This window comes from Stenotrophomonas sp. YJH_SMC_19 (assembly GCF_059367915.1).
In genome coordinates this window covers 111521-224163 of the sequence record NZ_JCAFRI010000005.1, presented here as the reverse complement: position 1 = coordinate 224163, position 112643 = coordinate 111521, and the positions used below count along the sequence as shown (strand labels likewise).

The following is a 112643-nucleotide window of genomic DNA, read 5'->3' as shown; positions in this document are numbered from 1 at the left end:
GGTCGATCTCAGCTATGCCGCCGCCGTGCGCCTGGGCATCACCCAACGCGGTACCGGCAACGTCGAGGTGCGCGCGCTGCAACCGGGCGAGAGCAACCTGATGGCGCAGAAGCCGTCGCGTCGCGAGCGTCGCGCGGCTGAAGCGGCTGCCGCCACCGCGGTGGCCAGTGCGCGCCCGGCGCCGGCGCCACGTGCTTCCACCGACAGTGATATCGATCGCCTGGTCAACCGCTTGCCGACCGATGGCGCCCCGGCGCGCGGCCAGCCGGCCACCACCCGGGGCGTGGCCAGCACCGCGCCGGATGTGGCGGTCAGCAGCCTGCCGCCAAGCGCGCCGGTGGTGCGCAACTCCGCGCCGGCTCCGGCAGTTGTCGCCAGCACGGCCCCGCGCGCGGTGGCACCGGCACCGGTGCGTGCCGCCGCGGCGGCGCCGAGCCTGTCGCAGCAGATGGTCGGCGCGGTGATGGTGCAGGTCGCCAGCTTCTCCAACCGCGACAACGCCAACCGCGCGATGGGCCAGCTCAGTGCCGCCGGCATCGTCGGCGCGACCATCAGCGACATCGCCGCCGGTGGCCGTACCCTGTTCCGCCTGCGTGTTCCGGCAAGCGACCATGCCAGTGCGGCGGAACTTGTCGGGCGCATCGCCGGTCTGGGCCTGGGTTCGCCGCAGATCGTCAAGGACTGATCCGCCCGGGCCGGTGCTGCCGGCCCTTGCTCCCCCGGCCTTACAATGGCCGTTAGTTTCCACCCTCCATTCCCGGCCGTCCCCTGGAGCCTGCTGTCCAATGAATTTCCGTTCCGCCGCCACCGCCCTGGCCGCCACCCTGGTGGTGGGCCTGGCTTCCGCCCAGACGCCGCTGCCGACTCCGGCCACGCCGGCGCCCGCCGCCGCCGCCCCGGCCACCGTCGCCACTCCGCCGGCCCCGGCGCCAAGCGTGTCCAAGGCCTGGGTGCTGATGGATTACGCCACCGGCCAGGTGCTGGCTGGTGAAAACATCCACGAGCAGCTGGCCCCGGCCAGCATCACCAAGGTGATGACGTCGTACGTGATCGCCGCCGAGGTCAAGAACGGCAAGGTCCGTGCGGATGACCAGGTGATGATGAGCGAGCGCGCTTGGCGCGAGGGCGGCGCTGGCACCGATGGGAGCTACAGCGGCTTCCCGGTCAACCAGACCGCGCGCCTGGAAGACATGGAAAAGGGCATGGCGATCCAGTCCGGCAATGATGCCGCGATCGCCCTGGCCGAACATGTGGCTGGCAGCGAAGAGGCCTTTGCCTCGCTGATGAACAGCTACGCCGCCAAGATCGGCATGAAGGACTCGCACTTCGTCAACGCCCATGGTCTGACCGCGCAGGGCCACCACAGCACCGCCTACGACCTGGCGCTGCTGGGCCGCGCGATGGTCCGCGATTACCCGGAAACCTACGCGTACAACAAGATCAAGGAATTCCAGGTCGGCAACATCAAGCAGCCGAACCGCAACCTGCTGCTGTGGCGCGATGGCAGCGTGGACGGCATCAAGACCGGCCACACCTCCGAGGCGGGCTACTGCTTGATGAGCTCGGCCCAGCGTGGCGACCAGCGCCTGATCGCGGTGGTGCTGGGCGGTGCGTCGGAGAAGCAGCGTGCCGATGACAGCCTGGCCCTGCTGAACTGGGGCTTCCGCTTCTTCGAGACCCACCGCCTCTACGAGCCGGGCAAGGCCGTGGCCGAGCACAAGGTCTGGAAGGGCACCACCGACAAGGTGCAGCTGGGCGTGGCCCAGCCGATGCTGGTCAGCGTGCCGCGCGGCCGCTACAACGACCTGAAGCCGAGCATCGACGTGCCCAAGACCCTGGAAGCACCGTTCACCGCCGGCCAGCAGATCGGTACCGTGAAGGTCACCCTGGATGGCAAGGTCATCGCCGAGGCACCGCTGGTGGCCGTGGCCGCCGTCGAGCAGGCCGGCTTCTTCAAGCGCCTGTGGGACAGCTTCTGGATGTGGTGGGAATCGGAATGATCCACGCCCTGGCGTGGTGAACGAAAAGGCCGGCGAATGCCGGCCTTTTCCGTTTCGGGATGCCGGCTCCGCATGATTCCTGCCGGATATGGGTAGTGCCGGCCGCTGGCCGGCTCCCCATGGACCCATCCGGATGTGGGTAGTGCCGGCCGCTGGCCGGCTCCTCATGAACCCATCCGGATGTGGGTAGTGCCGGCCGCTGGCCGGCTCCCCATGAACCCATCCGGATGTGCCAACAGCCGGCCAGCGGCCGGCACTACCCGCAGCCCCTCGCTTACAGCGAGCCATGCAATAACCGGTGTGCCGACCAACGGTCGGCACCTACCCGCTTCACCCTCAGCCCCTCGCTTACAGCGAGCGGCTGATGGTGAAGCTGCCGAACACCGGTGCTTCGCGCTGGCCGTTGAACTCGCGTGTGCTGTGGTAGCGCGCCGCGGCGAACTTCCAGCGTCCGTACATCACGGCCACGCCATAGCCGCCGTAGGCCACCACATGGCGCTTGTCCACGCTGTGACTGTTGCGGAACGTGTTGCCATCCAGCGTGATGTCGCGGATCACCCAGGCCGCGTCCGAGGTCGCGAACAGGTGCCAGGACCAGCCATTGGGACGGCCGCCGAGGGTCGGCGCAGTGTTCTCGCCGGCCGGGCGCAACGGCGTGCTGCCGAAGTCGTCCGGCAGCTTCCAGCCGAAGCGCACCTCACCGCCGAGGTTGGCCTTGGTTTCCAGGTTGCCGATCGACCCGCCGTAGTGGCTGATCGCGTCCCAACCCCAGCCGTCGGCATTGACGCTGGCATCGCCGGGCCAGCGGCGCATGCGCTCATGGGTGAGCATGAACAGCGGCTCGTTGTGCAGCTGGTTGTCCCAGCCCTTGAATTTCTCGTCGCCCAGCACTTCGTGCACGGCATTCTGCACCTGCTTGCCCTGTGCCCACGGGCCGACCACGCCCAGCGTCAGCTGGGTGGTCTGCAGGCGGTCGCCGCTGCGCGCATTGAAACCGAAGTTTGCGATCAGTACGCCAGCGTAAGGACGGTCGTCCTCGATCAGGTCCCTGCGGCTGAAATCGGTCGGGGTGAAGATGCCCTGGCCGATGCTGAAGATCATGTTCTGCTGTTCGAACCTGCCCGGATGCAGCCCTTCCAGGTACTGGTTCACCCAGCGCGCCATGCGCGGCAGGCAGGGGTCGTCGGTGTAGTCGACCAGATTGGGCGAGACCAGGGTCAACAGCGCACCGTTGGTGTAGCCCTGGTCCTGGTGGCGGCCACCAAACAGGTCGTTGTCGACGCGGAAGTTGATCTGCGGCGGGTGGTCGCGCATCGCGTCCGGGCCACATTGTTCGGCCGCCTGGGCGGCAAGGGGGAGGGCAGAGGCCAGCAGGCCGGCCAGCCCGAGGGCTGCGACACTACGCATGGATGGAATGCTCATGGGGAAGGGGACGGTTTTCAGTCGTTATATGCAACGCTACGGTACTCGCGCCCGCGCGGCGGAACGAGCACGTTCGAATCACTTGTCTGTTCCGAAAACAACATTGTCCAGCGGACACAATTTGTTACCCGCGCAAGCGCCGCGGGTCTGGTGTGAAGGTGACCACTGGCCGCCATACGATGCCTGGGCCAGTGCGTGACAGCAGATTGCAGTCAGCTGCCGTTGGGCTTTCGGCCCGCGCCTCTGGGTGGCCTGCAACGCAGCAGGCCGCCGGTGCCGTCTTTGACGTTGATGAATACTCTTGGGTTTGTTGCCCTGCGGCCCGATAATGGGTCCATGGAAATCAAGTCCGACAACCCCGACCACGGCTTCCAGTTCCCCGGCCAGTTCGAGCTCAGCGCCATGGGCCCGGCCAACCGCGGCCTGGAACATGAGCTCCCCCGCCTGCTGCTGGCTGCCGGCATCGATGTCGTCAATGAACGCATCAGCTGGAAGCATTCCTCCAACGGCAAGTACGTGTCCGTCCGCATCGTGTTCAAGGCTGAGAGCCGCGAACAGTACGACCTGGCGCACCAGGCGCTGCGCGACCACCCGGAAGTGAAGTGGACGCTGTAGCCGACAGCTGCCCGGCTGAAGCCGCCCCCGAGGACCGCGCGCCGCGTCCGGCGCTGGTGCGTGACCTTGGCCGCCAGGCGTACGAGCCGGTGTGGCGCGCCATGCAGCGCTTCACCGACCAGCGCAGCGACACCGATGCCGACGAATTGTGGGTGGTCGAACACGACCCGGTGTTCACCCTGGGCCAAGCCGGCAAGGATGAGCATGTGCTGGCGCCGGGCGATATCCCGGTGCTGCATGTGGACCGTGGCGGCCAGGTGACCTATCACGGCCCCGGCCAGATCGTGGTCTACCCGCTGCTGCGCCTGCCGCGCCTGGGCATCGGTGTGCGCGATTACGTGTGCCGCATCGAGCAGGCCATCATCGATACGCTGGGCGAGTGGAACATCGGTGCCGAACGCCGCGAGGGCGCCCCGGGCGTCTATGTCGGCGGCGCCAAGATCGCTGCCCTCGGCATCCGCGTGCGTCGCGGCTGCACCTTCCACGGCCTGGCCTTCAATGTGGCCATGGACCTGGAACCCTTCCACCGCATCAATCCCTGTGGCTATCAGGGGTTGCAGGTGACCTCGGTGGTAGACTTGGGCGGTCCCTCCGGGATGGAGGCCGTCAAGCCGGTGCTGCTGGACCACCTGGCCCGCCAGTTCGGCCTGCTGCTGCAGCACACCCCCGAACTGCCCGATCTTTCTGCGGCCGCCTGACCGCCCCCGGAACTGCCATGACTGAAACCACCGCCCGTTCCATTCCCCTGCAGATCGTGCAGGGCGACTCCCCGTCCGCCGCGCCGTTGCAGGCCGGGGTCAAGCAGCTGGGCGGTGACAAGATCAACCGCTCGCCGGTGCAGTTCGCCGACGCGCCGGTGCTGCGCAAACCGTCCTGGATCCGCGTGCGCATTCCTTCGGGCAATGCCGTGCAGAACCTGAAGGCCAAGCTGCGCGAAAACCGCCTGGTGACCGTGTGCGAGGAAGCCAGCTGCCCGAACATCCACGAGTGCTTCGGCCACGGCACCGCCACCTTCATGATCCTGGGCGAGGTCTGCACCCGCCGCTGCTCGTTCTGCGACGTGGCCCACGGCCGCCCGAAGCCGCCGGATGCCAACGAACCGGCCAGCCTCGGCCAGACCGTGGCCGACATGGGCCTGAAGTACGTGGTGGTGACCAGCGTCGACCGCGATGACCTGCGCGACGGTGGTGCCCAGCACTTCGTCGACTGCATCACCGCCATTCGCGAGAAGTCGCCGGGCACCCGCATCGAAGTGCTGACCCCGGACTTCCGTGGCAAGGGCCGCATGGAGCGCGCGCTGGAGATCCTGGCGCAGAACCCGCCGGATGTGTTCAACCACAACATCGAGACCGTGCCGGACCTGTACCGCAACGTGCGCCCGGGTGCGGACTACCAGTGGTCGCTGAACCTGCTGAAGAACTTCAAGGCGCAGCATCCGGACGTGCCGACCAAGAGCGGCATCATGCTGGGCCTGGGCGAGGACTTCGAACAGATCAAGGCCACCCTGCGCGACCTGCGCGCGCACGACGTGGACATGATCACCATCGGCCAGTACCTGCAGCCGACCGCACACCACCACCCGGTGCTGAAGTACTGGACCCCGGAAGACTACAAGGCGCTGGAGGACTACGGCTACGAGCTGGGCTTCAGCCATGTTGCTTCCGGCCCGATGGTGCGCTCGTCGTATCACGCCGACGTGCAGGCCAAGGGCGCCGGCGTCTCCTGAGGTGGGAGCGGACCTCCTCACTGGTGGGTGCGGACCGTTGGTCCGCACGCTTCCGCCGGGCATGGCCCGGCGCTACCGGTAGCTGCTGACCTCTTCCCGGGTGGGTGCGGACCGTTGGTCCGCACGCCTTCGCCTGCATTCACAATTTGCTACACCGGCCCGGCTAGGCTGGTTTTCCACCGAGCGCGGCCGGGTGACAAACCCGGCAACTTTCGGCACTGTCGTGGTGTCTTAACACCCCGCAGTCTTCCCCTTGGCAAGGCGCCTTCGAGCACGTCAATGAAATTCAAAGCCCCCGCATTCCTGATGGCCCTGGCGCTGGTCGCGCCACTGGCGTTGGCGGCCAAGGCCGACTCGCCCGCATTGCCCGCGGCGGCCACCGCCGACCAGGTGACCACCTCCAAACTGGTGTACGGCCTGCTGTCCGACAGCCGCTACGCCTACCGCCCGCGCGCGCTGGACGAGGCCACCTCCAAGGACGTGTTCAAGCGCTATCTCGAAACGCTTGACGGTGGCAAGCAGTACTTCACCCAGGCCGACGTGGCGCGCTTCGCACCGTTCGAGGCCAACATCGCCTCGGCCATCCGGGGCGGCGAGCTGGAGCCGGCGTTCCAGGTGTTCGCTGTCTACAAGCAGCGCGTCGGCGAGCGCGTGGCGTACGCGCGCAAGCTGCTCAAGCAGGAGCCGGACTTCACCACCGACGAGCGCTTCGAGTACGACCGCAAGAAGGTGCCGTGGGCGGCCAGCAGTGCCGAGCTCGATGAGCTGTGGCGCAAGTCGGTGAAGAACGATTGGCTGCGCCTGAAGCTGGCCGGCAAGAAGCCGGATGACATCCGCAAGACGCTGGACAAGCGCTACGCGACGCTGGAGAAGTCGGTCAATGAACTGAAGGGCGAAGACGTCTTCCAGTTCTTCATGAATTCGTACACCAGTGCCGTTGACCCGCACACGGATTACTTCACCCCACGCACCGCCGAGAACTTCAACCAGGCGATGTCGCTGTCGCTGGAAGGCATCGGTGCGCAGCTGCAGCGCCAGGACGATGTGGTGGTCATCCGCGAGATCATTGCCGGTGGCCCGGCCGCGGTGGATGGCACGCTGAAGCCGGGTGACCGCATCGTCGGCGTTGGCCAGGGCAAGTCCGGCCTGGTCGAGGACGTGATCGGCTGGCGCATCGACGATGTCGTGGCCAAGATCCGCGGCGCCAAGGACACCCAGGTCAAGCTGGAATTCATCCCGGCTGCCGAAGGCGCCGATGGCAAGCACCACACCCTGGTGCTGACCCGCCAGAAGGTGCGCCTGGCCGAACAGGCTGCCAAGGGGGAGACCATGACCATTCCGGCTGCCAACGGCGAGCCGGCACGCAGGATCGGTGTGATCAAGCTGCCGACCTTCTACCAGGACTTCGAAGGCCGTCGCCGCAATGCCGCCGACTACGCCTCGGCCACCCGCGACGTGGCCAAGCTGCTGGCCGGCTTCAAGAACGACAAGCTGGACGGCGTGGTGCTGGACCTGCGCAACAACGGCGGTGGTTCGCTGGATGAAGCGATCGAACTGACCGGCCTGTTCATCGAGCAGGGGCCGGTGGTGCAGGTGCGCGAATCCGGTGGCCGCGTCACCGTCAACAGCGACCGCAACCAGGGCGTGGCGTGGGATGGCCCGCTGGCGGTGCTGATCAACCGTGGTTCGGCCTCGGCCTCGGAGATCTTCGCTGGCGCCATCCAGGACTACGGTCGCGGCCTGGTGATCGGTGAAACCAGCTTCGGCAAGGGCACCGTACAGAACATCGTCGACCTTGACCGCTGGCCGAGCGGCGAGACCCAGCGCTTCGGCCAGGTCAAGCTGACCATTGCCCAGTTCTTCCGCATCAGCGGCAGCAGCACCCAGCACAAGGGCGTGGTGCCGGACCTGGCGTTCCCGGCCAGCGTCGATGCCACCGAGTTCGGCGAGAGCACCTACGACAACGCACTGCCGTGGACCCGCATCGCCGCCGTGCCGCACACCCAGTACGGCAACTTCGCGCCGTTGCTGCCGAAGCTGGAAACCCGTCACGACGCGCGCATCGCCACCGACAAGGAGTTCCAGTGGTGGAACGAGGACGTGCAGCAGTTCCGCACCGAAGCGGCGAAGAAGTACATCTCGCTCAACGAGGCGACCCGTCGCGCTGAGCGCGAGCGCCAGGATACCCAGCGCAAGGAGCGCCAGGTGCAGCGCAAGGAGCTGGGCCTGGCCCTGGACCCGCTGGCCGATGACAGCAGCGATGACGGCCTGACCGGCAACGAGCGCGACATCGTCAAGGATGCCGCGCGCGAGAAGGCTGCCGAAAAGCGCCCGGACCCGCTGCTGCGCGAGTCAGCCTCGATCCTGGCCGACGCGGTGAACCTGCTGGCCAACGACCGCCCGCTGTCGGCGCAGGTGCTGCCGCAGTCCACCGGTGCCGGCCGCTGGGCGGACTGAGCCGGCGACGGCATGTGATACCCGAGGGGCCGGCATTGCCGGCCCTTTTTTCGTTTGGGGGACCTCGTTCACGGTAGCGCCGTGCCATGCGTGGCGGGGCGAAGTGCCACAAACGACTTAATCCCCTCCGTCCCCTTTTCCGTGCATGAACCGGCAGCAACGGCGGGGGCTGGCGGGCGTACTTTCGACCTGCCGCACACGGCCGCAGGACTACCCTTGGCGGTACCGTCCTCGCAGGAGTACCCATGCGGGCCTCCCGTCTTTCCAGTGTTGCCGTGGCGCTCGCCAGCGCCCTGATCCTGTCGGCCTGTGGTGGCCGCGCCGCTGACAGCACGTTGCTTCGCGAATCCTTTGATTCCGGCGACACCTTCTCGCGCACCGTTGATGGCCGTCCCGGTGACGCCTGCGAGGCCGCACGGCGCACCCTGCTCAGCCAGGGCTATGCCATCGCCCGTTCCGACGCGGCACAGGTGGAAGGCAACAAGAACTTCCAGCCGCGCGAGGACGATCACGAGCAGCTGGTGCTGCGTATTTCCTGCGCACCGCGCGGGAGCCAGACACTGGTATTCGTCAGTGCCGTGCAGGATCGCTATGCGTTGAAGAAGAGTCCGACCTCGGCCAGTGTTGGCGTCGGTGCGCTCGGATCTGTATCGCTGCCGTTCGGCAGCAATGACGATTCGCTGGTGAAAGTGGCCAGCAGCACGGTCACCGATGCCGAGTTCTATCGACGCTTCTTCCAGCGCCTGCAGCAGTACCTGCCTGCGGACGCTGCCGCGCCCCCGGCGGCGACAACGCCCGAACCCGCAGCGGCCCCCACGGACCTGGGGTGAGTGTGCGTGGCAGGCTGATGGGCGTGGCGCTGCTGCTGGTGCCCGCGCTGGGCGCCGCGTCCACGTCTGTCGACTGCGTGCAGGGCCTGTTGCAGCGATTGGGCTGGCGCTTCGAAGACGCGGCGGTTGCCTTGCCCGAGGTGCAGGGCGGCCCCGTGTGCACGCGTGCCTCGCTGGCGGCGGCGCAGGCAGCTGGTGACCTGCACGTGCGCTGGCCCGTGGATCTGCCGGCTGCCTCGCGCCAGGCACTGCTGCAACAACTGCTGGACGATCCGGCCACGATCTGCGCCTACGCCTTTGAGCTGGGGGCAGCCACGCAACGTGCCGCGACTGCACTGCAGGGCAATCCAGGATTCCGTTTCTCTGGCCTGCAGCTGGGCTGGATCGGCTTCGGCCTGCACGGCGCACAGGCGCAAGGCTGGCAGCGCACGCGAAGCTTCGGCCGTGGTTTCGTGCCCACTGCGGGCAACAGCCAGGCGCTGCAGGCGTTCTACAGCGGCAATGTGCGCGCTGAATGTGGAGTCGGTCGCCAGGTCGCACAACTGGCCACACAGCGCGAGCTGTATGGCGATGCGGCCTTCGACGCTGGATTCTCCGCAGAAGAACTGTCGATCGGTACGTTCCTCGCGCTGCACGATACCGACAGCATCCTGCTTGGCGCACACGCCGGTGACTACTTCGCCGATGGCAAGGCGGTGCGCACCTCGGCGATGGGCCGCCAGGCCTTCGTCGGTGTGCCTGGTTTCATCGAACATGTGTACGACAAGGGCATGCTGGACGACCTGAGCAACCAGGCCGAAAACTTCGTGGTGGTGTCGGTGGGCGAGGAGGCCGCGCAGGCGTTGGCCGCGCACGGCGGCCTTGCCTGGTACGACCAGCGCAATGCCGAGCTGTGGGCGCTGGCGCAGGACATCCCGCGTATCGGCCGGCGCTACTTCGAACGCCTGTTGTTCGAGCGCGACCCGGACCTTCGTGCACGGCTGGAACCGCGCTACCACGCCACGCTGGCACGCATGGACCGCCTGCTGGACGATCCGTTCTACCAGCAGTTCGTGATCTATGTGCATCCGCGCGGTATACGTCCCATCGGCTACCCCATCGCCCGCCTGCTTGACCGCAACCCGCGAACCCCCTTTTCGATCGACCTGGCGGTGCACAATCTGCATACCACGCTCTACCGGCGTTGGCGCGAGGCGCAGCTGCGCCACTGCGCGGCTACCGGCAGGCCAGGCAGCCTGACCCTAGACCCCAACTGAAGGTGAAACAATGGATATTGCAATGATCGGCCTCGGCCGCATGGGCGCCAACATGGCCCAGCGCCTGCATCGCGGCGGCCACCGCGTGGTCGGCTACGACCCGGGCGAAGGTGCCCGCCAGCGCGCCGCCGAGGCCGGCCTGGAGGTGGTCGATTCGCTGGCCGCCGCGGTGGCCGCGCTGCCGGTGCCGCGCGTGGTGTGGCTGATGGTGCCGGCCGGCGAAACCGTCGACCAGACCCTGGGTCAGCTGACTCCGCACCTGGCCGAGGGTGACATCGTCATCGACGGCGGCAACTCCAACTACCAGGACTCGATCCGTCGCGCCAAGGCGCTGGCCGAAGACGACCTGGGCTACGTCGACTGCGGCACCAGCGGTGGCGTGTGGGGCCTGCAGGAAGGCTACAGCCTGATGGTCGGTGGTGAAGCGGCGGTGGTGGAGCAGATCGCACCGCTGCTGCGCACGCTGGCACCGGCCGAAGACCGTGGCTGGGGTCGTGTCGGCCCGTCCGGCGCTGGCCACTTCACCAAGATGGTCCACAACGGCATCGAGTACGGAATGATGCAGGCCTACGCCGAAGGTTTCGCGCTGATGGAGCGCAAGCAGGAGATGGAGCTGGACCTGGCCCAGGTGGCCGAGGTGTGGCGCCACGGCAGCGTGGTGCGCTCCTGGCTGCTGGACCTGAGCACCGAAGCACTCAAGCGGAATCCTTCGCTGGATGGCATCGCACCGTATGTCGAGGATTCCGGCGAAGGCCGCTGGACCGTGGCCGAAGCGATCGCACTGGATGTACCGGCGCCGGTGATCACCCTGTCGCTGCTGGAACGCCTGCGCTCGCGTGAATCCAATTCGTTCACCGACCGCCTGTTGTCGGCGATGCGCAATGAATTCGGCGGCCACGCGATCAAGAAGTCGTAAGCCTTGCTGGGGTCGGACCCCTTTCCGCAGGAGAGGGCTCTGACCCCATGAGGCCACACGAGCGCATTCCGATCATTTCCACGCCATCCACGCATGGCGTGGATCTACTGTGCCGACCAACGGTCGGCACCCACCAACAGCCGCGGGAAACTGTCGAAGGCGGGGTGGGTCCGGTTGCGGGGGTGTCCGCGGCATGGATGCCGCGGCCAAGCCCCCAGGGAAGGGTTTACGGCGTCCCCCGCAACCGGACCCACCCCGCCATCCCACGGATAGCCGGCTTTTGCTGTTGCTGTTGAGGTTGCCGGCCAGCGGCCGGCACTACCACGGGTGCAGGGCGCAGCCCTGCCGATCACCCCAACGCGATCCGCCGCCCTTCGCGCGCACTGTCCATGCCTGCCTGCAGCAGCCGCATCAGCTGCAGCGCCTGCACCGGATCGACCGTGGCTTCGCCGTCGCCATGCATGGCCGCGGCGAACTGCGCATACAACCGACGGTAGTCACCGGGCAGATTGTCGACGGTGCTGCGCTGCACGTTGTCCTCGGCATCACAGCGCACCAGCTCGCCATGCCGCGGGTCGATGCCCCAGCCGGGCGCACCGGGCGCCACACCGCGGCGCAGCTGCGCTTCCTGTACATCCAGGCCGTGCTTGATCCAACTGGCCTTGCTGCCATGCACGCTGAAATGCGGCGTGGGAGCTGCCACCAGGGAACCGGAATGCACGATCGCGCGATGCCGCGGGTAGTGCAGCACGGCGTGGAAGTAATCGATGGCGCTGCCGCCATCGCGCTGCACGGCCAGATCAGCATCGATCGCTTCGGGCCAGCCGAACAGCACCAGCATCTGGTCCAGCAAGTGCGGGCCCAGGTCGTACCACAGGCCACTGCCGGGACCGTCCTGCTCGCGCCAGCGGTCACGCACCTGCGGGCGATAGCGATCGAAATGCACATGGCACTCGGCGATGTCGCCCAGTGTCCCGTCCGCAAGCAGCGCCTGCAGCGTGAGGAAGTCGGCATCGAAGCGCCGGTTCTGGAAGACGGTGGCGATGCGTCCGGCATCGCGTGCCGCAGCCAGAACGGCTTCGGCTTCAGCGACATCCAGCGCGAACGGCTTGTCGACCAGCACGTGCTTGCCGGCGGCCAGCGCTGCGATCGCCAGCGGCGCGTGCTGTTCATTGGGCGTGGCGATCACTACGGCATCCACCGCCGGGTCGTCGAACACCTCCTGCGGCGTGGCACGCACGTGCACGTCACTGAACGCGCGCAGCAACGTGTCTCGCTGCGAACTGACGATGCTGTGCAGCACCAGGCCGGGTGTGTGCTGGATCAGCGGTGCGTGGAAGACACGGCCGGCGAGGCCGTAGCCGATCAGGGCCAGTTGCAGGTCGGGGCGCATGACAGAGCTCCGGCAGTGGGGAAGGGCAGGGTAAACGACGCGGGCTCACGGGCCAAAGCTGAACGGTTGTCGTTGCAGATAGCCCGATTCACAGCGGCATGACCGCAACCCCACGCCTGCTCTACGCCGGGTTGTCCAGACTGGCAGCACATTCCGAAGGAGTACGACACGATGAGCAATACGACCCGCACGCTGATTGCCTCCGCCCTGACGCTGGGCCTGGCGCTGTCCTCCTCGGCCGCATTCGCCAAGGATCCGGCCGCGAAGAGCCCGCCGACCAGCGCGCACCCGGCGACCCATGCTGATCGCCACGATTCCAACGAGCCGGTGACCGATACCTGGATCACCACCAAGGTGAAGGCCGACCTGCTCGCCAGCAGCAACGTTCCGGGTACCGAAATCAAGGTGGAAACCGTGAACGGCGTGGTCAGCCTGAGCGGTGCCGTAGCGAGCCAGGCCGAGAAGGACAAGGCCGTCACCACCGCCAAGGGCATCAAGGGTGTGACCCGCGTTGATGCAGCCGCATTGAAGGTCAGCGCTGCCGCCAAGCGCTGAACCCGTTGGGCGCCCCCTCGCGGGGCGCCCGTTGAGCTGTAGGGTCGCGGCCATGTTCGGCTGGAACTCCAAGGCAGCCGAGCATGGCCCGCCTCTACAGGTCTGAGGACTGCGAACCTGTTCAGCCAACCAGGGGGGAAACCCCTGCGTTGTGACCGCCTGCGCTATATTGCCGGTTCCGCCGCAGCCGGACAGGGTCCGGCCGACGCCCTGCGGCCGTGCTGAAGAGGAACTATGGCGCTGGTTTTCAGTGACGACATCTGGGACCGCTGGCGGCTGCCGGCCCTGGCGCTGGCGGCCGCAGCGATCATCGTGGTGCCGTGGTTGACCCTGCGCAAACTGCAGCAGGACAACGAGCAGGCAATGGCCTGGGTCAACCATACCCAGGCGGTGGGCGTAGCCCTGCAGCAGCTGCAGGCTGATGTGCGCGACGTCGAATCGGCCGCATTGACGCTGTCCAAGGGCGTGGACGCACCCGGGCTGCGCGAGCGCATGGCCGCAGCCAACGACATTCCCGGTCGCTTGGCCGAACTGGGGCGGATGACCCGCGACAACCCTGACCAGCTGATCCGCATCGGCCGTATCGAATCGATGCTGGAAGGGCGGATGGCGCTTGCCCGCGAGCTGGCCAGATCTGAACCCAACAGCGATCAACGCGAGCTGGTGAAGGACCTGAGCACGCGCTATCCGATCCGTGGCCTGGTGGAAGAACTCCAGGCCAGCGAACAGCAACTGTTGACACTGCGGGCCGAGCAGGCGGCGCGCCAGCGCAAGCAGACCGAGCTGGTGTCTTGGAGTTCGCTGGTGATCCAGCTGGGACTGCTCGGCCTGGTGCTTTGGCTCCTGCAGCGGCAGATCGGGCGGCGCCTGCACGCCGAACGCCAATCGCTGCGCTCGGCGGCACGCGCGGCATCGGTGTTGCAGACCGTGCGCGAACCCATCGTGCTGCTCGACCGCGACCTGCGCGTGCAGTTGCATAACCCCGCCTTCGCCGAGCTGTACGGGCTGCAGGACGAACGCGCCGATGGCCTGCTGCTGGAAAACGTCGGCGACGGTGCCTGGAAGGACGCCGTCGTGCGCCAACGCCTGTCCGACGTGCTGCTGCGCGGCCGCGAGCTGTGGGATTTCGAGCACGAACAGCGCACCGCCGACGGCATGGCGCGCTACATGCTGCTGAACGCACGGCGCATGCCGCTGCCCGATACCGATGATGAAGTGGTGCTGCTGACGGTCAGCGATGTCACCATGCAACGCGCAGTCCAGCTGCGCGTTGAAGAGCTCAACCGCCAGCTGGAAGGCAAGGTCGCGCAGGTGTCCGAGGTCAACCGCGAGCTGGAGGCCTTCAGCTACTCGGTCTCGCATGACCTGCGCGCACCGCTGCGCCACGTCGCCGGATTCTCCGACAAGCTGTCGCGCCACCTGGGCGACGCTGCCGATGACAAGAGCCGTCATTACCTGGACGTGATCTCCAGTTCGGCCCGGCGCATGGCGGCGCTGATCGATGACCTGCTGGTCTACTCGCGCCTGGGCCGCGCGGCGATGCGCCAGCAGGCGGTGGACATGCAGTCGCTGGTGGCCGATACCCGTGCCATGCTCGATTCCAACCTGCAGGCCGAGGCGGAGAACAGTGGCCATGTGCACCAGGTGGAGTGGAGCATCGCGCCGCTGCCGATCGTGGTCGGCGATGAGAACATGATCCGCCAGGTCTGGCTCAACCTGCTCGGCAACGCGGTGAAGTACTCGGGCAACCGCGAACCGGCGAAGATTCGCGTGGACTACCAGCCGCAGCCTGACGGCGGTCATCAGTTCACGGTCAGCGACAATGGTGCAGGCTTTGACATGGCCTACGCCGGCAAGCTGTTTGGTGTCTTCCAGCGCCTGCACAAGGCCAGCGACTACCCGGGTACCGGCATCGGCCTGGCCAGCGTGCGCCGCGTGCTCACCCGTCATGGCGGCCGTATCTGGGCCGAGGCTGAACCGGACGTCGGCGCCACCTTCCACTTCTACCTGCCTCCCGCGATCGATGCGGACAAACAAGGGCCTTCTGCATGACCACTTTGCGCACCATTCTTCTCGCCGAAGACAGCCCGGCCGACGCCGAAATGGCGATCGACGCCCTGGAAGAGGCGCGTCTGGCCAACCCCATCGTGCACGTCGAGGATGGCGTGGAAGTGATGGACTACCTGCTGCGGCGCGGCGCCTTCGCCAACCGCGAGGAAGGCCTGCCGGCAGTGCTGCTGCTGGACATCAAGATGCCGCGCATGGATGGCCTGGAAGTGTTGCGGCAGATCCGCGAACACGAAGAGCTCAAGCGCCTGCCGGTGGTGATCCTGTCGTCCTCGCGCGAGGAAAGCGATCTGGCCCGGAGCTGGGACATGGGCGTGAATGCTTATGTGGTCAAGCCAGTGGACGTGGACCAGTTCTTCGGCGCCGTACAGACGCTGGGCAAGTTCTGGGCGTTGATCAACCAGGCACCGGAACTCGAGTGAGCCCATGCCCATGACCGGTCCCGCCCTGGGGGCGCTGCGCATCCTGCTGGTGGAGGACTCACCGGAAGATGCCGAGCTGATGTCCGAACAGATGCTCGATGCGGGCCTGGAGGCCCGCTTCGAGCGTGTCGAGAGCGAGGCCGAACTGCGCCAGGCACTGGCCGCGTTCCAGCCGGACATCGTGCTGTCCGACCTGAGCATGCCGGGGTTTTCCGGTGATGATGCGCTGCGCATCGTGCGCGAGACCTCGCCGGAAGTACCCTTCATCTTCGTCTCCGGCACCATGGGTGAGGAGAATGCGGTGGCGGCGCTGCAGAAGGGCGCCAATGACTACATCATCAAGCACCAGCCGGCGCGCCTGCCGTCGGCGGTGGCACGTGCGATCCGCGATGCACGCAGCGCGATCGAGCGCGCACGGGTGGAAACCGAGCTGATGCGCGCACAGCGCCTGGAAAGCCTGTCGCTGCTCGCAGCCGGGCTCAGCCACGACCTGCGCAACATCCTGCAGCCGTTGCTGATCATGCCGGACCTGCTGAAGGCGCGTACCGACGATCCGCAACTGCACCACCTGGCCGATGTCATCGCCGAGTGCGGCCGCCGTGGCCATGAGATGGCCGAATCGATGCTGTCGTTCGTGCGCGGTTCGCGCAAGCCGAGCGAGCGCATCGAGATCGATGGCCTGTTCGATGCGGTGGCACTGCTGTTGCGCAGCAACGTGCCTGATGCGGTGCGCCTGGAGTTGCAGGTGCAGGACGAAGGCCTGGTGGTCGACGCCAACTACACCGAACTGCAGCAGGTGATGCTGAATCTGGCGCTCAACGCGATACAGGCGATGCCCAACGGTGGCCGCCTGAGCCTGACTGCCAGCCATGCCGGCCATCGCGATGGCGTGGACTGGATGCACATACGGGTCGCCGACGAAGGCATCGGCATGGATGCGGACACGCTGTCGCACCTGTTCAATCCGTTCTTCACCACCAAGGCCGACGGCACTGGCCTGGGGCTGATTTCCTGCAAGCGCATCGTCGAAGGTGCCGGCGGCAGCATTCACGTCAGTAGCCAGCCGGGGCAGGGCACCTGCTTCGAACTGCGCCTGCCGATGCACGACGCCATCGATGGCAGCGAGCCGATCGAACAGCTGGTGGCCTTGGGCAGCGGCCAATCGATCCTGGTGGTCGATGGCGAAGCCACGCGCCTATCGCTGCTGGGCAATGCGCTGTCCAGCCAGGGCTACCAGCTGCAGTTGGCTTCCGATGGCCCGGCAGCGCTGCGCTGGATGCAGCAGGAGGCGATGCCCGCGCTGGTGATTGCCGATGCCGGCTCCAAGCTGCTGCCGGCCAGCCAGCTGCTGGGCGAGATGGCGACGTTGGGCTATCGCGGCCCGGCACTGGTACTGGAAGACCCGGCAGTGCCGGTCGCGGCCGATGCCTTCCCGGACGGCGTAGAGGTGCATGTGCTGCACAAGCCGCTGCAGATGCAGCAGGTCTTCCGCGCGGTGGCAGAAGCGCTGGGCTGATGCCCCGGTAGTGCCGGCCGCTGGCCGGCATCCCTGTGTGGCGGGATCAATGCGGTTGCCGGCCAGCGGCCGGCACTACCGTTCGGCAGTTTCCCAGGGGAAGCGTGGCAGGGCGTCCACCGCCTGTTCCAGCCGCTGCAGATGCAGCAGGTCTTCCGCGCCGTGGCCGAAGCGCTGGGCTGATGTCCCGGTAGTGCTGGCCGCTGGCCGGCATCCCTGTGTGGTGGGATCAATGCGGTTGCCGGCCAGCGGCCGGCACTACCGCTCGGCAGTTTCCCAGGGGAAGCGTGGCAGGGCGTCCACCGCCTGTTCCAGCCGCTGCAGATGCAGCTAGTCTTCCGCGCAGCGGCCGAAGCGCTGGGTTGATGCCCCGGTAGTGCCGGCCGCTGGCCGGCATCCCAGTGTGGTGGAATCAACGCGGTTGCCGGCCAGCGGCCGGCACTACCGCTCGGCAGTTTCCCAGGGGAAGCGTGGCAGGGCGTCCGCCGCCTGTTCCAGCCGCTGCAGATGCAGCAGGTCTTCCGCGCCGTGGCCGAAGCGTTGGGTTGATGCCCCGGTAGTGCCGGCCGCTGGCCGGCATCCCTGTGTGGTGGGATCAACGCGGTTGCCGGCCAGCGGCCGGCACTACCGTTCGGCAGTTTCCCAGGGGAAACGCGGCAGGGCGTCCATCGCCTGTTCCAGCCGCAGCAGATGCAGCTGGTCTTCCGCGCAGCGGCCGAAGCGCAGGGCTGATGCCAGGTAGTGCCGGCCGCTGGCCGGCATCCCAGTGTGGTGGAATCAATGCGGTTGCCGGCCAGCGGCCGGCACTACAGCTTGGCAGTTTCCCAGGGGAAGCGTGGCAGGGCGTCCACCGCCTGTTCCAGCCGCTGCAGATGCAGCTGGTCTTCCGCGCGGTGGCCGAAGCGCTGGGCTGATGCCCGGTAGTGCCGGCCGCTGGCCGGCATCCCTGTGGGGCGGGATCAACGCGGTTGCCGGCCAGCGGCCGACACTACCGTTCGGCAGTTTCCCAGGGGAAGCGTGGCAGGGCGTCCACCGCCTGCTCCAGCCGCTGCAGATGCAGCAGGTCTTCCGCGCCGTGGCCGAAGCGCTGGGCTGATGCCCCGGTAGTGCCGGCCGCTGGCCGGCATCCCTGTGTGGCGGGATCAACGCGGTTGCCGGCCAGCGGCCGGCACTACCGTTCGGCAGTTTCCCAGGGGAACCGCGGCAGGGCGTCCACCGCCTGTTCCAGGCGCCGTGACCAGTTCTGGTGGATGTCCGCATACAACGTTGAATCCGCGCCGAGCCGCAGCTGCTGCCCGATGCGCAGTTCACCATCACGCAGCAGCGCCAGGTCGATCGGCAGGCCTACCGACAGATTGGAGCGAATGGTCGAATCCAGCGACACGATTGCCGTGCGCGCCGCGTCCTCCAGGCGTGTGGCCGGGCTGAGGATGCGGTCCAGGATGGGCTTGCCGTACTTGGACTCACCGATCTGAAGATAGGGCGTCTCCGGCGAAGCGGCGATGGCGTTGCCGAGCGGATAGATCATGTACAGCCCGGGCCGCTCGCCAGCGATCTGGCCACCGAAAATCAGCGTCGCCTGGGTGTTGACCCCGTCATGGCCGTGCTCGCTGTGGCTGCTGTGCACCTGGCTGTCCACCAGCAGCTGGCCGACGTACTCGGCAGCTTCGAACAGATGGGTCATGTCGCGCAGGTTGGGCGTGCGCCGTTCACTGGCGTCGCGCCCCAGGCGTGACACCAGCAGCTGGGTGGTGGCCAGGTTGCCAGCCGCCATCAGCACGTAGGCTGCCTGGCCGGGGTACTCGAACACGTGCAGCTTGCGGTGCACGCGCACATCGTCCAGCGAGGCATTGGTCCGGGTGTCGGCAGCGAAGACCAGGCCTTCGTCCACCTCGATTCCAACGCAATAGGTCATGTCGGTGCCCTATCATGTGCGTCCCGGATTGTAGGCAGGCCGCCGTGACGACGGCATGTCCACGCCCCCCAAGTGCCGTCACCTGAACCGCATGACCACCGTGCTCCTGAGCCTGGGCAGCAACGTCCAGCCCCGCCGCTACCTCCACGCCGCGGTGACGGCCCTGCGCGAGCGCTTTGGCGCACTGCAGGTGTCACCCGCCTACCGTACTGCCGCGGTCGGCTTCGATGGCCCGGCCTTCCTCAACAATGCGGTGGCGATCGAGACCGATCTGCCGCTGCAGGAACTGGACGACTGGCTGCATGCGCTGGAAGACGCGCATGGCCGCGATCGCAGTGGGCCGCGCTTCTCCGACCGGACCCTGGACATCGACGTGGTGTTCTACGGCGACCTGGTGGTGGAAGGCCCCGGCCACCTGCGCATTCCGCGCCCGGAACTGAAGCATGCCTTCGTGCTGAAGCCGCTGGCGGACATCGCGCCGGGCTTCATCGACCCGGTCAGCGGGCAGGACCTGGCCACGCTGTGGCGGGCGCACGCGCAGTTTGGCGAAGCGTTCGAGGTGGTGGACCTGGAATGATGGCGGTTGCCGGCCAGCGGCCGGCACTACCTCAACTGACCGTGCGCCCACCATCCACGCGCAGGGTGTGGCCGGTGACGAAGCTGGCTTCGGCCACCAGCCAGTAGACCGCTTCGGCGATCTCCTCGACCGTGCCGATCCGTGCCAGCGGCGTGCGCGCCAGCAACGCCTCGCGGGCGAAATCGTCCTTGCCCTGCTCCGGCCACAGGATCGCACCCGGGGCCACCGCATTCACACGCACCTTCGGTGCCAGCTCCAGCGCCAGCGCGCGGGTGGCCATCTCCAGCGCGGCCTTGGCCATGGTGTAGGCGATGTGGTCGCGCATCGGGTCGGTGCCGTGCAGGTCGGTCAAATTGACGATGCAGCCCTGCTGGCGGCGCAGGTAGGGCGCCGCCGCCTGTGACAGCAGCAGCGGCGCGCGCGCGTTGACCGCGTACAGCTCGTCCATTGCCTCGGCGGTGACCTGGCCGAGCGGGGTGGGGAAGAAGTTGGAGGCGTTGTTGACCAGCGCGTCCAGTCGGCCGAAGTGGGTGACCGCCTGTTCCACCAGGTCGGCCAGGGCGTCGGCGTCACGCAGGTCGGCCTGCAGGGCCAGCACGCTGCCCGGGCGCACGTTGTCGAAATCGAACGCGGCCTGCTGCAGCTCGGCGCTGGAGGTATTGGCGTGCAGCACCACCGACCAGCCACAGGCGTGGAACTGGCGGGCGATGGCCGCACCGATCCGGCGCGCGCTGCCGGTGATCAGGACCACGGGGTGGGTATCGCTCATCGAGGGTCCTCCAAGGCTCGGCTATCCTGTGCACCATTGTCACCGCATTCGAAGACGCCATGCAGCCCACCTTTCCCCTGCCCGAAGCCGATGCCCTGGCCCATAGCGACCAGCTGGCGGCCGCCCTGCGCGCCGAGATCCTTGCCCAGGGCGGGGCGATGCCGTTCTCGCGCTTCATGGAGCTCTGCCTGTATGCCCCCGGCTGGGGCTATTACAGCGCCGGCGCCAGCAAGTTCGGTGGCAGTGGCGACTTCACCACCGCGCCCGAGCTCGGCAGCCTGTTCGCCGGCAGCGTGGCCAATGCGCTGGCGCCGGTATTTGCACAGCTGGGTGCGCAGGCGCGGATGCTGGAACTGGGCGGTGGCACCGGCGCCTTCGCCGAGGCGGTGCTGCTACGCCTGGCCGAGCTGGACGCGCTGCCGTCGCGCTACGCCATCCTGGAACCCAGTGCCGACCTGCGCGAGCGCCAGCAGCAGCGCCTGCAGCAGAACCTGCCGGCCGAGCTGGCCGCGCGCGTGGACTGGGTCGACCGCCCGTTCGAGGAGGACTGGGAAGGCGTGGTGTTCGCCAACGAGGTGATCGACGCGCTGCCGACCCCGCGCTTCCTGATCCGGGATGGCGAGGTCTACGAGGAAACCGTCGAGCTGGACGCCGAGGGCAACTTCATCCGTGGCGCGCAGCCGGCCGACATCCTGCTCAACGGTGCGGTGCGCCATATCGAGCGCTACCTGGAAAAGCCTTTCGCCGAGGGCTACCGTTCTGAAGTGCTGCCGCAGCTGCCGTACTGGCTGCAGGCGGTGGCCGGTGGCATGCAGCGTGGTGCGATGCTGTTCGTCGACTACGGCTACAGTCGCGGCGAGTTCTACCAGCACGACCGCGACGATGGCACCGTGCGTGCGTTCTACCGCCACCACGTGCACAACGACGTGCACCGCTGGCCGGGGTTGCAGGACATCACCGCGTCGGTGGATTTCACCGCGATGGCCGAGGCCGGCATGCACGGCGGATTCGAGCTGGCCGGCTACTGCAGCCAGGCCAGCTTCCTGCTCGGCAACGGCCTGGACCAGGTGCTGCTGCTGGCCGAGGAACGCACCGATGAGGTCGGCCGCATCCAGCTGCGCGACCAGGTGAAGAAGCTGACCCTGCCGACCGAGATGGGCGAGCGCTTCCAGGCCATCGGCCTGCAGCGTGGTGTCGACTTCGAACCGGCCTTCGAGCTGGGTGACCTGAGCTGGCGCCTGTGAGCGAGGTGTTGCCGGCGATCAAGCCGCTGCGGCGGCCGCGGTTGTGGGCCGGGCTGTGGGCGACGGCAGTACTGCTGGTGATCGTGGTCTGCCTGATTCCACCACCGCCGATTCCGTTGCCGGAAAACAGCGACAAGGGCGAGCACTTCCTCGCCTATTTCATCCTGGCCGGCAGCGCGGTGCAGCTGTTCCGTCGGGGCCGCCCGCTGCTGTGGGTGGGCGTGGGCCTGGTGCTGATGGGCATCGGCATCGAATTTGCCCAGGGTGCGCTGACCAGCAACCGCATGGCCGACCCGATGGATGCCATCGCCAACACGATCGGTGTGCTCGCCGGCATGGCCACCGCACTGACCCCGCTGCGCGACCTGCTGCTGCGCTGGCGCGGGTAAAGGCGTGCCAACCCAGGTTGGCACCTACCCGTAGATCCACGCCATGCGTGGATGATCTGCCCGAGGTGCCGGCCAAGGCCGGCACCCACCCGGACAGGCCTGCCGTCATTTCCCCAGGGTCACCTCATCCAGCACCCACATCGCCGGGCGCGTGTCGCCGGTGAAGTTGATGCACAGGTCACCGCCGCCCTGCGTCCCCTTCGGCAGCGCCGCACGCAGCGTCACGAAGCCATCGGCATCCGGCTTGGCCGGCAACGGCACTTCCGCCAGCACCTTGCCACTGCAGTCGCCACGACGCACCTGCATCTCGCCGTGCGCGTGCTTGGCCTTCTCGAAGCGACGCTTGGGTTCATCGTGGGCAAGCTGGAAGTAGTACGGAATACGCCCCGCACGGACTTCCAGGCTGCCAATGCCGTCCAACTGCGCCTGCGGCCAGCGCCAGCACGGCTGGAAGATGTCCACGTTGAACACCGCACGGTTGCCTTCGCGTGGGCCATCGTCTTCCAGGCGCAGCACAAGCCCCTTCTTGCCTACGCAGCTGAGCAGCTCATCACTGCGGCGGCTGAGCAACGACTGTGCGGTGAACGCGGTGATGGTCGGCTTCGCCGCCAGCATCTGGCCCTGGTAGAACGCGGCGGCCTGCACGGTGGTCGGCAGCGTCGCGGTCAGCGGCTGCTGGTACAACGGCGATTGCGCGGTCACCGGCTGGCCATCGGTGCTGTAGCGCACTTCATAGCCCAGCGGGTTGGCCAGCGACACCGTCACCGTGTTGGCCGCGCGATTGTCGGTGTAGTCCACGCCCACTTCGAACGGGGTCTGCGCATAGGCTAGGCCCCAGGCACGGTAGCGCTGCAGCTGGGACGGCAGGCGCGCGAGGAAATCGCGGAAATCGCGATGTTCCGGCGTGCTCCAGCCGGTCTCGGCCACGGCGGCCAGGCGTGGGAACAGGTTGTGCTGCAGGCGTGCGTAGCTGCGCGTGTGCTCGGTGAACATGTTGGCCTGCAGGCCGAGGATGTGCCCGCGCTTGTCAGCGGCCAGCTCGGCCGGCACCGGCTCGAAGTTGTACAGCTTGCCGAGGTTGACCTGGGTCGGGCGGCCGGGCGGTTCGTTCGGCGAGGCCGTCTGCAGGTAATCCAGATAGAGGTAGCCGACCGGCGACATGATCACGTCATGGCCGGCGCTGGCCGCAGCCAGGCCGCCTTCGGTGCCCTGCCAGGACATCACCGTGGCCTGCGGCGGCAGCCCGCCTTCGAGGATCTCATCCCAGCCGATCAGGCGCCGGTCGTGCTCCTCCAGGAAGGTCTCCAGGCGCTTGATGATGTGGCTCTGCATGGCCATTTCATCCTTGATGCCCAGCGCACGCATGCGCTGCTGCACCTGCTTCGACGCTTCCCACTGGTCCTTCACCGCCTCGTCGCCACCGACGTGCACGTACTTGGCCGGGAACAGGTCGATCACTTCTTCCAGCACGTTCTCGAGGAAGGTGACGGTGCTGTCTTCAGTGTTGAACAGGTTGGGGAACACGCCCCATTCGCTGATCGGCTTCAACGGCGTATCGATGGTGCCCAGCTCCGGATACGCAGCAATCGCGGCAGTCGCGTGGCCCGGCACATCGATTTCCGGAATCACCTGGATATGCAGCTTCGCGGCATAGGCAATCACTTCGCGGATCTGGTCCTGCGTGTAGAAGCCGCAATACGGATGCTCCTTGCCAGTGACCGGATCGATGCCACCGTCGCCGGCCGGCAGGCGGCAGCTGCCCACGTCGGTCAGCTTCGGGTAGCGCTTGATCTCCATGCGCCAGCCCTGGTCGTCGGTGAGGTGCCAGTGGAAGGTGTTGAGCTTGTGCGCGGCCATCGCGTCGAGTACGCGCTTGATCTCGTCCAGGCTCTGGAAGTGACGTGCGGAATCGAGCATGAAACCGCGCCAGCTGAAGCGCGGCGCGTCCTGGATCTGCACCTCCGGCAGCACGCCGTTGCTGCCGCCGGTAGCGAGCTGGGCGAGGGTGGTCGCGCCGTAGAACAGGCCGGTTTCGTTGCCGGCCTGGATCAGCACGCCCTGCGCGGTGCTCTCCAGCGTGTAGCTTTCGCCGCTGTCGCGGAAGGTGGGCACGATCTGGAAGCGGATGCTGCCCGACGTGCCTGCCGCCTTGCCGCTGGCTGGTGCAAGGCGCGGACCACCGCTGCGGGCCAGCAGATCGGCGAACTGGCTGGCGACGCGCTGCGCGGCTTCGCCTTCGGCCTGCAGCACGGTGTCGGCGCGGACGGTGATGCCGCTGCCCTGGCCGCGCTGCACGCTGGCCGGGGCAGGAATCAGCATCAGGCTGCCGGCGCGCAGCAGGGGGCCGGGTGCTTCAGTGGCGGGTGTGGGGTCGGCGGCAAGTGCCGGCAGTGCCGGCAACAGGGCGAGCAGGCTGCCCAGCAGCACTGCGCTGCGCATCCGGGCGCGGGAAGGCTTGACCATCGGTACGACTCCTTGGAACGGTGCGATGAACGCTATACATGAAAAACGCCGGGCCCGGAATGACCCAGGCCCGGCGTGCGTGCACGACTCGGCGATGTTGCCGCCGCTGGATCAGTACTTGAAGCGGAAGTTGAGGTAGTACTGGCGACCGTTGCTGTAGAACGAGGTCGGGATGGCCGCGGTCTGGTAGTACTTGTAGGTCGGGTTGTTGAGGTTGAGCGCATCGAAGCTGATGCTCAGCCAGTCGGTGGCCTTGTAGCTCAGCGACGCCGACAGGGTGCCGAAGTCATCCTGGTAGTACGGGTTGGCGCCGGACAGGCCGATCAGGAACGACGAACGGCGGGTGTAGCTGACGCGTGCACCGAAGGTATCGTTCTCGAAGTAGGCACCGACGTTGTAGGTGTTCTTCGAAGTACCCAGCAGGTTGTCGCTGCCATCGGCCCAGGTGTGGTCGGTGCTGCCATCGGCGTAGGTGTAGTTGGCATTGACACCGAAGTACTCGCCGATCGGCTGCTCATAGGCCACTTCGATACCGCGGACCTTGCCGTCGGCATTGCGCGGGCGGGAGATGTTGTATTCCTCGAGACGGTTGGTCAGCTCGCTGAACAGCATTTCCTTCTCGGTGCTGAAGGCGACGTAGTCCTTCAGGCGCATCGAGTAGGCACCGATCGACAACATGCCGCGCGGCATGAAGTACCACTCCAGGTTGGCGTCGAAGTTGGTCGACACCACCGGCTTCAACTTCGGATTGCCGCCACCGCCGGTCCGGTTCAGGTCCGAACCGTAGGACGAGGCACCCAGTGCCGAGAAGTCCGGCAGGGTCTGGGTCTGCGAGGCGGCCACGCGCAGCACCAGGTCGTCACGCAGGTCGTACTTGAAGTTGGCGCTCGGCAGCACACGGTTGTGCTTGTTCTCGAAAGCTTCGCGGGTCCACGCGCCGAACAGGCTGCTCACGTCCGGCACGGTCGAGCCGGTGGCGGCGGCGTAGGTATCGATATCCTGCTTGATGTTGACGTAGCGCAGGCCGACGTTGCCGCTCCAGCGGTCGCCGCTGAAGTTGCCCTGTACGTAGGCAGCGAAGTTCTTCTCGGACACCGTCCACTCGGCGCCGTAGTTGTGGCGGCCGGTCGGGCCGTCATTGCCGGACAGCCAGGTGGAGTTGTTGGTCACTGCTTCCTTCAGTGCGCCCGGGGTGAAGTACCACAGGTCACGCGGGAAGCTGCCACCGATGCCGTTGGCGAAGCCACCGGGGAAGTTGGCGGTGGCGCCGTTCTTCAGCGCATTCCAGATCGCGCCCGGGGTTGCGCCTTCCGGCGACTTGGCCTCGCGCTTGTGGTCGCCGAAGCGGGCGCCGAAATCAATCGAGTTCAGTACGCCAGCGTCGGCGAAGTACTGGTTGAAATCGAGCGTGGCCCACTTTTCCTTGTCGATCGCGGTGACCTGCTGGTTGCCCCAGGTGCCGAAGTCGCTCACGCCGCTCGGGCCGATGTTGCCACCGACGTTCCAGTCGATCGGCGAGCCGTTGCCGTGGGTTGCCCAGGTGGCGCCGCCACCACGGGCCAGGTTGACTTCGGCGATGTACTGGCGCGGCGTTTCGCCGGTGCCCTTGGTGCTGCCAGCCTGGAATTTCATGCCCAGGTTGTCGCTGATCTGCCAGTCGGCATCGAAGGTGATGTAGTTGGTCTTGGCCTTCGACTCGCGGTAGATCATGTCGTACACCGCGTAGTCGCGGTCGGCCTGGCCGGCGAAGGTGGCGTTGGACAGTACGCCATCCTTGATGACGTAACCCGGATTCGGGGCCTGGCCCGGAATCAGGATCTTGTTGCCATTGGCATCTTCAACGGTGCGGTCGTTGAGGATGCGGCCACCCCACAGCATGAAGTTGCGGTTGTAGTTGTTCGCCTTCAGTTCCGAGCTGAAGCCTTCCAGGCCCAGGGTCAGGTTGTCCATCGGCTTGAACTGCAGCGACACCAGGCCGCCCTTGCGCTCGCGGGTCTGTTCGAACAGGGTCGAGCCAAGCAGGCCCGGCGCGTATACGCCGGCCAGGTCCGGGTTGGACTTGGCCACGGTGCCATTCGGATCGATCTGGAAGAAACCGCCCGGGATTTCCTGCGCTTCGCGGCGCAGCTCGCGCTTCTGGCTGAAGGCCTGCACCATCACGCCGAAGTTGCCTTCGTCGTTCTTGTAGTTGAACAGTGCCGACAGCTGCGGGTCGTTGGACTTGGCCTGGTCCGAACGCACCATGCCGATGGAGCCTTCCGCAGTGAGCTGCTTGGAGAATTCCAGCGGCTTGCGGGTGAGGATGTTGACGGTACCGGTGGTGCCGCCGTCCTGCAGCTTGGCCTGCGAGGACTTGTTCACTTCCACCGAGCGCACCAGTTCCGACGGCAGCAACGAGTAGCTCACGCTGCGGCCGACGTTGTTGCCCTGGCTGAGCACGAACCAGTCGGCGGTGCCGACGGTGTGGCCGTTGATCAGGGTCTGGGTCAGGCTCGGGCTGGTACCACGCAGGCTGACGCGGTCGGCTTCGTCGAAGCCGCCTTCGTCGGCGCTGGACGAGCTGATGTTCACGCCCGGCAGGCGCTGCAGGGTGTCGGCGACGTTGTGCGCGGGCAGCTTGCCCACGTCTTCGGCGGTGACCACTTCCACGCGCGCATTGGCTTCGCGCTTGGTGTCCAGCGATTTTTCCATCGACCCACGGATGCCGGTGACCTGCACGGTATCCAGGTCGGTGGCGGTCTGGGCGGCCTGCTGCGCATGTGCACTGAAGGCGATGCAGCTGACGATGGCGGCCGAAAGCAGGGTCTTGCGGGTGTTCATGATGTCTCTCCTCATCACTCGATTGGATGCCGGCGGCGGTGTTCGATTACGGTTGCGATGACATGCGCGGGGCGGCGGCGAAGTCCCGTGCGTTGGCGTGCCACGTACTGCGTGCTGCGATTGCGTTGAAGCCTGTTGCGGTGTCAGGCGGCCGACTGCTGCTGCAGGTACCAGCTGGCAGCGCCGACCACGCCCAGCTGGCCGTGCTCGACGACCTTCACCGGGATGCGTGCCAGCGCTTCGCCCATCGGCCCCTTCTGCAGGTAGCGTTCGACGAAGGTGCTGGCGTGCAGGTATTCGCGGATCTGCGGCAGGATGCCGCCGGCCAGGTAGACGCCACCATGGGCGCCGTAGAACAGCGCCATGTCGCCGATGGTGCTGCCGAGCAGGCCGCAGAACACATCCAGCGCCTGGCGCGCATGTGCATCGCTGTCGGCCATGGCCGCAGCGGTGACCGCATCGGGGCTGGCCAGGGTCGGCGCCTGGCCCTGCAGCGCGCATACCGCGCGGTACAGGTTCATCAGGCCCGGGCCGGAGATCGCATGTTCGATCGACACATGCGCGCGGTCGCGCTGCATGTGGCGGACGATGGCCATTTCCAGTTCAGTGCTGGCGGCCAGGGTCGGCTGGCCGGCTTCGGTCGGGAGCACCACCGGGCCGTGCGCGGTGGGGATCCACAGCGCGGCGCCGAGGCCGGTACCGGGGCCGACCACCAGGGTCGGGCCGCGGGCGGCGGTTTCCGGTCCGCACAGGTGCAGCACGCCACTGGCGTCAACCTGCGCAGCGGCATAGGCCACGGCTTCGAAGTCGTTGACGATGAAGACCCGCTGCAGGCCGACGTCGGCTTCCACCTGGCGCGCCGACAGCGGCCACGGCAGGTTGGCGGTGATCACCGTGCCGTCCTCGCGGGCGTAGCCGGCACTGGCGACCACGCAGTGCGTGGGCCGCGGGCCTTCGCCGAGGAAGTCGGACAGGATCGCGCTGAGGCCTGCATGGTCGGCGTTGCGGTACTTGCGGTACTCCAGCACCTGCACCGGATGGGCGGCATCACCGCTGGCCTGGACCCGGGCCACGCGCACATGGGTGCCACCGACGTCGGCGGCCAGGAACGAGGGCGCGATTCGGGACAGGACATGGGCCGGGGCGGGGTGGCTGGCGGTCACGCGGGCTCCTGCTGCAGGTGGGGCCGTCCCCAAGGTTCGAGGGCGGCGATTGGGGCGGAGTCTGTAACCGCGCTGACAACGATGTCAACGAGTTCGTGACACTTTCGTTGCTGCGTCGCAACGAATGCGGCGTGCAGTAAACGTTTACATGGCGTGAGCATGGGTTTCACGCTGGAGCCGTTGCTGCACGGGGCTAAAGGGCTGCGGCGCATTCAGCACGATCCGCTGCCATCGGGTTGCGCAGTGCAGCACGAGGTTCACGCGGCCCCGCGGGGAAGTTGACAAACCGCGGTTGTCCATCGAAAGAATGTGACAACGTTGTTCCCAGCCACTCTCCGACGCCGCGTTCTGCGGCCGTCGCCGCAGGAGCCCTTCCCGATGTCCGCCGTCTCCGCTGCAAGCGTGCGCCCGAACGTGGCCACCTCCATCGCCATCGTCGGCGTGCTGTTCTTCCTGATCGGCTTCTTCACCTGGCTCAACGGCCCGCTGATCACCTTCGTCAAGCTCGCCTTCGAACTCAGCGAGGTCGGCGCCTTCCTGGTGCTGATGGTGTTCTACCTGTCCTACTTCTTCCTGGCCCTGCCGTCATCGTGGATCCTGCGCCGCACCGGCATGAAGAAGGGCCTGAGCCTGAGCCTGCTGGTGATGGCCGGGGGCGCCGCGCTGTTCGGCGAATTCGCCACCCAGCGCTGGTATCCGGGCGCGCTCGGCGGCCTGTTCGTGATCGGCAGCGGCCTGGCCCTGCTGCAGACCGCGATCAACCCCTACATCTCCATCCTTGGGCCCATCGAGACCGCGGCACGCCGCATCGCGCTGATGGGCATCTGCAACAAGATCGCCGGCATGCTGGCGCCGGTGCTGATCGGTACCGTGGTGCTGCATGGCATCGGTGATCTGTCGGCCACGGTGGCCGCTGCCGATGAAGCGACCAAGGCGCAGCTGCTCAACGAATTCGCCGCCAAGATCCATGCGCCGTACCTGGCCATGGCCGGCCTGCTGGTGCTGCTGGCGGTGGCCGTGCTGTTCTCGCCGCTGCCGGAAATCAAGTCGTCCGAAGCCAATGCCACGCCGGTTGCGGCCGGTGCCGCCGAACGGCGCAGCATCTTCCAGTTTCCGCACCTGTGGCTGGGCGTGCTGTGCCTGTTCGTCTACGTGGGCGTGGAGGTGATGGCCGGCGATGCCATCGGTACCTACGGCCATGGTTTCGACCTGCCACTGGACCAGACCAAGATGTTCACCTCGCTTACCCTGGGCGCAATGCTGGTCGGTTACGTGGTCGGCCTGCTGCTGATCCCCAAGGTTGTCTCGCAGTCGCGCTACCTGACCATTTCGGCGGTGCTGGGCGTGGTGTTCTGCCTTGGCGCCTGGGCCACCCACGGCTATGTGTCGGTAGCCTTCGTGGCCCTGCTTGGCTTTGCCAACGCCATGATGTGGCCGGCCATCTTCCCGCTGGCGATCCGTGGCCTGGGCCGCTTCACCGAAACCGGCTCGGCCCTGCTGGTGATGGGCATCGCCGGTGGCGCGATCATTCCGCAGCTGTTCGCCGTGCTCAAGCAGCACATCGACTTCCAGCTGGTGTTCGTGCTGCTGATGGTGCCGTGCTACCTGTACATCCTGTTCTATTCGGTGATCGGGCATCGCGCCGGCCTGCCGCAGGACAAGGCCTGATCGGCGATGATGGACGGCAGCCAACCCCAGGGAAAACCCATGCGCAGAGCGACCATCAAGGACGTTGCGGAGAAAGCCAAGGTCTCGCTGAAGACGGTCTCGCGCGTGATCAACAACGAGCCCTCGGTGATGCAGGCCACCCGCGCGCGGGTGCTGCGTGCCATCGCCGAGCTCGACTACGAACCCGATCCGTCCGCGCGCAACCTGCGCAGCGGCACCACCTTCGTGATCGGGCTGGTCTACGACAATCCGAACCCATACCACATCATCGGCGTGCAGAACGGCGTGCTCGCCGCCTGCCGCGAGACCGGGTTCGGGCTGCAGATCCATCCCTGCGATTCCAGCTCGCCGCTGCTGGCCGATGAACTGGCCGACTGGGTGCAGCGTTCGCGCCTGGCCGGGCTGGTGCTGACCGCACCGATGTCCGAGCGCCGCGACCTGATCCAGGCGCTGACCGCGCGCGGCATCAAGCTGGTGCGCATCATCGCCGCCACCGAAGACCCGGCCGATGGCGCCTGTGTGTTCGTGGACGACCGCGAGGCCGCCTACGAGATCACCGAGCACCTGATCCAGCTGGGCCACCAGCGCATCGGCTTCCTCTGGGGCGGCAGCTCGCACCGGTCTTCGGGCGAGCGCTACGCCGGTTACGAAGCCGCGCTGAAGGACTACGGCATGACCGTGGACAAGCACCTGGTGGTGCAGGGCGACTACACCTTCGATGACGGTTTCCGCGGTGCGCGCCGCCTGCTGGCGCTGCGCGAGCCACCTACCGCCATCTTCGGTTCCAACGATGAAATCGCCGCCGGGGTACTGGCAGCCGCAAAGTCGGCCGGCATGAACGTGCCGTACGACCTGTCCATCGCCGGTTTCGAGGACAGCCCGTTCTCGCGCCAGTCGTGGCCGCCGCTGACCACGGCCAAGCAGGCCACCGAAGACATCGCCCGCCACGCCGCGCGCCTGCTGATCGCGCAGCTGCGCAGCGATGCCTACGACGACGCGCCGGCGCCGCTGCACAACCAGGGCTTCGTGCCGCAGCTGGTGGTGCGTGGTTCGACCGCGCCGATGCGCCCCGCCGGCGCACGCCCCCTTCCTTCCGATCCTGCCTGAGCCTGCCATGTCGCTGTCAGACCCCACGTCCACCCTGATGTTCGCCGAGGCCGCTGAAGCGGCCGACGTGGTCGCGCGCCAGTTCTCGCGCAACCACGCCACCATGGAAACCCTGGCCGCCAGCCTGCGCGCGGCGCCGCCGCCGTTCGTGGTCACCTGCGCACGCGGCAGCTCCGACCATGCCGCCACCTATGGCAAGTACCTGCTGGAAACCCAGCTGGGCTTGGTAGTCGCATCGGCTTCGCCGTCGGTGGGTTCGGTCTATGCCGCACCACTGCAGCTGCGCGGCGCGCTGTTCATCGTCATCTCGCAGTCGGGCAAGAGCCCCGACCTGCTGCGCAATGCCGAGGCCGCCAAGGCCGCCGGTGCGCGCGTGATCGCGCTGGTCAATGTCGAGGATTCGCCGCTGGCGCAGCTGGCCGATACGGTCATTCCGCTGCATGCCGGCGCCGAAAAGAGCGTGGCGGCCACCAAGAGTTACCTGGCGTCGCTGGCCGCGCTGCTGCAGCTGGCCGCGTACTGGAAGCAGGACAGCAGCCTGCGTGCGGCGCTGGACCTGCTGCCCGATGCGCTGCGTGAGGCGTGGCAGTGCGACTGGAGCGCGGTGACCGAAGGCCTGGTCGAGGCCACCAACCTGTTCGTGCTCGGCCGTGGCCTTGGCCTGGGGGCGGCGCAGGAAGCGGCGCTGAAGTTCAAGGAAACCTGCAGCCTGCATGCCGAAGCCTACAGCTCGGCTGAAGTGAAGCACGGCCCGATGGCGCTGGTTGATCGTGGCTTCCCGGTACTGGCCTTTGCCCAGCCGGACGAAACCGGCGCTGGTACCCGTGCCGTTGTCGAAGAATTCACCGCGCGCGGCGCGCAGGTATGGATGGCCGGTGCTGGCGGCAACCTTCCGGTGGCGGCCGCACCGCATCCGCTGTGCGCACCGCTGCTGACCGTGCAGAGCTTCTACCGCGCAATCAACGCGCTGGCGCTGCGTCGTGGCTTCAACCCGGACCTGCCGCCGCATCTGAACAAGGTCACGGAGACGGTGTGATGGCGACGGTCCTGCGCAATGCCCGCATTCTCGCCGGCGATGAATTCCGCGACGATCTGGCGGTGGTGATCGAGGACGGTCGCATCAGCGCGCTGCTGCCCGATGCGGCACCGCAGCTGGGCCACGCTGCAGAGCAGGTGGACCTGGGCGGCGGTTGGCTGCTGCCCGGCTTCATCGACGTGCAGGTCAATGGTGGCGGCGGCGCGCTGTTCAACAACACGCCCGATGTCGCCTCGCTGCGCACCATCGCGCAGGCGCACCGCCGCTTCGGCACCACCGCGATGCTGCCAACGCTGATCAGCGACGACGTGGGTGTGATGCGCGACGCAATCGCTGCGATGCGCGAAGCGATCGCGCAGGGTGTGCCCGGCGTGATCGGCATCCACCTGGAAGGCCCGTACATCGCGCCGGCGCGCAAGGGCACCCACGATCCCAGCAAGTTCCGCGTGCCGGACGAAGAAGAAATCGCGCTGGCCGCCTCGCTGGACAATGGCGTGACCCTGCTGACACTGGCACCGGAACGCGTGCCGCTGGAAACCATCCGCGCGCTGGTCGAGCGCGGCGTGATCGTCGCCGCTGGCCACACGGCTGGAACCTACGAAGAGATTCGTGCCGGCCTGGATGCCGGCGTGCGTGGCTTCACCCACCTGTACAACGCGATGTCGCCGCTGCAGGGGCGTGAGCCCGGTGCGGTGGGCGCTGCGCTCGAGGACCGCGACAGCTGGATCGGCATCATTGTCGATGGCGTGCATGTGCACCCGGCCAGCCTGCGCGTGGCACTGGCAGCCAAGCCGCGCGGTCGCCTGCTGCTGGTGACCGATGCGATGCCGCCGGTTGGCGCCGACGATCCCAGTTACGTGCTGTATGGCGAAACCATCACCGCCATCAACGGCGTGGTGCGCAATGCCGCCGGTTCGCTGGCCGGCTCGGCGCTGGACATGGCCACTGCGGTGCGCAACACCGTGCAGCTGCTCGGCCAGCCGCTGGCCGAAGCCGCGCGCATGGCCTCGACTTACCCGGCGCAGTTCCTCAACGTCGACGACCGCCTGGGCCATATCGCCGAGGGTTACCAGGCCGACCTGGTGCTGCTGGATGATGCCCTGCAGGTGCGGGGCACCTGGATTGCCGGGCAGTACGAGGCCGCCTGATGAACAGTTCGCCGCCACGCCGGCTGGGCTCGATCGATGCCCTGCGCGGCATCACCGTGGCGGCGATGCTGCTGGTCAATAACCCGGGTGACTGGAGTGCGGTGTTTGCGCCGCTGCGTCACTCGGAATGGCATGGCTGCACGCCCACCGACCTGGTGTTCCCGTTCTTCCTGTTCCTGGTGGGCGTGTCGATGGCCTTCAGCGTGGCACCGCGCGCGCAGGATGCGGCGGCGCGACCCGCGTTGGCGCGCGGCGTGCTGGAGCGCGCGCTGCGCATCCTGGTGGCCGGTGCGCTGCTGCACCTGTTGATCTGGTGGGCACTGGATACGCATCACTTCCGCATCTGGGGCGTGCTGCAACGCATCGCGGTGTGTGCGGCGTTGGTGGGCGTACTGGCGGTCTACGTGCGACCACGCGTGCAGGTGGGCGCTTTGATCGCGCTGCTGGTGGGGTACACCGTGTTGCTGCTGGGCATCGGCGACCTGGCGCCGTGGACCAACCCGGCCAGCCGCCTGGATACCGCGCTGTTCGCACCGTGGATCTACCAGTGGCATGCCGATACCGGCCTGGGCCATGACCCGGAAGGATTGCTGAGCACGCTGGGGGCGCTGGCCAGTACCGTGCTCGGCCTGCTTGCCGGTGGCCTGCTGCGCAACGTGCGTTCGGCGGCATTGGCAGGGCTGGGCGTGGCGACCGCTGTGCTGGGCCTGCTGCTGGCCGTGGTGCTGCCGTTGAACAAGCAGCTGTGGACGCCCAGCTACGTGCTGTGGACCGGCGGCCTGGCCGCGCTGGCGCTGTGGCTGGGCCACGTGCTGATCGACCAGAAGGGATGGCCGGCACTCGGCCGGCGCTTCGGGGTCAATGCGATCACCGCGTACCTGGGGGCATCGGTGATGTCGGTGGTGCTGATGGCCACCGGGATCTGGGGGTGGATCTGGCAGCAGCTGGCCACCGCGATGCCGCAGGCGCTGGAGCTGGCGTCGATGCTGCAGGCGCTGGTGTTCGTCGCACTGTGGTGGGGCGTGGCGTGGTGGCTGGATAAGCGGAAGATCTACCTGAAGATCTGACCCCCTCCGTCAACGGCATCCACGCATGGCGTAGATTTACCAGTGCCGTGAGCGAATCGACTGGCGATGCAGGATCAGTAGATCCACGCCATGCATGGATGCTTTGCGCGTGATTCCGGATGCCGGAAAAAATGAACGATTTCAGCCACATCACATCGGTGTGAGGGCTGGGCGATTTCACATCTGAACTGTGATTTCCCGCACGCAAGTTCACCTATCGAAATGGTTCACCACACGGCAGACTGCAAGCGCCGTGCCGCACATACGCAGTTCCTGATTTCCCGCCCAGGAGTGCCCCATGTACCGTGCCGTTCCGCGTGCGTTCCGTCCGCGCCGCCTTGCTGTTTCCGTGTTGCAGGCCCTCGCCGTTCCCTCCCTGCTTCTGACGACCGCCAGCGTTGCCTGGGCCGGCTGCAACAGCCCGGCACCGACCGCCGGCCAGACGGTCACCTGTGATACAAACGCGCCGAATCCGCAGACCACTCCCGTTGCCGCAAATGGTGCGGCCGGCATCACCGTCAATGTCGCCGCCGGTGCACAGCTGCAGCAGAGTGGTGGTGGATCGGCCATCGCGCTGGTCGGCGCCGGTGGTCACCTGCTGTCAAACCAGGGCGCGATCAGTTCGGTCGGCGGTGTAACCGTGCAGCTTGGGGGTGGCAGCCGCGTCGACAACACCGGCAGCATCAGCACCGGCAACAACACCGCCCTGCAGTTCGTCGGTGCGGGCGACAGCGTGCTGGTCAATCGAGGAGCGATCAGCGGGCGCACCGGCGTACAGTTCGATGCGGGCAATGATCGCCTCGAGATGCAGAGCGGCAGCATCACCGGCGGCGTCCTGCAGGGCGATGGCAATGATGTGCTGCTGCTCAGCGATGGCACGATCGACAGCGTCGACCAGGGCGGCGGCGATGACCAGATGACCGTCACCGGCGGCGCCGTCACCGGCGTGGTGGCGCAGGGCAGTGGCCGCGATGATTTCATCATGAGTGGCGGCACCATCGGCGCGCTGCAGCAGGGCGACAACATCGATACCTTCCGCATGAGCGGTGGCCGCATCATCGGCGCGTTCGAGGATGGCGACCAGGCCTGGATGACCGCTGGCCGCATCGGCCGCGTCAACATGAAGCTGGACAAGAACCTGTGGGACCAGTCTGGCGGTACGGTTGACGGCAACGTGGTGACCGGCTTCGACACCGACACCATCATCATCTCGGGCACGGCCTACATCGGCGGCAACATCAGTGTCAGTGGCGGCAACGACAGCGTGACCATCACCGATGGCACCGTGCGCGGGCAGGTGCTGCTCAGTACGGGCAGCGACACCTTCAACTGGAGTGGCGGTGGCATCGTCTACGGCGCGATCGACATGGGGCCGGACAACGATGTGGCCAACCTCAGCAGCCTCAACCAGGGCAACCTCGGTGCGGTGCCGCTGTTCGACGGCGGCAGTGGCATCGACCAGCTCAACTTCAACAACGTCAAGACCACGGGCGTGGGCCGCTTCCAGAACTGGGAGGCGATCAGCCTGGCCAACAGCACCGAGCTGACCTTTGATGGCGATCTGGTGCTGGGCGACAGCGGAACCGGCACCGGCACGCTCACGGTGGATGACACCAGCACCGTCTACGCGGGCAGTGGCAGCCATGCCGTCCGTCCGTTCAACAGTGGTGCACTGGTGGAGATGGTCAATGCCGGGCGCATCGACCTGACCGGTACTGGCGCCGGCGACGTGTTCACCGTGCGTGGCAACTACCGCGGTGACGGTGGTGGTCTGTACCTGCGCACCGTTCTGGGGGCCGATAATTCAACCAGCGACCGCCTGGTGATCGATGGTGGTGCCGTCACCGGCACGACCGGCATCGGCGTGCTCAATGCCGGCGGCAGCGGCGCTGCCACGTTGGCCGATGGCATCCTGGTGGTGCAGGCCTTGAATGGTGGCCGCACCGCGCCGGGTGCGTTCTCGCTGTTCGCGCCGGTGGCGGCCGGCGCCTACGAGTACTTCCTGTTCAAGGGGGGTGTCAGTGCCGGTACCAGCGAGAACTGGTACCTGCGCTCGACCCTGGTGGCCGGCCCGGCACCAGCGCCAAACGGAAGCGGTATCAATGGCGTGCCGCCGCCGCCGACGCCACCCGTCGCACCACCGCCACCGATCACCCCGGCACCGCCGCCGCCGCCCGAAGGCGCCCCCGATCCAGACCTGACAGCCGGCGAGACCGCACCACCGCCGCCGCCACCGGAACCGGCGCCTGTGGCGCCGCCCAGTGATCCAGCGGTACCGGACGTGCCGGTGGCCGGCGGTGCGCTGCCCGGAACCGGTGCGCCGCCGACGCCGGGCGCACGCCCCGCCGAAGGCGCGGTGGTGCCGCTGTACCGCGTGGAGACTGCTGCCTATGCCGTGGTGCCGCCGCTGCTGCGCGAGACCTCGCTGGCCAGCCTGGGTACCTTCCACGAGCGGCAGGGCGAGCAGCGCCTGCTGTACAGCCAGGGTGCGTTCCGCACCGCCTGGGGCCGTCTGGTGGGGCAGAGCAGCGAGATCCACTGGAAGGGCGATTCGCAGCCCGGCTTCGATGGCGATGTGATGGGCCTGCAGGCCGGTCTGGATGTGTGGGCTGCTGCCTCTGACAACCACCGCAACCAGATCGGCGTGTTCGTCGGCCGCACCCGCGCGCAGGGCAAGACCACCGGCCTGGCACTGGGCTGGGAGAACGTGCAGGTAGGCCAGAACCGCCTGGACGACAAGCACGTGGGCCTGTACTGGACCTTCACCGACAGCAGTGGCGGCTACATCGACGCCGTGGCGATGCAGAGCCGCTACGACGGCCGCGTACGTTCCTCGCGCGGGCTCGGCTTCGGGATCAAGGGTGATGGCACCAGCGTGTCGGTGGAGGCGGGCAAACCGCTGCTGCACTTCGGGCAGTCGGCGTGGTGGCTGGAACCGCAGGTGCAGGTGATCTGGCAACGCACCTCGCTGGACGACCGCCGCGATGAGGTGTCGAGCGTACGCTTCGACAACGACAACGCCTGGACCGGCCGCATCGGCCTGCGCCTTGCCGGCGACTATCAGCTGGCCGACAACGGCTGGCAGCCGTACTTCAAGCTCAACTACTGGCATGGCCGTTCCGGCGAAGACCGCGTCGGCTTCGACAACGACACGATCATCAATTCGCAGCGCTCGCGTGCACTGGAGGCCGGCGTCGGTGTGGTCGGGCGCTTCAACCGCACCATCAGTGCGTACGCGGTGGCCGACTACACCCGCGAACTGGGTGGCGATCGCAACGAGAAGCGCCGCATCATCGAAGGCAACATCGGCCTGCGCGCGGACTGGTAGCGCGCGGTGCAGATGTCATGACCCGCTCTGGTAGGCGCCGACCTTGGCCGACACGATGCTTCTCGCTGCCATGACCTGCTGGTAGGTGCCGACCTTGGTCGGCACAGGGCCAATCGACGCCATGATCCGCTCTGGTAGGTGCCGACCTCGGTCGGCACGAATCCCACCGATGCCATGACCTCCGCGCAGCCGAGCAACGGCTCGGCTCTACAGCAGCGGTGCGCACGCATCCGCTTCCACCAGCGCGCTGGCATGATCGGCCAACACCACCACCGCTTGCAGCAGGCATTCCTCCACCTGCGGCGGACACTGCGCCTGCGCATCGTCCGTCTCGCGCGCAGACTGTGCAGCCAGCAGTACCCCGCCGCACGCAGACAACGCCGCCAGGCAACGCGTCGCCTCGGCCAGTTCCCGACCGCGCCCCTCGCTGAGTTGCCGCTCGCGCCACGCCTGGCCGTCGGCTGCGTGGCTGTGAGCGATGCCGCGCAACCGCGCGAAGAATGCGGAGGGCGGCGCCTGTTCGTTGGCTTCGGCGAGTGCATCTTCCAACGCTTCGGCGGCGGTAGTGGGCAGCTGCAGGCCGGGCAGTGCAGCGCCGAGCAATGCCTGCAGGCGTGGATAGGTGGGGTGGGGCGTGTTCATGGCGGCAACCTCACGAGGCAAGGCCACCTGCGGCGTGCAAGGTGGCGGGCGGTGCGGGTTGGCGTGCCGGTCAAAATCGAAACGAAAAAAAGCCGACGGATCACGAGGATCCCCACGCACCGCCCGCCATGGGCAAGCCGGTGCATTGTCGCGATTGCCGCTGAGGCGGCAACTCGATCGTTTCGATGTTTGATTCAGGACGCCAATCCCGGCCAGCGCAGGAGGCGCCGACGGAGGCAACCTTCTCGCGTTCTACGTGGCAATGACATGGGCAAAGTTGCAATTTACTGATCGCGTGCACGCTGTCTTGCTGCAACCCGCGGCGGGGCCAGATACGACAGTTCGCGCATGGCGAAAGCCATCACCTGCGGGCTATGCTGTGCGCCTGCCTCAACGACAAGGAAACGTCACATGCAGGTTCGCAAGGGAGTGCGTCGCATCGGCGCGCTGATGCTCGTGTTGCTGGCGACCGGCGCCATGGCCGATACGCCAGGCGCGGTCGAGGTGCCCTCGCCGGTGGCCCAAGCCGAGATCCTCAATCTGCTTGAACGCCAGGCGCTGTATCGCGATCGGGTGGACTGGGCCGCCACCCGCGTACGCCTGCAATCGGCGCAGGGCGACCCCGCGCAACGGCTGGCCGTTCTGCGCGAAGCCATTGCGGTCAGCACGGGCAATCACGGCGTATGGACGACGTCCCAGCGCCAGAGCGAATTCCTTGCGCGCGCGCAGCAGGCCGGCGCCGCCGCCGTGGACCGGGCCAAGGCGGCCGATGCGGTGGATATGCGCATCGGCTGGGTGGTCATCGAGGGCTACGCCTCCACGCCGGGCGCGACGCCGCAGGAAAAGTTCCGCCAGGACATCCAGCGTGCCGCGCGGTGGCAGCAGGTCATCCGCAGCAAGGACGACGGCGCGCGCTGTGGCTGGATCGTCGACCTGCGTGACAACAGCGGTGGCAACATGTGGCCGATGCTGCTGGGCATGGCACCGCTGCTGCGCACCTCGGTAGTGAACAACGAAGATGTGGGGTCGTTCGAAACTGCACAGGGGCCTGAGCGCTGGACGTTGACCGCGACCGCCGTGCAGCGTGCAGGCAAGTCGGTGCTGGACTTCGGCCAGTCCGGCTATGTGCTGCGGCAGCCCCGCGCGCCGGTGGCGGTGCTGTTCGGGCCGCGCACCGGCAGTTCGGGCGAGGCCTCGGTGCTGGCGTGGCGAGGTCGTCCGCAGGCGCGGAGTTTCGGTCAGCCCACTGCGGGTGTCTCCACTGGCAATGTCGTGCAGACGCTTGCCGATGGCAGTCGCCTGCTGCTGACCACCACCGTGATGCGCGACCGCAATGATCGTGGTGATGGCTTGAAGATCGAGCCCGACCAGCGTATCGAGGGTGATGCCGCCACTTTGGCCGCTGCCGAAGCCTGGCTGCTGGCCCAACCCGCCTGCCAGGGCCGCTGATCCATGATCCTGATCGGCCAGCAGGAGCGGGTGGTGGTGGTCGGCCCAACCGAAGCCCACCATTGCCTGCGCTGCCAGACGGAAACCGAGTTCGCCCCGCAACTGCGCTACAAAATGGCGCGCATCGACCTGCTGTTTGGCCTCACCTACCAGCGCCGCTACGAGCTGGCCTGCACCCGGTGCGGGCACGGCTGGGTGCTGGATACCGAGACCATGGACCAGCAGCTGGGCGGGGTGCCGATCCCGTGGCGGCACCGCTTCGGCCTGCCGTTGATGCTGGTGGTGGTGGGGCTGGCGGTGGCCGGATGGATGTGGCGGAACCTGTACTCCTCCTAGGGAGAGGGCGGGCCGACACAGCCTCAGCAGGCCGTTCCAGCGGGCGCCAGCCTCCGGTGGGGCCAAGCCATCAGGCTGGCCTAGCCCATGCGCATCGCTGTTCGGGTCTGCTCTTGGGTTTGCTCTTGCTGAGCGACCTGCTGTGCCTGCGAAATCTGCTCGACCTTGGCGAGCGACTGATCTACGGGTGTATTGACCGCCTCGCTGACCGCAATCGATGCCCTCAGGTGTGCCGGATTGTCGAACGCTCCCTGCACGACGAACATGCGAGGTCCTGATCCATCGCTGGGAGGGTTGCCCAAGACAACATGATCGACGCGTTCCAGGCCGCTGCGCTTGGCCGTTGCAAGCAGGCCGGCCGTCACGCGCTCACTGGTTTCATCGAAGCCGCGCCCGTGCCTGGCATCCACGGCCGATACACCGTCGCGAATCTGCCGGTAGAGCGCATGGTCGGGGTGGCCTTCCTTTCGGGGATCCAGGCCTGCCTTGTCCAAGGTTGATTCTATGCTCTCCTGCAATGGGCTCTTGGGAGCGAAGCCTGGGTTGCTCAGAGAGGGCGAGCCCTTTTCGGTTGCCTCTTGGACCGGACGCTCCCCAGCCTTCAATGCACTTTCTGCGTGCTGCACGGCTTCGGCTTCGCGACGGGCGTACGCTCCGGCTTCCCCGGTGCCGCGAAGGTAATTGACCCCGTCGCGCAGGAGTCCAGGGCCACCGCCGACAAGTACGGTCGCCCCCAGGCGCAACTGGTGGATGTCTTTGCGATACTCCGCTATCCGGCGTAGGTCCTCGGCATCAGTGATCCGCGCCCCGGGGTCGTCCAGTACGGACTGCACTGGGCCCTTGTCGGTCATACGGTCAATGAAGTGAACCATTCGATGGGAATCACCCAACTGGACCGCAACCGCAGCGGACATGACATGGCCGCTTTTCATCCCAAGCGATACGAGCGAGGCGATGCGCTGGCCCTGCTCGGCATCGCGCAAGACTCCCAGTTCCTTGGGGAGCGCGTACATCTCAACCTTGCCGTAATGAGGGCCGGCCGCACTAACGAGGTCGCCCGCCATCACATGGTTGGTGAAGGGCGCCGCATTGGCCGGCTGGCCTTCAGGCAGGCGATACGCCAGCCCCGCAGCGCCGTAGGGATTGAAGGCGTCGCCAGGAAGATTGTAGTGGTAGGCAGTGATCTGCGCGAGTGCGCCGCCTAGGGAATGTCCAGTGACGTACACCGGACCATATCCGTTTTCCTCAGCTTGCTTGATTGCCTGCTTGGTCAGTACGAGGGCATCATCAATCTGTGCGTTGACTCTGGCGCTGACCATCGCTGCGTCGACGCCGCCATCAAGTATGGCCTGGCGATCAAACTCGGTGCCTCGGTGGGCGATGATGATCTCGTTGGTCTTGATGTTCCGGTACACAACGCCTTGATAGCCGCTGACTGCGTCACGTCGCCCAAGAACTTCGAAGTCTTCACCATCAACGCGCAGCGATTCCTTATCGCCTGGAGCTGGATGTGACGGTGGGGAGTAGGCTGCATTGGCTAGGGCTGCATTGGTTAGAGGTCTCATGGGACGATTCCTTTCGAAGGAGACGATATCTCTATGGCAAAGTACTTCTGCTTCTCGATATCAGACAATCTGTTGTAGCTATACTGGGACTGCGTTCGCACCCACCCAGGCGTCGAACTCTTTGTTTGCAGGGTCATTTGACTGTCTGCGTACGAAACCGACGTGAGTAGGTTCTTCAGTTCGAGATGGTGGACGGCAACTGATATGAAGCCTTCGCGTCCCTCGGAAATGACTGGGAATGAAGCTCGAATGATGCTGGGTTTCCATTCGCATGGCCCGCGCCCGTAATAGTCAGCGACTGCCATGCCGTCCTCGAACACGGTGCTGCTGAACTCGGTTGCACTGACGCGTTGTACTGGGAACTCTACTGAGTGCCGTTGGGGGGCGTACTGCACACCCTCGTAGTTGTTGATCGGTGGGAGGCAGAGCGGGTCTATCTCGTAGGAGACGAAAACCTTCGGGAGGGTGAGCTCCACAGGCGCATCGTGGACCCGGATCACAATCGGTAGCGCATCCTTGGGTGCAGGATTCTCGCGATAGACCGGGTATGAGCGTTCCTTGTTGCATCCGGAAACGGCCAGTGTGATCAAGGCGATCAACGCCACGTGAGTGAGGGAGGGGGAGGGTTTCAGCATGAGCGGTCCATGTCGCTGATTGAAGTAGGCGCCTCTTCAGGGTTACTACGGGGCACGGTTCTCTGCGCGTGAGGATACTGGCAGGATTGCCCTGATCCTTGATCGGCTGGACAGGAGGGATGGCCGAGGAAGACGGCGCGATGTACCGCGTTAAGGGGCACATGCGACAGGTTGTGCCGCTCGTGCTGCCAGCTTCCTTGGCGTCCATCCATGCATGCCTGTGGCGCGAGGCCTTGCGAGGTAGCGTTCATCGGCGTTCCATTGCTCTACGTCATACGACTATACGACCCGCTCCAGCCGTGCTCAAAGCTCTTGGTCATGCCAGTCTCAACGTCCTTCCAGGATTGAGTGGAGCGGCGCCGGCACACGGTCACAAGCGAATTGGACACATTGACGATTTCGTCAGACTGTCGAAGCAGGCCTTAACAATTCCCCCGTCGAGCGGTTCAGGTGGGGTAGCAGGGTTCTAGCATCTGCGGCCGGCCGTATCCTGCCCGCCATGCTTTCCTCCCAAAGCTATCAAGACTTCCGCACGGCCCCGAATTCCTATGGCGGGGCCCAGGCCGGTGAGCGCTGGGCGCTTTGGTACATCGGCCGCTGAAGCCCCGCGCGCCCCTGCCGACACGCTGCCGTGCCTCACCCCCGGCCTGCTAAAGTTGCAGCCTGCAACCACGTACCGGAACCGACCATGGACCACGACACCCCGTTCGAACCCCTCAACGACCTCGAGGTGCGCCTGCTGCAGGCCCAGGACGGCACGCTGACCGCATCGCAGTTCCTCGATGGCCTGCTGACCTCGACGGCGTTCGTGCTGCTGGACAAGGCCATCGGCGAAGACGGTGCCTGGGACGAGAGCATCTCGCCGCTGGTGCTGACCAGCGAGAGCGGCGAGCCGATGTTCGCGGTGTTCACCGCGCCCGAGCGCGCGGGCCTGTGGCACGAGCAGCTGCCGCAGTTCGCGCATGCCATGCCGATCGCGGTGCACGCGCTGCTGGCCGGGATCGGCGACGGCGTCGGCCTGGTGCTGAACCCCGGCCTGGACGTGGGCATGGAGATGATTCCCGATGCCGTGGCCCAGCTGAAGCAGCGGGCGGCGGCGATCACCCGCGGGATGGCGCATTGAAGCCAGCGATATAGGGTTGCCGGCCAGCGGCCGGCACTACCCATGGGAGTCGGTGCGCGGCCGCCACGGAGGTTGCGGATCAGCGGGCGGCGGCGATGGCTTTTACGCGCGCCTTGGCCAACGCTTCACCGATGGCCGGGCCCTTCAAATGGGTGGTATCCAGGTCCCGCGCCTGTACTGACAGTGCCGCCTGGTGCAGGCGCTTGAGCGTTTCGCCCTGCGGGTAGTCGGCGTCCTCGAAGCCGAGCCGGCCGCGTTTGTCGGCCTCGCAGCACAGTGCGATGCGGGCCACGCGCTCCGGCCGGCGCAGCGCATCACAGCGGCCCAGTAGTTCCAACACGGTGGCATCGCGGAGTTCGTCGATGCGGTGCACGTTCAAGTGCTCCCGGCAGACCGCTTCGGCCAGCTGCTGGTGCTCGGCGGGAATCTTCAACCGCGCGCACAGTGCCTTCAGGGGTTTGATGCCGCGCTGTTCGTGCATGATGTGGCGCGGCCACTCCTCCGGCGGAGTCAGGCCCTTGCCGAGATCGTGGGTAAGCGCGGCAAAGCCGACCAGGTCATCGCCGGGGGCCAGCTTCGCCGCCATGTCGCTGACCATTTCCTGGTGGATGCCGGTATCGACTTCCGGGTGGAATTCGGCACGCTGCGGCACGCCATACAGCGCTTCCAGCTCGGGCAGGATAGGGCCCAGTGCATGTGCATCGTGCAGCGTGCGCAGGAAGGCGGAGGGCCGCTCACTGACCAGCGCCTTGCGCAGTTCCTGCCACACTCGCTCCGGCACCAGTGCATCCAGTTCGCCACTGGCGGCGATCTCGCGCATCAGCGCCATGGTCTCTTCGGCGACGGTAAAGCCCAGCGGCGCGAAGCGCGCCATGAAGCGCGCCGCGCGCAGCACGCGCAACGGATCTTCCACGAACGCAGGGCCGACATGGCGCAGCACGCGCTGCTCGATATCACGCACGCCACCGTAAGGATCGACCAGCGCCCCGCTGTCTTCGTCGCAGGCAATCGCATTGATGGTGAAGTCGCGGCGCTGCAGGTCTTCTTCCAGCGTCACTCCCGGGTCGGCATCGACCACAAAGCCGCGATAGCCGCGGCCGGATTTGCGCTCGGTGCGCGCCAGTGCGTACTCCTCACCGGTCTTTGGATGCAGGAATACCGGGAAATCGCGGCCGACCGCGGTGTAGCCCTGCGCTTCCATCTGCGCGGGCGTGGCGCCAACCACCACCCAGTCATGGTCGCCGGCGGGGCGCTGCAGCAGGCGGTCGCGTACGGCGCCGCCGACAAGATAGATCTTCATGGCTGGAATCATCGCATGCCCGGCGCAGATGCACCGGTAGTGCCGGCCGCTGGCCGGCAACGGCAGTCACACCGAAGCTGCCGGCCAGCGGCCGGCACTACCGCAGTGCGATCAATCCCCGCCCTGGTCGGCGTTGGCGGCGCAGCTGAAGCTCTTGCGCTTGTCCACCAGGCGGCCCATCAGGCGGTCGCTCAGCGGCAGCGCATCGCCGTTGAGGCGCCAGTCGTAGATCACGCTGAAGGCCAGCACGCGGGCGACGTACTCGCGGGTTTCCTTGTAGCTGATGGTCTCGATCCACAGGTCCGGATCAAAGCCCGGGCGCTGGCCCTGCCAGCGCGCGGTCGGGGTCGGGCCGGCGTTGTACGCGGCGATGGTCACGTACGGCAGGCCGTCGTACTTGTTCATCAGCTGGCGCAGGTAGGCGGTGCCGATGGCGATGTTGGTGTCCGGGTCGTAGAGGCTGTCGGCGCCGCCGTAGCCGGTCAGGCCGATCGACTTGGCCACGCCGGCACCGGTGGCCGGCAGCACCTGCATCAGGCCCATGGCGTTTGCAGGCGAGCGCGCACGCGGGGTGAAAGTGCTCTCGGCGCGGATTTCCGCCGCCACCCAGGCCGGGTCGATTGCATTGCGTGCTGATTCACGGCGGATGGTGGCGTCGTGGTGCAGCGGGAAGCGCAGGTCGTACAGGCGCTGCTCCTGCGGTTGCTTGCCCAGTGCGAACACGGCGCGGTCGAACCAGCCGTTGTCCTGCGCCACGCGCACGGCGAGGCGGCGCTGGGTGTCATCGAAGCGCGACAGCGCGCTGTTCCATTCGGCCACGGCCCAGCCGGTGCGGTCGATCTGGTACAGCGCCATCGCGCGCTGGATGGCCGGGTCACGCGCGATCACCTCCTGTGCCTGCGCGCTGTCATTCGGCTTCCAGGGGCACAGGGTATAGCCCTGCTGCAGCTTGTCGGCAGCCAGGAAGCCGTGGAAGGTCGGTGCGCGCGCGGCCTCGCGGAACAGCGGCTGCGCCTGCTGGGACTGGCCGGTCTTCTCCAGCATGCGGCCTTCGAAGTAGCGCCAGCGCGGGTCGCTGCGCTGCTTGCTGGCCATCTTGCGGATCGCGGTCAGTGCCGCCGGCCAGTCACCGCGCGACATCGCCTCGCGCACGCGCCATTCATGCAGGCGTTCGTCATACGCCGATTCAGGCACTGCGTTGAGGCGGCGTGCCGAATCGGGCAGGTAGGAAGCCACCGTCCACAGCGCGATCTGGTACAGCACCTGGCCCTGCTGCTCGGCACTCAGGCCGAGCGCCTGGGCGTACTGCGGCAACTGCTGTTCGGTGGCGGCCGGGTCGGCCTTGGCCAGCTTGGCCAGGCCGTCGGTGGCGATGCGCCGGCTGCGCTCGTTGCGCGGCCAGTTCAATGCGCTGGCATTGGGCTTGTCGACGAAGGCGGCGTAGCTGTTGGCCTGCGCCAGGTCCGCGGCGGGCAGGCCGCGTGCGGCGCTGCGCATCACGGCCGGCTGCTGTGCGTCGGCGGCGGCATCGATACGCTCCCAGCGCAGGGCGTCGCTCAGGCCGCCTTGTGCCTGCAGCACGGCGAATACCGCGTCGCAGCCGTCCGGCAGCGACTTGCCGTTCTTGCGCCACAGGTCCTGTGCCTCGCTGATCCACTGCGGATCGACCTTGCCCGTCACCTGGCGCGCGGTCAGCTGCGCACAGCGCAGCCCGACGTTGTCGGTGGGCGCCCAGTTGGCGAGCAGGGTGGGCCAGTCCTGGCGGCGTGCGACCGAGGGCAACCACACGCTGCGGAACGTGTTGGCCACGGCCTGGCCGTCATAGCGCTTGAGGAAGGCCTGCGCCTGCGCGGTATCGACGGTGTCGATGTTGCGGCGCAGGTTGGCGTACTCAAGCCAGCCGTAAGCCGGATGGCGACTGAGTGCGGCGGCCTGGCCGGGATCGAACTGGCCGCGTTCGGCGGCAGCGATCGCGGCCTTCAGCTGCGCGTTCTGGGCGTCGAGGGACTGGGCATTGGCGCAGCCGATCAGCAGCGTGGTGGCCAAGGGCAGCAGGGACAGGGCGGTCGAAGAGCGTCGGGTCATGGCGCCCAGCATAGCGGGGGCTGGCTGAATTCAGTTTCGCATCGTGTGCACGCCGCCGATGGGATGGGCAGACGATCGATCCTGCGGGGACGGTGTGCATGCGGGGGGCGGCAGAAGCGACACACCTGTCGCGGATCTCAATTGTGCGATGATTCAGGCACAGCGCGGCCTGCCCGACGTGGGCCGCTGTTCCGCGAAGGAGCGTGGTATGCGCTATGCGTCCGTGCACGCCCGTGCGCTGATGTCCGGGATCAATCTGGCGCCGCTGGTAGATGTGCTGCTGGTATTGCTGGCGCTGGTGGTCACCACCTTGCCGATGGCACAGACGACGGCGGTGCGCACGTTCCAACAGGGCACTGTATGCCCGCCGGGGCCCGGGCACACGCCGCCGGCATCGATCGCGCTGCATCTCGACGCGGCCGGTGGCGTCTACTGGAATGACCGGCCCTTGGACGACCCGTCACTGCAGCACGCCCTCGCCCAGCTCCAGCAGTTGCCGCCGGCGCTCCAGCCCTCGCTGCACCTGACCACCGCCGACAGCACCGACTACGGCGACATGGCCCGGGTGCTGTTCGCCATCGAGGGGCGTGGCCTTCGCGTCACAGCGCAGGGCTACTAGCATCGGCACTCGCAAGAGCGCTTGATGAGGGCTGGGAAAACTCCGCGTGTGCTGTCGTGTCCGGCATCAAGCCGTCCGCCTCGAACAGTACCGTCCGGTATTTAACGGCACGCATCTGACGCAATCGGCTGCCAACTGCGTCAATTCCGCGTGAAATAGTGTCGATCATCACGCCGTGGTTTTTACCGTTTGTTTACAAAGGAGACGCTGCCGCCACGCAGGGGGGAGCGCGGCAGTCCAAGTCCCGACATTCCTTTGGAGAGAGAGCGAATGAAGTACCTGCACCACCGCCCTTTGGCGGTTGCCGTTGCGCTGTGCGTGACGGCCCTGGCACCGTTGGGTGCCGCTGCGCAATCCACCACCAACCTCGATGCGGTGGAAGTCACCGGTACCCGTATCAAGCGCGCTGAAGTCGAAGGCCAGGTGCCGATCCAGACATTGACGCGCGGTGACATCGAACGCACCGGCCTGACCTCGATCGGCGAAGTGCTGCAGCAGCTCACCGGTTCCGGTTCGGCGCTCAACGCCAAGTTCAACTCGTCCGGCAACTTCGGTTTCCCGCCCGATGGCAGTGGCGTGGGTGCCGGCTCGGCGCAGGTCGATCTGCGCCACCTGGGGGCCAAGCGCGTGCTGGTGCTGGTCGATGGCATCCGCTGGGTCAATGAGTCGTCCGCCTCCGGCGTCGGCTCGGCTACCGATCTCAATACCATTCCGCTGGCCATCGTCGAGCGCATCGAGGTGCTGGAAGATGGAGCGTCGTCGCTGTACGGCTCCGATGCCATTGCCGGCGTGGTCAACATCATCACCCGCCGTGACTTCGATGGTGGGCAGGTGACGCTGAACTACGGCGAGTACAGCAAGGGCGACGGCACGCAGAAGGGCGTGGACCTGGCCTGGGGCAAGAGTGGCGACCGCTTCAGCCTGTTCCTGGGCGCCAGCTGGACCAAGCAGGATCCGGTATTCGCCAAGGACCGCGAGCAGTCGCGCTTCCCGATTCCCGGCACCGGCCTGGCGTTCGGCAGCGGTGGCATTCCGCAGGGCCGTTTCATGTTCACCGACCCGAACACCGGTGCGGTGCAGAACATCGTGCCCAATACCGGCGTGAGCAATCCGCGCTACGACGGCAGCGCCGGCTGCAGCCGCACGGATGACTACCACTGCTTCACCACCGCCGACCGCTTCAACTTCGCCGAATACAACATGGTGCTGACGCCGTCGGAGCGCAAAGGCCTGTTCGGTCAGTTCCGCTTCGACATCACCGACAACGTGCAGTGGTACGTCAAGGCACTGGGCAACCGTCGTGAGTCGACCAACCAGGCCGGCCCGGAGCCGCTGTTCTTCGGCCCCGATGGCGCCACCGGCAATCCGCTGGCCGACAACATCGTGGTCTCGCGCCTGAACCCGTACAACCCGTTCGGCTTCGATCTGGTTTCCGGCGACAACATGAGCCTGATCGGTCGTCGCCCGGTGGAAGGCGGTGCGCGCGTGTTCAAGCAGAAAGTGGACACCACCTACTTCGCCACCGGCCTGGTCGGTGACTTCCATGCCGCCGACCGCAGCTGGTACTGGGACGTCAACGGCATGTACAGCAAGAACAAGGCCGAACAGACCAACTACGGCAGCTATGACATCTACAAGGTGAACATGGCGCTGGGCGATCCGTCCGTCTGTGCGGCCACGCCGGGCTGCGTGCCGCTGAACATCTTCGGCGGCGTCGGTTCGATCACCCCGGACATGCTGAAGTGGATCCAGCCGGTGGTGCGCGACCGCAGCCAGAACGAACTGAGCCTGTTCACCGCCAACCTGTCCAGCGAGCTGTTCTCGCTGCCGGCCGGTCCGGTATCGTTCGCCACCGGCTTCGAGTACCGCAAGTACAAGGGCTCCTACCAGCCCGATCCGCTGACGGTGATCGGCCACTACAACGGCGTGCCGTCGCAGCCGACCTCCGGTTCCTACGACGTCAACGAGGCCTACCTGGAGTTGAGCGTGCCGATCTTCGCCGATTCCTCGTTCGGCAAGAAACTGGACCTGAGCCTGGCCGGCCGCTATTCGGACTACTCCACCTTCGGTGGCGAGTTCACGCCCAAGTACGGCCTGCGCTGGCAGGTGACCGATGACTTCGTGCTGCGCACCACCTACGCCGAGGGCTTCCGCGCACCGTCGATCGGTGAACTGTACGGCTCGGCGGCGCGTGCCGACCTGCAGCTGTTCGACCCGTGCTCGGTGGGTCTGGGCGGCACGCCGCCGCGTGGCAGCGCCGCCAACTGTGCCGCGCTGGGCGTGCCGGCCGGCTTCCAGCAGGCCAACTCGCAGATTTCGGTGACCACCGGCGGCAACCGCGAACTGGAGCCGGAACGCTCGCGCAGCTTCAGCGCCGGCTTCGTGTGGAGCCCGTGGTTCGGCAACAATGCGTCGTGGTCGGAGCGCTTCGACGTGGAGGTGACCTTCTACCGCCATGCCATCGATGGTGCGATCCAGGCGATCAACGCGCAGACCCAGCTGGACCTGTGCGTGGATACGCTGGACCCGGTCTACTGCGATGGCATCACCCGTGCCAGCACCGGTGCGGTCAGCAGCTTCAACAACCGCCTGACCAACCTGGGTTCGATCAAGACCGACGGCTGGGACGTGGATCTGTTCTGGACCCTGCCGCAGACCTCCATCGGCCAGTTCAAGCTGGCGTGGAAGAACACCTTCGTCGGCCGTTACGAGGCCACCGGCGCGGCCGGGCAGAAGCAGCCGCAGAAGCCGGGCGTGGAAGTGGCCGACAGCTCGATTCCGGAGTGGACCAGCAATGCCAGCATCGGCTGGACGATGGACCGCTGGAGCGCCAACTGGACGGTGCGGCACATCTCCGAGCTGACCGAGAACTGTGGCGATGCCGCGGCTTTCCCGGTGTGCAGCAACCAGGCAGCGGGCACCAACACGCTGTCGGCCACCACCTTCCACGACATGCAGGTGGGCTACAAGATCGACTGGATGAAGGGGTTGCAGCTGACCGCCGGCCTGAACAACGTGTTCGACAAGGATCCGCCGATCTGCCTGTCGTGCTCGTTGAACGGCTACGACGCTTCGACCTACGACATCCCGCGTGGCCGCTACTGGTACCTGCGCGCGGATCTGCGGTTCTGATGTGGGAGCGGTGCCGGGCATGTCCCGGCACCGGTCATCAGGGATCAATCCGGAATGTCCTGTTCCGGGGCGTCCTGCTCAAGGGCCGCGCGGCGGAAGGCTGTGCGCGCCCAACCCAGCCCGGCCACGATCATCATCGGCCCAGCCGCGAAGGCGGGCAGTGACGGGATGCGGAACTGCGATTGGTGCTCGATCAGCAGGTTGTAAAGGATCCAGACAACCAACAGCAGGCCGATGACCGCACACAACAGCCCGAACAGCACCTGCGGAACGCCCATTGCCAGGCCGAGCGCTCGCTCGGTACGGGTGGGGCTGGGGATGGCACGCAGTTCACGGCCCAGATCGAACCAGGACAGGATGGCGGCGGGCAGGCCGATCAGCAGAAGCAGGATGAAGTAGCCGTTGCCGGTGCCGATCATCAGCGGTAGCGACGAGAACAGGGCCATGAGCGAGACACCGAGTTTCGTGCGGGTGCGCATGGCCGGTCGTCCTTGAAGGGGGAGGCGCAAGGTGCCCGTATGGCACGGGTCGAAGCTGCAGGCCACCGTGTCCGCGACGCTACACCTGCCGGGGCGCCGCTGCAACGAGGGCGCTGAGCGCCCCCGTTGTAGAGTCGAGCCGTGCTCGACTGCCCTCTGTGACCGAGTCGGGCATGGCTCGACTCCACAGAAGCCGGTTACATCAGAACGACCAGGTGAACGTCAGCGAGCCGTTGCGGCCATCGCCATACGCACCGTAGCCGTTGATCTGCGACAGGTACTTCTTGGCCAGCAGGTTGTTGAGGTTGGCCTGCACGCTGAACTCCGGCGAGATGCGGTAGCGCACGAAGGCGCTGACCAGTGCATAGCCACTCTGCTCGATGCGGCCGTAGGCAGGCACCGCGTAGTAGATGCGGTTCTGCCAGTTGGCACCGCCACCGACGGTCAGTTCCTGCAGCGACTGCGGGGTGTAGCTGGTGAACAGCTTCAGGGCGGTCTGCGGCAGGTTGGTGTTGATGTCGGCGTCGTTGATGTCCTTGGCCACGTAGCGCGAGGCGCCGAAGGTGGCATTCCAGCCCGGTGCCAGTTCACCGTTCACCTCGAACTCGAAGCCACGGCTGACGGTGCCGCGTGCGGCGATCGAGGCGAACTCACCCGGGCGGCCGATGATCGGCTCGCTGGTGACCTGGGCGACGTTGTCCTGCTCGATGCGGAACACCGCCAGCGAGGCATTCAGGCGGTTGTCGAACCAAGCCCCCTTGACGCCGACCTCGTAGCTCTTGCCGTCGACCGGGTCGAGATAACGGTCGTTGCGGTCGCGGGCGGTCTGCGGCTGGAAGATCTCGGTGTAGCTGGCGTACGCGGAGTAGGTGTCGTTGATGTCATACACCAGGCCGGCGTACGGGGTGGTCACCTTGTGTTCGCGGTCGTCGTTCTCGCCTTCGCTCTTCCAGTCGGTGTAGCGGGCGCCGATGATCAGCTTCAACGGATCGGCCAGTGACAGGCGTGCGGCGGCGTAACCGGCCTTCTGGGTGATGGTGCCCTGGCTGGCCAGTGCCAGCGGGTTCCAGTTCGGCTCGCTGATGTTGCCGGTCCAGTGCAGGTAGCTGGTGAACGGGTCCCAGGTCTTGCCGGCGCCACCGACCTGGTAGTCGCCATAGTTGGCATAGTCGCGCTTGTTGTAGCTCAGTCCGGCCATGAACTGGTGCTCGCGGCCGAACAGCTGGAACGGACCGTCAACGTAGCCATCAACACCGGTGACCTTGCGCTCGGTGTTGTAGAAACCCGCGGAAGGCGAGATGCCCGTGCCGTTGGTTCTGTCGAAGTTCGATGCGCCCGTGGTCCAGTCGTTGTATGCCGGGTAGAACAGCTTGTCGTCGGCCTTGGTCTCATCGTGCGTGGCACCGACCTTGAACTTCCAGCCATTGCTGAAGGCGTGCTGCAGGGTGGCGAACGCGCGCTTGCTGGTGGTGTCCCAGTAGGTCCAGTTCGGGCTGGCGTTGAACGATTCGTCATAGCCGGTGCGCGAGCCATCGGAGTACAGCATCGGGAAGCCGCCCCAGGTCGCGCCGTTGGCGCGCTTCTGCTGGTAGTCGTAGCCCACGCTCAGCTGGGTGTCCGGGGTCAGGTCGGCGTCGATGACCGCATAGCCCAGCGTCTTGCGCTGGTTGTAGCGATCCATCTGGCCGTCGGTGTCCAGGTAGCTGCCAATCACGCGGCCGCGCACGGTGCCGCTGGCGTTCAGCGCACTGCCCACGTCCACCGTGGTGCGGGTGCGGCCCCAGCTACCGACGTTCACCGAGACGCTGCCGGTCAGTTCGGCGCTGTCGGCATGCTTGCGGATCAGGTTCACCGACGCGGACGGATTGCCGGCACCACTGAGCAGGCCGGTGGCACCACGCACCACTTCCACGCGGTCGTACAGCGCCAGGTCCAGGCCGGAATCACCGTAGCTCCAGTTCTGCACCATCTGCGTCGGCAGGCCATCGAACTGGTAGGCATCGATGTAGAAACCGCGCGCGTAGAACTCGGTGCGTTCGCTGTCGGACTGGGTGCTGGTCACGCCGGTGGTGTTGGCCAGCACGTCGATGATGTCGTCGAGGTTCTGATCTTCGATGCGCTGGTGGCTGATGATGCTGATCGACTGCGGGATCTCGCGCGGGGCCAGGTCGAAGCGGGTACCGGCCGAGGTGCGGCGCACCGAATAGCCTTCGGCGCGTTCACCCTTCACCACCACCTTGTCGAGGTTGGTCGGATCGGCGGCGGTTTCGGCGAAGGCGGCCGGGGCCACGGCGCAGAGAACGGCGAGCACGGCAACGGACAGCCGTTGTGGCTGCGGCGTACGGAAGACGGAACGGGTCATGGGGGTCCTGGACGAGCACGCGCGCCCGGCCGGCATCCAGAGGCGAGGCGCTACGGGTGGGAAACGGACGGGCAGGCCGTCCTGGCACCACCGAAAACGAAAGAAATGGTAATACGAACTATTCCTATTTACAAATCATGAGCGAATCGACCCGATGATCCGGGTGTGGGCTGGGTCAGCGCAGCAGCGGGAGTGGATCGCGCGCGCCGTCGGTGCCGTAGATGCCCCAGTGCAGGTGCGGCGGAGTGCCCTTGGCGTTGCCACTGTCGCCGACATGCCCGAGCAGATCGCCGGGCTGCACCACCTGGCCGCGTGCCAGGCCTTCGGCCCAGTCGTCCAGGTGGGCGTAGTAGTAGCGTTCGCGCGCCGGCCCGATCACCCAGACCTGGCGCCCGCCGAGCCCGCGTTCGCTGACATCCGCGATGACACCGGCCGTGGCGCTGCGCACCGGTGTGCCACGCCTGGCGAAGATGTCGATGCCGGCGTGGGAGCGGTCACGGCCGCGCGGAGCGCCGAACGTATCGGCGATCTGCCGGGGACGGACGCCCTCCACCGGCACCGGAAGTTCGGTGGCCGGCGGCATCCGCGAGAGTGCCCACAGCATCTTCGGCGCGGCCGCCCACGGGCTGTTCCATAGCGCCATCGCCGCAACGAGGGCAATGGCCAGCCACAGGCCGCGCAGCAACCAGCGGCGCAGGCGACGGGCGGGGGAGGGCGTTGTGCTCATGGTTTTCGATTGTAGAGTCGAGCCATGCTCGACTGCTGTTGCCTTGCGGCCCCAAAGCCGTCGAGCATGGCTCGACGCTACGGCACAGGCAGCAGCGGCACCTCGAAACTCCGCTTCAGCGTGCCCAGTGCCACCGATGTGCGGAAGCGTTCGATGTTGTCATCGCTGCCGAACAACCGCTCGGTGATCGCCTCGTATTCTTCCATCGACGCGGCCGAAAGCAGCAGCAGGAAATCGCCATCGCCGGTGATCGAGTAGCACTGCTGTACCGCAGGGTCGTCCTGCACGCGTCGCTTGAACGGCGCCACGCGTTCGCGCTGCTCGCTGACCACGCGCACCTCGACGATGATGGTCAGCGGCCGACCGATCCTGGCTGCGGCGACGACCGCCACGTTGGCGGCGATCACGCCACTGTCCTGCAGGCGCTTGATGCGGCGTTGCACGGCCGGCGTGGACAGGTGCACGGCCTCGGCGATTTCGCGCTGCGGCAGGGTGTTATTCCGCTGCAGGAGGTCGAGGATGGCGCGGTCGAAGCTGTCGAGCACGGGAGCGATGGCCATGGCGAGCAGAAGTTGCACGAACAGGCTGTCAATTGAGCCAAGTGCTCGGCGCCGGCGCAATAGACTTTGCGCATGCAGACCTCACGACTCGCGCCGATGTTGCCGGCGCTGGCGGTGCTCGGCTCGGTCACCTCGCTGGCCATCGGCACCTCCTACGCAAAACACCTGTTCCCGCTGATCGGTGCGCAGGGCACGAGCGCGCTGCGCGTGGGCTTTTCAGCGCTCTTGCTGCTGCTGTTCTGGCGGCCATGGCGCTGGAAGACCAGCCGCCCGGATGCCATCACCATCCTGCGCTACGGGCTCACCCTGGGCCTGATGAACCTGCTGTTCTACATGGCCCTGCGCACCATTCCCTTCGGCATCGCGGTGGCCATCGAGTTCACCGGGCCGCTGACGGTGGCGATGCTGTCATCACGACGTCCGATCGATTTCCTCTGGGTGGGCTGCGCGGCGGTGGGGCTGCTGTTGCTGCTGCCGATCGGTGGTGGCCCGGCGCTGGACCCGGCCGGTGTGCTGTACGCGATGGGCGCGGCGGCCTGCTGGGGCCTGTACATCGTGTTCGGCAAGCGTGCCGGTCATCTGCATGCTGGGCACTCGGTCTCGCTGGGGCTGCTGGCGGCGTCACTGGTGGTGGTGCCGGTGGGCGTGGTGCATGCCGGTGCCGCGCTGCTCGATCCGAAGATCCTCGCGGCGGGCCTGCTGGTGGCACTGGTGTCCAGCGCGATCCCGATGTCGCTGGAAATGATGGCGCTCAAGCGCCTGCCGAAGGAGACCTTTGGCATCCTGATCAGCATGGAGCCGGCGGTGGCCGCGCTGTGGGCGATGCTGTTGCTGCACGAGCACCTGCACGGGCTGCAGTGGCTGGCGATCGGCTGCACGGTGTTGGCCTCGGTGGGCAGCACGATGACCGCGCGGCGCCTGAAGGCACCCGTCACCGCCTGAAAAAAGGGGACGGAGGGGATTAAGTCGTTTATGCCCCGATTTAGGGGGCGCCGGGCGGCGCCCGGCGCAGAGCGTGCGGACCAACGGTCCGCACCTACCGTAACGGCGAGTCAGCGCAGGGCGTCGGCCGGGACGTCGATCTGCATCGCCAGGGCGAGGTGATCGGAGAACGCGGCCGGTACGGCTTCCACGGTGCGGGTCTGCAGACCGCTGCTGACCAGGATGTGGTCGATGGCGCGGTCCGGGCGCCAGCTGGGGAAGGTGGGCACGATGCAGCCCGGGGGCTGCAGCCGGGTCTTCTGGTACAGCACCTGCATTTCCGGGCGCTCGGCCAGGCAGTTGAAGTCGCCCATCAGTACTGCGTTGGGGTGGTCGGACAACAGCTCGGCGATGAAGCCCAGCTGCGACATCCGCGATCCCGCGCCCAGCGACAGATGCGCCACTGCCACCGCCAGGCCATCGGTGCCGTCGCCGAACTTGGCCAGCAGCACGCCGCGCCCGCCGATGCGGCCGGGCAGGGCGTGATCCTGCACTTCAACCGGTTCCAGCTTGCTCAACAGGCCGTTGGCGCTGGAGGCGACCCCACCCATGCGCCGGTTCGGCTGGTGGCTCCAGTAATTGAATCCGGCGCGCTGGGCCAAATAGTGGGTCTGGTTGGTGAAGCCCGAGCGCAGGCTGCCCGGGTCGGCCTCCTGCAGGCCGACGATGTCATGGTCGCGCGCCAAGGTGGCGATCGCGTCAAGGCTGCTGCGCTTGCGACCCGCCGGCAGCGCATGTGACCAGCTGCGGGTCACATAGTCGCTGTAGCGGCGGGTACTTGAGCCGGCCTGGATGTTGGCCGTCAGCAAGCGCAGGGTCCGTGTACGGGGGGAATTCACGGCCGGGAAACGCTTCTCTTGGATCAGTGAGCCTGGGCCGCACCGCGTTCGCGGGCGATCAGGTGGTCGGCGATGCGCAGCATGTCCGGGAAGCTCTTGCCCTTCACCAGGTACTTGCCGTTGACGATGATCGACGGGGTGCCGCTGATCTGGCTGCGCTGCGCGAACTGCTTGGCCGAGTTGGTCTTGGCATTCACTGCGAAGCTGCCCATGGTGGCGGCGAACTGCTTCGGATCCACGCCGTAGGCACCGTAGAATTTGGCGATGTCTTCCACCGAATCACGGCCGCGCTCGCCCTTCAGGGTCTTCTGCGAGTGGATGGCGGCGTACAGCGCTTCGTGGGTCTTCTCCTGCACGCCCAGGGTCTGCGCGGCGTAGAAGGCACGGGCGTAGTCATCCCAGGTGCCGCCGAACATGGCCGGCACGTAGACGAAGTTCACGTCGCTCGGAAGGCCGGCCTTCCACGGGCCTACCAGCGGCTGGAATGCGGCGCAGGCCGGGCAGACGTAGCCGAAGATCTCGGTCACTTCGATCTTGCCGGTGGCCGGCTGGAACGGCTGGCCGTTCGGGATCACCTGGTAGTCGGCACCTTCCACCGGGGCCGGGCCGGTCAGTGCGGCGGTGGTCGGGGCCGGTGCGGTGGCCGGAGCCGCTTCGGCCGGGGCCTTCTCGCCTTCAGCGGCAGCCGGCGCGGCGCCTTCGCTGCCCGCCGCCGGCGCAGCAGCCGGTTCGGTGGTGGCTGCCGGGGCTACAGCCGGTTCGGCCGGGGCCGCGGTGGTGTTGGTGCTGCCGTCATCAGCCTTGCAGGCAGCCAGGATCGGCAGCAGCGCTGCGAGGGCGAGGGCGTAACGGATCTTCATGGAAACGTCTCCAGCATCTGGAATGGTGGGGCCGGCGCCAGGCGCCGGCCAGAGGGAAATGATGACATGCGGCGGCGACAGCGCCGTGTCGGTGGTGGGTGTTGGTTCAGCGGCCGCGGGCAGCGCGGGCCTTGGCGATCAGCGCCGAGGCGATGCGCAGCTGGTCGTCGAAGCTGTTGCCACGCACCAGGTACTGGCCGTTGATGATCAGCGCCGGGGTCCCCGGGATCCTGGTGCGCTGGGCGAACGCGCGCGCGGCATCGACCTTCTTCTGTACGGCGTCGCCGCGCAGGGCCTGCAGGTAACGGTCCGGGGTCACGCCATACGCCTTGTAGAAGGTGGCGAGCTCATCGGCCGAGACGTTCTGCATCGGCAGCGATCCCTGCTCGTGCAGGGCCTTGAACACGGCAGCGTGGCTGCGCTTGGCCACGCCGACCTCGTCGGCGGCGTAGTAGGCAAGTGCCCAGGCATCCCAGGCGCCACCGAAGGCAGCCGGGACCGGGGTGAAGCGCACGTCGGCCGGCAGCTTGGCCGCCCAGGCTTCCAGCTGCGGTTCGAAGTGGGCGCAATGCGGGCAGGTGTAGCCGAAGACCTCGACCACCTCGATCTTGCCGGCCAGCGGCTGGAACGGGCCCGGCTGGGCGATGCGCTCGTAGTCTTTGCCCTCGACCAGCGGGGCATTGGCGGGGGTAGCGGCGCAGGCTGCCAGCGGCAGCAGCACCAGCACGGACAACAGCAGGCGGGAAATCAACCTCATCGACACGCATCTCCGTTGAAAAAAGCAACGCCGGCGCGGTCGCCGGCGTGAAGGAAACATACCGCAGGCGCGGGCCGTGGTGGCGGCCCGGGCCGACCAGTGGTGGTCAGGGGGCGGCAGCCGGTTGCGCCGACGGGGGGGCAGTGGCCACATCGTCGGCCTTGTTGTGCAGGCCCTGCAGGTAGCTCGACAGCGCCTGCACCTCCTGCTCGCTCAGCTTCTGCGCGACTGTCGCCATGATCTGGAAGTGGGCCTTGTCGGTCTCGTTGGTCTGGCCGGCCTGGTATTCCTGCAGGCGGCGCGCGACATAGCTGGCGTGCTGACCACCGATGTGCGGATAGGCCGGACCCGGATTACCGGCACCGCTGGGGCCGTGGCACGCCATGCAGGCCGGCAGGCCGCGCTTGGCGTCGCCGCCACGGTACAGCTGCTGGCCGATCTCGTAGAACTTCATGCCCTTGTACGGGCCGTCGGTGACTGCCGTGTCATCGGCGATGCCGGCGGTGGCCTTCTGCGTGGCGAAGAACGCGCCGATGTCGCGCATGTCCTGCGGGGTGAGATTCTGCACGAACGGCACCATCGCCACCGCCGCACCGGAGCTGCGCTGCCCATTGGCGATCAGGGCCATCTGCTGGGCGACGTAGCGTTCGCTCTGGCCGGCGATGGACGGGTACATCTCCACCGTGGAATTGCCGTCGGCGCCATGGCAGGCCGCGCAGGCCGAGGCCTTGGTCTGGCCGGCCTTGGCATCGCCCCAGTGGGTCTTGCTGAAATCCACCTCCAGCGAGGCGGTGTTGATCGGCCCGTTGTCGGGCAGCGGGGTCAACGTGGTCTGCGCGAACGCAGCAGCGGCAACGACTACAGCAGTGGCAAGGGCGGATACGGCAAGAACGCGAGCGTGGCGCATGCTGAAGCTCCGTATGGACCGGGCCGGGCGGTGGCCGCCGGCATCGCCCGGATTATCAACGCCGTTTCCGCGCACGGTCAACGCAGCAGTGCAGCAAAATGCCCGCAGAGGCCGCCGGCACGGGCGCGCGGCGCCGCAACATGCGATCCTAGGCACATGTCATTGCTCATCGAACGCGCCCGTTACCACCTTTCGGCCCACAACGTGCGGCAGCTGCCGCCCGACGAAGGGGCCGAAGTGGCCTTCGCCGGCCGCTCCAACGCCGGCAAGTCCAGTGCGCTCAACGCGCTGACCCGCCAGAACGCCCTGGCCCGTGTCTCCAAGACCCCTGGCCGTACCCAGCAGCTGGTGTTCTTCCAGGTCACCCCGGAAGCACATCTGGTCGACCTGCCAGGTTATGGCTATGCAAAGGTGCCGCTGGACCTGCAGGCGCACTGGCAGGCCTTCATCGACAAGTATTTCCGCACCCGCGAAGCCCTGAAGGGGCTGGTGGTGGTGATGGACATCCGCCATCCGCTGAAGGACTACGACCGGCAGATGCTGTCCTACGCCGTGCAGCGCGGCCTGCCGGCGCACGCCCTCCTGACCAAGGCCGACAAGCTCAGCCGCAGCCAGCAGATGCAGTCCCTGCAGAAGGTGCGCAAGGAACTGCAATCGGCCTACGGCGACAGCGTCAGCGTGCAGGTGTTCTCCGGCGAAGACCGTACCGGCGTGGACGAAGCCCGCGGCGTGATCGGCGGCTGGCTGGGGCTGGAATAAGGCATTTCCGGTCGCCCGGCTGGCAGCCGGGCGCTACCCGATCGGTGGGTGCCGACCTTGGTCGGCACACCCTCACAACGGCGAATACTCCGCCGGCACCCACGCATAGGCCTTACCCTCGCCACGCACATGGCCCAGGCCGGGGAACGGCAGGTGCGCACCGGCCACCCACCAGCCGTTGGCGGTGGCCTGCTGCAACAGCGCCCGCCGGCTGGCGATGGCCGCCTTGCGGTCCGAATCCGCCTCGAATGCCGCTTCCGGATGCGCGAACTGCACCGCGTGGAAGTGCAGCACATCGCCCCACACCAGCAGTGACTGGCCCTGGCTGTCGAACCGGTAGGAGACATGGCCGGGGGTATGGCCATGGGTGTCCATCGCCACCGCGCCGCCGGGCAGGGCGTCGCCGGGGCTGAAGGTGCGCAGGTGGCCGCTGGCCTGGTATGGCGCGACCGCATTGCGTGCCAGCGGGAAGGCGAAGCGCACGCCCTTTGGCGCGGTGCCCTCGCTGGCCGGGTTGAGCCAGTAATCGGCATCGGCCTTGGACAGCCACACCGTGGCATTGGGATAGGCCGGCTTGCCCTGCGCGTCGAGTACGCCGCACAGGTGGTCCGGATGGGCGTGGGTCAGCAGCACCTCATCTACCTCGGCCGGGTCCACGCCGGAGGCGCGCAGATTGCCCAGCACCTGGCCCAGGCCGGGGCCAAAGCACTGCGCGGTGCCGGTGTCGACCAGGGTCAGGTGGTTGCCCTGGCGGATCAGGAACGCATTGATCGCGGTCTGCAGGCCCTTCTTGTCTTCCGGCACGTAACGGCCTTCCAGCAGGCGGCTGACCAGCGTCGGCGGCACGTCCACCACTTCCTGCCGGCCGAGCGCGACCACGCCGTCGAACAGGGCGGTGACCTGCAGCGCACCGATGCGCTGGTGATAGACACCAGGCACCTGCTGGGTGGGGGCGGGCGAAGTGGCCTCGGCCAGCGCGACCAGCGGCAGGGACGACAGGGCCAGCAGCAGGGCGCCGCGCAGCGGCAGGGGACGCAGGGTCATGGCGGTTCTCGGTGGATGACGGGCGGTTCCGTTGTGCCCAGAGTGCCGTGGCCGGCGTGTGCGCGGCGCTCAAACCACTGCGCGGAATGCTCAGGGAAGGGGTGTTGTCTGCAGGGCTGCGCCCTGAACCCGCTACGAGCCAGGGCAACGGCCGAAGCAACAGCAACAGCGACAGCGGGCTATCCGTGGGATGGCGGGGCGGGTCCGGTTGCGGGAGACGCCGTAGACCCGTCCATGGGGGCTTGGCCGCGGCATCCATGCCGCGGACACTCCCGCAACCGGACCCACCCCGCCTTCGACAGTTTTCCGCGATCTGTCAGCTCGTGGGGTCAGATCCGTTTTCCGCAGGAAAACGGATCTGACCCCAGAGTTTCATTCGATATCTGACAGATGTGTCGACCAAGGTCGACACCTACCAACAGTCGCGAAGATCTGTCAGAGGTGGGGCGGTGTGGGTGGGCAGGACCGTTGGCGCCATGGATGGCGCCATCGAGCCCCCATGGATGGGTTTACGGCGTGTCCTGCCCACCCACACCGCCCCGCCATCCCACGGAATGCCGCTCTGGCTCTGGCTCTGGCTTTGGCCGTTGCCGTTGCCGTTGCATTGAGCAGGTGCAGGGCTGCAAGCCCTGCCGAACCCCCTCAAATGTCTGTGGGAGCCAGTCCGTACTGCTCGGCGAAGCGCTTGCTGAAACTCGCCGCAGACCGGTAGCCCGCGCGCGCTGCCACGGTCTTCAGCGGCAGGTCGGTGGTGTAGAGCAGCTGCATGCCATGCGCCAGCCGTGCCTCGGTGAGCAGCTGGCGCAGGCTGGTGTCCTCGGCGGCAAGACGGCGGCGCAGTGTCGCGCCGCTCAGCGCGAACTGTTCTTCCACATCGCGCGATTGCCAGTCGCGGGCCGGTTCGGCGGCGATGCGGTCGCGGATCTGTTCGCCCAGGCTCGGTGCCTGCGGCAGCAGCAGGTTGCCGTGGCCCTGCCGGCACAAGGTCAGTACCAGCGAGGCCAGGGCCAGCCGCGCTTCGCTGTAACGACCGTCCTGCAGCGATTGCCGCCACTGGCGCAGCACCGCGCCATGATCGATCAACGGCAGTCTCGCCATCGCCTGGCCTGGCGCGGGAAGCTCCTCGCTCCACAGCGTGCGAGCGGCCGCCAGCACTTCGGCACACAGCGGCACGATGGCGCTGAGGTAGCGGCCACTGCGTGGGTCGGGGGTGTTGACTACATCGATGCGGCAGCGCTGGGTCAGCAGCAGGATGTCGCCGGGGATGAACTCCAGCAACTGGTGCGCGGTACGCACCTGCTTGCGGCCTTCCAGCAGGATCGCGAACTGCGGTTGCGGAATCTCCACCGAGCTGGCGCCATGTTCGCGCCGAGCGGTGATGCACGCATAACCTTCGGCGCGTGCGCAGCCGGCCAGGCTGGCCATCTCGGCCAGCAGTGCGGTAACTGGCGGCAGCATGCCGGTCATGTCACCTGGGCGCCGAACAGGCGACCGACGCCGGCCGCCGCGGCCATTGCCAGTGCACCCCAGAACATCACCCGTATTGCGCCGCGTACCGGCGGGGCGCCGCCGGCCTGGGCTGCCACCGCGCCGGTCAGGCACAGGCCGAGCAGGGTACTGGCCGTGGTCATCAGTGCGACCTTGTCGACCGGCGCCAGCAGGGCGGTCAGCACTGGCAGCGCCGCACCGCAGGTGAACGCACCGGCCGAGGCCAGCGCTGCCTGCAGCGGGCGGGCGCGCAGGGTATCGGTGATGCCCAGTTCGTCGCGGGCGTGGGCACCCAGCGCATCGTGGGCGGTGAGCTGTTCGGCCACCTGCCGCGCCAGCGCAGGCTCCAGGCCGCGGTGGCGGTAGATCGCGGCCAGCTCCTCCAGTTCGCTGTGCGGATCGTCGCGCAGCTCGCGCTTTTCCATTGCCAGGTCGGCCTCTTCGGTGTCGGCCTGGGTCTGCACCGAGACATATTCGCCCGCCGCCATCGACATCGCGCCGGCCACGGTACCTGCCACGCCGGTGGCCAGGATGGTCGCAGCCGAGGCGCCGCTGGCGGCCACGCCGACCACCAGGCCAGCCACCGAGACGATGCCATCGTTGGCGCCCAGCACGGCGGCTCGCAGCCAGCCGACGCGCTCGGAGCGATGCAGTTCGGGGTGTCGTGAATGGCGGCTCATGGCTCTGAGTGTACGAGGGTCAAGAGGGCGTCGGTAGGATGCTGAAACCCGTCACCGTCGCATGACGCAACGGGGTGCCACGCTATAGTGCGCCCTTGCGATGGAAGGCCGCGAGCCCCACATCCCCCGCCACCGTCCAGCGAGCCTTTCCCTTGTCGAGCCCCAGCCACGTCGCCGATACCCCCATTACCGACCGCTCGCAGCTGGTGGAGGTGATCGCCTCCGGCGAGAAGCCCCGCGCGCAGTGGCGCATCGGCACCGAGCACGAGAAGTTCGGGTTCCGCCTGGATGACCTGCGCCCGCCGACCTTCGAAGGCGAGCGCGGCATCGAAGCGCTGCTCAACGGCCTGGTCCGCTTCGGCTGGGAGCCGGTGCAGGAGAACGGCAACACGATCGCCCTGCTGCGCGATGGCGCCTCGGTGACGCTGGAACCGGCCGGCCAGCTGGAATTGTCCGGTGCGGCGCTGGAGACCATCCACCAGACCTGCGTGGAGACCGGCACCCACCTCAACGAAGTGGCGCAGGTGGCCGGCGAACTGCAGCTGGGTTTCCTCGGCATGGGCTTCCAGCCGAAGTGGAAGCGCGACGAGATGCCTTGGATGCCCAAGGGCCGCTACAAGATCATGCGTTCGTACATGCCCAAGGTCGGTTCGCTCGGCCTGGACATGATGACCCGCACCTGCACGGTACAGGTGAACCTGGACTACGCCACCGAAGCGGACATGGTGAAGAAGTTCCGCGTATCGCTGGCGCTGCAGCCGATCGCCACCGCGCTGTTCGCCGATTCGCCGTTCACCGAAGGCAAGCCCAACGGCTACCTGAGCTACCGCTCGCACATCTGGACCGACACCGACGCTGACCGCACCGGCATGCTCGACTTCGTGTTCGAGGATGGCTTCGGTTACGAGCGCTATGTCGATTACCTGCTCGACGTGCCGATGTATTTCTCCTACCGCGATGGCATCTACCATGACGCCAGCGGGCAGAGCTTCCGCGATTTCATGCAGGCCAGGCTGCCGGTGCTGCCGGGCGCGCTGCCGACGCTGCGCGACTGGTCGGACCACATGACCACCGCGTTCCCGGAAGTGCGCCTGAAGAAGTACCTGGAAATGCGCGGCGCCGATGGTGGTCCGTGGAGCCGCCTGTGTGCGCTGCCGGCGTTCTGGGTCGGCCTGCTGTACGACGACGCCGCGCTGGACGCTGCGTGGGACCTGGTGCGTGACTTCACCCTGGCCGAGCGCCATGCACTGCGCGACGGCGTGCCGAAGCATGCGATGAGCCTGCCGTTCCGCAATGGCACGGTGCGCGACCTGGCCCGCGAAGCCGTGAAGATTTCCGTCGAAGGCCTCAAGCGCCGCGCGGCGCGCAATGCCGACGGCCAGGACGAGAGCAAGTTCCTGGACGTGCTGCAGGAGATCGTCGAATCCGGGCTGACCCCGGCCGAGCGCAAGCTGGCGCTGTTCCATGGCCGCTGGCACGGCGACGTCGATCCGGTGTTCCGCGAATTCGCGTACTGAGTGGATTGCGGTAGTGCCGGCCGCTGGCCGGCAGCCAGGCGGGGGCGCCGGCCAGCGCCCGGCACTACCAGAAAAAAACCCCGGCATTGCCGGGGTTTTTCTTTTTCGCATCTGCCCTGGATCAGGCCGCGTCCTTCATCGTCGCCATGTCGATCACGAAGCGGTAGCGCACATCGTTCTTCGCCATGCGTTCCCAGGCTTCGTTGACGTTCTTGATGTCGATCATCTCCACATCGCTGACGATGCCGTGCTCGGCACAGAAGTCCATCATTTCCTGGGTTTCAGCCATGCCGCCAATCGCCGAGCCGGTCAGGTGCTTGCGGCCGAAGATCACGCTGCCACCGGTCAACGGCGGGTCCAGTTCGGTCAGCACGCCGACCAGGCACATGGTGGCTTCACGCTTGAGCAGGCCCATGTAAGGGTTGGTGTCATGGCCGACCGGGATGGTGTTGAGCAGGAAGTCGAAGCTGCCGGCGTGCGCCTTCATCTGCGCGGCATCGCGCGAGACCAGTACCTCATCGGCGCCCAGGCGCTTGGCGTCGGCACCCTTTTCCGGCGTGGTGGTGATCATCACCACGTGCGCGCCGAGTGCCTTGGCGAACTTCACGCCCATGTGGCCGAGGCCACCGAGGCCGATCACGCCGACCTTCTGGCCCGGGCCGACCTTCCAGTGGCGCAGCGGCGACCAGGTGGTGATGCCGGCGCACAGCAGCGGGGCGGCGGCCTTCAGGTCGAGGGTGTCGGACACCTTCACCACGAAGCGCTGTTCGACCACCACGTGGTCGGAATAGCCGCCGTAGGTCGGCGCGCCGCTTTCGCGTTCACGGCCGTTGTAGGTCCAGGTCGCGCCCTCTGCGCAGTACTGCTCCAGGTCGTGCTCGCAGGCATCGCAGTGGCGGCAGGAGTCGACCATACAGCCGACGCCGGCGTGGTCGCCGACCTTGAAGCGGGTGACGTTGCTGCCGACCTCGGTCACGCGGCCGATGATCTCGTGGCCTGGCACCATCGGGTAGATCGAGCCACCCCAGTCGTCGCGGGCCTGGTGCAGGTCGGAGTGGCAGATGCCGCTGTAGAGGATCTCGATGCGCACATCGTCCGGGCCGACCGCGCGGCGTTCGAACTCGAAGGGCACCAGCGGGTCGGTATGGGAGTGGGCGGCGTAACCACGGGCGAGGGACATGGGGAATCCTTGGCAGGGTTTGTCGAAAGGCGTTTTACAATACGCCCCGTACCCAGCCGCAAGAAGCACGGATATCGGCATGATTCATCAAGTGAAACTGCACAATCATGGCCACTGACAATCTCACCCACCTGGCCGCGTTTGCGGCGGTCGCCCGTCACCGCAGCTTCCGCCGTGCCGGCGCCGAGCTGGCGCTGTCGACCTCGGCGGTGAGCTATGCGATCCGCGCGCTGGAGGAACGGTTGGGCGTGGGCCTGTTCCATCGCACCACCCGCAGCGTGGCCCTGACCGAGGCCGGGCAACGCCTGCTGGAACGCCTGCAGCCCGCGCTGGGCCAGGTGAATGACGCGCTGGAGGAGATGAACCAGTTCCGCGCCGCGCCGGCGGGCCTGCTGCGTATCAATGCTACCCGCGCCGCAGTGCCGACCCAGTTGGGGCCACGGCTGGCGCGCTTCCTGCACGCCCATCCCGACGTGCGGGTGGAGCTGACCGAGAACGATGGCCTGGTCGATATCGTTGCCGAAGGCTACGACGCCGGCGTGCGCCTGCACGAGTTCGTACCCGAGGACATGGTGGCGGTGCCGATGGGCCCACCGCTGCGTGGCTTGATTGTCGGCTCGCCGGACTACCTGCGGCGGCGCCCGGCGCCACAGCATCCGCGCGACCTGGCCACACACGAATGCATCCGCTTCCGCTTCGCCAGCGGGCATCTGTACAAGTGGCAGTTCGAGCGCGGTGGGCAGGCGCTGGAGATCGATGTACCGGGGCGGCTGACGCTGTGCGAGCAGGGCACCGTGGTCAGAGCGGTACTCGATGGCATCGGCCTGGCCTATGTGCTGGAAGACACCGCCCGCCCGTACATCGAATCCGGTCAGATGGTGGCAGTGCTGGAAGACTGGAGCGAACCGTTCGCCGGCTTCGCGCTGTACTACCCGAAGCAGCGGCAGATGCCCGGTGCGTTGCGCGCGTTCGTGGACATGCTGCGCGAGTGAGTTGCTGCAGGAGTGCCGAACAACGGTCGGCACCGTGGAAGGCCATTGCCGACCAACGGTCGGCACCCACCGGGGAAGGCCATTGCGGGGCAGGCCATTGCCGACCAACGAATCGGGACCGGCCGGTAGATCCACGCCACGCGTGGATGGAGCAACCTTACGGCGCCTGCAACACCGGCGCCAACAACGCCACGCAGTCGCGCAGGTGCACGTCCACCGGCGCATCCTCGGCCACCACACCGATCACGCGTTCGCGCAGCGGCTCGGCCACGGCCATCGCCAGCAGCAATCGCGCCATGCGAACAGGATCTCCCTCGCGTAGCAGCCCACGCTGTTGCTGGCGCGCCAGCCAGTCGGCCAGCAGCGCACGGCCGCGTTGGATGCCGTTGTCCAGATAGGCCTGCAGCAGCGCGTCCTTGCCGGGAAAGTCGGTGGCCAGCAGGCGGAACACCTGCACCGCCTGCGCCGACAGCGCCTGCGCGCACACCGCGTGCAGGATGTGCTGCAGCAACGGCACGACCTCTTGGGCATTGCGCGCATCGCGCTGCAGTTGTGGCGCGAAGCCGTCGGTCCACTCACGCACCGCCAACCCAACCAGTTCCTCGCGATTGCTGGCGTGGCGGTAGACGGTCTTCTTCGCCACCCCGGCGTGCGCCGCCACCGCTTCGATGGTGGTGGCCTCGTAGCCCTGCGCCAGCAGCAGTTCCAGCGTGGCCTGCAGCACGGCGTGGCGGACTTCGGCTTCCGGCCGCGCAGGGCGGCCGCGGCGGCGGGTCGGTGATGTGGGCTCGGGCACGGTGGTGCTGTTCATTGCGCCCATCTTACCGCATCCGGACAATTGCGAAACGAATAGCGTTTCCGTATTGTCGGGGCTCCCAACACCGCAGGAGACCCCGATGTATACCGCTGTGAACGCACGCGCCTGGCTGGACCACCACGATCTGCTGGACCCGGCGCCGATGCACCTGGAGACCGGCATCCAGCGCCGCGAAGACGGCACCCTGCTGGTGGCGGTGCGCATCGATCTGCACGGCTGCAAGGGCCGCATGCTGGACTGGTGGTTCACCTTCTTCGAGACCACCCAGCACATCCGCTGGTGGCATCCGGTCGATCATGTCGAGCATCGCGGCTGGGACGAGGCCTGGCAGCGCGGACGCAGCTACCACGGTGCCAGCATCCATGCGGTGGAATCGCTGGCCGACATTCCGCCGGTGGCGGCGCGCCTGAAGTTCCATGACCCGCGCACGCTGCTGGTGCCCGAGCGCCTGCAGGCGGCACAGGATGCAGGCGATGTATCGGCGGTGATCGCCGCGCGCATCGGCTTCGGCGACCACGTCCGCCTGGATGCAAACGGTGATCCCTGCGACGGGCAGATGCTGCACGTGGCGCGTGATACGCCGTTTGGCTGTGTGCTGCGCAGCCGCTTCGTGCTCGGCCTGGACAGCGCCGATCCACGCTGCGATGCCGGCGATGCGGTCGGCCTGGGCCTGCTCAAGCATTGCTACACGGAGTTCAGTTTCCTCTCGCGCCTGCTGCCGTCGCTGTACTACGGCGAGCGCGCCAACGGCGAAGCGGTGCCGTTGCCGTGGTGAACGTGGCGCCTGTCATTCGACCAGCGCGTCGTAGCCTTCGCCACTGAACTGGATCAGGCAGAAGCCGTGGCCGAACGGATCGGCCAGCACGGCGATGTGCCCCCAGCGACGCTCGCGCACGGATTGCTCGAGCGTCGCTCCGGCTGCGACTGCACGTACCAGCGCGGCTTCGATGTCATCCACCACCCAATCCAGGTGCAGCGGCGTCCAATGGCGCTCGTAGTCGCGCACGTCGCCGTCTTCGGTGGCGGCGCTGCCGGCGTCGTTGTGCAGCAGGTAGAGCGGCGTTGGCCCACCGAGCAGCTCCACGGCGCCCGGGCCGAGACGGCGGCCGATGCGCAGGCCGAAGGCCCGGATGTAGAAGTCTTCGGCGGCGGCCAGGTCGGGCACGTCGAGGTTGACGATGAAGCTGTGGGCAGTGGCGTTCATGGCAGCGATGGGCGGCATCCGGTGGTCGCAGTCTAGTCCTGCCGCGTGCTGCGACCCGTTCATCTCCTGCGCGGATTCGGGCAAGCTGGGCGGTCTCTATCGACAAGGACATCCATGAGCGCGCTATCCGGCATCGAACAGGCCACCGGCCAGTCCTTCCCGCCCCTGTTCAAGCAGCTGCACGCAGCGGATCGGTTGAGTTGGGGTGCCCCACATCCGGAATGGTCCGAGGTGGTATTCCCGACGCTGCAGGCGGATCCGCCGGTGCTGCTGTATGCCCAGGACTATGAGCCCCTGGAGGACGATGAGCTGCTCGAGGCGTGGCAGGAGTTGACTGCGGAGGATCATTACAATCCCCTGCGCACTGACCTGCAGTTGCTGCCCTTTGCGCGGACCGGCGGTGGCGACAGCTACTGCTTCTGGAGCAACGCGCCCGGCTTTGCCGAGCCCCCCGTCGTGCTGGTGTGGCATGACGATGATCGTGCCGATGTGCTGGCGGCCAGCTATCAGGATTTCCTGTTCCGCAAGATGGTCGAAGCCGTTGCTGACTACCAGGGGCCGTACACGCTGCTGTCGCACGGCGAGCTGGCCAGCAACCTGCGGCGCTGGCTGCAGAGCCACCAGCCGTTCCTGCGCGATGACCAGTACGCAGCCCTGCAGCGGCTGTTCGCCCGCGTTGACGATATCGCTGAAGGAAACATCAGCGACGAGGATGCACAGGCCATCGTCGCTGAGGTGATCGGCTTCGAGCGGTTGGACGAGTCGTTCGCCTACGTGCGCGAGGACGCCTGAAGGCCGGGGTCGGATCCGCGCGCAGCGTGGCTCTGACGCCTTGTGCGCCGAACAGGGGTCAGAGCCCTTTCCGTTGGAAAGGGCTCCGACCCCGTGGGGGATCAGCCCGCGGCCGGGTAGTCGAGGTAGCCTGCTTCGCCGCCACCGTAATAGGTGCTGCGGTCGGGCGTGGCCAACGCGATGTTGCGCTGCAGGCGTTCGACCAGATCCGGGTTGGCGATGAACGGCTGGCCGAACGCGGCCAGGTCGATGGTGCCCGCTTCGACCAGCTGCAGGGCGCGTTCGCGGGTCATGCCACCTGCCAGGATGACGGTGCCACCGTAGGCCTGCTTGAACTGCCGCAGGAACGCCTCGCCCAGCACCGACCGGCCCGCCTGCAGGTTGTCGTTGAGGTGCACGTAGGCCAGCCCACGCTTGCCCAGTTCCTCGGCCAGGTACAGATAGGTGGCTTCGTTGTCGGGGTAGAACGGCATGTCGAAGGTGAGGTTGTTCGGTGCCAGGCGCACGCCGATGCGATGCGCACCGATACGCTGCGCCATCGCATCGACGGTCTCCAGGATCAAGCGCGCACGATTGGGCAGCGAGCCGCCGTAGCGATCATCACGCTGGTTGATGAGCGGGTTGAGGAACTGCTCGAACAGGTAACCGTTGGCGGCATGCAGTTCGATGCCGTCGAAGCCGGCCGCAATGGCGTTGTCCGCCCCGCGCACAAAGTCGTCGACGATACCGGGGATCTCCGCAGTCTCCAGTGCACGTGCCGGAGTGGGATCGGCGTGGCCGCGGCTGCCATCGTCCAGGTACACGAACGAGGTGTTCTTCGGTGCGCTGGCCACCGGGCGGGTACCGGCGCTGACCGGTTGCCCACCGCCGGGCTGCAGCGAGGAATGCGACATGCGGCCGACGTGCCAGAGCTGGGCGAAGATCGTGCCCTGTGCGGCATGCACCGCCTCGGTGACACGCTTCCACCCGGCCACCTGCTCGGCCGACCAGATGCCCGGCACGTCGATGTAGCCCTGGCCCTGCGGCGAGACAGGCGTGCCTTCGCTGATGATCAGGCCGGCGCTGGCGCGCTGCCGGTAGTACTGCGCGGTGAGTTCGTTGGCGACCGCTCCGGGGTTGCGGGCACGGGTCATCGGCGCCATCGCGATGCGGTTGCGCAGGGAAGTGCCTGCAAGGTCGAGGGGGCGGAACAGGGCGGCGGTCATGTCGGTCATCTCGATGCGGGGGAAGGCGCCAGCGGCGCGATGCACACAGGATGGAGTTGACATGCGGGCGCATAAAGCGCTTCGATCTCCCTGGGTGCGGGACTATTTGTCCCCAATGGAGCGCGAACGATGCTGCCGCTGGAATCGTTGAATGGCCTGGTCACGTTCGTCACCACGGCCCGCTCAGGCAGCTTCACCGAGGCCGCCGACGCGCTGGGCATCTCGCGCTCGGCGGTGGGCAAGGCCATCGCCCGGCTGGAAGCGCGGCTGGGGGTGCGCCTGTTCCACCGCACCACGCGGCGCATCGCGCTGACCACCGATGGCGAGGCGTACTACGCATCGTGCGCGGCGGCGCTGGAAGAAATCTCCGCCGCCGAGGCCTGCCTGGGTTCGGCCGGCCTGCCCAGCGGGCGGCTGCGCATCGACATGCCATCCTCGTTCGGGCGCCTGGTGGTGCTGCCGGTGCTGTTGCGGCTGTGCCGGCAGTACCCGGACCTGCAGTTGACGATGACCTTCACCGATCATTTCGTCGATCCCGTCGAGGAAGGCATCGACCTGCTGATCCGCTTCGGCGGGCTGCACCAGGCCGAGCATCTGGTGGCGCGGCGGCTGGGGCGCCAGCGACTGGTCACCTGCGCATCGCCAGAGTATCTGCAGGCGCACGGCGTGCCGCGCACGGTGGAGGAACTGGCGCAGCACCGCAGCATTGTTGGCTTCCGCCACGGGCAACCGGTGTGGTGGCGGATCGGTAGCGAGGAGGACGAAGGGACATTCATCCCGAATGCGCCGTATCAACTCAATGACGGCGACGCGGTGATCGAGGCGGCCATCGCCGGGCTTGGTATCTGCCAGATGCCGGTTTCACTGGTGCGCCGCCACCTGGATTCCGGCGCGCTGCGGTCGGTGCTGGATGCGCACATGCAACGGCACATCGATATCCACGCGTTGTGGCCACCGACACGCCACCTGCGGCCCAAGGTGCGCTACGTGGTGGATGAGCTGGCGCGGTTGGCGGGTGAGGGATTGTTTGATTGAGCCGGCCAGGATTGAGTTCGTGACTTCGGCTTGTATACTGTCCCCCAGTATAGTTCCGAGGTGGCCCGCCATGCCGCACTCCCCCGAAGAGAAGAAAAAGGTCCTGGCCCGCGTGCGCCGCATCCGCGGCCAGTGCGATGCGCTGGACCGCGCGCTGGAAGCCGGCGCCGACTGCGGGCCGGTGCTGCAGCAGATCGCCGCCATCCGTGGCGCGGTCAACGGCCTGATGTCCGAGGTGATGGAGGCTCATCTGCGCGAGGAGTTCGGGCAACCCGCAGCCTCCGATGAACAACGCGCCGAACGCGTGCGCGACATGAGCGCGTTGATCCGCTCGTACCTGAAATAAACGATGGCGCAACATGGCGCCGCCCATCCTGTCATTGCCTGTCTCTGGAGAGTCCACCCATGAAATCCCGTGCCGCCGTCGCCTTTGGTCCCGGCCAGCCGCTGCAGATCGTCGAGATCGACGTCGCCCCGCCGAAGGCAGGCGAGGTGCTGGTGAAGATCACCCATACCGGTGTCTGCCACACCGATGCGTTCACCCTGTCCGGCGATGACCCGGAAGGCCTGTTCCCGGTGGTGCTGGGCCATGAAGGTGCCGGCATCGTGGTGGAGGTCGGCGAGGGCGTGACCAGCGTCAAGCCCGGCGACCACGTGATTCCGCTGTACACCGCCGAGTGCGGCGAGTGCCTGTTCTGCAAGAGCGGCAAGACCAACCTGTGCGTGGCCGTGCGCGCCACCCAGGGCAAGGGTGTGATGCCCGATGGCACCAGCCGCTTCAGCTACAACGGTGAGCCGCTGTACCACTACATGGGTTGCTCGACCTTCAGCGAGTACACCGTCGTTGCCGAAGTCTCGCTGGCCAAGATCAACCCGGACGCCAACCCGGAACATGTCTGCCTGCTCGGCTGCGGCGTCACCACCGGCATCGGCGCGGTACACAACACCGCCAAGGTGCAGGAAGGCGATAGCGTGGCCGTGTTCGGCCTCGGTGGCATCGGCCTGGCGGTGATCCAGGGTGCACGCCAGGCCAAGGCCGGCCGCATCATCGCGGTGGACACCAACCCGTCCAAGTTCGAGCTGGCGCGCGAATTCGGTGCCACCGACTGCATCAATCCGAAGGACTTCGACAAGCCGATCCAGCAGGTCATCGTTGAAATGACCACCTGGGGCGTGGACCACAGCTTCGAGTGCATCGGCAACGTCAACGTGATGCGCGCGGCGCTGGAATGCGCGCACCGTGGCTGGGGCCAGAGCGTGGTGATCGGCGTGGCCGGTTCGGGCCAGGAGATCTCCACCCGTCCGTTCCAGCTGGTGACCGGGCGCAAGTGGATGGGCACCGCCTTCGGCGGCGTGAAGGGCCGCAGCCAGCTGCCGGGCATGGTCGAGGATGCGATGAAGGGCGATATCGAACTGGCCCCGTTCGTCACCCACACCATGGACCTGGACAAGATCAACGACGCCTTCGACCTGATGCATGAAGGCAAGTCGATCCGTTCGGTGGTCCACTACTGAGCCACGTCATGGGCTGGTTCGATGCCCTGCGCCGGCCGCGTGCGGAAGACCCGCGCGCGGCCCTGGTGGTGCCGATCGAGCAGGCGTTGCGTGCGCTGGGCTGGGTCGACGGCGAGGTGGGACCACCGCGTGCGGTGACTTCGGCCTTCGGCAGCGACGATGGCATGCCGTTCGAGCAGTGGCTTGCGCAGGTATTCCTGCCGCGCCTGCACGAAGCCCGCGCCGACGGCCAGTGGCCACCACGCAGCGACGTGGCGGTGGCGGCGTATCGCAACCTGGACGGCCAGCCTGGCGTCGAATCGTTGCTGCGCCTGCTGGCACAGCTGGATGAACGGATCAACCAAGGCATCCACGCCGGGCGTGGATAACCCGACCAAGGTCGGCATCTACCAGAAGCACGCGTGCGCTGACGCGCCGCGCAGGAGAGCACCATGGAACGCATTGAACACCGCGCATGTTTTGGCGGCTGGCAGGACGTCTACCGCCATCATTCGACCACGCTGGGCTGCGACATGCAGTTCGCCGTGTACCTGCCACCGCAGGCGGAAACACAGAAGCTGCCGGTGCTGTACTGGCTGAGCGGCCTGACCTGCACCGAGCAGAATTTCATCACCAAGGCCGGCGCGCAGCGTTATGCGGCCGAGCACGGTGTGATCATCGTCGCGCCCGACACCAGCCCGCGCGGTGATGACGTAGCCGATGCCGAGGGCTACGACCTGGGCAAGGGGGCAGGGTTCTACCTCAATGCCACCCGCGCACCGTGGGCGAAGCACTACCGCATGCATGACTACGTGGCGCAGGAGCTGCCGGCGCTGATCGAGGCGAACTTCGCGGTGACCGACGCGCGCGCGATCAGTGGCCATTCGATGGGCGGCCATGGCGCGCTGGTGATCGCGCTGCGCAACCCCGGGCGCTATCGCAGCGTGTCGGCGTTTTCGCCGATCGTCGCGCCCAGCCACGTGCCGTGGGGGCAGAAGGCCTTCCATGCCTATCTGGGCGACAACCCGGCCGACTGGGCGCAATGGGATGCCTGCGAGCTGATCGCTATGGCTGACGAGCGCCTGCCGCTGCTGGTCGACCAGGGCGAGGCGGACGAATTCCTGCAGACCCAGCTGCAGCCGCAGCGCCTGCAGCAGGCCTGCGATGCCGCCGGCCATCCGCTGACCCTGCGCCTGCAGCTCGGCTACGACCACAGCTACTACTTCATCGCCAGCTTCATCGGCGAGCACATCGCCCACCACGCCCGCGCCCTGCAGGGCTGAGCGCTTTCCGGTAGCGCCGGCCGCTGGCCGGCAACCTGCAGCCCTGTGATTCATTGGGTTTGCCGGCCAGCGGCCGGCACTACCATCGCGGTGCACTCGGAGTGTCGTTTTGCCGCAGTGGATCACGCCGCTGTGGCGTGCCGGCGCGCTATCGTGCGCGTAGACGGCCTTGCGGATCGGGGGGATGCATGCCGGTAGTGCTGGCGCTGCTGTATGTGCTGTGCCATGGCCTGGTGCTGGCCCTGTGGCCTGGCCCCGCCGGGGTAGGCTCCTTCGTTTTTCTGACCGGCGCACCGCTGCTGGCGGCGGCCGCCTGCCTGTGGCGGGCCCGCCGCGACCGCGCGGCACTGGGGTGGCGCGCCACGGCATTGGCACTGCTGCTGTGGGCCGGCGGCATGGCGTTCAACATGATCGACGCCTTGGGCGCCGGGCGTGCTGATTTCACCCCGCGCGCAAGCCTGTTCCTGTACGTGCTGTATGGCGTGCCCCTGGTGTTCATCCTGGCCCGGGCACGCCGCGAGCGCCTGAGCATCAGCCTGATCGACGCGGCGATGGCGGCGCTGCTGGGTGTGCTGTTCTTCGTGCACACCGCATCGTTCGCCGCCCGTGTCGAGGTCGACGCCCATGCGATGTCCAACATGCAGCGCATGTTCGACATCCAGAACCTGTGTATCGCCGCGTTCGCCGTGGTGCGATGGCTGGCCGGCGACGTGCCCGAACGGCGCAGGTTCTTCCGCGCACTGGCGCTGTACGCACTGGCCTATCTGCTGGTGGCCTACTACATCAACCACTACACCTCCGATGATGCATTCGGTGCGTTCAACGATCTGCTGATCGACGTACCTTTTCTGCTGATCGCCTGCTTGGCGCTGGACACGGCGCCGGACACAGGCACCACGGCACACCCGCGGCTGGCGAGGACGGTGCAGGCCGCCGGTCCGATCATCCTGCCATTGCTGCTGCTGGTGGTCGGCACGCTGGTGGTCGATCATGCGCGGCCGTTGGCCGTTGCCGGCTTCGTCGTAGCCACCCTTGGCTTCGGCCTGCGCAGCGTCCTGCTGCAGACCGATCTTCTGGAACGCCAGGCAGCACTGGATCAACTGGCGCGGCAGGATGGCCTGACCGGCGTGGCCAACCGCCGCGAGTTCGACGCACGGCTGACGTCCGAGTGGAATCGCGCACGGCGCAGCGGCACCGAGCTGGGCCTGCTGCTGGTGGATATCGACCACTTCAAGGCCTTCAACGACCAGCACGGCCATCCGGCCGGTGATCGTTGCCTGCAGGCGGTGGCCGGGGTGCTGAAGGTCATAGCCGGTCGCGGTGGTGACAGCGTTGCGCGTTATGGCGGTGAAGAGTTCGCCGTCATCGTGCCCGGAAGCCCGTTGTCGGGCGTGCTGGCGCTGGCCGAGCGGCTGCGCGAAGCGGTCGAAGCGCTGCCATTGCCGGAAGGCCCGGTCAGCATCAGCGTCGGCGTGGGTTACCTGCATCCGCCGGCTCTGGCCAGTGCCGATCAGTTGCTGGCAGACGCCGATGCCGGCCTGTATGCCGCCAAGCGGGCTGGCCGCAACCAGGTGATCCTGCATGCGCACGTGCTGGATGACGAGGGCAGCACGCACGGAACGATGGACTGCTGAGCAGCTCTCTGCATGCGATCACACGGGGGGGCGCGACGGCTTATCGCTGCCGCAACCAGCCGGTCGGATCGAGCAGCCTCAGCCCGACCGGTGACAACGAGCGTTGTCGCAACGGCAGGTTTGCCGCCTGCACGGCCATCGCACAGCGTGCCAGTTGCCGGCGCAACGGTGCCAGCGTGTCGTCTTCGCGGGGCCGCGCATGCCGCCATTGTGCGATGCGCAGCAGGCAGACCAGCAGGTCCAGCTCGCTGGCGGCAATGAAGGGAGAGCCGGCCGGCAGCAGATCGATCGGAGCGGCGGGGGTGGCCAGCAGGGGCAGCAGGCCGATGAAGGCGTCGCATCCCTCCTGGCCAAGCCCGAGTCCGCTCAGCTGGGCAAGGCCATTGGCCTGCAGATCGGGGTCGCGCAACTGCCGTATCGCGCCCAGCAGCGCCTGTTCGCCGCGGCCGAACTGTCGACCGAAGGCGCGGTAGTTGACCCGGGTGGGAAACAACGGGGAACGGGAGGCCATGGTGGCTAGGGCTGTGGGTCGCGGGTTTCCACCAGCACCGGACAGGGCGCGTGGTCGATGGTCCATTGCCCGATCGAGGGTTCGAACAGGCGTTCCAGCCGGGACAGGTGGCGGTGGCCGATGACGATCAGGTCGCACTTCAGGCGCCGGGCCTGCTCGCTGATCACTTCGCCCGGGTCGCCGGAGGGAATCTGCGCGATGGCGTCGACGCCGCGTTCGCGCAGCTCGGCCAGGGCTTCGGCCAGCACCGCTTCGGCCCGCGAGCGCTGGCGGGCGGCTTCCGGGTACTCGATGCGGTCGGCTTCGCTGGCATCGGCCGCCAGCGCGAATTCGGGGTCGAGCACGCACAGCAGGTGCAGGCGGCTGTGGGGGCCGGCGATGGCGGCGGCCAGGTCCAGCACGCGCGCGTGCTGGGGGCCACCATCCAGGGCGACCAGCAGGGTATTGAACATGGATGTCTCCTTGGCAGGCCGGGGATGGTCGCCGATGTCACCGCGCGCACCCATGCCGTGCGCGGCAGTCAATGAATGCGTCTAACGCAATCCACCGTGGTTGCAAGTGCCGTAAAGTCATCTGATTTACTGGAGACTGTCATGCCCCTGCCGGACCTGAACCTGTTGCTGGCACTGGACGTGCTGATTGACGAATGCAGCGTGGCCGCCGCCGCGCGCCGGATGAACCTGAGCGCGCCGGCGATGAGCCGTACCCTGGGCCGGATCCGCACCGCGCTGGGCGACCCGGTGCTGGTGCGTGCCGGCCGCGGTCTGGCGCCCACGCCCCGCGCCCTGCAGCTGCGCGAGCAGGTCCGCGATGTGATCGAGCAGGCCCACCGCGTCTTCAACGCCGGTCGTGAAGTGGACATGCGCGTGCTCGAGCGGACCTTCAGCGTGCGTGCCAATGATGTGTTCGTCGGGGGGTTCGGCGGACGCCTGCGCGAGCTGTTCCGCCAGCAGGCGCCGCGCGCAGTGCTGCGCTTCGTGCCCGAAGGCGATACCGATGACGATGCGATGGCGCAGGGCCGGATCGACCTGTACATCAGCACGGCCGGCAAGCATGCGCCCGATACCAAGGTGCAGAACCTGTTCAGTACCTCGTTCATGGGCGCCGCGCGCGAAGATCATCCCTTGTTCGATGAGGAGATCAGCGCCGAGCGTTTTGCCGCCTGCGACCACATCGCGGTGTCGCGCCGCGGCTTGCCGCGTGGCCCGATCGACGATGATCTGGCCGCGCTGGGCCTGCAGCGGCGGGTGGCGCTGATCAGCCCGACCTTCCACGGCGCGATCTTCGCGGCGGCCGAATCGGACCTGATCCTGCCGCAGATGCCGAGCGTGATGCTGGAGCGGATCGTCAGCATGCGCCTGCCGCTGCGCCTGTTCCCGCTGCCGATCCCGGTGCGGACCGCCGCCATCGTGCAGGCCTGGCATCCACGCCTGGACAACGACGCCGCCCACCAGTGGCTGCGGCGCTCGATCAAGACCATGTGCGAAAGCGCAGGGGAGGCCCCGCGCTGACATCTGCATGCGTGCGCCTGGCGCACGCCTGGGATGCGGGTTGCGCCATTTTTCGCAGGGTACCGGCTCCCTAGACTGCGCTCCCCGGAGTTTCACTGAGCGCATTCCAATGACCCCCAACATGCCGTGCACTGCACGGATAGGTGCCCGGCGATGAGTACGCCGGCCGCCGCTGTCCCGGCCGCCGCAGCGCCCCGTCCTGCCGCCGCCCCCGGGCTCGATCGCCGCATTCTGGTCGGCCTGTGTGGCGTGCTGCTGGCGGTGCTGGTGTCGGGCTTCAACGAGAACATCACCAAGGTCGCCCTGGCCGACATCCGTGGTGCGATGGGTTTCAGCGTCGACGACGGCAGCTGGATCGTCGCCCTCTACAGCGCGATGTCGGTCAGCGCGATGGCCTTCGCACCGTGGTGTGCCGCCACCTTCTCGCTGCGCCGCTTCGCATTGGCGATGATCGGTGGCTTCATGGTGCTGGGCGTGCTGTGCCCGCTTGCCCCGAACCTGCAGGTGTTCCTGCTGCTGCGCGCGCTGCAGGGCCTGTGCGGTGGCGCGCTGCCGCCGCTGCTGATGAGCGTGGCGCTGCGCTTCCTGCCCCCGGGCATCAAGCTGTATGGCCTGGCCGGCTACGCACTGACGGCGACGTTCGGCCCGAGCATGGGCACGCCGCTGGCCGCGTTCTGGGTCGAGCAGGTGGGCTGGCACTGGGCGTTCTGGCAGATCGTGCCGTACTGCCTGGCCGCCATGGCGATGGTCGGCTGGGGCCTGCCTCAGGACCCGCTGCGGCTGGAACGCTTCGCCCAGTTCGATGGCGTCGGCCTGCTGCTGGGCCTGCCGGCGCTGGTGCTGCTGGTGCTGGGCCTGGTGCAGGGCCCGCGCCTGAACTGGTTCGACTCGCCGATGATCACGCTGATGATCGATGGCGGTGCCGGCCTGATGGTGCTGTTCATGATCAATGAATGGTTCCATCCGCTGCCGTTCTTCAAGCTGCAGCTGCTGGCCAACCGCAATCTCAGCTACTCGCTGGTGACGCTGGGCGGCGTGCTGTTCGTGCTGCTGGCAGTGATCTCGATCCCGTCCGGGTTCCTGGCCAGCGTGCAGGGCTACCGGCCGCTGCAGACCGCACCGATGCTGCTGTGGGTGGCGCTGCCGCAGGTGATCGCGCTGCCGCTGGTGGCGGCGCTGCTGAACATCCGCGCGGTGGACTGCCGCTGGGTGCAGGCCACGGGCCTGGCGATGCTGGCGCTGGCCTGCTGGCTGGGCTCGCACCTGGACGTGGCCTGGATCCGCGACAACTTCCTGTGGGTGCAGCTGCTGCAGGTGTTCGCGCAACCGATGGCGGTGCTGCCGCTGCTGATGCTGGCCACCGGCGGCCTGGCGCCGCAGGACGGCCCGTTCGCCTCGGCCTGGTTCAACACGGTCAAGGGCTTCGCTGCCGTGCTCGCCGGTGGCGTGCTGGATGCCGTCGCCCAGGGCCGCCGTCATTTCCATTCCACCGTGCTGGTCGACCGCCTTGGCGAGCAACCGTGGCTGGCCGATGGCCCGCAGCTGGGCGCGCGCCTGCATGCACAGGTACAGGCGCTGACTTCGGCCGACCTGTACTGGGTGGTCGCACTGGTGGCGCTGGCCTTCATTCCCCTCATTGCCTGGATGCCCACCCGCATCCATCCGCCACGTGCCGTGGCCTGAACCTTTCGCAGGAACCCCCTCATGACGATCAATCGAACCACCCTCAACACCGGCCTGGGCCTGGGCGTGCTGGCCCTGGCCGTCGGCGCGTGGCTGCTGCTGCGCGATGGCGGCCACCAGACCACCAACAACGCGTACGTGGTGGCCGACTACACCCTGGTAGCGCCGAAGATTCCCGGCTTCGTCAGTGCCGTGGAAGTCGAGGACAACCAGTCGGTGAAGGCCGGTGATGTGCTGGCCCGCATCGACGACCGCGACTACCAGGTCGCCCTGCAGGCGGCCCGTGCCGACCTCGCCAATGCCCGTGCACAGCTGGCCAATACGCAGGCCGCACTGGCCCAGCAGGACTCGTTGATCGCGCAGGCCAGGGCCAGTGTCGATGTCAGCCGTTCCGAGCTGACCCTGGCCAGTGCCGACCAGCAGCGTTACCGCGAACTGGCCCGTGACGGCGCCGGTACCGTGCAGAACGCGCAGCAGGCGCAGTCGAAGCAGGCCGTGGCCAGTGCGCATCTGCAGCAGGGCCAGGCCGCGCTGTCGACCGCACGCCAGCGCACCGACATCCTCAGCGCGGGCGTGCAGGCTGCACAGGCGGCGGTGCAGCGTGCGGAAGCGGCGCAGGCGCGCGCCGAACTGGATCTGTCGCACACCGTGCTGCGCGCACCGATCGATGGCATGGTCGGTCGCCGCGCGGTGCGCGTGGGTGCCTACCTGACGCCGGGTACGCCGGTGGCCGCGGTGGTGCCGCTGAAGCGCGCCTTCGTGGTCGCCAACTTCCAGGAAACGCAGATGACCCGCATGCAGGCCGGCCAGCAGGTCGAACTGAAGGTGGACGTATTCCCGGGCAAGCCGCTGCGCGGGCACATCGACAGCATTGCACCAGCCACCGGCGTCACCTTTGCTGCAGTCGCACCAGAGAACGCCACCGGCAACTTCACCAAGGTGGTGCAGCGCATTCCGGTGAAGATCGTGCTGGAGCCGGGCCAGCCGCTGCTGGACCAGCTGCGTGCCGGCATGTCGGTGGAAGCCAGCGTTGACCTGGGCAGCCGCGCGCGCGCGCAGAGCGTGCAGCACAGTCCGGGCCACAAGAGCGGGGAGGGCGCATGAGCGCAGTCACCGTGTTCCGCACCTTCGTTGCGGCCAGCCTGTGCACGGCCTTGGCTGCCTGCACGATGGGGCCGGACTTCGTACGCCCGCAGGCGGAACTGCCCAGCCACTGGCAGGGTGAGGCCGTCGCCGGCAACGCCATCGACCAGGACGCGGCCTGGTGGGCCGGTTTCGACGATCCGCTGCTGGGGCAGCTGGCCAACCAGGTGCTGGCGGCCAACCTGGACCTGCAGCTGGCGGCCAACCGCGTGCAGCAGAGCCGTGCTGCACGCGGCATCACCGCCGCCGATCGCCTGCCCAGCGTCAGCGCGAGCGCCAGTGGCGTGCGTGCACGCAACAGCGAGGTGGGCCTGAATGATCCGTCCGGCAACGGCGGCCGTGATGACTACGGGCTGTTCCAGGCCGGTATCGGCCTGAGCTGGGAACTGGACCTGTGGGGCCGCGTGCGGCGGCAGGTGGAAGCGGCCGACGCGCGCGTGCAGATGGCCGAGGAGGATGCACATGCAGTGCGCATCGCGCTGCTGGCGGAAACCGCGCGTGATTACCTGCAGCTGCGCGCGACGCGGCAGCTGCTGGCGATCACCGAGGACAACCTCAGCATCGCCCACGACATCAAACGCCTGACCGAAGCACGCCAACGCCAGGGTGTGGCCAGCACGCTGCAGGTGTCCAGCGCGGCCGCGCAGGTGGCATCGCTGCAGGCACGCATCGCGCCGTTGCGGCATCGCGAATCGCAGCTGCGCAATGCGCTGGCGTTCCTGCTGGCGCAGCCGCCGCAGGCGCTGGACGCGCAGCTGCAGGATGCACGCCGTGACTGGCCGGCGTTGCCGGCCGTAGCGGTGGGGCTGCCCAGTGAACTGGCCGAGCGTCGCCCTGACATCCGTCGTGCCGAAGCGGCACTGCATGCGGCAACGGCAGGCATCGGCGTGGCCAAGGCCAGTTTCCTGCCGCGCATCACCTTGAATGGCGACGCCGGCTTCCAGGCCAAGCAGCTCGATGATCTGGATGGCTGGAACGCGCACCGTTTCAGCATCGGTCCGTCGATCAGCCTGCCGATCTTCCAGGGCGGACGGCTGAAGGCCAATCTCGCGCTGAGCAGGCTGCAGCAGCAACAGTCGGCCCTGCAGTTCCGCCGTACCGTGCTGCAGGCATGGCACGAAGTGGATGACGCCATGGATGGCTACAGTGCCGAGCAGCAGCGCACGGTGCAGCTGCACGTGGCAGTGGATGAGAGCGAGACGGCACTGGGGGCGGCGCGCCGGCAGTACCAGGCCGGCGTGGTCGACATGCTGGACGTGCTGACCACCCAGCGCATCGCACTGGACAACCAGGCCGCGCTGGCCAACAGCCAAGCCACCGCCGCGATCGCGCGTGTAGAGCTGTACCGCGCGCTGGGTGGAGGCTGGTAGTGCCGGCCGCTGGCCGGCATTTTCATGGGGGGTGTGGATGCCGGCCAGCGGCCGGCACTACCTCGCGTCGCGGTAGTTGCCAACCAAGGTTGGCACCTACCAGGGCAGGGCCTCAACGCACGTCGCGCAGTTCCCAGTGGCTGCCGGCCAGCAGGCGCAGGCGCTGCTTGAACACGTCACTGTCGATGCGGGTGGTGGCGACCAGGTTGATGCGCAGGTCCTTCTGCTCGCCGGTCACGGTGGCCTCCGGATCGGTCACGCCCCACTGCGGTTCCACCGCGTCCGGGTCGGGCTGCTTGGCCTTCCAGCGCTCGAACAGCGTGCCGCTGCGCAGGGCATCCTGCAGCTCTTCGGCGAAACCGGCGGCGCCCTGCGAGTGGAAGGACAGGTCAGGGTCATTGCCACGGGCCTTGGACGGGTCGGGCAGGCTGATGTGGTACTGCGCAGGCATGGAGTTCTCCTTGAAGTGCGGCAAGACTGGCACAACCGCAGTGGAATCGATGTGCAGATTCCGGCCGTGGCCAGCGCTCATTCGAACCGATGCGGCCCATCGGCGAAGCCTACGGTGACCGCGCCCTTGCCGACGTTGACCATGCCGGTCAGGCTCATCACCGATTCGTACACGGTCACGCCATGAGTGGCGCAGACCTCTTTCAGCTGTGCGTAGCCGGGCAGGGCACGCAGCTCGTCCAGTTCTCCGCCGTAGCTGACGCACACCGTCGGCGTCATCAGTCCGGCACGTACGCGCTGGCCGACCACCGCGAACAGCTTCTGCACGGCATTGTCGAATCCCTTGATCTTGGCCACCGGCCCGGTCTCGCCGCGGTAGCCATGCAGCACCGGCTTGATGTCCAGCGCGCTGCCCAGTGCGGCGCTGAGCAGGCCGACACTGCGGTCACCCTTGTGCCGTGCGCGCGCACGCATGTAGTACAGGTCACGGGTGACCATGTAGCCGTGCACGTTGCCGGCCAGTTCCTCCAGCCGCTCCCGGATCTGCTGCACGCTGGCGTTGCTCTCGCGCAGGCGCACGGCTTCCACCGCCGTAACCGCCTGCGCGGCGAACAGGTTCTGGGTATCGAGCACGCGCAGCGCGAACGGTGAGTTGTAGCCTGCCGCCTGGCGCACCGGCTTGTAGTCGTTGAGGATGGCGAAGCTGGCCTGCAGCGCGTTGTCATGGATCGGGCTGCGGGTCTTGGTGATGGTCATGCAGAACACGTGGTCGTAATCGATCACCAGCTGCTGCAGGAACAGGTCGCGGATCTGGTTGACACTGAAGGGAATGGTTTCCGCCTCGGCGCCGTGTTCGGCCACGTGCGCGTGCAGGAAGCTCAGCGTGGCCTGCTCATCGCGGTGATCGGCCAGCACGGCTTCGCCGATGCGGACGGTGATCGGCAGCAGCACGATGTTGTGCTCGGCAATGAAGTCCTGCGGCAGGTCGCAGGCCGAGTCGACGACGATTCCGATGCGCATCCGCGGCTCCCCCTCCAGGGCGGTTGTAGGTTCGGAAACGTGAAATCTATCTCAAAACCAGAGCCCGCGCCCGAGGGAAAGGCGCCACCCCTGTTCAGCGATCGCGCTGTACCGCCACCGGCAGGCTGTCCAGGCGTTGCCATTCGGGCTGCTGCAGCAGGGCAGGATCGGCCAGCACGGCCGCCATCAGCGGATGGGCGTCGTTGCCCCAGAACAGTTCCTGGTCGATGGCCAGGGTCGGGACCCCGAACACCCCGGCGCCGATTGCGGCCTCGGTGTTGCGCCGCAGCTGTTCCTTGACCGCCGGGGCGGCGATGGCGCTGGCGACATCCTCGATGCCCAGCTGCGCACCCGGTTCGCGCAGGGCCTCGGCGCTGTCACCGGCATGGCCGTCGCGCCAAATCCAGTCGAACAGCACGTCCACCGCCTGTGCGCTGGCTCCGGCGGCCAGGCACAGGCGCAGCGCCGACAACGGATTGAACGGATGGCCGGGCGGGAAGCGCATCGGCGTGCCCTCGGCCTGCGCGGTCCATTGCAGCTGGCGGTACATGAAACGGCGCTTGGCCGGAATCTCGGCCGGCCCGAGATTGCCCAGGTGATGCAGCACCGCGCCGAAGGCGATCGGCACGGTCTGGATCTGCGCGAACTGCGGCAACTGTTTCAGCTTCTGCCAGTGCAGGTAGGAGTAGGGCGAGACGAAGTCGAAGTACCAGCGCAGGGTGGCCATGGTGGTGTCCTTCAATGCAGTCAGGGCTGCGCATTGCGCTGCAGGTAGCGATCACGCAGGTCGGTCTGGCGCGAGCGCATCGGCATCGCACGCCCGCCCAGCCAGACCTGTTCGGCATAGTGCGCCACGTCCAGCGGGTCGCCTTCCCACAGCACCAGGTCGGCGCGCTTGCCGGGCTCGATGCTGCCGATCTGGTCGGCCACGCCGAACGCCTGTGCGGGTACCCGGGTCAGCCCGGCCAGACCGTCAGCCCAGGGCAGGCCGTTGGCCACTGCATTGCCAGCCAGCTGGCGCATCTTGCGCGCATTGTGGGTGGCGTCGCCGCGCTGCACGAACGACACCGGCACGCCTGCACGCTGCAGGCGTGCGGCGGTTTCCAGGGTGGCACCGATCTGGTCGAAGCTGGCTGGCAGGTTGGCCAGCACGTCGACGAATACCGGCACGTGCGCAGCGGCCAGCTCCGGCGCGACCTGCCAGGCTTCGCTGGCACCGGCAATGGCGATCTTCACCTTCTCGCGTGTGGCCCAGCGCAGCAGCTGGCGGATGTCCGAGGCACGATCCACCTCCACCACGATGCGGCCCTGGCCGGCCAGGTAGCGACTGAGTGTGCGGCGCCCGGCCGGGGTCAGCAGCGCGTGCGGCGAGTCTGCAGCCACCTGGCCGCGTGCTTCGTCGACCATCTGTTGCAGCAGCATCCATTGCGCGGCGCGCGAATGGCCGGTCAGTTCGGAGGCGGCCGCACCGATGCGCAGGAACAGGGCACGCGGGCCGATCGGGTCGGCGCTGCCGTCCAGCCGCATCACGCCGCCCTGGCCGGCCACGAAACCACCACCGGTGGCTGCCCCCAATGCAGTGAAGCCGATGCCTTCCAGGCGCGTGACCGGAATCAGCACCGAGGCCGGGTTGTAGGCGAGGGTGACGTCGAATTCCGGGCGCAGCGGCTGCTCACCGAGCTTCAACGAACTGTCCACCGTGCTCGATTCACCCGAGACCTCTTCGATGCCGGTTTCGGTGATGCCACCGAACAGGGCCGGGGTCAGCGGCCTGCCATTGGCTTCGACCACGGTCGCCCCGGCCGGCGCGGACAGGCCGGGGCCGACCGCGCGGATGATGCCACCCTGGACCAGCACATCGGCGTTGTGCAGGCTGCCGCGTGCGCTGGCTGTGTGCACCGTTGCGTTGCGCACCAGCAGGTCCTGTGCCTGTGCGGATGCGGAGATGCAGGCCAGCACCATGACAGTAGCGCCGAACCATGCTCGGCTGCCCTTCGCGGCAGACTGCGCCAACTGCTTGAGCACCATCATCAACGCACCTCCTGGCCAAGCTGGAAATCAGAACGCGGCGTCGCTGCCGGTGCACTGCGGTCGTACAACCTGCGGCCATCAATGAAGACCTGCTCGGCCAGCGCGTAGGAACTGAAAGGGTTGCCGTTCCAGACCACCACGTCGGCCATCTTGCCGGCCTCCAGTGTGCCGGTCTGGCCTTCAATGCCCAGCGCCTTGGCGGCGTTGGCGGTCATCCAGGTGATGGCGTGTTCGGGCGTGATCTCCGGCATGCGCGCGCGGCGCGCGGACGCCATCACCTTGGCCGCTTCCTGGTTCAGGCGCTGGATGCCCTCGGGTGAATCGGAGTGGACGATGGCGCAGCTGTTCTTCGGCCGGTCGACCAGCGCGATGTTCTCCGGAATGCCGTCGAAGGCTTCCATCTTGAAGCCCCACCAGTCGGCCCACAGCGCACCGCAGACGCCGTCGGCGGCCAGCCTGTCGGCCAGCTTGTAGGCCTCCACGCCGTGGTGGAAGGCGGCTACCTTGAAGCCGAATTCCTTGGCCAGATCGAGCATGGTGGCCATCTCGTCGGCGCGGTAGCAGTGGATGTGCACGCGGATGTCGCCTTCGATCGCGCCGGCCAGCGTGTCCAGCTTGAGATCGCGCTTGCCGCCGGCATCACCGGCGCTGTCGCCCTTGTCGCTGCCGAACCAGCTCTTGCGCTTTGCCGGCTTGGGCTTGTTCTTGGCGATGTAGTCGGCGGCATCGATGAAGGCGGCACGATAGCCGGCCACGTTGCCCATGCGCGTGGCCGGGGTCACGCCCTTGCCCTCGCCATAGACCCGCTTGGGGTTCTCGCCGCAGGCCATTTTCAGGCCCCACGGCGCACCGGGGAACTTCATCGCCTGGTAGGTGATGGCCGGGACGTTCTTCAGCGTCACGCCGCGGCCACCGACAAGGTTGGCCGAGCCCGGCAGCACCTGCATGCTGGTCACGCCGCCGGCCAGCGCGGTGGCGAAGCCCGGGTCCTGCGGCCACACCGAGTGTTCGGCCCAGACGTTGGCGGTGACCGGTGCGGTCATCTCGTTGCCGTCGCTGTGCGCACCGACACCCGGGCTGGGATACACGCCCAGGTGCGAATGCACGTCGATCAGGCCCGGAGTGACCCACTTGCCCTGTGCATCAATGCGGGTGACGCCCGCATCGGCCTGCAGCTGGCGGCCGACGGCAACGATGCGGCCGTCGCGCAGCAGCACATCGGCGTTGTCCAGGCGCTGGCCGGTACCGGTCAGCACGGTGGCATTCTGGATCAGTACCGGCGCATCGGGATGGGCCTGGTAGGTGCTGGGGTAGGGATCGGCGACAAAGCGCGAGGCGCCCACCGCCGGAGCCGTGCTCAATGAAAGCAGCGCCAGGACCACCCCGGCGCGCAACAACGTCGATGCCATGCAGTTCCCCTTGCAACCTGGTCCAACCGCCGACGCTAGCCCGGTGGCGGCGGGCTTGCCAAGTGACCTTCTTCACAGGACGGTCGACGGCGGCTCGACTGCACCGGCCGGGTGGCCGAAAATACCCGGTCCCCCGCCGTACCGGACCGCCCATGAAAAGCAAGCAGGAAATCGTCGACAACTGGCTGCCCCGGTATACCGGCGTGCCTCTGGACCAGTTCGGCCAGCACATCCTGCTGACCAACTTCGGCGGCTACCTGCATACCTTTTCCGAGCTGACCGGTGCGCCGGTCATCGGCCTGGACCGGCCGATGGCAAGCGCCACGATCGACGGCATCACCATGATCAACTTCGGCATGGGCAGCCCCAATGCCGCGATCATCATGGACCTGCTGTCGGCGGTGATGCCCAAGGCGGTGCTGTTCCTGGGCAAGTGCGGCGGCCTCAAGCGCAAGAACCAGCTGGGCGACCTGGTGCTGCCGATCGCTGCGATCCGTGGCGAGGGTACCTCGGGAGACTACCTGCCGCCGGAAGTGCCGGCGTTGCCGGCGTTCGCGCTGCAGCGTGCGGTCTCGACCATGATCCGCGACCTTGGCCACGACTATTGGACAGGCACCGTCTACACCACCAACCGCCGGGTCTGGGAGCACGACGAGGCCTTCAAGGAGCGGCTGCGGGCGATGCGCTGCATGGCCATCGACATGGAAACCGCCACCGTGTTCGCCGCCGGCTTCGCCAACCACATCCCCAGCGGTGCGCTGCTGCTGGTGTCGGACCAGCCGATGATCCCCGATGGGGTCAAGACCGAAGCCTCCGATGCCAAGGTCAGCTCCCAGTTCGTGGAAAACCATATCCAGATCGGTATCGAGGCGCTTAAGCTTATCCGGCGCAACGGCAAGTCGGTCCGCCACCTGCGCTTCGACGAATGATGACGATCGCCTGGCGCGGCGCGCCGGCCCTGGGGAGTAGGTGATGGACGTTGCCGCGCAAGTGGTGGAATTCTGGAAGGAGGCGGGCCCTGCGAAGTGGTTCGCCCGCGACGACGCGTTCGACGCGCAGTTCCGCCAGTTGTTTCTGGATGAGCATTTCGCCGCCGCTTCGCGCGCGCGCGAACATTGGCTGGGCAGTGCCGAAGGGGCGCTGGCCCTGATGCTGCTGCTCGACCAGTTCCCGCGCAACTGCTTCCGGGGTACTGCCCATTCCTACGCCACCGATGGCCTGGCCCGGCATTACGCCATGCGCGCCATCGAGGAAGGCCTGGACCTGCAGCTGGTGCCGAAGCTGCGCGCCTTCATCTACCTGCCGTTCGAGCACTCCGAGGATCCGCTGGACCAGGACCGCTCGGTGGCGATGTTCGACGTGCTGGGTGACAAGGAATACCTGCAGTACGCCGAACTGCACCGCGACATCATCCGCCGCTTCGGTCGTTTCCCGCATCGCAATGCCGTGCTCGGTCGCTTCCCCACGGCGGAAGAACTGGATTACCTGGCCGAAGGCGGGTTCGCCGGCTAAGAAAAAGGGGACGGAGGGGATTAAGTCGTTTGTGCCATAAACGACTTAATCCCCTCCGTCCCCTTTTTCAGTGCCGATCAGTACTTCGGCACGCCGTTGTCCACCTCTTCCGACCAGGCGTTGATGCCGCCGGTGACGTTGAACACCTTGGTGAAGCCCAGTGCACGGAACTGCTCGGCAGCCCGTGCGCTGCGGCCGCCGTGGTGGCACATGAAGGCCAGTGCGGTGTCCTTGGGCAGGGCCTCCAGCTCCGCACGGCCGTTGCCGTCGAAACTCTTGAACGGCACGCCCACAGCAGCGATCTCGCGCTCCTCGGCCGGGCGCACGTCCACCAGGGTGATGTTGCCGGCACGCACCAGGTCATCGGCATCACGCACGCTGATTTCCTGCACCGGCTTGGGTGCGTTCGGATTGTCGATGGCCAGGCCCTTGCCGCGGATGTCGTCCACCCAGTCGATGGTGATGCCGTTGGCGCGCCGGGCGCTGGACAGGTCGAACTGCACGCGCAGCCCATTGGACTCGGCAGCGATCGCGCCTTCGTCATGCGGGGCCAGCTGGAAGTTCGGCTGGAAGCCGGCGTCGATGGTCAGCTGCAGGGCAGCGCCCGGGGCGTCGGCCAGCGCGCCCTTGAGCATTTCCACAGCGGCCGGGGTGACGGTGATGCTCGGCGGGGTGCGGTCCGGTGCGGCCAGGCCCAGCACGCTGCTCAGTTCGCCGCTGGCGGCCATCTGCAGCACGATGTCGCTGCCGCCGACCAGTTCGCCGTCGATGTACAGCTGCGGGATGGTCGGCCAGTCGCCGTAGGCCTTGATGCCTTCACGGATTTCCTGGTCGGCCAGCACGTTGACGTGGGCGAACTCGACACCGAGGTCCTGCAGCGCGCCCACGGCCTTGGCCGAGAAGCCACACTGCGGCATCGACGGCTGGCCCTTCATGAACAGCACGACGCGGTTGGCGTTGAGGATGGATTCGATGCGCGAACGCAGGGCGGGATCGAGGGACATGGACGTCGGGGTTCCGGGAATTCGAATCATCAATTCTACCCCCCATGGCATCATGGGGGATGAGCAACGCAGGAACATTGCATCGCATCCCGACCCGGCCCTGGCGCTGGCTGCCCTGGCTGGTGGCGTCGCAGTTGGCCGTGATCCTGGTATGGGTACTGGCAGGCTGGCACTGGGCCCTGCCGCTGATGGTGGCCAGCCACGCGCTGTTCATGGTGCCGATATTCCTGCCCAACAGCCGTTTCTACGCGCCGGTATTGAGCCGGGTGCCGGACGCTGGCAACAGTGTCTGGCTGACGATCGATGACGGCCCCGGCCCGGAAACCCGTGCCGTGCTCGACCTCCTGGACCGCCACCAGGCGCGTGCGACCTTCTTCCTGGTGGGGGACCGTGCACTGGCGCAGCCGGAACTGGTGGCCGAGATCCTGCGCCGTGGCCACGATCTCGGCAATCACAGTCTCAGCCACCCGCAGGCCCGCTTCTGGCGCCTGGGCCCAGCGGCGATGCGGGCCGAGATCGAAGGCTGCCAGCATGCGCTGCAGGCGCTGAGCGGGCATCCGGTGCGCTGGTATCGCTCGGTGGTGGGCATGACCAACCCGTTCGTGGCGCCGGTGTTGAAGGCGCTGGGCCTGGTGCGCGTGGGCTGGAGTGCCCGCGGTTACGACGGCGTCGGCTGCACGCCGGAGGGCGTGCTGGCGCGGTTGCTGCCGGACCTGCGCCCAGGGGCCATCGTGCTGCTGCACGAGGGCGCCGCCCACGGCCACAATCTGGCGATCATCGAGCGCGTGCTGCAGGCGCTGGACGAGCGCGGCCTGAAGGCGCGGCTGCCGGTCAGCTGACACGGATGCAGTAGCGCCGGGCGATGCCCGGTGGGTTCCACGGGCGCCGCTGCGCTCGCCGGGCATGGCCCGGCGCTACCGGTTCCGCCGCGCTACCAGCAGCCAGCTGTTGAACGGCGTACGCCCATGCAGTGGCCGGGGGGCGGCCACCTGCAATCCCGCTTCGGTCAGTGTCGCCTGCAGGACCTGCGGGTCAGGATAGTGGCGCGGCCGCGTGCCCATCCAGCCGACCAGCCAGGCCAGCCGATCCGCCACCCGCGTGGTGCGGTCGCGGCCATCGCCGGTGGCCAGCGGCGTGCGCAGCAGCAGGCAGCCGCCGGGGGCCACCCGTGCACTGGCCGCGCGCAGCAGTGCCTGCTGTGGGTCCGCGTCCAGGTACTGCAGCACGTCCAGCAGCAGGACGTGCCCGGCCTGCGCCGGCAGTGGCGCCTGCACGTCCACGCAGTCGAAGAGCACGTCATGCAGCTCGACGGCGGCACGTTGCGCGCGGGCGATCTTGCCCGCATCCACGTCCACGCCCAGGTAGCGCTGGGTGCCGCCGCGCTGGCGCAGTACATGGGCGAACAGGCCCAGCCCGCAGCCGAGGTCCAGCACCGGCTGCCCGTCGTCAGGCAGATGCTGCAGCACGCCGTCGTACAGCGGATCGCTGCCGAGCTTGCCGCGGGTGTAGTAGTAGTCGCGGCGGCTGCCCCAGGCCTGCGCCGGGCGGAACGCTTCGGCGATCAAGCGGGCCTGCGGGGCCGTCAGGGGAGCACAGGGCAGGGGCGGGCCGTTCCGTGGCGTGCCGTCCATCGCCTCAGTCCGTGCCGCCAAGCAGATGCGCGGCAACCGGCAGCGCGCGCGCGCTCCACAGCGCGTACATCCGCGCTGAAGGATGCAGGCCGTCCTCGGCGATCATCGTCGGGTCTTCGCCCTGCGCGCGGCTGATGTCGGTGATGTCGACGAAGGCTGCGCCGTGCCGGGTGCTGATCACCTTGGCGGCGGCATTGAACTCGTCGGTCTCGATCTCGATCGCGGCCAGGTCGCGGCCACTGCCGACACCGAACGGGGTGGCGCCCCAATCGGGGAAGGACAGCACCAGCACGCGGCCGGCATCACCGCCGGCGAAGCCGATCGCCCGCTGCAGCAGGGCCTGGAACTGGCTGCGGTACTCGTCCAGCGGACGCCCGCGGTACTGGTTGTTGACGCCGATCAGCAGGCTGACGAAATCGAACGGGCCCTGTGGTGCAGCCGCGTCGATACCCGCATCGAGCTCGTCGGTCGTCCAGCCGGTGGTCGCAATGGTCTGCGGGTCGGCCAGCGCCACGTCCTGCGCGCGCAGCGCGGCGGCCAGCTGGTGTGGCCAACGGCCTTCGACTGCAACCGCTTCACCGATGGTGTACGAATCGCCCAGCGCCAGGTAGGACAGCGCCACGGCTCAGGCCACCGAGCGGCGAGGCTTCAGCGGCACGACCTTGGTCGCATCCTCGGCGCGGCGCGCCAGCACACGGTCGATGCGGGCGAACACATCGCGCATCACCGAGGCCTCCGGCATCAGGGTCACGCGGAAATGGTGGCGGTACGGCACGTTGAAGCTCGAGCCCGGCACCACCAGCACGCCTTCGTTGTTCATCAGGTCCAGCGCGAAGTTGTGGTCGTCGAAGCCCTTCGCAGCGGCGCCGACCACGGCCGGGAACGCGTACAGCGCGCCGGCCGGCGCGACCAGCGACAGGTGCTCGCTGGCTTCGCAGGCCTCGATCACCGCGCGGCGGGTTTCATACAGGCGGCCGCCTGGCGTGCACAGCTCGGAGATGGTGTCCGGGCCGTTCACCGCAGCTTCGATGGCGTACTGGCCTGGCACGTTGGCGCACAGGCGCAGCGCGCCGAGCAGGTCCAGCGCAGCGCGGAAGTCGCCCAGGCGCGCATCGTCGCCGCTGAGGTGGGCCCAGCCCACGCGCCAGCCGCAGGCGCGGTGCACCTTGCTCAGGCCGCTGAAGGTCAGGCACGGATGGTCGCCGGCCAGCGGCGCGACCGGCTGGAACACCGCGTCGTCGTACAGGATCTGGTCGTAGATCTCATCGACCAGCAGCAGCAGGTTGTGGCGGCGCGCGATTTCCACCACGCGCTCCAGCAGTTCGCGCGGGTAGCTGGCGCCGCTGGGATTGTTCGGATTGATCAGCACGATGGCGCGGGTGCGCGAAGAGACCAGCGTCTCGATCTCGCTCGGGTCCGGCTGGAATCCGTTCTCCGGCGCGCAGCGGTAGTACACCGGGCGGCCATCGTTGAGGATGGTCGAAGCCGACCACAGCGGGTAGTCGGGCGAGGGCACCAGCACTTCATCGCCCGGGTTGAGCAGCGCACGCAGCGACAGGTCGATCAGCTCGCTGACGCCGTTGCCGAGGAAGACGCGGTCCGGATGTGCATCGGGTGCGCCACGACGGGCGTAGTAGCTGGCGATGGCTTCGCGGGCCACCGGCAGGCCCTGCTGGTGGGTGTACGGGTCGGTGCGGCCCATGTCGTCGGCGATCGCGCGCTGCAGGTGCTCGGGCGCGCGGAAACCGAAAGCGCCCGGATTGCCGATGTTGAGCTTGATCAGCTTGCGGCCCTGCGCCTCCAGCTCCCGGGCTCGCCGCGCCAGTTCTCCGCGGATTTCGTAGCGCACTTCGGAAAGGCGCTCGCGGATGGCCAGGGGCTTGGGCGAGTTGGTGGACATGGGAGCTGGGCCGTCGAAAGGCATGGGGCTTCCATCCTACCGGAATTGCTGCAATGCATGGCAAGGGCTCCGGGCCCGTCACTGCTGGGCTGGCAGGGCGCTGGCACAGGTAGAATGGCGGCGATGACCCAGACCCCCGATTTCATCGCCCTGCAGACCATCGGCTGGCCCTGGCCGGGCCCGCCGCAGCAGGCCGACTGGCAGGCCGCGATGGCCGCGCACCCGCAGGCCAGCCCGGCACGGGTGATCGAACAGCACCGCACCCACTACGTGGTGGCCGATGGCCCGGATGCCTCGATCAAGGCCGAGTCGCTGCCCGAATGGCAGCGCCCGCGCTTCCCCAGCCATGAACGGCCTGCAGTGGGCGACTGGGTGCTGCTCGACGGCATCCGCATCGTCGCGCTGCTGCCGCGGCGTACCGCGATCAAGCGCGGTGCGGCAGGCGAGCATTACCACCAGCAGGTGATCGCGGCCAACATCGATACGGTGTTCATCGTCTGCGGGCTGGATGCCGACTTCAACCCGCGCCGCATCGAGCGCTACCTGCTGCTGGTCGGCGGTGGCGGTGCCGAACCGGTGGTGGTGCTGACCAAGGCCGACCAGACCGAGTACAGCGAAGACGCACTGGCGGTGCTGGAAGAGCTGGAGATGCAGGGTATCGCGCTGCATGCGATCAATGGCCTGGATGCCGACAGCGTGGCGGTGCTGCAACCGTGGCTGGGCCCGGGCCGCACGGTGGTGCTGGTGGGCTCGTCCGGTGCCGGCAAATCGACGCTGACCAACACCCTGCTGGGCGAGCAGCGGATGAAGACCAACGCGGTGCGCGCCAACGATTCGCGCGGACGCCACACCACCACGCACCGCGCACTGATGCCGCTGCCGACCGGCGCCTGCCTGATCGACACCCCCGGCATGCGCGAGCTGAAGCCGACCGGTGAAGAGACGCTGTCCGAAGGCGGCTTCGCCGATATCGAAGCGCTGGCCGCACAGTGCCGTTTCAACGACTGCAAGCACCAGCAGGAACCGGGCTGTGCCGTACGCGCAGCGATCGACGCAGGTGAGATCGAAGAGAGCCGGCTGCTCAACTACTTCAAGCTGAAGGAAGAAGTGGCCGCCGCCGCCGCCAAGCTGGCGGTCCGCCAGGCCGAGACCGCGCAGGAGCGTGGCGGCAAGAAGGGCAAGGGCCAGCAGTTCCGCCCGGCCGGCAAGCCGCGTAGGCGCTGATCGGTACCGCGGGGGCGGATCCCATTGCACCGCAATGGGCGCTGACCCCTGCAATGAACCCGCCTCTGCCTGCTTCGGGCAGATGCCAACTGCCCGCTCCTGACAGGTGCCAACCCTGGTTGGCACGGGTGTGTCCGAAGCCCACCGTCGGCGGACGCCAACCAACGTTGGCACCTACCAAAGCAAGGGCAGGGCGCTATAGTCCGCGCATGGAACCGACTGCGACGCTGGACCGTGACGTGGCCCACCATGCAGCGCTCGATGCGCGCCTGGTCGAGGCCGTGGGAGGCATCCGCCTGCTGGGCCTGACCAGTTGGCCGGCAACGGTGCAGGCACCGTTCCTGGATAGCGTGGCACGTGGTCAGCCGGTGCTGCCGAAGGTGGATTACCCACGGCTGGACTTCAGCGAAGAACGTCGCGCGCTGGCCGCGATCGCCGCCGACTGCGACGACAGCCACCCACTGGGCCACTACGTGCGGCAGTCGGCGCAGAGCTGGGACCTGGCCGCGCAGCTGCTGGAAGGGCTGGGCACCGCCGCGGTCGATACCTGTTCGGTGCAGCTGTTCGGCGCACCCGAGCAGCCGCTGCCGGGCAATGGCCCGAGCACGCGCGAAGCAGCGCGCCACTTCATCCAGATTGCCGCCGAACTGGACCACGAACTGCTGGCGCCGGAAGAGCAGGTGCCAGTGTCGGCCATCGCCCTGCAGCTGCAGCTGCAGAACGACCTGGATGCCTTCTTCGAATCGCGCATCATCCAGGTGCAGCTCGACCCGGAACTGGTGTCCAAGGCGGCTGCCGGCCCGACCCGCATCCGACTGCGCACCAGTGCCCGCTTCAGTGCCTACGACCGCGCGCAGCTGTTCCACCACGAAGCGCTGGTGCATTCGCTGACCGCATTGAATGGCCGCGAACAGCCGGTGCTGCCGAGCCTGGCATTGTCTTCGCCGCGGGTGACCGCGACACAGGAAGGCCTGGCCACGTTCGCCGAGCAGATCACTGGCAGCATCGACATCGAGCGCCTGAAGCGCATCAGCCTGCGTACCGAAGCGATTGCGATGGCACGCGAAGGCGCCGATTTCATCGAAGTGTTCCGCTATTTCTGCGACGCCGGGCAGAATGCGGAGGAGAGCTTCGCCTCGGCACAGCGCGTGTTCCGCGGCGTGCCGCCGAATGGCGGCCTGGCCTTCACCAAGGACACGGTGTACCTGCGCGGCCTGGTGTCGGTGCACACCTTCTTCCGCCACATGCTGGCCGAGGACCGCCTGCAGGTCTGCCGCTGGTTGTTCGCCGGCAAGATGAGCCTGACCGATGCGATCGCGTTCGCGCCGTTGTTCGAGGCGGGGGTGCTGAAGCCGCCGCGCTGGCTGCCGCACTGGGTGAGCCGGGCGAACGGCCTGGCCGGGATGCTGGCGTTCTCGCTGTTTGCCAACCGGATACGGATGGACCAGCTGGCGCCGGAATGAAATGCGTTGGCGGGATGATGCGCTGGCGCCTCGATTGATGTCGCTGGGCGGCGGTGGGGCACCCTGGCCAGGACACGCCGTAAACCCATCCATGGGGGCTCGATCGGCGCATCCATGCGCCTCACGGTCCTGGCCAGGGTGCCCCACCGCCGCCAGACAGTTTCCCGCGCGGGCGGCAGCACATCATCGCGCCGAAGGGATTGCGCTTGAAAAGCAAAGAGCCGGGCAATGCCCGGCTCTTTGCTTCTGCTCTTCTTTGCCTTCCGCACCGTGGCGCGGGAAGCCGTCGAGCAGGGTCGGATGGGCCGGCGCAGGACCGTTGGCGCCATGGATGGCGCCATCGAGCCCCCATGGATGGGTTTACGGCGTGTCCTGCGCCGGCCCATCCGGCTCTGCCCCGCGATGATAATCAAGACGCTGCGGAGCAACGCTTTCGACTTAGAACTCCGCCGCCACCGTCATGAACAACTGACGCGGTGCGCTCGCATGGATCGCATAGCGCGTACCCTTCGGATCGGTCGGTGCGAACGAACTCAGCTGGCCCGCATAGCGCTTGTTGGTCAGGTTGGTCGCATTCAACGACACCCGCACGTTGCGCAGGCCCAGGCCCGGGCCGAAGTCGTAGCCCGCACCAGCGTCGAAGGTGGTCACGCCCGGCACCGACTGGTCGTTGGTGTAGGTGTAGTAGCGCTTGCCGGTGTACTTGGCACGCAGGCTGGCGAAGAAGCCGTCACGATTCCAGCTGATCTCGCTGGAGGCCATGCGCTGCGGCGTATCCACCGTGATCTTGCCGGCCACCGGCACGATCGCGCCACCCGAGGTGTAGTCATCCTCGTAGGTGGTCTTGTTCCAGGACAGCGCGTTGTACCACTGCAGGCCGTCGATCGGCTTGAGGATGAAGGTCAGCTCCGCACCGTGGCTCTTCACCGAACCGACGTTGATGAAGCGCGTCACGCACTCCGGACGCGTGCCGACTTCGATGCTGGAACACGGGTTCAGCGACAGCAGGCGGTTGTCGAACTTCACGTTGTACGCGGCGATCGAGGCCTGGTACTTCTCGCCGAAGGTACGGAAGCCGGCTTCCAGGCTCTTGGACTTCTCCGGCTCCAGGCCGGCGCCGGCCGCGAACGATTCCGGCGACACCTGCAGCGGGCCACCGCTGCCGCCACCGACGAAGGCGGCGATGTTCTCGGCGTACGAGGCGAACAACTCGTTGTTGGCGTTGAGCTTGAAGCCCAGGCCCACCTGCGGCAGCACCGACTTCTTGGCGGTCAGCGTGCCCGAGGCGATGCTGGTTTCCACGCCCGGCTGGGCGGTGGCGCGCATGCGGGTGTTCGGGCTCTTGATGCCCACGTCCACGGTCAGGCGCTGGTCCAGGAAGCGCATGCGGTCCTGCACGTAGAACTGGCGCGTGCGGATGTCGAAGTCCTGGTTGAACAGCAGGCGGTCCGGATTCTTCAGGTACAGGTCGTCCAGGAACGGGCCGCTGATGTAGTAGAAGTTGCGCGAGACGTTGTGGTCGTTCTGCTCGTACCACAGGCCGGCCTCCAGTTCGTGGATGCCCACCGTCCACGACAGCGCGGCGGTCACGCCATCGCGGTTGATCGTGTAGTTGGTGCTGCGGATCGAAATCGGCAGCATCCTGTCGGTGCCCGGGTAGGACGGCTGGCCCGGTGCCCACCAGTGGCCCTGGCCACGGTTGTCGTGGTGGTAGGCCAGCAGCTTCAGGCGACCCTGCTCGCCCAGGCGCAGGTCGGCATCGACCGAATAGAGGTTGTCGTCGCGAAGTGCACGGCTCTGGTAGTACGCATCGTCGATGCTGTTGACGCCGCCGCTGAACTTGCAGCGTGCCTTGTTGTAGGTGCCCGGCGCGCAGTACGCAGCGGCGACGGCGCGATCCCAGTCCGGCGCGTAGATGTTCCAATCCCAGCCCAGGCCACGCGCCAGCATGTCCTTGGACAGGTAGGCGTAGTTGGCCTGGCTGGCGCGCGAGGTGGCCACGAACGCACCGAAGCGGTGGTCGCCGACATTCCACACTGCCTTGGCGTTGAACTGGCGGGTGGTCTGGTTCTGGTAGGGCGCGGCCCACATGTCCTGGTCCTGGTGCACGCCGGACACATAGGCCGAGAAGCCGTTGATGTCACCGGTATCCACGCGCAGGTAGCCACGGCGCTGGCTGTTGTCGCCGACGGTGACGCTGGCGCGGCCACCGAACTCGGTGGACGGGTCCATCGAGAAGTACTGGATGGTGCCGCCCAGGTTGCTGGTCGAGGCCACGCCGAGCGAACCGATGCCCTGCGACAGCTCGGCACCGGCCAGGTTCTCGGCGATGATCGCGCGGGCGATGCTCAGGCCGTTGTAGTTGCCGTAGCTGTTGTCGCCCAGTGGGATGCCGTCCAGCGTGTAGCCGAGGCGGCTCTTGTCGAAGCCGCGCAGGCTGATGGTCTGCGATTCTTCGTTGGCGCCGAAGGCATCGTTGGACTGCACCGACACGCCCGGCAGGCGGTCGAGGATCTTCTGGCCGCTGGTGCCCGGCGGCAGCACCTGCTTGTCGACGGTGGTGATGCGCTGCACCTGGCGGGTCTCGCCCTGACCGATCACGGAGACGGTATCCAGCGTCTGCGCGCTCAGCGCGGCATCGGTGCTGGCGCCGGTATCGGCGGCGGTGGCGGCATGGGCGCTGGTGGCGGCGGAGAGCGCGATCGCCACGGCGATCGTCAGGTGTCGGGTCTGCATGGTGGTCCGTTGCATTGGGGGTGGTCACCGGCACGCGTGCGCGGTGCATGGCCACTATGCGAACGGAACATGAAACCTTCTTTACGGAAAACCAACGAACGGTGCAGGGCAGTGGTGCGTGTCCTGCAACATGTTCGTCATGGTGGTAGGCCGGTGGGAATCAGAAGCGCTCCCCAGGCCAGCTCAATTTGAGCTGGTCCATGCAGTCGCGGTCATGTTCGGAGAATGAGAACCCGATCTGGATGCCGTTCACTACTGTGCCGAACACCGTCGACTCGTCCAGGCTATGCCCTGACGGCACGGAAAGGACATTGAAGTCGGGGTAGCGACGACCCATCTGCTTTCGCGAGATGCAGGCGCCGCTCAGCCGCAGCGTAATGCCTTTGATGATTCGCCCGGACGCGTCGGTGTAGATCTGGCCAGAGGGCCCCTTGATCCTCCCAGCGACCACGAATGGCGCCAGATCGATGGTGGCGCTGTCGCCCCGGCCCATTCTTGCTTCCGAACGCGAGCCGGCCGGAGCCAGGGGTGATAGCTGCGCGACAAGGTCAGAGCGTGACAGCTGCAAGGACCAGCGCTCCACGAGCCGCCAGGTTGCACCCGCCTCTTCCGCAGTGGCAGCGGGTGGCGTGGCCGCCAGGGGTGAGCTGGCGACCACAAGAAGCGCAATCAGCAATGCACGCATGCCTACCTCCTTGATCCGCGATTCCGGCCGTTCGTCCATCGGGCTCAGCGAGCGTTGGCAGGTATAGCACCGGTTCTGCCGATGTATCGGGCAATGCGTCCCGAATATGCAGAAGCAAAAAAAGGGGCCGCATCCCCCTCGCAAGCGAAGGTTCACCGGCCCCGCGCACTCCGTGGGGGAGGAGGTCCACGCCTTGCGTGGAGACGGGCTCAACCCATGTACAGACCACCGTTGACCGCGTAGTCGGCACCGGTCACATACGAGGCTTCATCCGACGCCAGCCACGCGCACAGGCCGGCCACTTCCTCGGGGCGGCCCAGGCGGCGCACTGGTACCGAGGCAGCCAGCCGGTCCAGCACATCCGGCGGGAAGCTGCTGATCGCCTGGCTGGCGATGTAGCCCGGCGACAGCGTGTTGACGGTGACCCCGCGCGACGCAACTTCGGCAGCCAGCGCACGGCTGAAGCCATGCATCGCGGCCTTGGCGGTGGCGTAGTTCACCTGGCCGATCTGTCCCTTGTGGGCACTGACCGAACCGATGTTGATGATGCGGCCCCAGCCCCGCGTGGCCATGCCGTCCACCACCTGCTTGGTCAGGTTGAACAGCGCGTTGAGGTTGGACGCGATCACCGCGTTCCAGTCCTCCACCGTCATCTGCCGGAACAGCAGGTCGCGGCTGCCGCCGGAGTTGTTGACCAGCACGTCCACTTCACCGACTTCGGCGCGCACCTTGGCGAACGCCGCGCTGGTCGAGGCCCAGTCGGTCGCGTTGCCTTCGGAGGCGATGAAGTCGAAGCCCTGTTCGCGCTGCTCGCGCAGCCAGTTGGCCTTGCGCGGCGAGTTCGGCGCGCAGCCGGCAACCACGGTGTGGCCGCTGCGGGCCAGGCTCTGGCAGATGGCAGTGCCGACACTGCCCATTCCACTGGTGACGTAAGCGATTCGAAGCGTCATTGCAGAAGGCTCCTTGGCAAAGGGTCAGGCGGCGAGGGGATACAGGCCGAACAGCAGGCTGCCGACCATCAGCAGCATCGAGATGGCGATGGCCCACTTCAGGGTGAACTTCTGGTGGTCGGCGAATTCGACCTTGGCCAGGCCCACCAGCAGGTAGGTGGACGGCACCAGCGGGCTGAGCAGGTGCACCGGCTGGCCGGCCAGCGAGGCGCGCGCCATTTCCACCGGGGTGATGCCGTAGTTGCCAGCGGCCTCGGACAGGATCGGCAGCACGCCGAAGTAGAACGCGTCGTTGGACATGAAGAAGGTGAACGGCATCGATGCCACCGCGGTGATCACCGCCAGGTACGGGCCCCACGATTCCGGAATGACGGCCAGGAAGCTGTGCGACATCGCTTCGACCATGCCGGTGTTGTTGAGGATGCCGGTGAAGATGCCCGCGGCGAAGATCAGCGACACCACCGACAGCACGTTGCCGGCATGGTTGACCACGCGACGGCGCTGCTCGGCCAGGTTCGGGTAGTTGATCACCAGGGCGATGGCGAAGCCGACCATGAACAGCACCGGCATCGGCAGCACGCCGATGATCAGCGCGGTCATCAGCGCCACGGTCAGGGCCAGGTTCACCCACAGCAGCTTCGGGCGCTTGATGTCTTCGGCGTCTTCCACGGTCGGCAGCGGATTGCTGTCATCGGACACGCTGTTGTCCATCCAGCTGCCGCCCTTGGGCAGGGTCACCACGCCGAGGCGACGGCGTTCCTTCAGGCCCAGGTACCAGGCCAGCAGCAGCACGCCGGCACAGGCGATCACCATCGACGGGATCAGCGGCACGAACACGTCGGCCGGGTCCACGTGCAGCGCGGTGGCCGCGCGTGCGGTCGGGCCGCCCCACGGGGTCAGGTTCATCACGCCGCCGGCGAGGATGGTCACGCAGGTCATGTTCAGCGCGTTCATGCCCAGCCGCTGGTACAGCGGCAGCATCGCCGAGACGGTGATCATGTAGGTGGTCGAGCCATCGCCATCGAGCGAGATCAGCATCGCCAGCACTGCAGTGCCAAGCACGATCTTCATCGGGTCGCCCTTGACGAAACGCAGGATCACCCGCACCAGCGGATCGAACAGGCCGGCGTCGATCATCACCCCGAAGTAGAGGATGGCGAACATCAGCATCACGCCGGTCGGCGCGATCTTCTTGATGCCCTCCAGCATCATCTCGTCGATGCCGGCACCGAAGCCACCGATCAGCGCGAACAGGATGGGAATGGTGATCAGGGCGACGAGCGGCGACAGGCGCTTGCTCATGATCAAGTACATGAACGTAATGACCATGCCAAAGCCGAGGATGCTCAGCATCATCTGCGGACTCCTTGCGAAAACAGGACGTGGGGAGTGGAAGGGGCCCGGGCGGAATGCCCGGAATGTCGGGCCTAGAAGTCGTACTGCAGGCGGCCGGTGACCGCGCGCGTGCGGTCCACCGTCACCCCGGCCAGGCGATCACGGTTACGGCTTTCGATCACGTTGAGCATGAAGCGCAGGTTGTCGCGCAGGTACCAGTTGCCACCCAGCGTCCAGGCTTCGGTACTGCCGCGACGCAGGTCCGGCGCACCGTCGAGATGCTGCGCGCCCCACATCTGGTCGTAGCGCAGCGCCACTTCGAAGGCACCGGCCTTGTGCCGGATGTCCTTCACCCGCGCGAATCGACCGGTCTTGCGGTCGTAGGCACGACTTTCGCCGGTGACGAACCAGCTGAGCATGCCGTAGGCCGCCATTACATCGCCGCGCTGCGCGCCGTCGTCGAAGGTTGCGCCACTGAACTCGCCCTGCCACGACAGCGGGCCGCGCACCTGCGCGTATTCCAGCGACCACTTGTTGACGTCGGTATCGCGGCCGGCGGAGAAGTCGACCAGGGTCAGGCGGCTGTTGTCGGACAGATGGCCGGCCGGGCGCGGGCGGATGCGCAGGCCGGGCACGCCGTTGGCGCCGGGGTTGTCGTAGGCCTCGCGGGCCAGCGACAGGCCCAGGTGCAGCACGTCGCCATCGCTGGGCGAGGGCGCCCAGGTGACGCGGCCACCGGCAGCGCGACCCTTCACCTGCCAGGCGTCGATGCTCTCCAGGCTGTAGAGGCTGACCGCCCAGGTGAAGTCACCGGGGTTGGCCTGCCAGGACGCACCCAGGCGGTACAGCGGCGCCAGCGTGGTGCCGGCGTTGCCGCGCTCCAGGAAGCTGCCGTAGTTGGAGCTGGTACGGTCATCCAGCGAGAAGTACTGCTTGAACTGGCCCACGGTCAGCTTGCCGGCCTTGCCGAAGCTGCGTGCCAGGTACACGTCCTTGGCCTCGACGCGGTCGCCGGAGAAATCGGCTTCCAGCTTGTAGTCGACCACGAAGAACTTGCCGGACACGTCAACCCACGCACGGCGGATTTCGGTGTCGTCCTTGTTCGGGGTGCCCCGGTTGTCGTTGTCGAAGGTAGCGAAGTCCAGGTGCAGGCGACCACCGAGGGTGGCGGTGACCGGACGGTCGTCTTCGGCGGCAATGGCCGGCGCCGACAGGGCAGCCAGCGCCACCATGGCGGCAGGGCGCCGCCAGGCAAACATGAATTCCACAAACCCTCCCAGGTGCGCGCCAGGCGCGCGGCAATCGTGGGCACCGGACGGTGCGCGGACGCAGTCTGGGTCGGGCAAGCTGTCATCGTCCTGTCAACGGATTGTGCGGTGCAGCGTAAAGCGGCCCGCTGCCGCCTCGGGGCGGGGCGCGGCGAGCGCGGCAGCGGCATGCGGTAGCATTCGTTTCCCTTCCCACCCCCGTGCCCATGCGCCTGCTGCTGGTCGAAGACAACCCGGATCTGGCCGATGCGATCATCCGCCGCATGCGCCGCAGTGGGCATGCCGTGGACTGGCAGGCCGATGGCCTGGCGGCGGCCAGCGTGCTGCGCTACCAGAGCTTCGACTTGGTGGTGCTGGATATCGGCCTGCCCAAGCTCGATGGCCTGCGCGTGCTGGCCGGCATGCGCGAGCGCGGCGACAGCACGCCAGTGCTGATGCTGACCGCGCGCGATGGCATCGAAGACCGCGTGCAGGCGCTGGATGTCGGCGCCGACGACTACCTGGGCAAACCGTTCGATTTCCGCGAGTTCGAAGCACGCTGCCGCGTGCTGCTGCGGCGTGCGCGTGGCCAGGCCAGCGAAGTGGTGCAGGTCGGTGGCTTCCAGTTCGACAACGCGGCGCACCGGGTCAGTCTCGACGGTGAACCGATCGAACTGCCCAACCGCGAGTACCGGCTGCTGGAGATCCTGGTCGGCCGCCTCGGCCAGGTAGTCGGCAAGGACGAAATCGGCAACGGCCTGTTCGGCTTCGACGACGAAGCCGGCCCGAATGCCATCGAGCTGTATGTCGGTCGCCTGAGAAAGAAGCTGGCAGGCGCACCGCTGCGCATCACCACGGTGCGCGGCGTTGGCTACCTGCTGGAAGCCAGTGACGGCAGCGCCGACGCCGATGGCTGACGCGCGTACCGCGAATGCCGCACCGGGCTCGCTGCGGCGCACGCTGCTGGTCTACCTCGGCGCGTTGCTGGCGGTGTTCGCGGTGGCCCTGCTGTTTGCCGCGCGCGGCTATGGCCAGCGCGCCGCCAACCGTTCCTACGACCATCTGCTGGTGTCCTCGGCACTGTCCATCGCCGATTCGGTGGCCCTGGTCGATGGCCAGTGGCAGGTCGATCTGCCCTATGCCGCGCTGGACCTGCTGGCGATGGCCCCGGAAGACCGTGTGTTCTATCGGGTCGCCGACAGTCGCGGCAACCTGATCACCGGCTACGGCGACCTGCCGGCGCCACCGCGTCGGCCCGGCACGCAACCGCAGCTGTTTGATGCGGCATACAGCGGCGAGACCGTGCGCTTCGTGGTGGTCGGCCGCAGTTTCGCCGCCGCGTCGGCGCAGGGCGAGGTGCAGGTGCAGGTCGGCCAGACCCGGCGTGCACGTGAAGCGGTTGCGCAGGACATGGTCAACCGTGCATTGCTGGCGATCGGTGTGCTGTCCGGGCTGCTGCTGGCGCTGGTGGCCTTTGGCGTGCATCGCGCGTTCCGGCCATTGGTGCGGGTGGAACGCGAGCTGTCGCGCCGCGAGCCGTCCGATCTGAAACCGCTGGATGCGCGCGTGCCGCGCGAGATGGACCAGATGGTGGCGGCGTTGAACCGCTTCATGGAACGACTGTCCAGCAGCAACGAGACCTTGCGCGCGTTCATGGCCGAGGCCGCGCACCAGATGCGTACGCCGTTGGCTGCCCTGCGCGCGCAGGCACAGCTGGCGCTGGATGACGACGACCCCGAGGACATGCGGCGCAGCCTGCAGGCGATCGAACGCAATGCCACCCACATGAGCCGGTTGCTGAACCAGCTGCTCAGCGATGCCAGCGTGATCCATCGCTCGCATCTGCAGCGCTTTGCAGCGGTGGACCTGGCCGAGACCGTGCACCAGGCCCTGCATGAAGCACTGCCGCAGGCCGGCCCGGCACCGCGCGTACAACTGGCGATGACCGCCGAGCCGGTACAGGTACATGGCGATGCGCTGCTGTTGCGCGAGGCGATCAAGAACCTGGTCGACAACGCGTTGAAGTACGGTGGTGATGGGCCGTTGCAGATCGCATTGACCGTGGAAGGCGGGCAGGCCGTGCTGACCATCGCCGACCACGGTGCCGGCATTGCCGCCGCCGATGCCGAACGCGTGTTCGAGCGCTTCGCCCGTGGCGAAGGCGCGCCGTCCGGCGGCGCCGGGCTTGGCCTGGCCATCGTCAAGCGCGTGGTCGACAGCCATGGCGGTCGCATCGACCTCAGCAACCGTCCGCAGGGCGGGCTGGTCGCCACCATCCGCCTGCCCCGGAGCAGTCCATGATCCGCCTGTTCGCTGCTGCCGTTGCCTTGCTGCTGGCCCTGCCGGTGCTTGCGGCACCGGGCGACGTGCGCCGCTTCCCGGCCCAGGCAAAGGCCACTGCGCAGCTGCGCATCCTCGGCACCACCGACATCGAAGTGTTCGCGGTAGTGATTGCCGACTACCAGCGGCTGCACCCCGGCACTGAGGTGGTGTACGAGGACATCATCACCCAGGACCTGTACGCGCGGTACCTGCACGACCGCGGCGGACCGGCATCGCCGGACCTGCTGATCTCCAGCGGCATGGACCTGCAGACCAAGCTGGTCAACGACGGCCACGCGCTGTCGCATCGTTCGGCGCAGACCGCTGCGCTGCCGGCCTGGGCGCAGTGGCGCAACGAGGCCTTCGGCATCAGCTACGAGCCGGTGGTGATGGTCTACAACACCCGCGCACTGCCGGCTGCGAAGGTGCCGCACACGCGTCGGCAACTGCTGGACCGGTTGCGCGCGGAGGGGGCACCGCTGCGCGGCAGGGTCGGTACCTATGACATCGAGCGCAGCAGTGTCGGCTACCTGTTGTCTACCCAGGATGCGCAGCGTGGCAGCATCGCCGGCGCGTTGCTGGGCGCGCTGGGCGACAACGACGTCGTGCGCGAGGAGCGCACCGGCGTGCTGCTGGACAAGGTCGCCAGCGGACAGCTGTCGCTGGTCTACAACGTGCTCGGCTCCTACGCGCAGGCGCGCATCGACGCGGGTGCGCCGCTGGCGATCGTGGAGCCCGAGGACTACACGCTGGTGGTGCTGCGTACCGCGGTGATTCCACGTACCGGCCCACACCCGGAAGAAGCCCGGCGCTTCCTCGACTACCTGTTGTCACCGCGTGGCCAGCAGGTGCTGTCGCGCGAGGCACGCCTGATGCCGATCGTGACCGGCAACGCACGTGGCGACGATGCGCCCGGCCGCAGCCGCCGCCCGATCCAGCTCGGCCCGGGCCTGCTGGTGTATCTGGACGCGCTCAAGCGCCGCCAGTTCCTGGACGCCTGGCGCAGCAGCGTGGAGCCGGCGGGGCGCTGAGGCTCCGGCCTGCCCGTACAATGGCGGCATGAGCGAATACACCATCCTGATCGCCGATGACCACCCGCTGCTGCGTTCGGCGGTGGTGCAGTCGTTGCGGCAGAGCCTGCCGCTGGCGCAGGTGCGCGAGGTCGCCAGCGCCGAGGCATTGGCCGAAGCGCTGGATGCCCACCCGGATGTGGACCTGGTGCTGCTGGACCTGACCATGCCCGGCGCGCACGGTTTCTCCGCGCTGCTGCACGTGCGCGGCTCGCATCCGGACATTCCGGTGGTGATCCTCTCGTCCAACGACCACCCGCGGGTGATCCGTCGTGCCCAGCAGTTCGGCGCGGCTGGTTTCATTCCAAAGTCTGCTCCGGCCGAGACCATCGGCGAGGCGGTGCAGGCGGTGCTCGATGGTGGCCTGTGGTTCCCGGCGATGGCCGCCGAGCGTTCGGAGGCCGATGCACTACTGGCCAGCCGCCTGGCCCAGCTGACCCCGCAGCAGTTCCGCGTGCTGCTCTGCCTGGCCGACGGCCTGCTCAACAAGCAGATCGCCTACACCCTGGGGCTGGCCGAGAACACGGTGAAGGTGCACGTCACCGCCATCCTGAAGAAGCTCGAGTGCCACAGCCGCACACAGGCGGCGGTGCTGGTGAAGGCGCTGGAGCCCGAGGGCGACGCCGGCATCGGGTTGTAGTTTCCAGCCAACGGCGCAGCCCCTCGTGGGTGGGTTTGGGTTGGTCGCTGAAAGCAGAAGCTGCGAGCGGGCCGGTCGAGTTGGGTGCGCGGGGGACGCCGTGAATCCGTCCCTGGAGGCTTGGCAGCCGCTTGCTCGTGTGCGCTGTCCTGCGCACACGGCAAGACCCGGGTTGGGCGTCCTGCCCAACCCGCCCGAGGCATGCCTCGGGCCCATGCGGCTGACACCCCCGCGCACCCAACCCGACCGGCCTCTGACAGATTTCGGTGGCCTGTCACCCACGGAAGAGAAAAGAAGATCAAAAGCAAAGGCAGCCTGGCAGGCCATTTTTCGTAGAGCCGAGCCCACGCTCGGCTGCTTTCCGGCCCGTCCGTGAGGCCGAGCATGGGCTCGGCTCTACACGAGCAAGCGCAGCGCGCGACCCGCTTTTGATCTTTTTTCTTCTCCGAGGGTGGACGCGCACGGAACGTGTCCGTGGCCGGGCAGATGGGCTGCACAGGGGCGTGAGCCGCATGGATGCGGCGACCGAGCTTACAGGGACGTACTTGCAGCGGCCCCTGTGCAGCCCATCTGCCCGGCCCCACCGATGAACTGCTTTGTGCGACCACCCACGAGGGGCTGCGCCGTTGGCTGGAAACTACCCGCGATGCCGGATCAACAACTGGCTCATCAACGCCCGCAGCGCCGGCGGCTTCACCGGCTTGGCCATCATTCCCCAGCCGCGCTCGGCGGCCATCTCACGCAATCCCGCATCGCGCTCGGCGGTGACCAGCACCACCGGCGGACGGGCCTGCCACAACTCGGCCAGCGTCTCGTACAGCACCGGCCCGTGGTGATCGCCCATGCGCACATCCAGCAGCACCAGCTCCGGCACCGCGCCTGTTGCCGCCAGCTGCAGCGCCGCCTGCGGGCCGTCGGCCAGCGCCACCTCGCAGCCCCAGCGCTCCAGCAGCGCGCGGCTGGCGGCGCAGACGTGCGGATCGTCGTCGATCACCCACACCCGGCGACCGCGCAGCGGATTGTCCGCGGCCGGTTCCTGCACCAGCACCGGCACAGGAGCAGTAGCGGGAATCGCGCTGGCTTCGCCGAACGGCACGCCCACCGCGAACACGCTGCCCTGGCCCAGCTGCGAGCGCAGGCGGATCGGGTGGCCGAGCAGCCGACCGATGCGGTCGACGATCGCCAGGCCAAGGCCGGCGCCGCGCTGCTGGCCGTCGTGCAGGCGGCGGAACTCCTCGAAGATCTCGCCCTGCAGCGCATCGGGAATGCCGGGGCCCTGGTCGTGAACTTCGATCCACAGCAGGCCTTCGCGGCGACGGCAGCCGAGCAGCACGCGGCCACGTTCGCTGTAGCGCAGTGCGTTGGACAGGAAGTTCTGCAGGATGCGGCGCAGCAGCGCTTCATCGCTGACCACCACCGCAGCGGTATCGACCCAGTCGACCACCAGCCCACGTGACTGCGCGGCGATGCCGAACTCGCGTGCCAGCGTCTGCAGCAAAGGCCCGAGCCGGAACGCCTGTACGCGCGTGGGCAGGCTGCCCGATTCCAGGCGCGCGATATCCAGCAGGCTGTTGAGGATCGCATCCTGCGCGGCCAATGCAGCATCGATGTGGTCGCTGGTCTGTTGCTGCGCCGGGTCACTCAGCTTGCCGCGCAGCACCGAGACGAACATGCGCGCCGCGTTGAGGGGCTGCAGCAGGTCGTGCACGGCCGAGGCAACGAAACGGGTCTTGTAGCGGTTGGCCTGCTCGGCTTCGCGGCGGGCTTCTTCCAGATCATGGGTGCGCTCGGCGATGCGGTGCTCCAGCGCATCGGCCAACGAGCGCAGTTCGCGCGCGGCGTTCTTGTAGCTGGTGATGTCGGCATAGCTGGTGACGAAGCCGCCGTCAGGCAGCGGATTGCCACGGATCTCCAGCACCGTGCCGTCGTCCTTCTCGCTCTCGCGCATGTGCGGGCGGCCGCTGCGCAGGTGGTTCAGGCGACGCTCGATTGCTTCATCGACCGGGCCCGGACCGAGCAGGCCACGGCGTGCGTTGAAGCGGAACAGTTCCTCGATCGGCCGGCCGACGCGAACCAGGTCCTGTGGGAAACGGAACAGTTCCAGGTAGCGCGAGTTCCACGCGACCAGGCGCAGTTCGCGGTCGATCACCACCACGCCCTGCGGCAGGTGTTCGAGGCTGCGGCTGAGTCCGCTGTCGGCGTCGGTGGCCGCCTGCAGCAGGCCATCCTGTGCGGTGCGCAGTTCCTGTGCGTGCTGCTTGAGCAGGGTTTCCAGTTCGCGGCGGCTGCGCAGGCGATGCTTGGCCAGGCGTCGGCGCTGCTGCACGAACAGCACCAGGAAGCCCAGCGCCAGCCACGCGGCACCGCCGGTGAGGGCGGCCGCGCGACCGGCGGCGGTGGCGGCGCTGGCGTCGTGCAGCAGATGCAGGTTCCAGCCTTCGGCGGGCAGCGGCAGGCTTTGCCACAGCATCGGCTGCGGCAGTGCGGGATCGAGCAGGCGCACCATGCGGCCACCATCGGCAGGCACGTCTTCAGTACGCGCGCGCAATGGCTGCAACGCGCGGTCGGCGTATTGGCGGGCGTCCAGCATTTCGCGGCGCTCATCGGCGCCCAGCGGGCGCAGCAGGCGGTAGCGCCAGCTGTCACGGTTGGCCAGGAACACTACGTCATGGTCGTCGCTGGCCAGCACCACGTCCGGGCTGCTCAACCATTCCTGTTCCAGCGCCGACAGCTCGACCTTGATCACCACCACGCCGAGCCGCTTGCCGTCTTCCTCGATGGCCTGCGACAGGTAGTAGCCGGGTACGCCGGTGGTCATGCCGATGCCGTAGAAGCGGCCGCGGCCCTGCGCCAGTGCCTGCCGGTAGTAGGGGCGGTAGCTGTAGTTCTCGCCGACGTTGCTGGTCGGCTGGTCCCAGTTGCTGGCTGCCACTGCCACGCCGTCGTGGCCGACCAGGGTCAGGGTCGAGGCACGGGTGACTTCATTGGCGCGTTGCAGCTTGAGGTTCAGCCGCTGCTGTTCGGTGGGCGAGGGCGGCACACGCAGGGCGTGCAGCAGATCCGGATCCAGCGCCAGTACCTGCGGCAACGTGCCGAAGCGGTCGATGCGCTGCTGCAGGCCCTGGCCGTACAGCTGCAGCTGGCGTTGCACCTGGCTGCTTTCCTCGCCGAGGGCGCGCCGCCAGGCGTAGTGGCCGGCGGCGACCGCACAAAGCACGGTGCCTCCGACCATCACCAGGATGGTCAGCAACAGCATCCGGTGGCGGCTGAGCCAGTACATGGCGGCAGTCTACGCAGGGCCGGCGGGCGTGACGTGCACGCCCGCCGGGATCTGACGTGGAAGGGGTCAGAAGTGCATCTGCGCGCGCAGCTCGAAGATCTCCGGCGTGCTGTGCACACCACGACGGCTGGCGTCGACCTTCACGTAGTTGGCCTGGAACTTGAAGTGGCTGGTCAGGTACCAGTTCGCGCCCAAGGTCAGGTCGTGCTGGCGGCCACCAAGGATGCTGCCATCGTCCAGGTCCATGCGGCTGTAACGGGCCACCAGTTCCACCGCGCCGTAGTCGTGCGCCGGCTTGATGTTGGCCACGGCACCTGCGTTGTACGGGCGCGACTCGCCGGTCAGCACCCAGCTGGCCATCGCGTACTGGCCGCTGCCGGTGTAGTCGGGCTTGCCGTCATGGCGGGTGACCGTGGCGCGCAGGGCTTCGGCCTGCAGCGAGAACGGGCCGCGGATCCAGATGCCTTCCAGGCCGGTGCGGCGGATCTGGTCGGCGGTGACCAGGGCGCCGGAATCGACGTAGCGGATGTCGGTCAGGCCGGCTTCCGGGCGTGCGCGAAGGCGCGCGCTGGCCTCGTGGTGCACGTCACGGCCATCGCTGTAACCGCGCGGATTTTCCTGCGAGTAGGCCAGGCCCAGGTGGATCACGTCACCGGGCGCCTTCACCGGGGTCCACACCGCACGTACTGCCTGGGTGGTGCCGGGGTTGTCACCCTGCAGGTCCTTGCCGCCATAGGCGCCGGCCTGCAGCAGGTACTGCGGGCGCTCCAGCACCCATTCCACGCCGGTGCGGCGGCCTTCGTAGAAGGCCTGCACGGGCAGTGCGGTTTCCAGGAAGCTGCCGGCGCGCGAAGAGGTGTTCGCATCCAGGCCGACCGGCGTCTTCATGTAGCCGAAGCGGAAGCGACCGATGTCGCGACCGAAGAAGGCCTTGCTCTCGAAGCGCACGAACACGTCCAGCCAGGTATCGGACTGGAAGTCGTAGTAGACCATCGCGTCGTAGACGCCCTTCTTCTTCAGCGTCGCACCGAACTCCTTGCGGCGCACGGCGTCGTCGTCCTCCAGGCCGCTGCCCGAGGAGAAATCGTTGTAGTCGTAGGCGATGTTGGCGGTAGCGGCCAACTCGGTGCCATCGCCGAAGGCGTACTTGGTCGGCCAGTTGTCGAAATCGGCAGCCGAAGCGAAGGCGGGAAGCGCGGCCAGCGACAGGGCCAGCAAGGTGGGAATCGGGCGCATGTTGGGTGCGGCTCTCTCAGATTGCGTGTGGACAGGACAACAACGGCCGCAGGGGCCGAAACTTTCGCAATGACGCGCCCGGCCGTTCAGCACGGGCCACCGGCCTCCCCAGGATCGGGCGGTGCGGCGCCAGTGTAGGCATCGCCGCCACCTGAACCGGGGGGCTAGTACCAATAGGTTATCTGCGCCGGCGTGCCCGGCGCGTACAAAGGCGTCCATTGGTCGCACCTCCTGCGCATGCAGCACAGGGCCTGCGATCAGTTTCCACGGTAACGGTTCCCGTGCTGTCCCGGGGCCGTACGTGCCTGAAAACGCCCCTTCCGGAGTCCGCCATGCACATCCCGACCGCAGCCCCGGCGCCTGCAAAGCCGTTGCCGATCTATCGCCAGCTGTATTTCCAGGTGATCGTGGCGATCGTCCTGGGCGCCATCCTCGGCCACTACGAACCGCTGATCGGCGAGAAGATGAAGCCGCTCGGCGATGCCTTCATCAACCTGGTGAAGATGATCATCGCGCCGGTGATCTTCCTCACCATCGTCACCGGCATCGCCAGCATGACCCACCTGCGCACGGTGGGCCGGGTGTTCGCCAAGGCGATGGCGTACTTCCTGTTCTTCTCCACGCTGGCACTGATCGTGGGCATGATCGTGGCGCACGTGGTACAGCCCGGCGCCGGCATGAACATCAACCCGGCCGAGCTGGACCAGACCGCGGTGCACAGCTACGTCGAGAAGTCGCACGACCTGACCCTGGTCGGTTTCCTGATGGACATCATTCCGAAGACGCTGGTGAGCGCCTTCGTCGACGGCAACATCCTGCAGGTGCTGTTCATCGCGGTGCTGTTCGGCATCGCGCTGGCCTCGGTGGGCGAGAAGGGCAAGCCGATCCTGAACTTCCTGGAGGCGCTGGTCGCCCCGGTGTTCAAGCTG

100 protein-coding genes (2 of these 100 running past the window's edge) are annotated in these 112643 nt (G+C 67.3%); 55 read left to right on the top strand and 45 right to left on the bottom strand.

What is annotated here, in order from left to right:
* Both AC5P5R_RS08520 and AC5P5R_RS08515 read left to right on the top strand, forming a co-directional pair.
* A protein-coding gene (locus tag AC5P5R_RS08520; RefSeq protein ID WP_100438137.1) for a septal ring lytic transglycosylase RlpA family protein crosses the window boundary here: on the top strand, nucleotides 1–685 show its 3' portion. 584 nt of this gene lie to the left of the window's left edge; only the last 685 of its 1269 coding nucleotides appear in the window; its start codon lies beyond the left edge, outside the window; the stop codon is at nucleotides 683–685.
* Nucleotides 686–785: 100 nt separating this feature from the next.
* Nucleotides 786–2000, top strand: coding sequence for a D-alanyl-D-alanine carboxypeptidase family protein (locus AC5P5R_RS08515; RefSeq protein WP_100438136.1), 1215 nt, complete (start codon nucleotides 786–788; stop codon nucleotides 1998–2000).
* 348 nt (nucleotides 2001–2348) lie between these two features.
* Here the strand turns inward: AC5P5R_RS08515 and AC5P5R_RS08510 are convergent, their stop codons facing one another.
* The gene (locus AC5P5R_RS08510) at nucleotides 2349–3407 is read right to left on the bottom strand and encodes a lipid A deacylase LpxR family protein (RefSeq protein ID WP_164281720.1); all 1059 of its coding nucleotides are present in this window, start codon (nucleotides 3405–3407) and stop codon (nucleotides 2349–2351) included.
* 351 nt (nucleotides 3408–3758) lie between these two features.
* Here AC5P5R_RS08510 and AC5P5R_RS08505 point away from each other — a divergent pair, with 351 nt between their 5' ends.
* The 7 genes from AC5P5R_RS08505 (at nucleotide 3759) to gnd (ending at nucleotide 11222) form a co-directional block, all read left to right on the top strand.
* Nucleotides 3759–4037, top strand: coding sequence for a YbeD family protein (locus AC5P5R_RS08505; protein WP_005411067.1), 279 nt, complete (start codon nucleotides 3759–3761; stop codon nucleotides 4035–4037).
* A complete protein-coding gene (lipB, locus tag AC5P5R_RS08500; RefSeq protein WP_005411066.1) occupies nucleotides 4025–4735 on the top strand; it encodes a lipoyl(octanoyl) transferase LipB in 711 nt (236 codons plus the stop codon). Before AC5P5R_RS08505 ends, lipB begins: the two co-directional genes overlap by 13 nt.
* A 17-nt stretch (nucleotides 4736–4752) precedes the next feature.
* The gene (gene lipA, locus AC5P5R_RS08495) at nucleotides 4753–5763 is read left to right on the top strand and encodes a lipoyl synthase (RefSeq protein ID WP_005411065.1); all 1011 of its coding nucleotides are present in this window, start codon (nucleotides 4753–4755) and stop codon (nucleotides 5761–5763) included.
* Nucleotides 5764–6042: 279 nt separating this feature from the next.
* Nucleotides 6043–8220 carry a carboxy terminal-processing peptidase gene (locus tag AC5P5R_RS08490; protein ID WP_005411064.1) on the top strand — a complete coding sequence of 726 codons (2178 nt, stop codon included), beginning with the start codon at nucleotides 6043–6045 and terminating at the stop codon, nucleotides 8218–8220.
* 245 nt (nucleotides 8221–8465) lie between these two features.
* Complete coding sequence (locus AC5P5R_RS08485) at nucleotides 8466–9050, top strand: DUF2242 domain-containing protein (protein ID WP_099484075.1); 585 nt, start codon at nucleotides 8466–8468, stop codon at nucleotides 9048–9050.
* A 17-nt stretch (nucleotides 9051–9067) separates the two neighbouring features.
* Nucleotides 9068–10306 carry a hypothetical protein gene (locus AC5P5R_RS08480; protein WP_100438134.1) on the top strand — a complete coding sequence of 413 codons (1239 nt, stop codon included), beginning with the start codon at nucleotides 9068–9070 and terminating at the stop codon, nucleotides 10304–10306.
* A gap of 10 nt (nucleotides 10307–10316) precedes the next feature.
* The gene (gene gnd, locus AC5P5R_RS08475; RefSeq protein ID WP_005411061.1) at nucleotides 10317–11222 is read left to right on the top strand and encodes a phosphogluconate dehydrogenase (NAD(+)-dependent, decarboxylating); all 906 of its coding nucleotides are present in this window, start codon (nucleotides 10317–10319) and stop codon (nucleotides 11220–11222) included.
* Between the two features lie 349 nt (nucleotides 11223–11571).
* Here the strand turns inward: gnd and AC5P5R_RS08470 are convergent, their stop codons facing one another.
* Complete coding sequence (locus AC5P5R_RS08470) at nucleotides 11572–12615, bottom strand: oxidoreductase (protein WP_100438130.1); 1044 nt, start codon at nucleotides 12613–12615, stop codon at nucleotides 11572–11574.
* Between the two features lie 171 nt (nucleotides 12616–12786).
* On the opposite strand from AC5P5R_RS08470, the gene AC5P5R_RS08465 reads away from it, so the two are divergent.
* The 6 genes from AC5P5R_RS08465 to AC5P5R_RS08440 all read left to right on the top strand — a co-directional run bounded on the left by AC5P5R_RS08465 (nucleotide 12787) and on the right by AC5P5R_RS08440 (nucleotide 18271).
* A complete protein-coding gene (locus tag AC5P5R_RS08465; RefSeq protein ID WP_005411059.1) occupies nucleotides 12787–13170 on the top strand; it encodes a BON domain-containing protein in 384 nt (127 codons plus the stop codon).
* A 234-nt stretch (nucleotides 13171–13404) separates the two neighbouring features.
* Nucleotides 13405–15222 carry a sensor histidine kinase gene (locus AC5P5R_RS08460; protein ID WP_043034000.1) on the top strand — a complete coding sequence of 606 codons (1818 nt, stop codon included), beginning with the start codon at nucleotides 13405–13407 and terminating at the stop codon, nucleotides 15220–15222.
* Nucleotides 15219–15659, top strand: a complete 441-nt coding sequence (locus AC5P5R_RS08455) for a response regulator (protein WP_005411057.1) — start codon at nucleotides 15219–15221, stop codon at nucleotides 15657–15659. Before AC5P5R_RS08460 ends, AC5P5R_RS08455 begins: the two co-directional genes overlap by 4 nt.
* A gap of 4 nt (nucleotides 15660–15663) precedes the next feature.
* Nucleotides 15664–17175, top strand: a complete 1512-nt coding sequence (locus tag AC5P5R_RS08450; protein WP_164281719.1) for a hybrid sensor histidine kinase/response regulator — start codon at nucleotides 15664–15666, stop codon at nucleotides 17173–17175.
* Between the two features lie 731 nt (nucleotides 17176–17906).
* A complete protein-coding gene (locus AC5P5R_RS08445) occupies nucleotides 17907–18089 on the top strand; it encodes a hypothetical protein (RefSeq protein WP_138927444.1) in 183 nt (60 codons plus the stop codon).
* Nucleotides 18089–18271: a hypothetical protein gene (locus AC5P5R_RS08440; RefSeq protein ID WP_138927445.1), complete on the top strand. Its 183-nt coding sequence runs from the start codon at nucleotides 18089–18091 to the stop codon at nucleotides 18269–18271. Before AC5P5R_RS08445 ends, AC5P5R_RS08440 begins: the two co-directional genes overlap by 1 nt.
* A gap of 75 nt (nucleotides 18272–18346) precedes the next feature.
* Here AC5P5R_RS08440 and AC5P5R_RS08435 read toward each other — a convergent pair whose 3' ends face one another.
* Nucleotides 18347–19090 carry a proteasome-type protease gene (locus tag AC5P5R_RS08435; RefSeq protein ID WP_100438129.1) on the bottom strand — a complete coding sequence of 248 codons (744 nt, stop codon included), beginning with the start codon at nucleotides 19088–19090 and terminating at the stop codon, nucleotides 18347–18349.
* Nucleotides 19091–19181: 91 nt separating this feature from the next.
* On the opposite strand from AC5P5R_RS08435, the gene folK reads away from it, so the two are divergent.
* Nucleotides 19182–19667, top strand: coding sequence for a 2-amino-4-hydroxy-6-hydroxymethyldihydropteridine diphosphokinase (gene folK, locus AC5P5R_RS08430; RefSeq protein ID WP_012481279.1), 486 nt, complete (start codon nucleotides 19182–19184; stop codon nucleotides 19665–19667).
* Nucleotides 19668–19698: 31 nt separating this feature from the next.
* Here the strand turns inward: folK and AC5P5R_RS08425 are convergent, their stop codons facing one another.
* Entirely contained in the window at nucleotides 19699–20436 is a 738-nt protein-coding gene (locus AC5P5R_RS08425; RefSeq protein WP_005411052.1) for a pteridine reductase, read from the bottom strand.
* Nucleotides 20437–20495: 59 nt separating this feature from the next.
* Here AC5P5R_RS08425 and AC5P5R_RS08420 point away from each other — a divergent pair, with 59 nt between their 5' ends.
* Together AC5P5R_RS08420 and AC5P5R_RS08415 are read left to right on the top strand one after the other, a co-directional pair.
* Nucleotides 20496–21680, top strand: coding sequence for a class I SAM-dependent methyltransferase (locus AC5P5R_RS08420; RefSeq protein WP_062605625.1), 1185 nt, complete (start codon nucleotides 20496–20498; stop codon nucleotides 21678–21680).
* Complete coding sequence (locus AC5P5R_RS08415; RefSeq protein ID WP_005411050.1) at nucleotides 21677–22069, top strand: VanZ family protein; 393 nt, start codon at nucleotides 21677–21679, stop codon at nucleotides 22067–22069. Before AC5P5R_RS08420 ends, AC5P5R_RS08415 begins: the two co-directional genes overlap by 4 nt.
* Nucleotides 22070–22174: 105 nt before the next feature.
* On the opposite strand, the gene AC5P5R_RS08410 is transcribed toward AC5P5R_RS08415, so the two are convergent.
* From AC5P5R_RS08410 to AC5P5R_RS08400, 3 genes are all read right to left on the bottom strand, one after another.
* Nucleotides 22175–24532, bottom strand: a complete 2358-nt coding sequence (locus tag AC5P5R_RS08410; RefSeq protein ID WP_100438128.1) for a beta-N-acetylhexosaminidase — start codon at nucleotides 24530–24532, stop codon at nucleotides 22175–22177.
* 111 nt (nucleotides 24533–24643) lie between these two features.
* Nucleotides 24644–27352: a TonB-dependent receptor gene (locus AC5P5R_RS08405; protein WP_024957033.1), complete on the bottom strand. Its 2709-nt coding sequence runs from the start codon at nucleotides 27350–27352 to the stop codon at nucleotides 24644–24646.
* 143 nt (nucleotides 27353–27495) lie between these two features.
* Nucleotides 27496–28515, bottom strand: coding sequence for a glucokinase family protein (locus tag AC5P5R_RS08400; RefSeq protein WP_024957032.1), 1020 nt, complete (start codon nucleotides 28513–28515; stop codon nucleotides 27496–27498).
* A gap of 378 nt (nucleotides 28516–28893) precedes the next feature.
* Here AC5P5R_RS08400 and AC5P5R_RS08395 point away from each other — a divergent pair, with 378 nt between their 5' ends.
* The 6 genes from AC5P5R_RS08395 to AC5P5R_RS08370 all read left to right on the top strand — a co-directional run bounded on the left by AC5P5R_RS08395 (nucleotide 28894) and on the right by AC5P5R_RS08370 (nucleotide 37869).
* On the top strand, nucleotides 28894–30183 hold the full coding sequence (locus tag AC5P5R_RS08395; protein ID WP_100438127.1) for a sugar MFS transporter: 1290 nt from the start codon (nucleotides 28894–28896) through the stop codon (nucleotides 30181–30183).
* Between the two features lie 39 nt (nucleotides 30184–30222).
* The gene (locus AC5P5R_RS08390; RefSeq protein ID WP_005411045.1) at nucleotides 30223–31290 is read left to right on the top strand and encodes a LacI family DNA-binding transcriptional regulator; all 1068 of its coding nucleotides are present in this window, start codon (nucleotides 30223–30225) and stop codon (nucleotides 31288–31290) included.
* Nucleotides 31291–31297: 7 nt separating this feature from the next.
* Nucleotides 31298–32326 (top strand): SIS domain-containing protein, encoded by a 1029-nt coding sequence (locus tag AC5P5R_RS08385; protein WP_005411044.1) that lies wholly within the window; start codon nucleotides 31298–31300, stop codon nucleotides 32324–32326.
* On the top strand, nucleotides 32326–33474 hold the full coding sequence (nagA, locus tag AC5P5R_RS08380; protein WP_100438126.1) for an N-acetylglucosamine-6-phosphate deacetylase: 1149 nt from the start codon (nucleotides 32326–32328) through the stop codon (nucleotides 33472–33474). The genes AC5P5R_RS08385 and nagA overlap by 1 nt, the downstream gene beginning before the upstream one ends.
* Complete coding sequence (locus tag AC5P5R_RS08375; protein ID WP_100438125.1) at nucleotides 33474–34541, top strand: acyltransferase family protein; 1068 nt, start codon at nucleotides 33474–33476, stop codon at nucleotides 34539–34541. Before nagA ends, AC5P5R_RS08375 begins: the two co-directional genes overlap by 1 nt.
* Nucleotides 34542–34839: 298 nt before the next feature.
* Entirely contained in the window at nucleotides 34840–37869 is a 3030-nt protein-coding gene (locus AC5P5R_RS08370; protein ID WP_100438124.1) for an autotransporter family protein, read from the top strand.
* Between the two features lie 207 nt (nucleotides 37870–38076).
* Here the strand turns inward: AC5P5R_RS08370 and AC5P5R_RS08365 are convergent, their stop codons facing one another.
* On the bottom strand, nucleotides 38077–38511 hold the full coding sequence (locus AC5P5R_RS08365; protein WP_100438123.1) for a hypothetical protein: 435 nt from the start codon (nucleotides 38509–38511) through the stop codon (nucleotides 38077–38079).
* 411 nt (nucleotides 38512–38922) lie between these two features.
* Between AC5P5R_RS08365 and AC5P5R_RS08360 the strand changes: the two genes are divergently transcribed.
* Complete coding sequence (locus tag AC5P5R_RS08360; protein ID WP_100438122.1) at nucleotides 38923–39960, top strand: S41 family peptidase; 1038 nt, start codon at nucleotides 38923–38925, stop codon at nucleotides 39958–39960.
* Between the two features lie 3 nt (nucleotides 39961–39963).
* Nucleotides 39964–40296 carry a hypothetical protein gene (locus tag AC5P5R_RS08355; protein WP_100438121.1) on the top strand — a complete coding sequence of 111 codons (333 nt, stop codon included), beginning with the start codon at nucleotides 39964–39966 and terminating at the stop codon, nucleotides 40294–40296.
* A gap of 80 nt (nucleotides 40297–40376) precedes the next feature.
* Here AC5P5R_RS08355 and AC5P5R_RS08350 read toward each other — a convergent pair whose 3' ends face one another.
* The gene (locus AC5P5R_RS08350; protein ID WP_100438120.1) at nucleotides 40377–41861 is read right to left on the bottom strand and encodes an XVIPCD domain-containing protein; all 1485 of its coding nucleotides are present in this window, start codon (nucleotides 41859–41861) and stop codon (nucleotides 40377–40379) included.
* Nucleotides 41858–42496, bottom strand: a complete 639-nt coding sequence (locus tag AC5P5R_RS08345) for a hypothetical protein (RefSeq protein ID WP_100438119.1) — start codon at nucleotides 42494–42496, stop codon at nucleotides 41858–41860. Before AC5P5R_RS08345 ends, AC5P5R_RS08350 begins: the two co-directional genes overlap by 4 nt.
* A gap of 688 nt (nucleotides 42497–43184) precedes the next feature.
* On the opposite strand from AC5P5R_RS08345, the gene AC5P5R_RS08340 reads away from it, so the two are divergent.
* On the top strand, nucleotides 43185–43619 hold the full coding sequence (locus tag AC5P5R_RS08340) for an SseB family protein (protein ID WP_005411035.1): 435 nt from the start codon (nucleotides 43185–43187) through the stop codon (nucleotides 43617–43619).
* Nucleotides 43620–43698: 79 nt separating this feature from the next.
* On the opposite strand, the gene AC5P5R_RS08335 is transcribed toward AC5P5R_RS08340, so the two are convergent.
* Both AC5P5R_RS08335 and AC5P5R_RS08330 read right to left on the bottom strand, forming a co-directional pair.
* Entirely contained in the window at nucleotides 43699–44919 is a 1221-nt protein-coding gene (locus AC5P5R_RS08335; RefSeq protein ID WP_100438118.1) for a multifunctional CCA addition/repair protein, read from the bottom strand.
* Between the two features lie 111 nt (nucleotides 44920–45030).
* Nucleotides 45031–47016 carry a transglycosylase SLT domain-containing protein gene (locus tag AC5P5R_RS08330; protein ID WP_100438117.1) on the bottom strand — a complete coding sequence of 662 codons (1986 nt, stop codon included), beginning with the start codon at nucleotides 47014–47016 and terminating at the stop codon, nucleotides 45031–45033.
* Nucleotides 47017–47212: 196 nt separating this feature from the next.
* Here AC5P5R_RS08330 and AC5P5R_RS08325 point away from each other — a divergent pair, with 196 nt between their 5' ends.
* Both AC5P5R_RS08325 and AC5P5R_RS08320 read left to right on the top strand, forming a co-directional pair.
* Nucleotides 47213–47623, top strand: a complete 411-nt coding sequence (locus AC5P5R_RS08325) for a biopolymer transporter ExbD (protein WP_005414480.1) — start codon at nucleotides 47213–47215, stop codon at nucleotides 47621–47623.
* A 270-nt stretch (nucleotides 47624–47893) separates the two neighbouring features.
* The gene (locus AC5P5R_RS08320) at nucleotides 47894–50755 is read left to right on the top strand and encodes a TonB-dependent receptor plug domain-containing protein (protein ID WP_088428854.1); all 2862 of its coding nucleotides are present in this window, start codon (nucleotides 47894–47896) and stop codon (nucleotides 50753–50755) included.
* Nucleotides 50756–50799: 44 nt separating this feature from the next.
* Here AC5P5R_RS08320 and AC5P5R_RS08315 read toward each other — a convergent pair whose 3' ends face one another.
* From AC5P5R_RS08315 to AC5P5R_RS08300, 4 genes are all read right to left on the bottom strand, one after another.
* Nucleotides 50800–51234, bottom strand: a complete 435-nt coding sequence (locus AC5P5R_RS08315) for a hypothetical protein (protein WP_224119261.1) — start codon at nucleotides 51232–51234, stop codon at nucleotides 50800–50802.
* Nucleotides 51235–51436: 202 nt separating this feature from the next.
* Nucleotides 51437–53596, bottom strand: a complete 2160-nt coding sequence (gene fhuE, locus AC5P5R_RS08310; RefSeq protein WP_100438116.1) for a ferric-rhodotorulic acid/ferric-coprogen receptor FhuE — start codon at nucleotides 53594–53596, stop codon at nucleotides 51437–51439.
* A gap of 175 nt (nucleotides 53597–53771) precedes the next feature.
* On the bottom strand, nucleotides 53772–54323 hold the full coding sequence (locus AC5P5R_RS08305; RefSeq protein WP_100438115.1) for a M23 family metallopeptidase: 552 nt from the start codon (nucleotides 54321–54323) through the stop codon (nucleotides 53772–53774).
* Between the two features lie 77 nt (nucleotides 54324–54400).
* The gene (locus tag AC5P5R_RS08300) at nucleotides 54401–54883 is read right to left on the bottom strand and encodes an Lrp/AsnC family transcriptional regulator (RefSeq protein ID WP_100438114.1); all 483 of its coding nucleotides are present in this window, start codon (nucleotides 54881–54883) and stop codon (nucleotides 54401–54403) included.
* 72 nt (nucleotides 54884–54955) lie between these two features.
* Here AC5P5R_RS08300 and AC5P5R_RS08295 point away from each other — a divergent pair, with 72 nt between their 5' ends.
* Nucleotides 54956–55825 carry an EamA family transporter gene (locus AC5P5R_RS08295; protein ID WP_100438132.1) on the top strand — a complete coding sequence of 290 codons (870 nt, stop codon included), beginning with the start codon at nucleotides 54956–54958 and terminating at the stop codon, nucleotides 55823–55825.
* Between the two features lie 110 nt (nucleotides 55826–55935).
* Here AC5P5R_RS08295 and AC5P5R_RS08290 read toward each other — a convergent pair whose 3' ends face one another.
* The 4 genes from AC5P5R_RS08290 to AC5P5R_RS08275 form a co-directional block, all read right to left on the bottom strand.
* Nucleotides 55936–56673 carry an endonuclease/exonuclease/phosphatase family protein gene (locus tag AC5P5R_RS08290; protein WP_021202520.1) on the bottom strand — a complete coding sequence of 246 codons (738 nt, stop codon included), beginning with the start codon at nucleotides 56671–56673 and terminating at the stop codon, nucleotides 55936–55938.
* A gap of 53 nt (nucleotides 56674–56726) precedes the next feature.
* Nucleotides 56727–57563 carry a thiol:disulfide interchange protein DsbA/DsbL gene (locus AC5P5R_RS08285; RefSeq protein WP_076739032.1) on the bottom strand — a complete coding sequence of 279 codons (837 nt, stop codon included), beginning with the start codon at nucleotides 57561–57563 and terminating at the stop codon, nucleotides 56727–56729.
* Nucleotides 57564–57669: 106 nt separating this feature from the next.
* Entirely contained in the window at nucleotides 57670–58320 is a 651-nt protein-coding gene (locus AC5P5R_RS08280) for a thiol:disulfide interchange protein DsbA/DsbL (protein ID WP_076739031.1), read from the bottom strand.
* Between the two features lie 106 nt (nucleotides 58321–58426).
* On the bottom strand, nucleotides 58427–59227 hold the full coding sequence (locus tag AC5P5R_RS08275) for a c-type cytochrome (RefSeq protein WP_005411023.1): 801 nt from the start codon (nucleotides 59225–59227) through the stop codon (nucleotides 58427–58429).
* Between the two features lie 156 nt (nucleotides 59228–59383).
* On the opposite strand from AC5P5R_RS08275, the gene yihA reads away from it, so the two are divergent.
* A complete protein-coding gene (yihA, locus tag AC5P5R_RS08270) occupies nucleotides 59384–59986 on the top strand; it encodes a ribosome biogenesis GTP-binding protein YihA/YsxC (RefSeq protein WP_005411022.1) in 603 nt (200 codons plus the stop codon).
* A gap of 72 nt (nucleotides 59987–60058) precedes the next feature.
* Here the strand turns inward: yihA and AC5P5R_RS08265 are convergent, their stop codons facing one another.
* From AC5P5R_RS08265 to AC5P5R_RS08255, 3 genes are all read right to left on the bottom strand, one after another.
* Entirely contained in the window at nucleotides 60059–61030 is a 972-nt protein-coding gene (locus AC5P5R_RS08265; protein WP_099530705.1) for an MBL fold metallo-hydrolase, read from the bottom strand.
* 642 nt (nucleotides 61031–61672) lie between these two features.
* On the bottom strand, nucleotides 61673–62497 hold the full coding sequence (locus AC5P5R_RS08260; RefSeq protein WP_100438113.1) for a helix-turn-helix transcriptional regulator: 825 nt from the start codon (nucleotides 62495–62497) through the stop codon (nucleotides 61673–61675).
* Complete coding sequence (locus AC5P5R_RS08255) at nucleotides 62494–63198, bottom strand: VIT1/CCC1 transporter family protein (protein ID WP_005414466.1); 705 nt, start codon at nucleotides 63196–63198, stop codon at nucleotides 62494–62496. The genes AC5P5R_RS08260 and AC5P5R_RS08255 overlap by 4 nt, the downstream gene beginning before the upstream one ends.
* A 152-nt stretch (nucleotides 63199–63350) precedes the next feature.
* Here AC5P5R_RS08255 and AC5P5R_RS08250 point away from each other — a divergent pair, with 152 nt between their 5' ends.
* Nucleotides 63351–64715, top strand: a complete 1365-nt coding sequence (locus AC5P5R_RS08250) for a glutamate--cysteine ligase (RefSeq protein ID WP_005414465.1) — start codon at nucleotides 63351–63353, stop codon at nucleotides 64713–64715.
* Nucleotides 64716–64836: 121 nt separating this feature from the next.
* Here AC5P5R_RS08250 and AC5P5R_RS08245 read toward each other — a convergent pair whose 3' ends face one another.
* A complete protein-coding gene (locus AC5P5R_RS08245) occupies nucleotides 64837–65895 on the bottom strand; it encodes an NAD(P)-dependent alcohol dehydrogenase (protein WP_012481247.1) in 1059 nt (352 codons plus the stop codon).
* Nucleotides 65896–66002: 107 nt separating this feature from the next.
* Here AC5P5R_RS08245 and AC5P5R_RS08240 point away from each other — a divergent pair, with 107 nt between their 5' ends.
* A complete protein-coding gene (locus tag AC5P5R_RS08240; protein ID WP_005411016.1) occupies nucleotides 66003–66887 on the top strand; it encodes a LysR family transcriptional regulator in 885 nt (294 codons plus the stop codon).
* Nucleotides 66888–67044: 157 nt separating this feature from the next.
* On the opposite strand, the gene AC5P5R_RS08235 is transcribed toward AC5P5R_RS08240, so the two are convergent.
* Nucleotides 67045–67707, bottom strand: coding sequence for a TetR/AcrR family transcriptional regulator (locus AC5P5R_RS08235; protein WP_164281630.1), 663 nt, complete (start codon nucleotides 67705–67707; stop codon nucleotides 67045–67047).
* Between the two features lie 76 nt (nucleotides 67708–67783).
* Here AC5P5R_RS08235 and AC5P5R_RS08230 point away from each other — a divergent pair, with 76 nt between their 5' ends.
* Nucleotides 67784–68479, top strand: a complete 696-nt coding sequence (locus AC5P5R_RS08230; RefSeq protein WP_100438112.1) for a DAPG hydrolase family protein — start codon at nucleotides 67784–67786, stop codon at nucleotides 68477–68479.
* Nucleotides 68480–68491: 12 nt separating this feature from the next.
* Here the strand turns inward: AC5P5R_RS08230 and AC5P5R_RS08225 are convergent, their stop codons facing one another.
* Nucleotides 68492–68908, bottom strand: a complete 417-nt coding sequence (locus tag AC5P5R_RS08225) for a VOC family protein (protein ID WP_049403557.1) — start codon at nucleotides 68906–68908, stop codon at nucleotides 68492–68494.
* 114 nt (nucleotides 68909–69022) lie between these two features.
* Between AC5P5R_RS08225 and AC5P5R_RS08220 the strand changes: the two genes are divergently transcribed.
* Nucleotides 69023–69700, top strand: a complete 678-nt coding sequence (locus AC5P5R_RS08220) for an SMI1/KNR4 family protein (RefSeq protein ID WP_005411012.1) — start codon at nucleotides 69023–69025, stop codon at nucleotides 69698–69700.
* 101 nt (nucleotides 69701–69801) lie between these two features.
* Here AC5P5R_RS08220 and AC5P5R_RS08215 read toward each other — a convergent pair whose 3' ends face one another.
* A complete protein-coding gene (locus AC5P5R_RS08215; protein ID WP_164281629.1) occupies nucleotides 69802–70905 on the bottom strand; it encodes an alkene reductase in 1104 nt (367 codons plus the stop codon).
* A 129-nt stretch (nucleotides 70906–71034) separates the two neighbouring features.
* Between AC5P5R_RS08215 and AC5P5R_RS08210 the strand changes: the two genes are divergently transcribed.
* The 6 genes from AC5P5R_RS08210 to AC5P5R_RS08185 all read left to right on the top strand — a co-directional run bounded on the left by AC5P5R_RS08210 (nucleotide 71035) and on the right by AC5P5R_RS08185 (nucleotide 76351).
* The gene (locus AC5P5R_RS08210) at nucleotides 71035–71940 is read left to right on the top strand and encodes a LysR family transcriptional regulator (protein ID WP_100438111.1); all 906 of its coding nucleotides are present in this window, start codon (nucleotides 71035–71037) and stop codon (nucleotides 71938–71940) included.
* Between the two features lie 70 nt (nucleotides 71941–72010).
* On the top strand, nucleotides 72011–72286 hold the full coding sequence (frmR, locus tag AC5P5R_RS08205; protein ID WP_005411009.1) for a formaldehyde-responsive transcriptional repressor FrmR: 276 nt from the start codon (nucleotides 72011–72013) through the stop codon (nucleotides 72284–72286).
* A gap of 59 nt (nucleotides 72287–72345) precedes the next feature.
* Nucleotides 72346–73455, top strand: coding sequence for an S-(hydroxymethyl)glutathione dehydrogenase/class III alcohol dehydrogenase (locus AC5P5R_RS08200; protein ID WP_005411008.1), 1110 nt, complete (start codon nucleotides 72346–72348; stop codon nucleotides 73453–73455).
* A gap of 8 nt (nucleotides 73456–73463) precedes the next feature.
* Complete coding sequence (locus AC5P5R_RS08195) at nucleotides 73464–73823, top strand: YqcC family protein (RefSeq protein ID WP_005411007.1); 360 nt, start codon at nucleotides 73464–73466, stop codon at nucleotides 73821–73823.
* Between the two features lie 63 nt (nucleotides 73824–73886).
* Complete coding sequence (fghA, locus tag AC5P5R_RS08190; RefSeq protein WP_099524261.1) at nucleotides 73887–74717, top strand: S-formylglutathione hydrolase; 831 nt, start codon at nucleotides 73887–73889, stop codon at nucleotides 74715–74717.
* A gap of 188 nt (nucleotides 74718–74905) precedes the next feature.
* Entirely contained in the window at nucleotides 74906–76351 is a 1446-nt protein-coding gene (locus tag AC5P5R_RS08185) for a GGDEF domain-containing protein (RefSeq protein WP_100438109.1), read from the top strand.
* A 40-nt stretch (nucleotides 76352–76391) separates the two neighbouring features.
* Here AC5P5R_RS08185 and AC5P5R_RS08180 read toward each other — a convergent pair whose 3' ends face one another.
* Both AC5P5R_RS08180 and AC5P5R_RS08175 read right to left on the bottom strand, forming a co-directional pair.
* Nucleotides 76392–76862 carry a hypothetical protein gene (locus AC5P5R_RS08180; RefSeq protein ID WP_043034031.1) on the bottom strand — a complete coding sequence of 157 codons (471 nt, stop codon included), beginning with the start codon at nucleotides 76860–76862 and terminating at the stop codon, nucleotides 76392–76394.
* Nucleotides 76863–76867: 5 nt separating this feature from the next.
* Nucleotides 76868–77314: a universal stress protein gene (locus AC5P5R_RS08175; RefSeq protein ID WP_032129880.1), complete on the bottom strand. Its 447-nt coding sequence runs from the start codon at nucleotides 77312–77314 to the stop codon at nucleotides 76868–76870.
* Nucleotides 77315–77455: 141 nt separating this feature from the next.
* On the opposite strand from AC5P5R_RS08175, the gene AC5P5R_RS08170 reads away from it, so the two are divergent.
* From AC5P5R_RS08170 to AC5P5R_RS08155, 4 genes are all read left to right on the top strand, one after another.
* A complete protein-coding gene (locus AC5P5R_RS08170; protein WP_005411002.1) occupies nucleotides 77456–78373 on the top strand; it encodes a LysR family transcriptional regulator in 918 nt (305 codons plus the stop codon).
* A 153-nt stretch (nucleotides 78374–78526) separates the two neighbouring features.
* Nucleotides 78527–80056 carry an MFS transporter gene (locus tag AC5P5R_RS08165; protein WP_100438108.1) on the top strand — a complete coding sequence of 510 codons (1530 nt, stop codon included), beginning with the start codon at nucleotides 78527–78529 and terminating at the stop codon, nucleotides 80054–80056.
* A 21-nt stretch (nucleotides 80057–80077) separates the two neighbouring features.
* Nucleotides 80078–81160 (top strand): HlyD family secretion protein, encoded by a 1083-nt coding sequence (locus tag AC5P5R_RS08160; protein ID WP_100438107.1) that lies wholly within the window; start codon nucleotides 80078–80080, stop codon nucleotides 81158–81160.
* Complete coding sequence (locus AC5P5R_RS08155; RefSeq protein WP_043034035.1) at nucleotides 81157–82569, top strand: efflux transporter outer membrane subunit; 1413 nt, start codon at nucleotides 81157–81159, stop codon at nucleotides 82567–82569. Before AC5P5R_RS08160 ends, AC5P5R_RS08155 begins: the two co-directional genes overlap by 4 nt.
* A gap of 112 nt (nucleotides 82570–82681) precedes the next feature.
* Here the strand turns inward: AC5P5R_RS08155 and AC5P5R_RS08150 are convergent, their stop codons facing one another.
* From AC5P5R_RS08150 to AC5P5R_RS08130, 5 genes are all read right to left on the bottom strand, one after another.
* A complete protein-coding gene (locus AC5P5R_RS08150; RefSeq protein ID WP_005410998.1) occupies nucleotides 82682–83020 on the bottom strand; it encodes a hypothetical protein in 339 nt (112 codons plus the stop codon).
* A 77-nt stretch (nucleotides 83021–83097) separates the two neighbouring features.
* A complete protein-coding gene (locus AC5P5R_RS08145; protein ID WP_005410997.1) occupies nucleotides 83098–84039 on the bottom strand; it encodes a DegV family protein in 942 nt (313 codons plus the stop codon).
* Between the two features lie 94 nt (nucleotides 84040–84133).
* Nucleotides 84134–84766, bottom strand: a complete 633-nt coding sequence (locus AC5P5R_RS08140) for a 2-hydroxychromene-2-carboxylate isomerase (RefSeq protein WP_005414448.1) — start codon at nucleotides 84764–84766, stop codon at nucleotides 84134–84136.
* A gap of 20 nt (nucleotides 84767–84786) precedes the next feature.
* Nucleotides 84787–86070 carry an amidohydrolase family protein gene (locus tag AC5P5R_RS08135; protein ID WP_005410995.1) on the bottom strand — a complete coding sequence of 428 codons (1284 nt, stop codon included), beginning with the start codon at nucleotides 86068–86070 and terminating at the stop codon, nucleotides 84787–84789.
* Nucleotides 86070–87479: an amidohydrolase gene (locus tag AC5P5R_RS08130; RefSeq protein ID WP_012481231.1), complete on the bottom strand. Its 1410-nt coding sequence runs from the start codon at nucleotides 87477–87479 to the stop codon at nucleotides 86070–86072. The genes AC5P5R_RS08135 and AC5P5R_RS08130 overlap by 1 nt, the downstream gene beginning before the upstream one ends.
* A 152-nt stretch (nucleotides 87480–87631) precedes the next feature.
* Here AC5P5R_RS08130 and AC5P5R_RS08125 point away from each other — a divergent pair, with 152 nt between their 5' ends.
* Together AC5P5R_RS08125 and AC5P5R_RS08120 are read left to right on the top strand one after the other, a co-directional pair.
* Complete coding sequence (locus AC5P5R_RS08125; RefSeq protein ID WP_005414446.1) at nucleotides 87632–88408, top strand: AMP nucleosidase; 777 nt, start codon at nucleotides 87632–87634, stop codon at nucleotides 88406–88408.
* Between the two features lie 43 nt (nucleotides 88409–88451).
* Nucleotides 88452–88991 (top strand): DUF924 family protein, encoded by a 540-nt coding sequence (locus tag AC5P5R_RS08120; RefSeq protein WP_005410992.1) that lies wholly within the window; start codon nucleotides 88452–88454, stop codon nucleotides 88989–88991.
* 77 nt (nucleotides 88992–89068) lie between these two features.
* Here AC5P5R_RS08120 and grxD read toward each other — a convergent pair whose 3' ends face one another.
* Complete coding sequence (grxD, locus tag AC5P5R_RS08115; RefSeq protein WP_164281628.1) at nucleotides 89069–89995, bottom strand: Grx4 family monothiol glutaredoxin; 927 nt, start codon at nucleotides 89993–89995, stop codon at nucleotides 89069–89071.
* A gap of 59 nt (nucleotides 89996–90054) precedes the next feature.
* On the opposite strand from grxD, the gene AC5P5R_RS08110 reads away from it, so the two are divergent.
* Nucleotides 90055–90834, top strand: a complete 780-nt coding sequence (locus AC5P5R_RS08110) for a polysaccharide deacetylase family protein (protein WP_100438105.1) — start codon at nucleotides 90055–90057, stop codon at nucleotides 90832–90834.
* A 75-nt stretch (nucleotides 90835–90909) separates the two neighbouring features.
* Here the strand turns inward: AC5P5R_RS08110 and AC5P5R_RS08105 are convergent, their stop codons facing one another.
* From AC5P5R_RS08105 to AC5P5R_RS08095, 3 genes are read right to left on the bottom strand one after another with little or no spacing between them, the layout of a single operon-like run.
* On the bottom strand, nucleotides 90910–91626 hold the full coding sequence (locus tag AC5P5R_RS08105) for a class I SAM-dependent methyltransferase (protein WP_164281627.1): 717 nt from the start codon (nucleotides 91624–91626) through the stop codon (nucleotides 90910–90912).
* A gap of 4 nt (nucleotides 91627–91630) precedes the next feature.
* On the bottom strand, nucleotides 91631–92248 hold the full coding sequence (locus AC5P5R_RS08100) for an SGNH/GDSL hydrolase family protein (RefSeq protein WP_100438104.1): 618 nt from the start codon (nucleotides 92246–92248) through the stop codon (nucleotides 91631–91633).
* Between the two features lie 3 nt (nucleotides 92249–92251).
* Entirely contained in the window at nucleotides 92252–93526 is a 1275-nt protein-coding gene (locus tag AC5P5R_RS08095) for a pyridoxal phosphate-dependent aminotransferase (protein ID WP_005414441.1), read from the bottom strand.
* Nucleotides 93527–93640: 114 nt separating this feature from the next.
* Here AC5P5R_RS08095 and rsgA point away from each other — a divergent pair, with 114 nt between their 5' ends.
* Complete coding sequence (gene rsgA / locus AC5P5R_RS08090; protein WP_100438103.1) at nucleotides 93641–94750, top strand: ribosome small subunit-dependent GTPase A; 1110 nt, start codon at nucleotides 93641–93643, stop codon at nucleotides 94748–94750.
* Between the two features lie 209 nt (nucleotides 94751–94959).
* Nucleotides 94960–96213: a flavohemoglobin expression-modulating QEGLA motif protein gene (locus AC5P5R_RS08085; protein WP_005414439.1), complete on the top strand. Its 1254-nt coding sequence runs from the start codon at nucleotides 94960–94962 to the stop codon at nucleotides 96211–96213.
* Between the two features lie 438 nt (nucleotides 96214–96651).
* Here AC5P5R_RS08085 and AC5P5R_RS08080 read toward each other — a convergent pair whose 3' ends face one another.
* The 5 genes from AC5P5R_RS08080 to AC5P5R_RS08060 all read right to left on the bottom strand — a co-directional run bounded on the left by AC5P5R_RS08080 (nucleotide 96652) and on the right by AC5P5R_RS08060 (nucleotide 103151).
* A complete protein-coding gene (locus tag AC5P5R_RS08080; protein ID WP_111723039.1) occupies nucleotides 96652–98949 on the bottom strand; it encodes a TonB-dependent receptor in 2298 nt (765 codons plus the stop codon).
* Between the two features lie 160 nt (nucleotides 98950–99109).
* The gene (locus AC5P5R_RS08075) at nucleotides 99110–99634 is read right to left on the bottom strand and encodes a hypothetical protein (RefSeq protein ID WP_062605671.1); all 525 of its coding nucleotides are present in this window, start codon (nucleotides 99632–99634) and stop codon (nucleotides 99110–99112) included.
* Nucleotides 99635–99843: 209 nt separating this feature from the next.
* The gene (phbB, locus tag AC5P5R_RS08070) at nucleotides 99844–100584 is read right to left on the bottom strand and encodes an acetoacetyl-CoA reductase (RefSeq protein ID WP_005414435.1); all 741 of its coding nucleotides are present in this window, start codon (nucleotides 100582–100584) and stop codon (nucleotides 99844–99846) included.
* 24 nt (nucleotides 100585–100608) lie between these two features.
* Nucleotides 100609–101937 (bottom strand): CitMHS family transporter, encoded by a 1329-nt coding sequence (locus AC5P5R_RS08065; protein WP_012481220.1) that lies wholly within the window; start codon nucleotides 101935–101937, stop codon nucleotides 100609–100611.
* A 74-nt stretch (nucleotides 101938–102011) separates the two neighbouring features.
* Entirely contained in the window at nucleotides 102012–103151 is a 1140-nt protein-coding gene (locus tag AC5P5R_RS08060) for an OprO/OprP family phosphate-selective porin (RefSeq protein WP_100438101.1), read from the bottom strand.
* A gap of 242 nt (nucleotides 103152–103393) precedes the next feature.
* Here AC5P5R_RS08060 and AC5P5R_RS08055 point away from each other — a divergent pair, with 242 nt between their 5' ends.
* From AC5P5R_RS08055 to AC5P5R_RS08040, 4 genes are read left to right on the top strand one after another with little or no spacing between them, the layout of a single operon-like run.
* A complete protein-coding gene (locus AC5P5R_RS08055) occupies nucleotides 103394–104083 on the top strand; it encodes a response regulator transcription factor (RefSeq protein ID WP_100438100.1) in 690 nt (229 codons plus the stop codon).
* The gene (locus tag AC5P5R_RS08050; protein ID WP_099523995.1) at nucleotides 104076–105467 is read left to right on the top strand and encodes a sensor histidine kinase; all 1392 of its coding nucleotides are present in this window, start codon (nucleotides 104076–104078) and stop codon (nucleotides 105465–105467) included. Before AC5P5R_RS08055 ends, AC5P5R_RS08050 begins: the two co-directional genes overlap by 8 nt.
* Nucleotides 105464–106519 carry an ABC transporter substrate-binding protein gene (locus tag AC5P5R_RS08045; protein WP_164281626.1) on the top strand — a complete coding sequence of 352 codons (1056 nt, stop codon included), beginning with the start codon at nucleotides 105464–105466 and terminating at the stop codon, nucleotides 106517–106519. Before AC5P5R_RS08050 ends, AC5P5R_RS08045 begins: the two co-directional genes overlap by 4 nt.
* A gap of 28 nt (nucleotides 106520–106547) precedes the next feature.
* Nucleotides 106548–107198: a response regulator gene (locus AC5P5R_RS08040; protein WP_005414428.1), complete on the top strand. Its 651-nt coding sequence runs from the start codon at nucleotides 106548–106550 to the stop codon at nucleotides 107196–107198.
* Between the two features lie 637 nt (nucleotides 107199–107835).
* On the opposite strand, the gene AC5P5R_RS08035 is transcribed toward AC5P5R_RS08040, so the two are convergent.
* Together AC5P5R_RS08035 and AC5P5R_RS08030 are read right to left on the bottom strand one after the other, a co-directional pair.
* Nucleotides 107836–110478, bottom strand: coding sequence for a hybrid sensor histidine kinase/response regulator (locus AC5P5R_RS08035; protein WP_164281625.1), 2643 nt, complete (start codon nucleotides 110476–110478; stop codon nucleotides 107836–107838).
* A gap of 66 nt (nucleotides 110479–110544) precedes the next feature.
* On the bottom strand, nucleotides 110545–111714 hold the full coding sequence (locus tag AC5P5R_RS08030; RefSeq protein WP_005414426.1) for an OprO/OprP family phosphate-selective porin: 1170 nt from the start codon (nucleotides 111712–111714) through the stop codon (nucleotides 110545–110547).
* A 332-nt stretch (nucleotides 111715–112046) separates the two neighbouring features.
* On the opposite strand from AC5P5R_RS08030, the gene AC5P5R_RS08025 reads away from it, so the two are divergent.
* On the top strand, nucleotides 112047–112643 hold the start of the coding sequence (locus tag AC5P5R_RS08025) for a dicarboxylate/amino acid:cation symporter (RefSeq protein ID WP_005410972.1). Its footprint extends 747 nt past the window's final position; 597 of the gene's 1344 nt are visible here — the first part of the coding sequence; its start codon is at nucleotides 112047–112049; its stop codon lies off the right edge, out of view.

Coding starts and splice junctions, on each gene's coding strand:
- AC5P5R_RS08515 (WP_100438136.1), top strand. CDS start 786: ATGAATTTCCGTTCCGCCGCCACCGCCCTGGCCGCCACCCTGGTGGTG.
- AC5P5R_RS08510 (WP_164281720.1), bottom strand. CDS start 3,407: ATGCGTAGTGTCGCAGCCCTCGGGCTGGCCGGCCTGCTGGCCTCTGCC.
- AC5P5R_RS08505 (WP_005411067.1), top strand. CDS start 3,759: ATGGAAATCAAGTCCGACAACCCCGACCACGGCTTCCAGTTCCCCGGC.
- lipA (WP_005411065.1), top strand. CDS start 4,753: ATGACTGAAACCACCGCCCGTTCCATTCCCCTGCAGATCGTGCAGGGC.
- AC5P5R_RS08490 (WP_005411064.1), top strand. CDS start 6,043: ATGAAATTCAAAGCCCCCGCATTCCTGATGGCCCTGGCGCTGGTCGCG.
- AC5P5R_RS08485 (WP_099484075.1), top strand. CDS start 8,466: ATGCGGGCCTCCCGTCTTTCCAGTGTTGCCGTGGCGCTCGCCAGCGCC.
- AC5P5R_RS08480 (WP_100438134.1), top strand. CDS start 9,068: ATGGGCGTGGCGCTGCTGCTGGTGCCCGCGCTGGGCGCCGCGTCCACG.
- gnd (WP_005411061.1), top strand. CDS start 10,317: ATGGATATTGCAATGATCGGCCTCGGCCGCATGGGCGCCAACATGGCC.
- AC5P5R_RS08470 (WP_100438130.1), bottom strand. CDS start 12,615: ATGCGCCCCGACCTGCAACTGGCCCTGATCGGCTACGGCCTCGCCGGC.
- AC5P5R_RS08465 (WP_005411059.1), top strand. CDS start 12,787: ATGAGCAATACGACCCGCACGCTGATTGCCTCCGCCCTGACGCTGGGC.
- AC5P5R_RS08460 (WP_043034000.1), top strand. CDS start 13,405: ATGGCGCTGGTTTTCAGTGACGACATCTGGGACCGCTGGCGGCTGCCG.
- AC5P5R_RS08455 (WP_005411057.1), top strand. CDS start 15,219: ATGACCACTTTGCGCACCATTCTTCTCGCCGAAGACAGCCCGGCCGAC.
- AC5P5R_RS08450 (WP_164281719.1), top strand. CDS start 15,664: ATGCCCATGACCGGTCCCGCCCTGGGGGCGCTGCGCATCCTGCTGGTG.
- AC5P5R_RS08445 (WP_138927444.1), top strand. CDS start 17,907: ATGCCAGGTAGTGCCGGCCGCTGGCCGGCATCCCAGTGTGGTGGAATC.
- AC5P5R_RS08440 (WP_138927445.1), top strand. CDS start 18,089: ATGCCCGGTAGTGCCGGCCGCTGGCCGGCATCCCTGTGGGGCGGGATC.
- AC5P5R_RS08435 (WP_100438129.1), bottom strand. CDS start 19,090: ATGACCTATTGCGTTGGAATCGAGGTGGACGAAGGCCTGGTCTTCGCT.
- folK (WP_012481279.1), top strand. CDS start 19,182: ATGACCACCGTGCTCCTGAGCCTGGGCAGCAACGTCCAGCCCCGCCGC.
- AC5P5R_RS08425 (WP_005411052.1), bottom strand. CDS start 20,436: ATGAGCGATACCCACCCCGTGGTCCTGATCACCGGCAGCGCGCGCCGG.
- AC5P5R_RS08420 (WP_062605625.1), top strand. CDS start 20,496: ATGCAGCCCACCTTTCCCCTGCCCGAAGCCGATGCCCTGGCCCATAGC.
- AC5P5R_RS08410 (WP_100438128.1), bottom strand. CDS start 24,532: ATGGTCAAGCCTTCCCGCGCCCGGATGCGCAGCGCAGTGCTGCTGGGC.
- AC5P5R_RS08405 (WP_024957033.1), bottom strand. CDS start 27,352: ATGAACACCCGCAAGACCCTGCTTTCGGCCGCCATCGTCAGCTGCATC.
- AC5P5R_RS08395 (WP_100438127.1), top strand. CDS start 28,894: ATGTCCGCCGTCTCCGCTGCAAGCGTGCGCCCGAACGTGGCCACCTCC.
- AC5P5R_RS08390 (WP_005411045.1), top strand. CDS start 30,223: ATGCGCAGAGCGACCATCAAGGACGTTGCGGAGAAAGCCAAGGTCTCG.
- AC5P5R_RS08385 (WP_005411044.1), top strand. CDS start 31,298: ATGTCGCTGTCAGACCCCACGTCCACCCTGATGTTCGCCGAGGCCGCT.
- nagA (WP_100438126.1), top strand. CDS start 32,326: ATGGCGACGGTCCTGCGCAATGCCCGCATTCTCGCCGGCGATGAATTC.
- AC5P5R_RS08375 (WP_100438125.1), top strand. CDS start 33,474: ATGAACAGTTCGCCGCCACGCCGGCTGGGCTCGATCGATGCCCTGCGC.
- AC5P5R_RS08370 (WP_100438124.1), top strand. CDS start 34,840: ATGTACCGTGCCGTTCCGCGTGCGTTCCGTCCGCGCCGCCTTGCTGTT.
- AC5P5R_RS08365 (WP_100438123.1), bottom strand. CDS start 38,511: ATGAACACGCCCCACCCCACCTATCCACGCCTGCAGGCATTGCTCGGC.
- AC5P5R_RS08360 (WP_100438122.1), top strand. CDS start 38,923: ATGCAGGTTCGCAAGGGAGTGCGTCGCATCGGCGCGCTGATGCTCGTG.
- AC5P5R_RS08355 (WP_100438121.1), top strand. CDS start 39,964: ATGATCCTGATCGGCCAGCAGGAGCGGGTGGTGGTGGTCGGCCCAACC.
- AC5P5R_RS08350 (WP_100438120.1), bottom strand. CDS start 41,861: ATGAGACCTCTAACCAATGCAGCCCTAGCCAATGCAGCCTACTCCCCA.
- AC5P5R_RS08345 (WP_100438119.1), bottom strand. CDS start 42,496: ATGCTGAAACCCTCCCCCTCCCTCACTCACGTGGCGTTGATCGCCTTG.
- AC5P5R_RS08340 (WP_005411035.1), top strand. CDS start 43,185: ATGGACCACGACACCCCGTTCGAACCCCTCAACGACCTCGAGGTGCGC.
- AC5P5R_RS08335 (WP_100438118.1), bottom strand. CDS start 44,919: ATGAAGATCTATCTTGTCGGCGGCGCCGTACGCGACCGCCTGCTGCAG.
- AC5P5R_RS08330 (WP_100438117.1), bottom strand. CDS start 47,016: ATGCTGGGCGCCATGACCCGACGCTCTTCGACCGCCCTGTCCCTGCTG.
- AC5P5R_RS08325 (WP_005414480.1), top strand. CDS start 47,213: ATGCGCTATGCGTCCGTGCACGCCCGTGCGCTGATGTCCGGGATCAAT.
- AC5P5R_RS08320 (WP_088428854.1), top strand. CDS start 47,894: ATGAAGTACCTGCACCACCGCCCTTTGGCGGTTGCCGTTGCGCTGTGC.
- AC5P5R_RS08315 (WP_224119261.1), bottom strand. CDS start 51,234: ATGCGCACCCGCACGAAACTCGGTGTCTCGCTCATGGCCCTGTTCTCG.
- fhuE (WP_100438116.1), bottom strand. CDS start 53,596: ATGACCCGTTCCGTCTTCCGTACGCCGCAGCCACAACGGCTGTCCGTT.
- AC5P5R_RS08305 (WP_100438115.1), bottom strand. CDS start 54,323: ATGAGCACAACGCCCTCCCCCGCCCGTCGCCTGCGCCGCTGGTTGCTG.
- AC5P5R_RS08300 (WP_100438114.1), bottom strand. CDS start 54,883: ATGGCCATCGCTCCCGTGCTCGACAGCTTCGACCGCGCCATCCTCGAC.
- AC5P5R_RS08295 (WP_100438132.1), top strand. CDS start 54,956: ATGCAGACCTCACGACTCGCGCCGATGTTGCCGGCGCTGGCGGTGCTC.
- AC5P5R_RS08285 (WP_076739032.1), bottom strand. CDS start 57,563: ATGAAGATCCGTTACGCCCTCGCCCTCGCAGCGCTGCTGCCGATCCTG.
- AC5P5R_RS08280 (WP_076739031.1), bottom strand. CDS start 58,320: ATGAGGTTGATTTCCCGCCTGCTGTTGTCCGTGCTGGTGCTGCTGCCG.
- AC5P5R_RS08275 (WP_005411023.1), bottom strand. CDS start 59,227: ATGCGCCACGCTCGCGTTCTTGCCGTATCCGCCCTTGCCACTGCTGTA.
- yihA (WP_005411022.1), top strand. CDS start 59,384: ATGTCATTGCTCATCGAACGCGCCCGTTACCACCTTTCGGCCCACAAC.
- AC5P5R_RS08265 (WP_099530705.1), bottom strand. CDS start 61,030: ATGACCCTGCGTCCCCTGCCGCTGCGCGGCGCCCTGCTGCTGGCCCTG.
- AC5P5R_RS08260 (WP_100438113.1), bottom strand. CDS start 62,497: ATGACCGGCATGCTGCCGCCAGTTACCGCACTGCTGGCCGAGATGGCC.
- AC5P5R_RS08255 (WP_005414466.1), bottom strand. CDS start 63,198: ATGAGCCGCCATTCACGACACCCCGAACTGCATCGCTCCGAGCGCGTC.
- AC5P5R_RS08245 (WP_012481247.1), bottom strand. CDS start 65,895: ATGTCCCTCGCCCGTGGTTACGCCGCCCACTCCCATACCGACCCGCTG.
- AC5P5R_RS08240 (WP_005411016.1), top strand. CDS start 66,003: ATGGCCACTGACAATCTCACCCACCTGGCCGCGTTTGCGGCGGTCGCC.
- AC5P5R_RS08235 (WP_164281630.1), bottom strand. CDS start 67,707: ATGGGCGCAATGAACAGCACCACCGTGCCCGAGCCCACATCACCGACC.
- AC5P5R_RS08230 (WP_100438112.1), top strand. CDS start 67,784: ATGTATACCGCTGTGAACGCACGCGCCTGGCTGGACCACCACGATCTG.
- AC5P5R_RS08225 (WP_049403557.1), bottom strand. CDS start 68,908: ATGAACGCCACTGCCCACAGCTTCATCGTCAACCTCGACGTGCCCGAC.
- AC5P5R_RS08220 (WP_005411012.1), top strand. CDS start 69,023: ATGAGCGCGCTATCCGGCATCGAACAGGCCACCGGCCAGTCCTTCCCG.
- AC5P5R_RS08215 (WP_164281629.1), bottom strand. CDS start 70,905: ATGACCGCCGCCCTGTTCCGCCCCCTCGACCTTGCAGGCACTTCCCTG.
- AC5P5R_RS08210 (WP_100438111.1), top strand. CDS start 71,035: ATGCTGCCGCTGGAATCGTTGAATGGCCTGGTCACGTTCGTCACCACG.
- frmR (WP_005411009.1), top strand. CDS start 72,011: ATGCCGCACTCCCCCGAAGAGAAGAAAAAGGTCCTGGCCCGCGTGCGC.
- AC5P5R_RS08200 (WP_005411008.1), top strand. CDS start 72,346: ATGAAATCCCGTGCCGCCGTCGCCTTTGGTCCCGGCCAGCCGCTGCAG.
- AC5P5R_RS08195 (WP_005411007.1), top strand. CDS start 73,464: ATGGGCTGGTTCGATGCCCTGCGCCGGCCGCGTGCGGAAGACCCGCGC.
- fghA (WP_099524261.1), top strand. CDS start 73,887: ATGGAACGCATTGAACACCGCGCATGTTTTGGCGGCTGGCAGGACGTC.
- AC5P5R_RS08185 (WP_100438109.1), top strand. CDS start 74,906: ATGCCGGTAGTGCTGGCGCTGCTGTATGTGCTGTGCCATGGCCTGGTG.
- AC5P5R_RS08180 (WP_043034031.1), bottom strand. CDS start 76,862: ATGGCCTCCCGTTCCCCGTTGTTTCCCACCCGGGTCAACTACCGCGCC.
- AC5P5R_RS08175 (WP_032129880.1), bottom strand. CDS start 77,314: ATGTTCAATACCCTGCTGGTCGCCCTGGATGGTGGCCCCCAGCACGCG.
- AC5P5R_RS08170 (WP_005411002.1), top strand. CDS start 77,456: ATGCCCCTGCCGGACCTGAACCTGTTGCTGGCACTGGACGTGCTGATT.
- AC5P5R_RS08165 (WP_100438108.1), top strand. CDS start 78,527: ATGAGTACGCCGGCCGCCGCTGTCCCGGCCGCCGCAGCGCCCCGTCCT.
- AC5P5R_RS08160 (WP_100438107.1), top strand. CDS start 80,078: ATGACGATCAATCGAACCACCCTCAACACCGGCCTGGGCCTGGGCGTG.
- AC5P5R_RS08155 (WP_043034035.1), top strand. CDS start 81,157: ATGAGCGCAGTCACCGTGTTCCGCACCTTCGTTGCGGCCAGCCTGTGC.
- AC5P5R_RS08150 (WP_005410998.1), bottom strand. CDS start 83,020: ATGCCTGCGCAGTACCACATCAGCCTGCCCGACCCGTCCAAGGCCCGT.
- AC5P5R_RS08145 (WP_005410997.1), bottom strand. CDS start 84,039: ATGCGCATCGGAATCGTCGTCGACTCGGCCTGCGACCTGCCGCAGGAC.
- AC5P5R_RS08140 (WP_005414448.1), bottom strand. CDS start 84,766: ATGGCCACCCTGCGCTGGTACTTCGACTTCGTCTCGCCCTACTCCTAC.
- AC5P5R_RS08135 (WP_005410995.1), bottom strand. CDS start 86,070: ATGATGGTGCTCAAGCAGTTGGCGCAGTCTGCCGCGAAGGGCAGCCGA.
- AC5P5R_RS08130 (WP_012481231.1), bottom strand. CDS start 87,479: ATGGCATCGACGTTGTTGCGCGCCGGGGTGGTCCTGGCGCTGCTTTCA.
- AC5P5R_RS08125 (WP_005414446.1), top strand. CDS start 87,632: ATGAAAAGCAAGCAGGAAATCGTCGACAACTGGCTGCCCCGGTATACC.
- AC5P5R_RS08120 (WP_005410992.1), top strand. CDS start 88,452: ATGGACGTTGCCGCGCAAGTGGTGGAATTCTGGAAGGAGGCGGGCCCT.
- grxD (WP_164281628.1), bottom strand. CDS start 89,995: ATGTCCCTCGATCCCGCCCTGCGTTCGCGCATCGAATCCATCCTCAAC.
- AC5P5R_RS08110 (WP_100438105.1), top strand. CDS start 90,055: ATGAGCAACGCAGGAACATTGCATCGCATCCCGACCCGGCCCTGGCGC.
- AC5P5R_RS08105 (WP_164281627.1), bottom strand. CDS start 91,626: ATGGACGGCACGCCACGGAACGGCCCGCCCCTGCCCTGTGCTCCCCTG.
- AC5P5R_RS08095 (WP_005414441.1), bottom strand. CDS start 93,526: ATGTCCACCAACTCGCCCAAGCCCCTGGCCATCCGCGAGCGCCTTTCC.
- rsgA (WP_100438103.1), top strand. CDS start 93,641: ATGGCGGCGATGACCCAGACCCCCGATTTCATCGCCCTGCAGACCATC.
- AC5P5R_RS08085 (WP_005414439.1), top strand. CDS start 94,960: ATGGAACCGACTGCGACGCTGGACCGTGACGTGGCCCACCATGCAGCG.
- AC5P5R_RS08080 (WP_111723039.1), bottom strand. CDS start 98,949: ATGCAGACCCGACACCTGACGATCGCCGTGGCGATCGCGCTCTCCGCC.
- AC5P5R_RS08075 (WP_062605671.1), bottom strand. CDS start 99,634: ATGCGTGCATTGCTGATTGCGCTTCTTGTGGTCGCCAGCTCACCCCTG.
- phbB (WP_005414435.1), bottom strand. CDS start 100,584: ATGACGCTTCGAATCGCTTACGTCACCAGTGGAATGGGCAGTGTCGGC.
- AC5P5R_RS08065 (WP_012481220.1), bottom strand. CDS start 101,937: ATGCTGAGCATCCTCGGCTTTGGCATGGTCATTACGTTCATGTACTTG.
- AC5P5R_RS08060 (WP_100438101.1), bottom strand. CDS start 103,151: ATGGTGGCGCTGGCTGCCCTGTCGGCGCCGGCCATTGCCGCCGAAGAC.
- AC5P5R_RS08055 (WP_100438100.1), top strand. CDS start 103,394: ATGCGCCTGCTGCTGGTCGAAGACAACCCGGATCTGGCCGATGCGATC.
- AC5P5R_RS08050 (WP_099523995.1), top strand. CDS start 104,076: ATGGCTGACGCGCGTACCGCGAATGCCGCACCGGGCTCGCTGCGGCGC.
- AC5P5R_RS08045 (WP_164281626.1), top strand. CDS start 105,464: ATGATCCGCCTGTTCGCTGCTGCCGTTGCCTTGCTGCTGGCCCTGCCG.
- AC5P5R_RS08040 (WP_005414428.1), top strand. CDS start 106,548: ATGAGCGAATACACCATCCTGATCGCCGATGACCACCCGCTGCTGCGT.
- AC5P5R_RS08035 (WP_164281625.1), bottom strand. CDS start 110,478: ATGTACTGGCTCAGCCGCCACCGGATGCTGTTGCTGACCATCCTGGTG.
- AC5P5R_RS08030 (WP_005414426.1), bottom strand. CDS start 111,714: ATGCGCCCGATTCCCACCTTGCTGGCCCTGTCGCTGGCCGCGCTTCCC.